The sequence below is a fragment of the Dickeya sp. ws52 genome, from assembly GCF_007210685.1.
Taxonomy (GTDB): Bacteria; Pseudomonadota; Gammaproteobacteria; order Enterobacterales; family Enterobacteriaceae; genus Dickeya; species Dickeya chrysanthemi.
This window is the reverse complement of the sequence record NZ_SZVX01000001.1, coordinates 1-115,343: the sequence shown is the minus strand read 5'-3', so window position 1 is coordinate 115,343 and position 115,343 is coordinate 1. Positions and strand designations below refer to the sequence as shown.

At 53.2% G+C, this 115,343-nt stretch carries 91 protein-coding genes, 2 pseudogenes and 1 other annotated feature; of the genes and pseudogenes, 39 read left to right on the top strand and 54 right to left on the bottom strand.

Annotated features, from left to right (window positions below; all coding sequences use genetic code 11):
* Window positions 1-470 precede the first annotated feature (470 nt).
* From trpA to FDP13_RS00450, 5 genes and pseudogenes are all read right to left on the bottom strand, one after another.
* Entirely contained in the window at window positions 471-1,280 is an 810-nt protein-coding gene (gene trpA, locus FDP13_RS00475; RefSeq protein WP_143838156.1) for a tryptophan synthase subunit alpha, read from the bottom strand.
* Window positions 1,280-2,473, bottom strand: a complete 1,194-nt coding sequence (gene trpB, locus FDP13_RS00470) for a tryptophan synthase subunit beta (protein ID WP_193745576.1) — start codon at window positions 2,471-2,473, stop codon at window positions 1,280-1,282. Before trpB ends, trpA begins: the two co-directional genes overlap by 1 nt.
* A 14-nt stretch (window positions 2,474-2,487) precedes the next feature.
* Window positions 2,488-3,873 (bottom strand): bifunctional indole-3-glycerol-phosphate synthase TrpC/phosphoribosylanthranilate isomerase TrpF, encoded by a 1,386-nt coding sequence (gene trpCF / locus FDP13_RS00465; RefSeq protein WP_143838381.1) that lies wholly within the window; start codon window positions 3,871-3,873, stop codon window positions 2,488-2,490.
* A gap of 8 nt (window positions 3,874-3,881) precedes the next feature.
* Window positions 3,882-5,477, bottom strand: a pseudogene (gene trpD / locus FDP13_RS21745) (bifunctional anthranilate synthase glutamate amidotransferase component TrpG/anthranilate phosphoribosyltransferase TrpD).
* Complete coding sequence (locus FDP13_RS00450; RefSeq protein WP_027712117.1) at window positions 5,477-7,039, bottom strand: anthranilate synthase component 1; 1,563 nt, start codon at window positions 7,037-7,039, stop codon at window positions 5,477-5,479. The pseudogene trpD and the gene FDP13_RS00450 overlap by 1 nt, the downstream one beginning before the upstream one ends.
* A 22-nt stretch (window positions 7,040-7,061) precedes the next feature.
* Window positions 7,062-7,161, bottom strand: a sequence feature (Trp leader region).
* Between the two features lie 250 nt (window positions 7,162-7,411).
* Here FDP13_RS00450 and FDP13_RS00445 point away from each other — a divergent pair.
* From FDP13_RS00445 to rluB, 3 genes are all read left to right on the top strand, one after another.
* Window positions 7,412-8,284 (top strand): PHP domain-containing protein, encoded by an 873-nt coding sequence (locus FDP13_RS00445; protein WP_012769880.1) that lies wholly within the window; start codon window positions 7,412-7,414, stop codon window positions 8,282-8,284.
* A 120-nt stretch (window positions 8,285-8,404) separates the two neighbouring features.
* On the top strand, window positions 8,405-9,025 hold the full coding sequence (locus tag FDP13_RS00440) for an L-threonylcarbamoyladenylate synthase (RefSeq protein WP_012769879.1): 621 nt from the start codon (window positions 8,405-8,407) through the stop codon (window positions 9,023-9,025).
* Between the two features lie 203 nt (window positions 9,026-9,228).
* Window positions 9,229-10,134 carry a 23S rRNA pseudouridine(2605) synthase RluB gene (rluB, locus tag FDP13_RS00435; protein ID WP_012769878.1) on the top strand — a complete coding sequence of 302 codons (906 nt, stop codon included), beginning with the start codon at window positions 9,229-9,231 and terminating at the stop codon, window positions 10,132-10,134.
* Window positions 10,135-10,190: 56 nt separating this feature from the next.
* Here rluB and cobO read toward each other — a convergent pair whose 3' ends face one another.
* The gene (gene cobO, locus FDP13_RS00430; protein WP_012769877.1) at window positions 10,191-10,781 is read right to left on the bottom strand and encodes a cob(I)yrinic acid a,c-diamide adenosyltransferase; all 591 of its coding nucleotides are present in this window, start codon (window positions 10,779-10,781) and stop codon (window positions 10,191-10,193) included.
* A 21-nt stretch (window positions 10,782-10,802) separates the two neighbouring features.
* Window positions 10,803-11,564, bottom strand: coding sequence for a YciK family oxidoreductase (locus FDP13_RS00425; RefSeq protein ID WP_012769876.1), 762 nt, complete (start codon window positions 11,562-11,564; stop codon window positions 10,803-10,805).
* Window positions 11,565-11,856: 292 nt separating this feature from the next.
* Here FDP13_RS00425 and sohB point away from each other — a divergent pair, with 292 nt between their 5' ends.
* Together sohB and FDP13_RS00415 are read left to right on the top strand one after the other, a co-directional pair.
* On the top strand, window positions 11,857-12,903 hold the full coding sequence (sohB, locus tag FDP13_RS00420) for a protease SohB (RefSeq protein ID WP_012769875.1): 1,047 nt from the start codon (window positions 11,857-11,859) through the stop codon (window positions 12,901-12,903).
* A gap of 471 nt (window positions 12,904-13,374) precedes the next feature.
* Window positions 13,375-13,863: a hypothetical protein gene (locus tag FDP13_RS00415; protein ID WP_012769874.1), complete on the top strand. Its 489-nt coding sequence runs from the start codon at window positions 13,375-13,377 to the stop codon at window positions 13,861-13,863.
* A 228-nt stretch (window positions 13,864-14,091) separates the two neighbouring features.
* On the opposite strand, the gene FDP13_RS00410 is transcribed toward FDP13_RS00415, so the two are convergent.
* Together FDP13_RS00410 and FDP13_RS00405 are read right to left on the bottom strand one after the other, a co-directional pair.
* Window positions 14,092-14,685 (bottom strand): YolA family protein, encoded by a 594-nt coding sequence (locus FDP13_RS00410; protein WP_143838154.1) that lies wholly within the window; start codon window positions 14,683-14,685, stop codon window positions 14,092-14,094.
* A 383-nt stretch (window positions 14,686-15,068) separates the two neighbouring features.
* Window positions 15,069-15,338, bottom strand: coding sequence for a YciN family protein (locus FDP13_RS00405; RefSeq protein WP_012769872.1), 270 nt, complete (start codon window positions 15,336-15,338; stop codon window positions 15,069-15,071).
* A gap of 441 nt (window positions 15,339-15,779) precedes the next feature.
* Between FDP13_RS00405 and topA the strand changes: the two genes are divergently transcribed.
* Both topA and cysB read left to right on the top strand, forming a co-directional pair.
* On the top strand, window positions 15,780-18,383 hold the full coding sequence (topA, locus tag FDP13_RS00400; protein ID WP_012769871.1) for a type I DNA topoisomerase: 2,604 nt from the start codon (window positions 15,780-15,782) through the stop codon (window positions 18,381-18,383).
* Window positions 18,384-18,717: 334 nt separating this feature from the next.
* A complete protein-coding gene (gene cysB / locus FDP13_RS00395; protein WP_027712112.1) occupies window positions 18,718-19,692 on the top strand; it encodes an HTH-type transcriptional regulator CysB in 975 nt (324 codons plus the stop codon).
* A gap of 130 nt (window positions 19,693-19,822) precedes the next feature.
* Here the strand turns inward: cysB and nth are convergent, their stop codons facing one another.
* The 8 genes from nth to ydgT all read right to left on the bottom strand — a co-directional run bounded on the left by nth (window position 19,823) and on the right by ydgT (window position 27,060).
* Window positions 19,823-20,458: an endonuclease III gene (gene nth / locus FDP13_RS00390; protein WP_033575509.1), complete on the bottom strand. Its 636-nt coding sequence runs from the start codon at window positions 20,456-20,458 to the stop codon at window positions 19,823-19,825.
* Window positions 20,459-20,469: 11 nt separating this feature from the next.
* Entirely contained in the window at window positions 20,470-21,162 is a 693-nt protein-coding gene (locus FDP13_RS00385; protein WP_033575508.1) for an electron transport complex subunit E, read from the bottom strand.
* The gene (rsxG, locus tag FDP13_RS00380; protein WP_199886286.1) at window positions 21,159-21,788 is read right to left on the bottom strand and encodes an electron transport complex subunit RsxG; all 630 of its coding nucleotides are present in this window, start codon (window positions 21,786-21,788) and stop codon (window positions 21,159-21,161) included. The genes FDP13_RS00385 and rsxG overlap by 4 nt, the downstream gene beginning before the upstream one ends.
* Window positions 21,789-21,800: 12 nt before the next feature.
* Window positions 21,801-22,853, bottom strand: a complete 1,053-nt coding sequence (gene rsxD / locus FDP13_RS00375) for an electron transport complex subunit RsxD (protein WP_143838150.1) — start codon at window positions 22,851-22,853, stop codon at window positions 21,801-21,803.
* On the bottom strand, window positions 22,854-25,049 hold the full coding sequence (gene rsxC / locus FDP13_RS00370; protein ID WP_143838148.1) for an electron transport complex subunit RsxC: 2,196 nt from the start codon (window positions 25,047-25,049) through the stop codon (window positions 22,854-22,856).
* The gene (gene rsxB, locus FDP13_RS00365; protein WP_027712106.1) at window positions 25,042-25,632 is read right to left on the bottom strand and encodes an electron transport complex subunit RsxB; all 591 of its coding nucleotides are present in this window, start codon (window positions 25,630-25,632) and stop codon (window positions 25,042-25,044) included. Before rsxB ends, rsxC begins: the two co-directional genes overlap by 8 nt.
* Window positions 25,632-26,213, bottom strand: coding sequence for an electron transport complex subunit RsxA (rsxA, locus tag FDP13_RS00360; protein WP_143838146.1), 582 nt, complete (start codon window positions 26,211-26,213; stop codon window positions 25,632-25,634). Before rsxA ends, rsxB begins: the two co-directional genes overlap by 1 nt.
* Window positions 26,214-26,844: 631 nt before the next feature.
* Window positions 26,845-27,060, bottom strand: coding sequence for a transcription modulator YdgT (ydgT, locus tag FDP13_RS00355; protein WP_027712104.1), 216 nt, complete (start codon window positions 27,058-27,060; stop codon window positions 26,845-26,847).
* Between the two features lie 653 nt (window positions 27,061-27,713).
* Between ydgT and FDP13_RS00350 the strand changes: the two genes are divergently transcribed.
* Window positions 27,714-29,426 carry a polysaccharide lyase family protein gene (locus FDP13_RS00350; protein ID WP_143838144.1) on the top strand — a complete coding sequence of 571 codons (1,713 nt, stop codon included), beginning with the start codon at window positions 27,714-27,716 and terminating at the stop codon, window positions 29,424-29,426.
* A gap of 472 nt (window positions 29,427-29,898) precedes the next feature.
* Here FDP13_RS00350 and araA read toward each other — a convergent pair whose 3' ends face one another.
* Window positions 29,899-31,410 (bottom strand): L-arabinose isomerase, encoded by a 1,512-nt coding sequence (araA, locus tag FDP13_RS00340; RefSeq protein WP_027712102.1) that lies wholly within the window; start codon window positions 31,408-31,410, stop codon window positions 29,899-29,901.
* 53 nt (window positions 31,411-31,463) lie between these two features.
* Window positions 31,464-33,149 carry a ribulokinase gene (locus FDP13_RS00335; protein WP_143838140.1) on the bottom strand — a complete coding sequence of 562 codons (1,686 nt, stop codon included), beginning with the start codon at window positions 33,147-33,149 and terminating at the stop codon, window positions 31,464-31,466.
* Window positions 33,150-33,531: 382 nt separating this feature from the next.
* Between FDP13_RS00335 and FDP13_RS00330 the strand changes: the two genes are divergently transcribed.
* From FDP13_RS00330 to FDP13_RS00300, 7 genes are all read left to right on the top strand, one after another.
* Entirely contained in the window at window positions 33,532-34,515 is a 984-nt protein-coding gene (locus tag FDP13_RS00330) for an arabinose ABC transporter substrate-binding protein (RefSeq protein ID WP_027712100.1), read from the top strand.
* 84 nt (window positions 34,516-34,599) lie between these two features.
* Window positions 34,600-36,123, top strand: a complete 1,524-nt coding sequence (araG, locus tag FDP13_RS00325) for an L-arabinose ABC transporter ATP-binding protein AraG (RefSeq protein ID WP_143838138.1) — start codon at window positions 34,600-34,602, stop codon at window positions 36,121-36,123.
* Between the two features lie 14 nt (window positions 36,124-36,137).
* Window positions 36,138-37,127: an L-arabinose ABC transporter permease AraH gene (araH, locus tag FDP13_RS00320; protein WP_370512542.1), complete on the top strand. Its 990-nt coding sequence runs from the start codon at window positions 36,138-36,140 to the stop codon at window positions 37,125-37,127.
* Between the two features lie 69 nt (window positions 37,128-37,196).
* Window positions 37,197-38,147: an arabinose operon transcriptional regulator AraC gene (gene araC / locus FDP13_RS00315; RefSeq protein WP_027712097.1), complete on the top strand. Its 951-nt coding sequence runs from the start codon at window positions 37,197-37,199 to the stop codon at window positions 38,145-38,147.
* A gap of 190 nt (window positions 38,148-38,337) precedes the next feature.
* On the top strand, window positions 38,338-39,387 hold the full coding sequence (locus FDP13_RS00310) for an oxidoreductase (RefSeq protein ID WP_033575917.1): 1,050 nt from the start codon (window positions 38,338-38,340) through the stop codon (window positions 39,385-39,387).
* Between the two features lie 155 nt (window positions 39,388-39,542).
* Window positions 39,543-40,544 carry a bile acid:sodium symporter family protein gene (locus tag FDP13_RS00305; RefSeq protein WP_012769853.1) on the top strand — a complete coding sequence of 334 codons (1,002 nt, stop codon included), beginning with the start codon at window positions 39,543-39,545 and terminating at the stop codon, window positions 40,542-40,544.
* 176 nt (window positions 40,545-40,720) lie between these two features.
* Complete coding sequence (locus FDP13_RS00300) at window positions 40,721-41,179, top strand: SgcJ/EcaC family oxidoreductase (RefSeq protein WP_027712094.1); 459 nt, start codon at window positions 40,721-40,723, stop codon at window positions 41,177-41,179.
* A gap of 107 nt (window positions 41,180-41,286) precedes the next feature.
* Here FDP13_RS00300 and add read toward each other — a convergent pair whose 3' ends face one another.
* Window positions 41,287-42,300 carry an adenosine deaminase gene (add, locus tag FDP13_RS00295; protein WP_143838136.1) on the bottom strand — a complete coding sequence of 338 codons (1,014 nt, stop codon included), beginning with the start codon at window positions 42,298-42,300 and terminating at the stop codon, window positions 41,287-41,289.
* A 250-nt stretch (window positions 42,301-42,550) separates the two neighbouring features.
* Complete coding sequence (locus FDP13_RS00290) at window positions 42,551-43,513, bottom strand: DMT family transporter (protein ID WP_143838134.1); 963 nt, start codon at window positions 43,511-43,513, stop codon at window positions 42,551-42,553.
* A gap of 112 nt (window positions 43,514-43,625) precedes the next feature.
* On the opposite strand from FDP13_RS00290, the gene FDP13_RS00285 reads away from it, so the two are divergent.
* Window positions 43,626-44,090: an Lrp/AsnC family transcriptional regulator gene (locus FDP13_RS00285; protein WP_012769849.1), complete on the top strand. Its 465-nt coding sequence runs from the start codon at window positions 43,626-43,628 to the stop codon at window positions 44,088-44,090.
* Between the two features lie 131 nt (window positions 44,091-44,221).
* On the opposite strand, the gene FDP13_RS00280 is transcribed toward FDP13_RS00285, so the two are convergent.
* Complete coding sequence (locus FDP13_RS00280; RefSeq protein ID WP_033575920.1) at window positions 44,222-45,775, bottom strand: YdgA family protein; 1,554 nt, start codon at window positions 45,773-45,775, stop codon at window positions 44,222-44,224.
* A 194-nt stretch (window positions 45,776-45,969) separates the two neighbouring features.
* The gene (gene manA / locus FDP13_RS00275) at window positions 45,970-47,154 is read right to left on the bottom strand and encodes a mannose-6-phosphate isomerase (protein ID WP_143838133.1); all 1,185 of its coding nucleotides are present in this window, start codon (window positions 47,152-47,154) and stop codon (window positions 45,970-45,972) included.
* A 177-nt stretch (window positions 47,155-47,331) separates the two neighbouring features.
* On the opposite strand from manA, the gene fumC reads away from it, so the two are divergent.
* The gene (gene fumC / locus FDP13_RS00270; RefSeq protein WP_143838131.1) at window positions 47,332-48,729 is read left to right on the top strand and encodes a class II fumarate hydratase; all 1,398 of its coding nucleotides are present in this window, start codon (window positions 47,332-47,334) and stop codon (window positions 48,727-48,729) included.
* 3 nt (window positions 48,730-48,732) lie between these two features.
* Here the strand turns inward: fumC and tus are convergent, their stop codons facing one another.
* On the bottom strand, window positions 48,733-49,659 hold the full coding sequence (gene tus, locus FDP13_RS00265) for a DNA replication terminus site-binding protein (protein ID WP_143838380.1): 927 nt from the start codon (window positions 49,657-49,659) through the stop codon (window positions 48,733-48,735).
* Between the two features lie 166 nt (window positions 49,660-49,825).
* Window positions 49,826-51,076: an MFS transporter gene (locus FDP13_RS00260; protein WP_143838378.1), complete on the bottom strand. Its 1,251-nt coding sequence runs from the start codon at window positions 51,074-51,076 to the stop codon at window positions 49,826-49,828.
* Window positions 51,077-51,214: 138 nt separating this feature from the next.
* Here FDP13_RS00260 and FDP13_RS00255 point away from each other — a divergent pair, with 138 nt between their 5' ends.
* The 3 genes from FDP13_RS00255 to bioD all read left to right on the top strand — a co-directional run bounded on the left by FDP13_RS00255 (window position 51,215) and on the right by bioD (window position 54,278).
* Complete coding sequence (locus tag FDP13_RS00255) at window positions 51,215-52,129, top strand: LysR family transcriptional regulator (protein ID WP_143838129.1); 915 nt, start codon at window positions 51,215-51,217, stop codon at window positions 52,127-52,129.
* A 115-nt stretch (window positions 52,130-52,244) separates the two neighbouring features.
* Window positions 52,245-53,462 (top strand): ROK family transcriptional regulator, encoded by a 1,218-nt coding sequence (locus tag FDP13_RS00250; RefSeq protein WP_143838127.1) that lies wholly within the window; start codon window positions 52,245-52,247, stop codon window positions 53,460-53,462.
* A gap of 144 nt (window positions 53,463-53,606) precedes the next feature.
* Window positions 53,607-54,278 (top strand): dethiobiotin synthase, encoded by a 672-nt coding sequence (gene bioD / locus FDP13_RS00245; protein ID WP_012769841.1) that lies wholly within the window; start codon window positions 53,607-53,609, stop codon window positions 54,276-54,278.
* Between the two features lie 118 nt (window positions 54,279-54,396).
* Here the strand turns inward: bioD and FDP13_RS00240 are convergent, their stop codons facing one another.
* From FDP13_RS00240 to FDP13_RS00215, 6 genes and pseudogenes are all read right to left on the bottom strand, one after another.
* Entirely contained in the window at window positions 54,397-54,753 is a 357-nt protein-coding gene (locus FDP13_RS00240) for a DUF1283 family protein (RefSeq protein ID WP_012769840.1), read from the bottom strand.
* 228 nt (window positions 54,754-54,981) lie between these two features.
* A complete protein-coding gene (ydfG, locus tag FDP13_RS00235; RefSeq protein ID WP_143838126.1) occupies window positions 54,982-55,731 on the bottom strand; it encodes a bifunctional NADP-dependent 3-hydroxy acid dehydrogenase/3-hydroxypropionate dehydrogenase YdfG in 750 nt (249 codons plus the stop codon).
* 364 nt (window positions 55,732-56,095) lie between these two features.
* The gene (locus tag FDP13_RS00230; protein ID WP_012769838.1) at window positions 56,096-57,322 is read right to left on the bottom strand and encodes a glycosyl transferase; all 1,227 of its coding nucleotides are present in this window, start codon (window positions 57,320-57,322) and stop codon (window positions 56,096-56,098) included.
* 19 nt (window positions 57,323-57,341) lie between these two features.
* Window positions 57,342-58,163, bottom strand: coding sequence for a mannosyl-3-phosphoglycerate phosphatase-related protein (locus tag FDP13_RS00225; protein WP_033575926.1), 822 nt, complete (start codon window positions 58,161-58,163; stop codon window positions 57,342-57,344).
* A 227-nt stretch (window positions 58,164-58,390) separates the two neighbouring features.
* A pseudogene (locus FDP13_RS00220) lies at window positions 58,391-58,654 on the bottom strand (LysR substrate-binding domain-containing protein); the annotation flags it as partial.
* Window positions 58,655-59,162: 508 nt separating this feature from the next.
* Window positions 59,163-59,567 (bottom strand): nuclear transport factor 2 family protein, encoded by a 405-nt coding sequence (locus FDP13_RS00215; RefSeq protein WP_033575927.1) that lies wholly within the window; start codon window positions 59,565-59,567, stop codon window positions 59,163-59,165.
* A gap of 219 nt (window positions 59,568-59,786) precedes the next feature.
* Between FDP13_RS00215 and FDP13_RS00210 the strand changes: the two genes are divergently transcribed.
* Window positions 59,787-60,680 (top strand): LysR family transcriptional regulator, encoded by an 894-nt coding sequence (locus tag FDP13_RS00210; protein WP_143838124.1) that lies wholly within the window; start codon window positions 59,787-59,789, stop codon window positions 60,678-60,680.
* Window positions 60,681-60,760: 80 nt separating this feature from the next.
* Here FDP13_RS00210 and FDP13_RS00205 read toward each other — a convergent pair whose 3' ends face one another.
* Together FDP13_RS00205 and FDP13_RS00200 are read right to left on the bottom strand one after the other, a co-directional pair.
* Window positions 60,761-61,105 carry an MmcQ/YjbR family DNA-binding protein gene (locus FDP13_RS00205; RefSeq protein ID WP_012769828.1) on the bottom strand — a complete coding sequence of 115 codons (345 nt, stop codon included), beginning with the start codon at window positions 61,103-61,105 and terminating at the stop codon, window positions 60,761-60,763.
* 109 nt (window positions 61,106-61,214) lie between these two features.
* Window positions 61,215-62,219 carry an acyltransferase gene (locus FDP13_RS00200; protein ID WP_143838122.1) on the bottom strand — a complete coding sequence of 335 codons (1,005 nt, stop codon included), beginning with the start codon at window positions 62,217-62,219 and terminating at the stop codon, window positions 61,215-61,217.
* Window positions 62,220-63,281: 1,062 nt separating this feature from the next.
* Between FDP13_RS00200 and tehA the strand changes: the two genes are divergently transcribed.
* From tehA to FDP13_RS00185, 3 genes are all read left to right on the top strand, one after another.
* Window positions 63,282-64,250 carry a dicarboxylate transporter/tellurite-resistance protein TehA gene (gene tehA, locus FDP13_RS00195; RefSeq protein ID WP_143838120.1) on the top strand — a complete coding sequence of 323 codons (969 nt, stop codon included), beginning with the start codon at window positions 63,282-63,284 and terminating at the stop codon, window positions 64,248-64,250.
* A 294-nt stretch (window positions 64,251-64,544) separates the two neighbouring features.
* Window positions 64,545-65,240: an expansin EXLX1 family cellulose-binding protein gene (locus tag FDP13_RS00190; protein WP_027712074.1), complete on the top strand. Its 696-nt coding sequence runs from the start codon at window positions 64,545-64,547 to the stop codon at window positions 65,238-65,240.
* A 270-nt stretch (window positions 65,241-65,510) separates the two neighbouring features.
* The gene (locus tag FDP13_RS00185; RefSeq protein WP_143838118.1) at window positions 65,511-66,176 is read left to right on the top strand and encodes a DUF3313 domain-containing protein; all 666 of its coding nucleotides are present in this window, start codon (window positions 65,511-65,513) and stop codon (window positions 66,174-66,176) included.
* Between the two features lie 577 nt (window positions 66,177-66,753).
* On the opposite strand, the gene FDP13_RS00180 is transcribed toward FDP13_RS00185, so the two are convergent.
* From FDP13_RS00180 to FDP13_RS00135, 10 genes are all read right to left on the bottom strand, one after another.
* Entirely contained in the window at window positions 66,754-67,377 is a 624-nt protein-coding gene (locus FDP13_RS00180) for a TetR/AcrR family transcriptional regulator (RefSeq protein ID WP_012769823.1), read from the bottom strand.
* 370 nt (window positions 67,378-67,747) lie between these two features.
* On the bottom strand, window positions 67,748-69,184 hold the full coding sequence (locus FDP13_RS00175) for a serralysin family metalloprotease (protein WP_143838116.1): 1,437 nt from the start codon (window positions 69,182-69,184) through the stop codon (window positions 67,748-67,750).
* 418 nt (window positions 69,185-69,602) lie between these two features.
* Window positions 69,603-71,048, bottom strand: coding sequence for a serralysin family metalloprotease (locus FDP13_RS00170; RefSeq protein WP_033575672.1), 1,446 nt, complete (start codon window positions 71,046-71,048; stop codon window positions 69,603-69,605).
* A 151-nt stretch (window positions 71,049-71,199) separates the two neighbouring features.
* Complete coding sequence (locus FDP13_RS00165; protein ID WP_143838114.1) at window positions 71,200-72,642, bottom strand: serralysin family metalloprotease; 1,443 nt, start codon at window positions 72,640-72,642, stop codon at window positions 71,200-71,202.
* 167 nt (window positions 72,643-72,809) lie between these two features.
* Window positions 72,810-74,210: a TolC family outer membrane protein gene (locus FDP13_RS00160; protein WP_027712070.1), complete on the bottom strand. Its 1,401-nt coding sequence runs from the start codon at window positions 74,208-74,210 to the stop codon at window positions 72,810-72,812.
* A 12-nt stretch (window positions 74,211-74,222) separates the two neighbouring features.
* Complete coding sequence (locus FDP13_RS00155) at window positions 74,223-75,569, bottom strand: HlyD family type I secretion periplasmic adaptor subunit (RefSeq protein WP_027712069.1); 1,347 nt, start codon at window positions 75,567-75,569, stop codon at window positions 74,223-74,225.
* A gap of 13 nt (window positions 75,570-75,582) precedes the next feature.
* Window positions 75,583-77,310, bottom strand: coding sequence for a type I secretion system permease/ATPase (locus tag FDP13_RS00150; protein WP_027712068.1), 1,728 nt, complete (start codon window positions 77,308-77,310; stop codon window positions 75,583-75,585).
* A gap of 16 nt (window positions 77,311-77,326) precedes the next feature.
* Window positions 77,327-77,689 carry a protease inhibitor Inh/omp19 family protein gene (locus FDP13_RS00145; RefSeq protein WP_081642155.1) on the bottom strand — a complete coding sequence of 121 codons (363 nt, stop codon included), beginning with the start codon at window positions 77,687-77,689 and terminating at the stop codon, window positions 77,327-77,329.
* Between the two features lie 205 nt (window positions 77,690-77,894).
* Window positions 77,895-78,278, bottom strand: a complete 384-nt coding sequence (locus tag FDP13_RS00140; protein ID WP_143838113.1) for a M10 family metallopeptidase C-terminal domain-containing protein — start codon at window positions 78,276-78,278, stop codon at window positions 77,895-77,897.
* 525 nt (window positions 78,279-78,803) lie between these two features.
* Entirely contained in the window at window positions 78,804-79,661 is an 858-nt protein-coding gene (locus FDP13_RS00135; RefSeq protein ID WP_143838111.1) for an SDR family oxidoreductase, read from the bottom strand.
* Window positions 79,662-80,085: 424 nt separating this feature from the next.
* Between FDP13_RS00135 and FDP13_RS00130 the strand changes: the two genes are divergently transcribed.
* The 6 genes from FDP13_RS00130 to FDP13_RS00105 all read left to right on the top strand — a co-directional run bounded on the left by FDP13_RS00130 (window position 80,086) and on the right by FDP13_RS00105 (window position 91,438).
* Complete coding sequence (locus FDP13_RS00130) at window positions 80,086-81,414, top strand: SrfA family protein (RefSeq protein ID WP_143838110.1); 1,329 nt, start codon at window positions 80,086-80,088, stop codon at window positions 81,412-81,414.
* A 2-nt stretch (window positions 81,415-81,416) separates the two neighbouring features.
* Window positions 81,417-84,407, top strand: a complete 2,991-nt coding sequence (locus tag FDP13_RS00125; RefSeq protein ID WP_033577428.1) for a virulence factor SrfB — start codon at window positions 81,417-81,419, stop codon at window positions 84,405-84,407.
* Window positions 84,404-86,923, top strand: coding sequence for a putative virulence factor (locus FDP13_RS00120; protein WP_143838108.1), 2,520 nt, complete (start codon window positions 84,404-84,406; stop codon window positions 86,921-86,923). The genes FDP13_RS00125 and FDP13_RS00120 overlap by 4 nt, the downstream gene beginning before the upstream one ends.
* Before the next feature lie 549 nt (window positions 86,924-87,472).
* Window positions 87,473-87,931 (top strand): hypothetical protein, encoded by a 459-nt coding sequence (locus tag FDP13_RS00115; RefSeq protein WP_143838107.1) that lies wholly within the window; start codon window positions 87,473-87,475, stop codon window positions 87,929-87,931.
* Entirely contained in the window at window positions 87,928-89,766 is a 1,839-nt protein-coding gene (locus tag FDP13_RS00110; RefSeq protein ID WP_143838105.1) for a GMC family oxidoreductase, read from the top strand. Before FDP13_RS00115 ends, FDP13_RS00110 begins: the two co-directional genes overlap by 4 nt.
* 115 nt (window positions 89,767-89,881) lie before the next feature.
* Window positions 89,882-91,438 carry a ferritin-like domain-containing protein gene (locus tag FDP13_RS00105; protein ID WP_143838103.1) on the top strand — a complete coding sequence of 519 codons (1,557 nt, stop codon included), beginning with the start codon at window positions 89,882-89,884 and terminating at the stop codon, window positions 91,436-91,438.
* Window positions 91,439-91,510: 72 nt separating this feature from the next.
* Here the strand turns inward: FDP13_RS00105 and FDP13_RS00100 are convergent, their stop codons facing one another.
* The 6 genes from FDP13_RS00100 to FDP13_RS00075 form a co-directional block, all read right to left on the bottom strand.
* On the bottom strand, window positions 91,511-92,275 hold the full coding sequence (locus tag FDP13_RS00100) for an inositol monophosphatase family protein (RefSeq protein WP_012769807.1): 765 nt from the start codon (window positions 92,273-92,275) through the stop codon (window positions 91,511-91,513).
* A 15-nt stretch (window positions 92,276-92,290) separates the two neighbouring features.
* A complete protein-coding gene (locus FDP13_RS00095; protein ID WP_143838101.1) occupies window positions 92,291-93,049 on the bottom strand; it encodes a glycerophosphodiester phosphodiesterase family protein in 759 nt (252 codons plus the stop codon).
* Window positions 93,050-93,176: 127 nt separating this feature from the next.
* Window positions 93,177-94,310, bottom strand: a complete 1,134-nt coding sequence (locus tag FDP13_RS00090) for an extracellular solute-binding protein (RefSeq protein ID WP_143838100.1) — start codon at window positions 94,308-94,310, stop codon at window positions 93,177-93,179.
* A gap of 38 nt (window positions 94,311-94,348) precedes the next feature.
* The gene (locus FDP13_RS00085; RefSeq protein ID WP_012769804.1) at window positions 94,349-95,182 is read right to left on the bottom strand and encodes an ABC transporter permease; all 834 of its coding nucleotides are present in this window, start codon (window positions 95,180-95,182) and stop codon (window positions 94,349-94,351) included.
* Window positions 95,183-95,185: 3 nt separating this feature from the next.
* Window positions 95,186-96,040 carry an ABC transporter permease gene (locus FDP13_RS00080; RefSeq protein WP_012769803.1) on the bottom strand — a complete coding sequence of 285 codons (855 nt, stop codon included), beginning with the start codon at window positions 96,038-96,040 and terminating at the stop codon, window positions 95,186-95,188.
* On the bottom strand, window positions 96,037-97,116 hold the full coding sequence (locus FDP13_RS00075) for an ABC transporter ATP-binding protein (RefSeq protein ID WP_012769802.1): 1,080 nt from the start codon (window positions 97,114-97,116) through the stop codon (window positions 96,037-96,039). The genes FDP13_RS00080 and FDP13_RS00075 overlap by 4 nt, the downstream gene beginning before the upstream one ends.
* Window positions 97,117-97,653: 537 nt before the next feature.
* On the opposite strand from FDP13_RS00075, the gene FDP13_RS00070 reads away from it, so the two are divergent.
* Window positions 97,654-98,778, top strand: a complete 1,125-nt coding sequence (locus FDP13_RS00070; protein ID WP_143838098.1) for an ROK family protein — start codon at window positions 97,654-97,656, stop codon at window positions 98,776-98,778.
* 67 nt (window positions 98,779-98,845) lie between these two features.
* On the opposite strand, the gene FDP13_RS00065 is transcribed toward FDP13_RS00070, so the two are convergent.
* Entirely contained in the window at window positions 98,846-99,739 is an 894-nt protein-coding gene (locus tag FDP13_RS00065) for a LysR family transcriptional regulator (RefSeq protein WP_143838376.1), read from the bottom strand.
* A 143-nt stretch (window positions 99,740-99,882) separates the two neighbouring features.
* Between FDP13_RS00065 and FDP13_RS00060 the strand changes: the two genes are divergently transcribed.
* A complete protein-coding gene (locus FDP13_RS00060) occupies window positions 99,883-100,389 on the top strand; it encodes a phenolic acid decarboxylase (protein ID WP_012769799.1) in 507 nt (168 codons plus the stop codon).
* A gap of 205 nt (window positions 100,390-100,594) precedes the next feature.
* The gene (locus FDP13_RS00055) at window positions 100,595-101,872 is read left to right on the top strand and encodes a PTS ascorbate transporter subunit IIC (RefSeq protein WP_033577421.1); all 1,278 of its coding nucleotides are present in this window, start codon (window positions 100,595-100,597) and stop codon (window positions 101,870-101,872) included.
* A 78-nt stretch (window positions 101,873-101,950) separates the two neighbouring features.
* On the opposite strand, the gene FDP13_RS00050 is transcribed toward FDP13_RS00055, so the two are convergent.
* Window positions 101,951-103,912 (bottom strand): methyl-accepting chemotaxis protein, encoded by a 1,962-nt coding sequence (locus FDP13_RS00050; RefSeq protein ID WP_033577420.1) that lies wholly within the window; start codon window positions 103,910-103,912, stop codon window positions 101,951-101,953.
* Window positions 103,913-104,115: 203 nt separating this feature from the next.
* The gene (locus tag FDP13_RS00045; RefSeq protein ID WP_033577419.1) at window positions 104,116-104,688 is read right to left on the bottom strand and encodes a hypothetical protein; all 573 of its coding nucleotides are present in this window, start codon (window positions 104,686-104,688) and stop codon (window positions 104,116-104,118) included.
* 408 nt (window positions 104,689-105,096) lie between these two features.
* Between FDP13_RS00045 and sodC the strand changes: the two genes are divergently transcribed.
* From sodC to uspE, 5 genes are all read left to right on the top strand, one after another.
* Window positions 105,097-105,621: a superoxide dismutase family protein gene (gene sodC, locus FDP13_RS00040; protein WP_143838374.1), complete on the top strand. Its 525-nt coding sequence runs from the start codon at window positions 105,097-105,099 to the stop codon at window positions 105,619-105,621.
* Between the two features lie 321 nt (window positions 105,622-105,942).
* Complete coding sequence (locus tag FDP13_RS00035; protein ID WP_143838096.1) at window positions 105,943-107,886, top strand: methyl-accepting chemotaxis protein; 1,944 nt, start codon at window positions 105,943-105,945, stop codon at window positions 107,884-107,886.
* A gap of 174 nt (window positions 107,887-108,060) precedes the next feature.
* Window positions 108,061-108,600, top strand: coding sequence for a methylated-DNA--[protein]-cysteine S-methyltransferase (gene ogt, locus FDP13_RS00030; protein WP_033577417.1), 540 nt, complete (start codon window positions 108,061-108,063; stop codon window positions 108,598-108,600).
* A gap of 288 nt (window positions 108,601-108,888) precedes the next feature.
* Complete coding sequence (gene fnr / locus FDP13_RS00025; protein ID WP_012769793.1) at window positions 108,889-109,641, top strand: fumarate/nitrate reduction transcriptional regulator Fnr; 753 nt, start codon at window positions 108,889-108,891, stop codon at window positions 109,639-109,641.
* A gap of 133 nt (window positions 109,642-109,774) precedes the next feature.
* Window positions 109,775-110,746: a universal stress protein UspE gene (gene uspE, locus FDP13_RS00020; protein WP_033577165.1), complete on the top strand. Its 972-nt coding sequence runs from the start codon at window positions 109,775-109,777 to the stop codon at window positions 110,744-110,746.
* 95 nt (window positions 110,747-110,841) lie between these two features.
* Here the strand turns inward: uspE and pntB are convergent, their stop codons facing one another.
* Window positions 110,842-112,230, bottom strand: coding sequence for a Re/Si-specific NAD(P)(+) transhydrogenase subunit beta (pntB, locus tag FDP13_RS00015; protein WP_033577164.1), 1,389 nt, complete (start codon window positions 112,228-112,230; stop codon window positions 110,842-110,844).
* 10 nt (window positions 112,231-112,240) lie between these two features.
* Window positions 112,241-113,770 (bottom strand): Re/Si-specific NAD(P)(+) transhydrogenase subunit alpha, encoded by a 1,530-nt coding sequence (gene pntA, locus FDP13_RS00010; RefSeq protein WP_143838094.1) that lies wholly within the window; start codon window positions 113,768-113,770, stop codon window positions 112,241-112,243.
* A gap of 510 nt (window positions 113,771-114,280) precedes the next feature.
* Here pntA and ydgH point away from each other — a divergent pair.
* Window positions 114,281-115,231 carry a DUF1471 family protein YdgH gene (ydgH, locus tag FDP13_RS00005; RefSeq protein ID WP_143838092.1) on the top strand — a complete coding sequence of 317 codons (951 nt, stop codon included), beginning with the start codon at window positions 114,281-114,283 and terminating at the stop codon, window positions 115,229-115,231.
* Window positions 115,232-115,343: the final 112 nt, after the last annotated feature.

Genomic DNA, 115,343 nt, shown 5'->3' with positions numbered 1-115,343 from the left:
ACCTATTTCAGAAAGAAAAGGAAATCATTGCTTTAGTTTAGAATAGAAGTATTACAAATAAAGCAAGTTAAATATCATAAAGTTGTTGACTTCATGTTTTTGAAATAAAAGATTCACATATTTTTTTCTTCTCAATAAATTCATAATTATTAGCATATTTATCATTTTGTGACGCTGCACCGGTTTGTGAGAACGGGATGAGCACGTTTGAAAGGCGTCTGGAGAATAAAAAAACCGGTGATGGATATACCCAAAATAATTCGAGTTGCAGGAAGACGGCAACTGAGTGAACCCCCAGGAGCTTACTCAAGTAAGTGACTGGGGTGAGCGAGGGCAGCCAACACACCTGCAACTTGAAGTATGACGGGTATAAAAGAGGTTTGAGATTCAGTGCGGAAGAACCGGTGATGGATAATAAAAAACGCCATAGCTGGGATAACCGACTATGGCGTACAGCGAGAACTGGGGGATCAGTGTGTGCGGGTCGCGGCTTTCATGGTACTGACAAACTCGGTCAGTTTGGCCAGCATCACCTCCGGCTGGGCATGGTGGTGCTCAATGATTTTGACAATAGCCGAACCGGAAATCGCCCCGGCGGCACCGGATTTCAACGCCTGCTGCGCCTGCGTCGGCTCGGAAATGCCGAAACCAAGCAGTGGCGGAGCCGCGTGGTATTCCTGCAGTTTTTCCAGCAGGTGATGTAACGGCAACTGGGCGCGGGTCTCCGCACCGGTCACTCCAGCCCGCGAGAGCAGGTAGGTGTAACCGCGGCCGAAAGAAGCGACTTCACGCAGCAGATCATCATCGGCATTCGGCGGGCAAATAAAGATGGGCGCAATGCCATGCTTCATTGCCGCAGTGCGAAACGGCGCGGATTCTTCCACCGGCACGTCGGCCACCAGCACCGAGTCAACACCGGTTTGCGCACAACGCTGATAAAAAGCGTCGATACCATTGCTGAACACCAGATTGGCGTACATCAGCAAGCCTATCGGCAGATCAGGGTATTTCTGGCGGATAGTCGCCAACATTTCAAAACATTGCGCCGGGGTGACGCCCGCGGCGAACGCCCGCAGCGCAGCATTTTGAATGGTTGGGCCGTCGGCCAGCGGATCGGAGAAGGGAATACCCAACTCCAGTGCGTCGGCCCCTGCAGCGACCAGTGCATCAATAATTTGCAGTGAAAGCGCAGGCGAAGGGTCACCCAGCGTGACGAACGGTACGAACGCCCCTTCCTGTTTTTCCGATAGCCGTTTAAACAAAGCGTGGTAGCGTTCCATCAGATGTCTCCCCGGGATTTCAGAATGTCGTGAACCGTAAAAATGTCTTTATCGCCGCGACCGGATAGATTAACCACCAGAATTTGCTCTTTCTCCGGTTCTGCTTTGATCATTTTCAGCGCATGAGCCAACGCGTGTGATGACTCCAGCGCCGGGATGATGCCTTCATGACGCGACAATTCCTTAAACGCATTCAGCGCTTCATCGTCGGTGATCGAGACATAATCTGCACGTCCGATGCTGCTCAGGTGCGCGTGCTGCGGCCCGACCGAGGGAAAATCCAGACCGGCTGAAATAGAGTATGACTCTTCTATCTGGCCGTCGTCGGTTTGCATCATCGGGGATTTCATACCGAAGTAGATACCGACGCGACCATGTTTCAGTGGTGCACCGTGATGCCCGGTTTCGATACCCAGACCCGCCGGCTCAACGCCAATCAACCGAACGGATGGTTCATCAATGAAGTCGGCGAACATACCGATAGCATTGGAGCCGCCGCCAACGCAGGCCAGCACGGCATCGGGTAGACGCCCTTCGTTTTCTTTCACCTGAATTTTGGTTTCTTCCCCTATCATGCGCTGAAACTCCCGCACGATGGTGGGGTAAGGGTGGGGGCCGGCGGCGGTGCCAAGCAGATAATGGGCGGTTTCATAGCTGCCCGACCAGTCGCGCAACGCTTCGTTGCAGGCGTCTTTCAGGGTGGAGGAACCACTGTGTACCGGAATGACTTCCGCTCCCATCAGCCGCATACGGAACACGTTCGGCGACTGACGCTCAACGTCCTTGGCACCCATGTAAACGCGGCACTTCAATCCTAACAGCGCACAGGCCAACGCCGTAGCGACGCCATGCTGGCCGGCGCCGGTTTCGGCGATGATTTCCGTTTTTCCCATCCGTTTTGCCAGCAAGGCTTGCCCCAACACCTGGTTAGTCTTGTGAGCGCCACCGTGCAGCAAGTCTTCGCGTTTCAGATAGAGCGTGGTTCGGGTGCCTGCCGTCAGGTTTTTACACCGTGTCAGTGCGGTTGGGCGGCCGGCATAATTTTTCAGTAAATCGCTGAATTCAGACTGAAAAGCCGGGTCGCGCTGCGCGTCGACAAATGCCTCTTCCAACTGGCGCAGTGCCGGCATCAGGATCTGTGGTACATACTGACCACCGAATTCACCAAAATAAGGGTTTAGTAACGTCATAATCAGCCTGTCTCTTGTTATTGACGAGAGGTGCGGCGCGGTTGTGCCGTACGCAGCGTCTGAAATACTGCCGCAATTTTCTGCGGATCCTTGATGCCGGGGTGTGACTCGACGCCGGAGTTGAAATCCAGCCCGGCGGCGCCGAGTTTCGCGGCCTGCGCCGCGTTATCCGGGCCGAGGCCGCCGGCCAACAGCACCTGTTGCAACGAGTGGCCCTGCAACAATGACCAGTCGAATGCCTGACCGCTGCCGCCCTGACCGTTATCAAGCAGCACCCGATCAACATGAGTGAGCGCCAGTGGAGGAAGGGTGTCGCCGACGCTTTGCGCTTTCCAGATCTGACACGCCGCCGGTAACTGCGCGCGTAACGCCGCTATGGTGGCGGCGTCTTCGTGCCCGTGTAACTGAACCGCTGCCAGTTGGAGCGACGACGCGGCTTCTGCAATCTCAGCCAGCGGCGCATCCCGGAATACACCGACATAACGCAAGGGCGCACCGGCCATGACGGCGCGAGCTTGTGACGTTGTCACGCAGCGTGGGGAACTGGCGACGAAGATCAACCCGCCGTATACGGCACCTGCCTGAAAAGCGACTGCGGCATCGCCAGGCCGGGTCAACCCGCATACTTTGTTTTCTCCGAGAATGACACGGCGCACCGCCAGCGTCAGATCCTCTTCCTCCATTAACGAACTGCCGATCAGGAAACCATTGGCATACTGGCTCAATTCCTGAATCTGGGCATGGCGACTAATACCGGACTCACTGATCACCACGACGTCGGCCGGCAGACGCGGCGCCAGCGTTCGAGTGCGATTCAGATCGATGGAGAGATCGCGCAGGTCACGGTTGTTGATGCCGACCACTCGTGCTTCCAGGGCAATTGCGCGTTCCAGTTCGGCTTCGTTGCTCACTTCCGTCAGAATGCCCATGTTCAGGCTGTGCGCCACCTGAGCCAACTGCCGGTACTGCACATCATCCAGCACCGACAGCATCAACAGGATCGCATCGGCCTGATAGTAACGGGCCAGGTAAATCTGATACGGGTCGATAATGAAATCTTTGCACAGCACCGGCTGGGTTACCGCCGCGCTCACTTGGGTCAAAAAAGCGAAGTCGCCCTGAAAATATTTTTCATCGGTGAGTACTGAAATCGCGGAGGCGTAATCCTGATAAACCTGCGCGATGGCCACCGGGTCGAAATCGGCGCGAATCAATCCCTTGGAGGGAGAGGCTTTTTTGCATTCCAGAATAAATGCCGGGTTGACCTGTTTCAGCGACTGATAAAAATGGCGCGAGCTGGGCGTTACCTGCGGCTGGAAGCCGTCGAGCGGCTGTCGTTGTTGCCGCTCTGCGATCCACTGCGCTTTGTCTCGCACGATTTTGGTTAATACGGTTTCCTGCATTTGTATCATCATCCTCTGGTTGCCAGATCCAGCACGCGCTGGTAGGCCTGGCCACTATGAATCACATCCAACGCCTGTTGGGCATTCTGCCGTAGATCTTCGTGTCCGAACAGTTTCAACAGTAACGCCACGTTGGCCGCAACGGCTGCGTCATGCGCGGGTCGGCCTTTCCCCTGCAGTAAGCGGGCCAGAATATCACGGTTTTCTTCCGGCGTGCCGCCCAGCAAGTCATCCAGCGCGAAGGAATCCAGCCCGAAATCATCGGGCGTCAATGAGTAGGTTTCCACCTTGCCGTCACGCAGCTCGGCTACCTCGGTCGGCGCATGGATCGCCACTTCGTCCATGCCGCCGCCGTGCACCACGGCGGCACGTTGATATCCCAGTACCTTCAGCGTTTCGGCAATCGGCTTTACCAATTCGGGACGGTAGACGCCGATCAACGCCAGCGGCGGACGCGCCGGGTTGATCAACGGCCCTAATACGTTGAACAGCGTCCGGGTTTTCAGTTGCTGGCGGACCGGCATCGCGTGGCGGAAACCGGTATGGTATTGCGGCGCGAACAGAAAACACACGCCCAGATCGTCCAATGCCTGACGCGATACTTCCGCCGACATATCAAGCTTAATGCCGAACGCCGCCAATAAATCCGACGATCCGGAACGGCTGGAAACGCTACGGTTGCCGTGTTTGGCGACTTTTAACCCACATGCTGCGGCGACAAAGGCACTGGCGGTGGAAATATTGATGCTGTTGGAGCCGTCTCCGCCGGTGCCGACGATATCGGCGAACAGGTAGTCAGGCCGAGGAAACGGCCTGGCATCCGCCAGCAGTGCGGTGGCGGCGCCGGCGATTTCATCCGGGTGTTCGCCCCGCACCTTCATGCTGATTAATGCCGCCGCCAGTTGCGTCGGCTCCAGTTCGCCCTGAATGATGGCGGCAAACAGTTGCTGGCTTTCTGCCTGGCTCAGGATGTCGGCGCGGTACAGTTTTTCAAGAATCGATTGCATGGTGGTGTCTCCTTCCATTTAGGCCAATGCCCAGTCCAGCGTCTGATTCAGCAGACGCGCGCCGTGAGTCGTCAGGATGGATTCCGGGTGGAACTGGAAACCGCAGACGCGATGCTCATCGTGGCGCACCGCCATCACCATGCCGTTGAAGCTGGCGTTAATCACCAGTTCGGCCGGGATGTTGCTCCCCACCAGCGAATGATAGCGCGCGACCGGCAACGGGCTGGGAAGGCCGTTGAACATCGCCTGACCGTCGTGCTCAACACTGGACGCTTTACCATGCAGAATTTCACCGGCCTGACCGACATGGCCGCCATAAGCTTCGACAATGGCCTGATGACCCAGGCAGATACCGATTATCGGTAACTGACCGCGCAAACGTTGCAATAAGGCCGGCATACACCCGGCTTCGGACGGCGTGCCGGGGCCGGGTGACAGCATCAGCACCGGCTTTTCCAGGTGTTGCAGCCGGTCGATAATGATGTCGGCCGGCAGTTGATTACGGTACACCACCACGTTGTGGCCGCTGGCGCGCAACTGGTCGACCAGGTTATAGGTAAAGGAGTCGATATTATCGAGCAACAGGATATCGGCCATCAGAACACCTCCCGGGCATGATGCGCACTGGCAATCGCGCGCAGAACCGCGCGGGCTTTGTTACGAGTCTCATCGGCTTCGGCCTGCGGGTGGGAATCCAGAACCACGCCGGCACCGGCCTGCACGGTAGCGATGCCGTCTTCGACATAAGCGGAGCGGATCACGATGCAGGTGTCGAGGTCGCCACGGGCGGTGAAGTAGCCCACGGCGCCACCGTAGCTGCCGCGGCGGGTTTTCTCACTCTCCGCGATCAACTGCATTGCGCGTACTTTGGGCGCGCCGCTCAGCGTACCCATGTTCATACAGGCGCGGTAGGCGTGCAGTACATCGAGATCTGCGCGCAGGGTGCCGACCACGCGGGACACCAGATGCATCACGAATGAATAACGGTCTACCTTGGTCAGGTCCGCCACATAGCGGCTACCGGGTTCGCAGATTCGCGCCAGATCGTTGCGGGCCAGATCCACCAGCATCAGGTGTTCGGCCAGTTCTTTATGGTCGGTACGCATTTCCAGCTCGATGCGGCTGTCCAGATCCCGGTCCAGCGAACCGTCGGCATGGCGCCCGCGAGGGCGAGTACCGGCGATAGGATAAATTTCAATTTGACGGCTGACGGCGTCGTACTTGAGCGAACTTTCCGGCGATGCGCCGAACAACGTGAAATCCTGGTCCTGCATGTAGAACATGTAAGGGCTGGGGTTATTGTCTTTCAGCGTCTGGTAGGCGGCCAGCGGCGATGGGCACGGCAATGAGAAACGACGGGACGGCACCACCTGGAAGATTTCACCGATACGGATCGCCTGTTGCATTTGGCTGACGACGGCGCCGTAGTCCTCATCGCTCTGATTGCAGGTCAGCGTCATGGTATCGACCGTCTGACAAGGTAACGCCGGAGCGGGCTGACGTAACTGGTGTTGCAACTGCTCCAAACGTTGTTGCAAACGCCGACGCTCCGTGGCGTCGGGGGTGAACAGGCTGGCTTGCAGATGGGTGGATCGTTGTTGGTGATCCACGACCAGCAGGGTTTCCGCCAGATAAAAACAGTAATCCGGGCAGCGCTGCTGTTGGCTGAGCGGCGGCAAACTTTCAAAACCAGCCACCAGGTCGTAGGCAAACAGCCCGCCGAAAAACATCGCTTCCCGTTCGTTTTCCGGGCATACCACCAACGTCAGCAACTGGCGCAGCGCGTCAAACACCGACAGGGAACGCAGGCGCGCGTCTTCATCCTGCATGATATCTATAGCCGGGAAGGTCAGCTCACGGCTGTTTGGGTGTGCATTCACGCGAACATCGGCAGGCAGTGCCTTATCCAGCAGCGGCAACAGTGCTGCGCCGTTGGCTGTCAGCGCCTGAATCGACACCTGCGTGCCGAGGGCGGTAATGCGCAAGGCGCTGTCGACTATCAGCAGGCTTTGCAGATTCTGCTTGCTGTCGATCTCCGCCGACTCCAACAGCAGCGTTGCCGGACGGGCGCCGCACAGTTGGTGAAACGTCGCGCTGGGGTCGTTGCGGTATTCGGCTCCGACGCGTAACAGCTCAAGTTCAGGTTGTGGTGTTTGCATGGTGTCTACTCGTATTTTGTCCATAAAAAAACCCGCGATCAGCGGGCTTCAGGATAGGCATGTCAGAAAATGGCGATGCATCATCACTTTACCCGCAACAGGGAGAAGCGCCACCAACCAGCATGATGTTTCAGGGTCAGGGTCGTTACCGTCATCGCCATTATCCTCGTTATCTTTCGTTTTGAACTTGCGTACTAGTAAACTGGAACGAGACGGGGAAGTCAATAACATTCCATCCGATTTTTTCGGGGAGATGTCTGACCGGCGATGGCAGGCTAGCGACTTGCCTGCGCCAACCGAACTTTTTTCCTTTTTAGCCAGGTTGATGGCATCATGCCGCCTGATATTTTCTGAAACAGAGAGACACCTGCCGTGCCAGATGAGTTGCCGGTCTTACCGGCGTTTCCCCTGTATGACCTGCATAGCCATACTACCGCGTCTGATGGCTTGCTGACGCCGACCGAACTGGTGCAGCGGGCGGTGAGTATGCGCGTCAGCGTGCTGGCGATCACCGACCACGACACCACGGCGGGGTTAGACGAAGCGCGTGCCGCTATTGTGCAGCAGGTGTTGCCGTTGCGGTTGATTTCCGGCGTCGAGATTTCCACCGTATGGGAAAATCACGAGATCCATATCGTTGGGCTGGGGATGGATTGCCACCATCCGGCGCTGACCTCGTTACTGCAACGGCAGGTGCAGTACCGCCGGCAGCGGGCCGAACAGATTGCACAGCGGCTGGAAAAAGCGTTGATCCCGGGTGCGCTGGCCGGGGCATCCCGGTTGGCGGACGGCGGAATGATTACCCGCGGGCATTTTGCACGCTATCTGGTGGAACTGGGGAAAGCCGATACCGTGGCGCAGGTATTTAAAAAATATCTGGCTAAAGGGAAAACCGGCTATGTGCCGCCACAGTGGTGTACAATACAGCAAGCAGTGGACGCTATCCGCCAGTCGGGCGGGGTTGCGGTGCTGGCTCACCCAGGGCGTTACGATCTCACCGCCAAATGGCTGAAACGGCTGATGGGGCATGTTGCCGATTGTGGTGCAGAAGCGATGGAAGTCGCCCAGTGTCAGCAGGCGCCGGACGAGCGTTCACAACTGGCGCGTTATGCGCAGGACTATCACTTGTTGGGGTCGCAAGGGTCGGATTTTCACCAGCCCTGCGCCTGGATAGAGCTGGGACGAAAATTATGGTTGCCCGCAGGCGTGGAGCCTGTCTGGCAGCATCCGGCGTTGGCCGTCTGAGTTCCCCCTATCACCACAACATTCGTACCGCTCGTTATACGTACAGTGTTTTACGGCGATGCCACACCGAGTGTGGCGGTTTGCCCAGGCTGTGCGTTTTAAGAAGGCAGAGGACGTAGCATGAGTCAGTTTTTCTATATTCATCCGCAGAATCCGCAACCGCGTCTGATTAACCAGACCGTGGAGATCTTGCGTAAAGGCGGCGTGATCGTTTATCCCACCGACTCGGGATACGCGCTTGGGTGTATGTTGGAAGATAAAGCCGCAATGGAGCGGATTTGCCGTATTCGCTCTCTGGATCAGAATCACAATTTTACCCTGATGTGTCGCGATTTGTCGGAGCTGTCGTCTTACGCGTATGTGGATAATGCGGCGTTTCGTTTGATCAAGAATAATACGCCGGGCAATTACACCTTCATTCTTAAGGCGACCAAAGAGGTGCCGCGCCGCCTGATGAATGAGAAACGCAAAACCATCGGTATGCGCGTGCCGTCTAACCCGATTGCTCTCGAGTTGCTGGCGGTACTGAATGAGCCGTTGATGTCGACCACGCTGATGTTGCCGGGCAATGATTTTGCCGAATCCGATCCGGAAGAAATTCAGGAACGGCTGGGTAAACTGGTGGATTTAGTGATTCACGGCGGTTTTCTGGGGCAACAGCCCACGACCGTTATCGACCTGACCGAATCCGTGCCGGTTGTCGCCCGTGAAGGCACCGGCGACGTGACGCCGTTTTTGTAACGCCGTTTTTGTAACACATAAGCTCTGCGGCCCGCGGTTTCCGGGCGACTCATTGCTCTAACATTTGGCATACAAATGGCTTGAATCAGGGTATAATCGTGAAATTACGCGTTAACTCTTTATTTTTTCATGAGTTAACGCGATTTCTAAGTCATCATGACATTCCCCCCGACGCCTGTGAAGGCGACATCAGAGGTTGCTCAATGAGCGAAAAGCTACAGAAAGTGCTGGCGCGTGCAGGGCACGGTTCACGCCGCGAAATTGAAAGTATGATTGAAGCCGGGCGCATTAGCGTCGACGGCAAAATTGCTACGCTGGGTGACCGTGTCGAGGTGACCCGAGCGACCAAAATTCGTATCGACGGGCATGTGGTATCGGTACGAGAAACCGAAGAGGCTGTCTGCCGCGTATTAATGTATTACAAACCGGAAGGCGAGCTTTGTACCCGCAGCGACCCGGAAGGTCGGCCAACGGTATTTGACCGTCTGCCGCGTATTCAGGGATACCGTTGGGTGGCGGTCGGTCGTCTGGATGTGAATACCTCCGGGTTATTGTTGTTCACAACGGACGGCGAACTGGCGAACCGCCTGATGCATCCCAGTCGTGAAGTGGAACGTGAGTATGCCGTACGCGTGTTCGGCGAGGTGGGCGATGACAAAATTCGTCAACTGAGCAAAGGGGTACAACTGGACGATGGCCCGGCGGCATTCCGTTCGATTCGTTATCAGGGCGGCGAAGGGTTGAATCAGTGGTACAACGTAACCCTGACTGAAGGCCGCAACCGCGAAGTGCGTCGTTTGTGGGAAGCGGTCGGTGTACAAGTGAGCCGCCTGATTCGTGTGCGTTACGGCGACATTCAGTTACCGAAGGGGCTGCCGCGCGGCGGCTGGATGGAGATGAAACTGACCGACGTTAACTATCTGCGTGAACTGGTGCAGTTGACGCCGGAAACCGTCAGTAAACTGCCGGTGGAGCGTGAGCGCCGCCGGGTGAAAGCCAACCAGATACGCCGTGCGGTGAAACGTCATGGCGGTCATGGTGGTCAGGTCGGTGGTAATAATCGCCCGGCCGGTAGCCGTCGCAATGCGCCGAAGCGCAATGGCGGCTGAGTTGCCTGGCCGACGCTGCGCCCGCGGGTACAGCGTCGGCCTTCCGTCGTTATCCCCTACCAGTCGATCCCTTGTTGGGCCTGAATGCCGGCATCAAAAGCATGTTTCACCGGCCGCATCTCCGTTACCGTATCCGCCAGTTCCAGCACATCGCGATGGCAACCCCGGCCGGTAATGATGACGCTCTGATGCGTCGGGCGCTGTCTTAGCGCGGTAATCACTTCTTCAAGCGGCAAATAGTCGTAGCTGAGCATATAGGTCAACTCGTCGAGCACCACCAGATCGAGCGAGTCATCGGCCAGCATACGTAAGCCATGCTGCCAGACACGCCTGGCTGCATCGGTATCTGTCTGGCGATTCTGGGTATCCCAGGTAAAGCCGGTCGCCATCACCTGAAATTCCACCCCATGCTGTTGCAACAGGTTTTTTTCGCCGTTCGGCCATTCGCCTTTGATGAACTGGATCACCCCCGCTTTCAGGCCATGACCGACGGCTCGGGTTACAGTGCCGAAGGCGGCGGTGGTTTTACCTTTACCATTGCCGGTAAACACCATCAGGATGCCGCGCACGTTGGTGGCGGCGGCAATACGGGCGTCTACCTTTTCTTTGAGGCGTTGCTGACGTTGCTGATGACGATCATCACTCATGAGTGGGTATCCCTCGTTCAATCATTCGGCCGGGCCGGGTTTCCGTCCTGGTTGGGCATCAAAGCTCATGCCGGTTTTGCGACGGCTGTCGTCTCCCATCAGGTACAGGTAAAGCGGCATGATATCCGCCGGGGTTTTAAGTTTATTCGGATCTTCGTCGGGGAAGGCCGCCGCACGCATTGAGGTTCGCGTTCCGCCGGGATTGATGCAGTTGACCCGCAGGTTACGGTTACGGTATTCCTCAGCCAGAACCTGCATCATACCTTCGGTGGCAAACTTGGATACGGAGTAAGCCCCCCAGTTGGCGCGCCCCTGTCGGCCAACGCTGGAACTGGTGAAAATCAGCGACGGGCTGGTCGATTTCAGCAATAACGGCAATAGCGCCTGCGTCAGCATAAAGGTGGCATTAACGTTAACCTGCATGACCTGATGCCAGGTGGTGGCAGATTGCTCCGCCATCGGTACGACGTCGCCCAGCAGTCCGGCATTGTGCAGTACGCCGTCCAGGCGAGGTAGCGCCTGGCCGATCTGGCCGGCGATCTGTATGAAGTCATGATGACTGGCGGTTAGCATGTCGCAGGGAATCAGATAACTGTGGTTACCGCATTCCTGCAGAATCTGTTGCTCCACATCCTGCAATTTACTTTCGGTACGCCCCAGCAACACCAATCGTGCGCCGTAGCGCGCGTAGGTCAGGGCGGCTTCGCGGCCAATACCGTCACCGGCGCCCGTAACCAGAATAATGCGGTGTTGTAACAGGTCTTGTTTAGGTTGGTAATGCAAAGCGGTGTCCTCTGGCTGTCATCGACCGCGAAACCCGCGAATGATGAGGTGTATCCGAAAAAGCCATAATGGGTGTGTTATGCCTGAAACAATAGGTGTTTTCAATCAGAAGGTCCGGCTTTCTCACAGGCTGTGCGGTAAAAAGCAGCGGAAAGTACAATTTATGTATGAAGATCATCGCCATCACGCCCGTCATACGTTAGGTTAGAAGCTCGGCGCACCGCGCTGTAAACCGTAATGGTTGTTGAAGAATCAACGTTATATATCACATTGGTTAATGAAGGCGGTATTTGTGGAATTACTTTCTCAGTATGGTTTATTCCTGGCAAAAGTCGTCACCCTTGTCGTCGCTATCGGCGCATTGGTGGTGCTGACAGTCGGTATGACGCAGCGTAAACGCCATCGTAAAGGCGAACTGCAGGTAATTAATCTGGGCGAACAATACCGTGAGATGCGGCAGGAGATGCGGTCTGCTGCCATGAGCGATACCGAGCGCGGCTTGCTGGAGAAAAAACAAAAGAAAGAAGATAAGGAAACCGCCAAACAAGAAAAGAAACGTGCCAAACGCGGGGAAGAAAAATCCGCCCGTCCGTGTTTGTATGTCCTCGACTTTAACGGCAGCATGGATGCCGGGGAGGTCAGTTCGCTGCGTGAAGAAGTATCCGCCGTGCTGGCGGTGGCCCGGCCGGAAGATGAAGTGTTGCTGCGGCTGGAAAGCCCCGGCGGTGTAGTTCATGGCTACGGACTGGCGGCGTCTCAGTTGCAGCGTTTTCGTCAGCGCGGCATTCGCCTGACCGTGGCAGTGGATAAAGTGGCGGCCAGCGGTGGTTATATGATGGCGTGCGTGGCGGATCGCATTGTGGCGGCACCGTTCGCTATCGTTGGCTCCATTGGCGTCGTGGCACAGATTCCCAACTTCAACCGGCTGTTGAAAAGCAAAGAAATTGATGTAGAACTGCATACCGCGGGCCAATACAAACGAACGCTGACGCTGTTTGGCGAAAATACCGAAGAAGGCCGGGAGAAATTCCGTCAGGAATTAAATGAAACGCATCTGCTGTTTAAACAGTTTGTCGGCGAGATGCGTCCCTCGCTGGATATTGAGTCGGTTGCAACCGGTGAACACTGGTTTGGTACACAAGCCAAAGAGATGGGGCTGGTGGATGCGATCGGCACCAGCGATGACCTGCTGATTGCCGAAATGGAGAAACATGAAGTGCTGGCGGTGCGCTATACCCGCCGCAAACGTCTGCTGGACCGTTTGACCGGCAGCACTGGCGATGCTCTGGAACGTCTGATGCTGCGCTGGTGGCAACGGGGTAACAATCCCCAGTTGTAAGTCATCCGCCAGTCCCCCGTATAACCTGCCTGTCCGTGCCGCTGCCTTTTGTCTCAACGATATCAACGTATGGCGGCTGACCGGATAGGCGGGGTTTAATGACAACGCTTTATCTCTCCTTAAATGCTGAACGTTATTGTTGAGCATTGCATCCCTATCCATGACTGCTATATCCTGCCAATTCATTATGATATCTAATTAAATTAACGGTTCGTTTTACACAAACAATTGAAATTTATGAGATGGATAGGGTGTGGGTGGGTTTGTTATCAGCCAAACTAGATAAAATGAGCATGATTGTTTATCATTTCTTATTAATTCTGATTTCGGTTTTCATAGATACTGCGTACTATACCCAAAATAATTCGAGTTGCAGGACAACACGCTCGCGTGTTGAACAACGCAAAGTGTTGTCAACCGGCTTGACGACCTTTGCTTCTCATGACGGACGTAAGTAAGGAAGGAGGTGTGATGAAAATTGATACTGGCGAAAACAGTCTGTTGGTCAACCAGCGCTCGCAGGTAAATAACGCTATTCACCGCAAGGAAGAAACGTCGGCATTTGCTGCCTTGCTGGCCGCGAATATTAGCGCCTTGTCCCCGACTAGCCAGTCGACCACGGCTCAGCCTGAGGCCTATGATTTTACCCGAATTACGCCAACGGCTCTGCATGAATCCGTCGGTCGTCTGATTCGCAGCGGTCAACTGGATCTTGATCAAACGACACCGTTGGTTGGCATGATGGGTTCTACTGAACTGGCTAATGCCAGCGCTGTGGGAACGTCTTCTCTGGGTTATTCAAATTCAGAACAACCGATGAATGTATTTAATAATCTGCAACAGAACATGGCCGTTGCGCTGTCGCGCAATGATCGCCAAAGTGCGGATGACCTACAGCGTACGCTTGATGCATTACGTCGCTTACAAGGGCAAAACGTGAAGTCTGATGTTCGCGCGTAAGCAGGTGAATAAGCACGCTGAGCAATTTGATTATTAGGCTGACTATTTTACCGTTTTTTTATCCATAGCTATGTATTATGTAGGCTATGGATTTTTTAATTTCTGATGTTCGAGCTAATTGCTTGTATTATAACTTTGGCTGATTGCTATTGGGATAGCCGGTATATTGGGCTAGCGAAGGGGGTTTGTATTAGAGAAAACAGCCCGGGTGGGCTGCTGGATGTTGAGTTATTTAATATATGTTTGTGTGAACAATGTATTTCTCGGTGCGTTGGTGGAGGTGTCCTGAAATTTGAATTGGCCGTTATCAGTCCCGTCCAGATTGTAATAATGTATCCAACCCACAACGGTATATCCGGCTGGGCAAGGGAAGGTGTATTGATTACCGACAATACAAATGCCGTCGGTTTGATAATTAGCTGAGCGGGGTAATATACCGGCATTCATCCAGGCAACAGGATTATTACCGTAGCCAATTTCCTGCACCGCTACTCTAAGCTGGGCGCCGCCGTGGTCACAGGTAGTCGAGGACTGGCCAATCGAAGTCATGTATTCCCAGCCGCAATTTGATGAACCCACCGCATAGACGGTGACACGAGATAACGCCGGGGCGGGAGCCCGCAAGGCTCCAGAGGTTGAGGCGCGGGATGTATCTCTGGCTACCGATAACGGGCTGTTGCTTTCCAGTGGCTCAAACGCCTTTAGACCTAATTCGACCGGCGGGCCTGCTTCATCGGTATTATTGATGGTTTGCGAATAGCCGGCATGGCTAAAAATTGCTGAGAGTGACAATAACAAAGGCAATCCAAATTGCTTTTTCATAAAGCTCTCCGTAAATGATTTTTTAATGAATGCCTTTAAGGCATCGCTGGGGAGTATAAGTAACGATCTCTGATTTGTAAATAAATTGAAATATTTGTTCTTAAATGTTTTAAATGTCGCCATGAAATTGATGTCAGATAAATGATATCTTTTAAAATTACGTTTTAAATATTTATAGTTTAATTATTTCATTGTTTTTTAATGTGGCCGGGCACGGTGTTTTCTCTATGCCGGAATAAAAATAAAGCACAATAATATTATGGGTAATGAGGTTGAAAACAAGAAAGGCTGTCACTGTGGAGATCACGCAGTAGCGGGTGATGTATGAACAGGAAAAAATGCGGTGACGAGCCGGGAGATTGCATCCCGGCGAGATGGCGGTATTAATCGACTAACTGATATTTTTCTGACAACACCAGCGCCAGGTGTTTGAACATATTGAACACCGCCGTTGTTTTCTGTGTGGGTAATCCCTCGTTGTCGAGAAAGTATTCACCGCGGAATACCAGAACGCCGTTCTTTTGTTCTACGGCATCGGCGACCATGCCATGCAGGTAGTCGTCATGATTCTGAATCAACGTGTTCGCTTCTTGCAGTAATGCTTCACGGCTGATCGGCGTTTTTTCTTCATTTATATGTGTAAAAACAGACATAGGATTCCTCTTCGGCAAATAACCCTTGCTTTGCTGTCGCTATTGTAGCGCCTGAATGGAATTTGTCGCAAACCGGCTGATTTTTAGTCGCCTTTCTGCCGATAAGTACAAGCGTCGCGATTGGCGAAAACGGGTTTTACATGCTAATTAGGTTGCGTGGTGTTATTTATCAGGTAGAGTGTGGGATTTTGCATCGTCAAGCGGAATAATTGCTGCGTACCGGGACGGAACCGGTTGCCGCTATGGGCGATAAAATGAATGAATAATCCTGAATGATCATAGGGTTGCGACGCGATGAAGGCGTGCGGCGCGCCGTCGCCGCACTGATAAAATGATTTTCCCGCAGCCGTGATGGTTCAGGCTACGCCGGCTGGAAAGCCAGAGCGAATAACTGAGAAAATTTCTTCTTTTTTCAAAGAATTCAGTAGGTAACAATATATTATGGGTAAAGCTCTCGTTATCGTCGAGTCCCCGGCAAAGGCCAAAACGATTAATAAGTACCTTGGCAATGACTACGTGGTGAAATCCAGCGTAGGGCATGTCCGCGACTTGCCGACCAGTGGTTCGGGTTCCGCGAGCAAGAAAAGCGCTGAAGCCAATGGCGAGAAAGCGAAAAAAGCGGTCAAGAAAGATGAGAGGACCGCGCTGGTTAACCGTATGGGGGTGGATCCTTACCGCGGTTGGCAAGCCCATTATGAGATCCTGCCCGGCAAGGAAAAAGTGGTTTCGGAACTGAAAATGCTGGCGCAAAACGCTGATCACGTCTATCTCGCAACCGACCTTGACCGCGAAGGGGAAGCCATTGCCTGGCACCTGCGGGAAATTATCGGTGGGGATGAAAAACGCTTCAGTCGCGTGGTGTTCAACGAAATCACCAAGAATGCGATTCGTCAGGCGTTCGAGAATCCGGGCGAGTTGAACATCAACCGTGTCAACGCTCAGCAGGCGCGCCGTTTCATGGATCGCGTGGTGGGATACATGGTATCGCCATTGCTGTGGAAAAAGATCGCCCGAGGTTTGTCTGCCGGGCGTGTTCAGTCGGTTGCGGTGCGCCTGGTGGTGGAGCGCGAGCGTGAAATCAAAGCGTTTGTGCCGGAGGAGTACTGGGAGTTACATGCCGATCTGCTGGCGAATGCAGAAACGGCGTTGCAGATGCAGGTAACGCATCATCATGGTAAACCTTTCCGGCCGGTGAATCAGGCGCAGACGCAAGCCGCGGTCAGCCTGCTGGAGAAAGCCAGCTATGTGGTGAACGAGCGGGAAGACAAGCCGACCAGCAGCAAACCGGGCGCGCCGTTTATTACGTCGACATTGCAGCAAGCCGCCAGTACGCGTCTCGGGTTTGGGGTGAAAAAAACCATGATGATGGCGCAGCGATTGTATGAAGCCGGCCACATCACCTATATGCGTACCGACTCAACTAACCTGAGTCAGGATGCGCTGTCGATGGCACGTGATTATATTCAGGGCGAGTTTGGTAAACGCTACCTGCCGGATGCGCCGAATCTCTATACCAGCAAGGAAAATTCACAGGAAGCGCACGAAGCGATCCGTCCTTCCGACGTCAGCGTACTGGCTGACCAGCTCAAAGACATGGAAGCCGATGCGCAGAAACTGTATCAACTGATCTGGCGCCAGTTCGTCGCGTGTCAGATGACGCCGGCGCAGTATGACTCCACTACGCTGGTCGTGAGTGCGGCGGATTATCAACTGCGCGCCAAAGGGCGTACCCTGCGCTTTGACGGCTGGACCAAAGTGATGCCTGCGTTGCGTAAGAGCGATGAAGATAGGACCTTGCCGGCTGTGGAGATAGGACAATCGTTATCTCTGGAAAAATTGTCGCCCAGCCAGCACTTTACCAAGCCGCCGGCCCGTTACAGCGAAGCGTCGCTGGTGAAAGAGCTGGAAAAACGCGGTATCGGCCGTCCTTCTACCTATGCCGCCATCATCTCTACGATTCAGGATCGTGGTTATGTGCGGGTGGAAAATCGTCGTTTTTATGCGGAAAAAATGGGAGAAATCGTCACGGACCGTCTGGAGGATAACTTCCGCGAGCTGATGAACTACGATTTTACCGCTCGTATGGAAAACAGCCTCGACCTGGTCGCCAACAGTCAGGCGGAATGGAAAGCCGTACTGGATGAGTTCTTCGCCGAGTTCAGCCAGCAACTGGAAACCGCCGAGCAGGAGCCGGACGAAGGCGGGATGAAGCCGAACCAGATGGTGCTGACCAGCATTGATTGTCCGACTTGTGGTCGCAAAATGGGGATTAGAACCGCCAGTACCGGTGTGTTCCTGGGGTGTTCCGGGTATGCACTGCCGCCGAAAGAGCGCTGCAAAACCACCATCAACCTGATCCCGGAAGCGGAAGTGTTGAACGTGCTGGAAGGCGATGAGGCGGAAACCAACGCATTGCGTGCTCGTCGGCGTTGTTCGAAGTGCGGTACGGCGATGGACAGCTATTTGATTGATAACCAGCGCAAGCTACATGTTTGTGGTAATAACCCATCTTGCGACGGCTACGAGATAGAACAAGGCGAATTTCGGCTTAAGGGTTATGACGGCCCGGTGGTGGAATGTGAGAAGTGCGGTTCGGAAATGCACCTGAAAATGGGGCGTTTCGGTAAATACATGGCTTGTACCAGCGACAGTTGCGGCAATACCCGCAAAATTCTGCGTAATGGTGACGTCGCGCCGCCGAAAGAAGACCCGGTGCCGCTGCCTGAATTGCCGTGTGAAAAATCCGATGCGTATTTTGTACTGCGTGACGGTGCGGCGGGGGTATTCCTGGCTGCCAACACCTTCCCGAAATCACGCGAAACCCGTGCGCCGTTGGTGGAAGAGCTGGTGCGTTTTCGTGATCGCTTGCCGGAAAAACTGCGTTATCTGGCTGATGCGCCGGTCACGGACCCGCAAGGCAATAAAACGCTGGTACGATTTAGCCGCAAAACCAAACAGCAGTACGTTTCCTCGGAAAAAGAGGGTAAAGCGACCGGATGGTCGGCGTTCTATGTTGATAATAAATGGGTAGAGACTGCCCGTTGATTACGCCGATAATTGACTAAAACCGCATTTTTTATCATGAATTGCGGTTACATTATGTAAAGCCAGCCTGCACAGGCTGGCTTTTTTTATCCATGACCTGAATATCATCCGCAGGCAGCCGATAACAAAAAAGGAAATAAAAACCCATTTTCCAGTGCCAGTACTGTCTAACAAATACAGGAAATGGTTATATAAAATATTTTTTTATGATTAAATGGCATTTAAATGGCGGAAATCTATACCGTTGTATTGAGCTGTCACCACCTTGTCAACGCAGATAACGTCAGTAACACAGATGCCGCAGCGCATGACATATTACGGAATGGGATAACTTATGAAACTGCAACAGCTTCGTTATATCGTTGAAGTTGTTAATCACAATCTGAACGTTTCTTCAACGGCCGAAGGGCTATACACCTCTCAGCCGGGGATCAGTAAACAAGTTCGGATGCTTGAAGATGAGCTGGGTATTCAGATTTTTGCACGCAGCGGAAAACATTTAACTCAGGTGACGCCCGCTGGACAGGAAATCATTCGTATTGCACGTGAAGTCTTGTCTAAGGTGGATGCTATCAAGGCCGTCGCCGGCGAGCATACTTATCCGGATAAAGGCTCGCTGTATGTTGCGACGACTCACACTCAGGCGCGTTATGCGTTGCCTGACGTCATTAAGGGGTTTATCGAGCGTTATCCGCGCGTGTCGTTGCATATGCATCAGGGGTCGCCCATGCAAATTGCCGAAGCGGTGGCTAAAGGCTCGGCGGATTTCGCGATTGCTACCGAAGCGCTGCATTTGTATGAAGATCTGATCATGTTGCCGTGTTATCACTGGAATCGAGCCATCGTTGTGAAACCCGATCACCCCTTGGCCGGTAAAACCAATATCAGCATTGAGGAACTGGCAGCTTACCCGATAGTGACTTACACCTTTGGTTTTACCGGACGTTCGGAGCTGGATACCGCGTTCAATCGCGCCGGACTGACGCCGCGCATTGTATTCACGGCAACGGATGCCGATGTGATAAAAACGTATGTCCGCCTGGGGCTGGGCGTCGGCGTTATCGCCAATATGGCAGTAACGGCAGCCAGCGATCCGGACTTGGTCGCCATCAACGCCGATAACCTGTTCAGCTATAGCACCACTAAAATCGGGTTTCGTCGTAGTACCTTCCTGCGCAGCTACATGTATGATTTTATTCATCGTTTTGCGCCGCATCTGACACGGGATGTGATCGACACGGCGATTTCGCTGCGATCGAATGAAGAAATAGAAGCGATGTTTAAAGACGTTACGCTACCGGTGAAATAAGCGGTTGATTAAAGCCGGGGGCAATGACGGCACGGCCGTATGACACTATTAACCATTAAAGGCAGGTGAGACAACAAACAAGGGCAGGTGAGAGCCTGCCCCTATTTTTTGTGTGATATCCGTGTTGGCGTCAGATATCCGTTTTTTCTTTATATTCGCACAAGTCTTCTATCAGACAGGCGCCGCAACGGGGTTTACGGGCGATGCAGGTATAACGGCCGTGAAGAATCAGCCAGTGGTGACAGTCGACTTTGAATTCCGCCGGGACATATTTCAGTAATTTCTCTTCTACCTGTTCAACGTTTTTTCCCGGCGCAAAGTGAGTACGATTGCAAACGCGAAAAATATGGGTGTCTACTGCAATGGTGGGCCAACCGAACGCCGTGTTCAGTACCACATTGGCGGTTTTCCGCCCCACGCCGGGCAAGGCTTCCAGCGCAGCGCGATCTTCGGGCACCTGTCCCTGATGTTTATCCAGCAGGATACGGCAGGTTTTGATGATGTTTTCGGCCTTGCCGTTAAAAAGCCCAATGGTTTTGATATACGATTTCACGCCATCCACGCCTAACGCCAACATCGCCTGCGGCGTATTCGCCACCGGATAAAGTTTTTCCGTGGCTTTGTTGACGCTGACGTCGGTTGCCTGCGCAGACAACAGCACCGAAATGAGCAATTCAAAAGGCGAGTTGAATTTCAGCTCGGTAGTTGGATGCGGGTTGTTGTCCCGCAAACGGCTAAGAATGGCAATCCGTTTCGCTTTGTTCATTTTATTCTGCTTTATTCCGCTAGCGTATGTGAACCCAGGGACGCCGACCGTACCGCACGGGCCTGGCGCTGTTTGCGTCGTTCATCGATAACGTATTTAACGGCCAGCATCATCCCCAAGCCGATAAACGCGCCAGGCGGCAGAATCATCAGCAGGAATGGCGAATCCATATGCACCACTTCAACCCGCAGCAACCGTGCCCAACTGCCCAGCAGCAGGTCCGCGCCGTCAAACAGGGTGCCGTTGCCGAGAATTTCCCGCATCGCGCCCAACACAAATAATGCGCTGGTGGCGCCCAGCCCCATAAACAGCCCGTCCAGCGCCGATAATACGACCGTATTTTTTGACGCGAAAGCTTCTGCGCGCCCAATCACGATACAGTTGGTGACGATCAGCGGGATAAAAATTCCCAGCGACTGATACAGCCCATAGGCATACGCATTGATCAACATTTGCACGATGGTAACCACGGAGGCAATCAGCATGACGTAAATGGGAATGCGAATTTCACCCGGCACCCAGCGGCGCAACGCGGAAACGGCAATGTTCGTGCATACCAGCACCAGTGTGGTGGCAAGCCCCAGCCCGATGGCGTTAGTGGCGGTCGACGAGACGGCCAGCAACGGGCAAAGCCCTAATAGCTGTACCAGGGCGGAGTTATTTTTCCACAACCCCTGCTGGGCCAATTCCTTCATCTGGTTCATGGTTTGTCTCCACATGGCGTCAGGCTAGGCAGGCGCGGCGGTAAGGTTTGCAAAAACAACGTGCTGCGCTTCACCGCATTCACAACGGCTCGCGGGGTGATAGTGGCGCCGGTAAATTGGTCGAATTGTCCCCCGTCTTTTTTCACTGCCCAGCGGCTATCTTGCGGTGACGTTATCGATTGTCCGGTAAAACCGGTTATCCAGTCGGAAATGCGAATATCGATCTTGTCTCCCAGCCCCGGCGTTTCATGGTGTTCAGTAACGCGGGTGCCGAGCACCGTACCATGAAAATCGGCGCCGATCAGTAGATGGATTGCGCCGGAGTAGCCGTCTGGCGCCGTGCTTTCCAGCGCGGCGGCAACGGGCGCGCCGTCGCGTCTGGCGATATAAACACGGTGCGGCGAAGTGGAACCCAATGTCGGGTCCGTGACCAGATAGCATTCGCTGAGCAAGTCATTGTTATAACGATCGGCAGGAAGGACCTGATCGAGCAGAGTGCGTTGTTGAGCAATGACCTGCTGTGAAATGGTTTTTTCGGTCAGAGAATTGACCAACGCCGTCAACCCGGTGGTGCAGGCGGCAAACAGGGCCAGCGTAGTCGCATGGCGACGCATAGTGGTCAGCAGCATAATCCGTCCTTAGCGATGGCCATAAGCGCGCGGTTTAGTGAAGTAATCAATCAACGGCACGGTAATGTTGGCCAGCAACACAGCAAAGGCGACGCCATCGGGATAACCGCCGTAGGTCCGAATCGTCCATACCAGTATGCCGATTAACGCACCGAAAATCAGTCGGCCTCTTGGGGTCGTGGAAGCCGTTACCGGGTCGGTGGCAATGAAGAACGCACCCAGCATGGTGGCGCCGGAAAACAGATGCAGCAACGGCGGGGCGCTAACGTCCGGGTGCAGATGCCAACCCGCCAGTGCGCACAAGGACAAGGTGAGCAGAAAGCTAAACGGAATCTGCCAGTGGATTATCCGCAGTAACAGCATAAACAGGCCGCCGGCCAGAAATGCCAGATTAATCCATTGCCAGCCCAGACCGCCCAATACACCACCCAATAACGGCAGATGCAGCAACGTATCGGGTTGATGGCCGCTGCGTAACCCGGTTTTGAAGGCATCCAGCGGTGTGGCCTGGCTGACGCCATCCACACCCTGAATCAGTTGCTGGATAGTCTGACCTGCCGTTCCGTGCCCGGTGAATATTGCCGCCAGCGCATCGTCGAACCCGACCGGAGCGGCCTGTAGCCCGTCCGGCGGCAACCAACTGGTCATCTGTACCGGAAAGGATATCAGCAACACGACATAGCCGATCATGGCCGGGTTGAACGGATTTTGACCCAGCCCACCATACAACTGCTTAGCGATGATAATGGCGAAGGTGGTGCCCAGTACGACCATCCACCAGGGAGTAAACGGCGGCAGGCTGACGGCCAATAGTACCGCCGTCAATAATGCGGAGCTGTCCTGTAGCGTGTCGATGACCGGGCGTTTTCGCAATAGCAATATTGCCGCTTCAGTAAAGAGCGCGGTAACGCTGGCCAGTGCCAGTTGAATCAGGTTGCCGTAACCGAAAAACCAGGCTTGCGCCGCGATACCCGGCACACAGGCGATCAAGACCCAACGCATAATCGCGCGGGTGGACTGGCGGTTATGGGTAAAGGGTGAGGGTGCGATTCTGAAAGCCATTTAATCCTCTTGCGATGCCAGCGATGCGGCGGCTTTACGTGCTTTGACCCGGGCGATAGCGGCGGCCACGGCGGCTTTGCGCGGGTCGATTTGTTCGTTCTGAAGCGCCTCGTGTGATGCGGCGGTAGGGCTGCTTTGCGGCGGCTCGGCCGCTGCCGTCGCTTTCGGTGACGCCGTCACGTTTTCATCGTCGTTATGCTGTGCTGCCTTACGTGCTTTGACCCGGGCGATAGCGGCGGCCACGGCGGCTTTGCGCGGGTCGATTTGTTCGTTCTGAAGCGCCTCGTGTGATGCGGCGGTAGGGCTACTTTGCGGTGGCTCGGCCGCTGCCGTCGCTTCCGGTGACGCCGTCACGTTTTCATCGTCGCTATGCTGTGTTGCTTTACGTGCTTTGACTCGGGCGATCGCGGCGGCAATGGCGGCTTTGCGTGGATCTGCCGCGTCGTTGGACGGTGTTTCGGCAACCGCGGACAACTGCTGAGCTTCGGCCTGTTTGGCCTGAGCGCGGGCAATTGCGGCCGCGACAGCCGCTTTCGGTCCATCATTTTCCGGTGCGTTCAGCGCTTTTTCAGCCTGACGCAAGCGGGCCTGCGCTTTGCGGGCCTCGCGGGCGGCGATTATCGCACTGTTATCCGGCTGCTGGCCGGGTTCAATACGAATATCAAGCTGAATGGCCGCGGTTTGTTTATTCCGCACCCTTTCCAGCGCCGCCATGACCGCATTTTTATCGGTGACGGCGACGCTGGCGGCAGCCTGTTTGTGACGTTGTTCTCGCGCCTGTTTTTCTTTTGCCAACCGCGCCTGGCGGGCATCGAAACGCGCCTTGGCTTCCGCCGCTTTGCGAGATTCCAGATCCAGCGTCTGGATCTCCGCTTTTTCCTGACGGTAATACTGCACCAGTGGAATATTGCTGGGGCACACGTACGCACAAGCGCCGCACTCGATGCAATCAAACAGATGATGTCGACGTGCTTTCTCGTGTTCTTGCCCCCGGCTAAACCAATAGAGTTGTTGCGGCAACAGCCCGGCCGGGCAGGCGTCGGCGCATTTACCGCAACGAATACAGCCTTGTTCTTCTCCCTGCGCCTGAATCTCATCACGCGCGGGAGCCAGAATGCAGTTACTGGTTTTAATGATGGGAACGTCCAGTGCCGGCAGGGTGAAGCCCATCAATGGCCCGCCCATGATCACCATCGGTTGTGTGGTCGTGACGTGATAACCGGCATGACGTAACAGATGACGTACCGGCGTTCCCAGCCGTGCCCAGACGTTGCCCGGCTGGCGTAACGCATCACCGGTGAGGGTGACGACGCGTTCAGTCAGTGGCTCGCCGTCAATAACGGCACGTTTGATGGCGTACGCAGTCCCGACGTTTTGCATGAGTACGCCGATAGCTGATGAATGTTTGCCGAACGGCACCTCTTTGCCGGTCAAAATACGGGTGAGCTGCTTGGCGCCGCCAGACGGATATTTGGTGGGGATGACGCGCATTTGAATGCGCGGATAATCCACCAGCGCCACACGCAGTGCGGCAATGGCTTCCGGTTTATTGTCTTCGATACCCAGCAGAATGCGTTGCGGCTGTAGCAGGTAATCAAGAATATCAATCCCTTGGGCGATTTCCTGGGCGCACTCTTGCATCAGCCTGTCGTCGGCGGTGATATAAGGTTCACACTCGGCGGCGTTGATGATCAGGGTATCGATGCCGCGTAAACCGCCCTGCAGTTTGGCGGCGGTGGGAAAACCGGCGCCGCCCAATCCGGCGATGCCGGCCTGATGCAACTTATCAACTAATTCGGCGGGCGTTGCTTGCCGGTAGTTCACAAGAGGATGGCGTTCGCACCAGCGGTCTTGCCCGTCGGGAATGATGATGACGCTAAGCTCGGTCAGTCCGGAAGGGTGGTTACTCATGTGCTGACGAATAGCCTGCACGGTGCCGGATGTCGGTGCGTGCACCGGCAACATTCTGCCGAAACCTCGCGTCAGCGGCTGCCCGCGCAACACCCGGTCGCCGACGTTGACGCACAAATCGCCTTCCGGCCCGAGGTGCTGCTTAAGCGGGATAATCAAATAGTCAGGTATAGGTGCCTGACGCAGCGGCACCTGACTGGATTGGGTTTTCATTTCCGGGGGATGAATTCCACCTGAAAAATCCCAGATTCTGTCTTTTCTGAAGGCGGCGAACAGCTTAAACATGATTTTCGATCACACGATTTTCCGCCTGGATGACGCGTACCGGAATGGCATCAAGGTTCCATTTCCAGTTGGTGGTCGTCGGGGCTAAAGGTCTTAATTCAATACAATCCGTCGGGCAGGGCGCCACGCACAGGTTGCAGCCGGTGCACAGATCGCGGATGACGGTATGAACGGCGCGGGTGGAGCCGATAATCGCGTCTACCGGGCAGGCCTGAATGCATTTGGTACAACCGATGCAGTTTTCCTCGTCAATCCAGGCGACTTGCGGCTCCGGTTTTTGCGGTGTTCCGGCGTCAAGCGGTTGCGGTTCGATATTCAGGCGTTCCGCCAGCTTGATCATCAGCGGTTCGCCGCCCGGTACGCATTTATTGATTTGCTCGCCATTGAGCGCAATCGCTTCGGCATAAGGCCGGCAGCCGGGGTAGCCGCACTGACCGCATTGGCTCTGCGGCAGCATGGCTTCCAATTGTTCCACGACGGGGTCAGCCTCTACCCTGAAGCGCCGGGAGGCAAACCCCAACACCAGGCCGGAGACTAAGGCCAGAGCGCTGAGCGCTGCAATGGCTATCCAGATGGTGGTCATCACAGTTTCACCAAACCGGTAAAGCCCATAAAGGCCAGCGACATCAGCCCGGCCGTCACCAGTGCGATAGACGACCCCCGGAATGGTGCCGGTACATCAGCCACCGCAAGACGCTCACGCAATGCGGCAAACAACACCAGCACCAGCGAAAAACCGACGGCGGCGCTGAAACCATACAGGGTCGATTGCAGAAAATCGTGCGATTGATTCACGCTCAGCAAGGCTACGCCAAGCACGGCACAGTTGGTGGTGATTAACGGCAGGAAGATACCCAATAAGCGGTAGAGCGCCGGGCTGGTTTTGCGCACCGCCAGTTCAGTGAACTGTACCACGACGGCAAAAACCAGAATGAAGGCCAGCGTACGCAGGTAGAGCAGGTTTAGCGGCAACAGCACATAGGTGTTGACCAGCCAGGAGAATACCGACCCCAGCGTCATCACAAATGTGGTGGCAAACCCCATGCCGATGGCGGCCTCCAGCTTTTTGGACACGCCCATAAACGGGCACAGCCCCAGGAATTTTACCAGTACAAAGTTGTTGACCAGAATCGTGCCAACAAACAGTAAGACATATTCGCTCATTACAGTGCCTACATAATAAAACCGGCGTATTATCGGGCATTGTCCGGCATTCGGCAACTTACCCTCTGTGGGGTTATTAGGCGATTGCGCGCAGAGCGGGTGATATACCCGCCATACTGTACGTTGCCGGTGCGTTGTTTTTTTCCCGGCTCATATGGGCGCCGTCTCTTCAGTGCCGCAGCTAGCGGCGTTCACCACGGCTCCCGGCTGAGTCTGGCCAACGCGTGGCGTTGTTCAACACGCAAGCGTGTTGTCCTGCAACTCGAATTGTTTTGGGTATATTCGGGGTATAGAGCGGTAATCTGAGACGAGCGATAATTTGAGGCGATAAAAGGTAAGCAAATATGAACACGGACATGGCGTAAATCAGTGTGAAACAGAGATGACGGCTGCATGGGCATCTATACTATACCGACATCTATGCTATACCGTCATACTTCACGTCACCGGTGTATTGGGCCCATGTCTTACTTGGCCCATAGATAATTGCGCCTTGCCCTCAAGGGCTGATGCGTTACGTAGTTCAATACACCCGCGTATTGGCCGGATGCTCAAATTAGTGAGGGGAAATATATTGTCAGACCACACTATCATCAGAAAACAAAATGAGCATCAGAAAACAAAGTGAGCATCAGACAACAAAATGCCAGACTGATTTCGGGACTTGCCCAATATCGAACAATTTTCCACCGGCCGCTAATTCAGCGCGACGATGATCGGCTGCACGATACATATTGATAATATCGTGATCGTCAGTCAGAGAATAATTAAGGTGATCAAATAATTTCTCAAGACTTTCTAGTGAATTAACTTTTCTGAATTTTAACAAATACTCGTAAACGCTCATTTGCGCAAATTTATCAATGATGTGATTTTAGAAGATTTAGTATATTCCCCGTGATGATTCTGTCCAGTATTGTATTCAAAAATATATCCGTCGTACGTCAAGTTGTCGGGGTGTCGGCTTTCCCCACTGGTCCTGACTCTTACCAGAGTCAGTAACTGAGAATTCGCGATGTCGATGCCTTCCTGCAACTTGAAGTATGACGGGTATATGACGGGTATATGACGGGTATACCCTGATTACCCGCTAAGTTGGCTGTATTGTGAACAGGTTGGATAATAAAAAGTACATTATATTGAAGGTCGACATATTGAAGGACGACGCGGTATCGATATCGGGTTGATGGTTTAATTGGTGAGGTATTTCACAAACTGTGAGTAAAACGCTGCACGTCTCGCATGGCGGCAGAAAATGGTATGACTGGAAAATGAGAAAGCCGACAGGTGTTTCTTTGTTTTTCTGCCACAATCCTGGCTGGCTGGGCAATGGTAAAAAGGTGTGGATAGCGTCGGTTGCACAGAATGGAATTCCGCTCAGGCGGCGGAAGGGCAAGTGTTTTCGCCCTTTAACGAAGGAAAGGCCGGTAATGACATCCAACCGGTTTTTTCCGTTGGGTTCGGGTCGTGTCGATGACGTGGATAAAAGGGAAAACGTATATGCAAGGTAGAACATATCTTATTGCAGTCAGCATACTCTGTTCTTCGCTGGCGCAGGCGGCATCATCGTCTGACGTCAGTATGGCGCTCTCAGGCATGAAAGCGCAAATTGATAATGGGCTGGTTTCTGTTGCTATCGGCAGTGATGGCAGCATTGGTACGCTGTCAAACGGTAGCCAGAATCTGATCGATAAAGCCAATAGTCAGGTTAATGCGCTCGGCAAAAGCAGTACCGGCTATCTGGATTATTATTCAGGCTCATTTTTGAAGTTTAAACCACAACAGATTTCTGTTATCGAGAACAGTAAAGATATTGTACATGTCGCTTATATCGATAATGAAACCAGCACGCTGAGCCTGGAATATCATTTCATTGTGCGGCGTGGCGTGAGTGGGATTTACAGCTACGCGGTAGCGCGTAATGATACCTCATCTAATCTCACGGTCAGTGAATTACGTGGCGTATACCGGTTTAACCCCTTCCTGCTCGATCATATCTCCAACGGTATTCGCACCACGAAGCCCTATCTTTATTCCCAGCTCAATAACTTTGAAAAAATCCAGGATGAGACCTGGAAATTGCCGGACGGCAGCTATTACTCCAAATACGATTTCGCCGGTTATATGCGTAAAACACCGGTGTGGGGCGTATACGGCAATAATATCGGCGCGTGGATTATTCCAGGCAGTACCGAGTATATGTCCGGTGATGACACCAAACAGGATTTGATGGTGCATCAGGATGGCCTGGCGATCATGTATATGACCGGTTCGCATTTCGGTACACCGGATCTGATAGCGCCTCCGGGCTGGCAGAAACTGTATGGCCCTTGGTTGTTGTATGTGAATGCGGGCTCGGATGACCAGATGTATCGCGATGCGCTGACGCGTAGCCAGCAGGAAATCGCCGACTGGCCTTATAAGTGGGTCAATGACAGCCGCTTCCCGCTGGATCGCGCCAGTGTTTCCGGCAGTATCAATACGACGCAACCACTAAACGTGACGCTATCGTCCTCGTTGAATGAAGCGTCGGATGTACAGACGTTGGGTTATGCCTTTACCACCAATACCGATAATCAGGGTAATTTCCGCTTTGATAAAGTGCGCAAAGGCAAATATACCCTGACGGTTTACGCCAACGGCGGTAACCGACCGGGTGTGCTCTACAGCGACGTAGTGAATATAACCGGCGCCACGCAGATACCGACGATTCAACTGTCTGAGGCCGCTCCGGTGGTCTGGTCTATCGGTAAGAGCGACCGGTTGGCGTCTGAATTCCGTTTTGGCGATCAGTTGCGTAATTATCACTGGCAGAATGATGTACCGGCTAATCTGACGTACACCGTTGGTCAGTCGAGCGCGGCGCAGGACTGGTATTACGCCCAGACCAACCCCGGCAGTTGGAATGTGAACTATGTCGACCGTGCCGACGGCAGCGGCAGGGTGCTGAATGTGGCGTTCGCTGCGGCTAGCAACCGCGGGATGACCAACCCGACGACGCCTTCGTTGTCGGTGTTGGTAAACGGCACCAAAGTAAAAGACATTCAGTATGACAATGACAAGGCGTTATACCGTGGGGCAATGAACAGTGGTAAATATCACTACGAACGAATTTCTATCGATAGTGGTTTGCTGCGCGATGGCAATAACACCATTACCTTCACGCTCAATGGCGGCACTTTCATGTACGATGCCGTGACATTAACGAAATAACGATGTGAACGGCCATGTTTGGGATGCTGAACATGGCCGACAAGATAACAAAGCCGACACGTTGTGTCGGCTTCAGACCGCTGACAAACGCATTAAGTACAGGATGAAGCATCTTTCCGGCGTCAAAAACTGCGCTGAGGTGGGCGACTTCGCCGGGTGAGCGACAGGACGTCGCGAAAGCCCGTGCCGTGTTGGGAACACGTCACGGGCGGCCCGAACCGCGAAGTCGAACGCCGAAGGTAGCGCGTAGCGCCGCAGTTTAGCCACCAGCCAGAGGTCAAGGAGAGGTGGCGCTTGCACCTCTCCTTGTCGTGCGTGCGATGAAATAGCAGAGGAACCACATCGTTTATCCCGCACGAAACTATTCACTGAATAGGCAGACTTCACCATTCACAAGACAACCCGGCTGTTTGTCAACAGCCTCAGCCGACACGTTGTGTCGGCTTTGTCCTTTACCTGCGGGGCGTCGGCGTTATGCCCGGTGTCCGCACAGCTTGTAATACAGATCGTTCCAGCGCAGCCCGTCTTTGAAGGCCGGCAGGGTGGTGTGCTGATCAATGACCGTCAACTCGATGTTGTGCAAGTCGGCGTACAACCGCAGGTAATCGAGATCCAGCGACTGCGTAAACACGGTATGGTGAGCGCCGCCGGCCAGAATCCAGGCTTCGGCGGCGGTTTCCAGCGACGGCTGTGCTTGCCAGAGCGCGCGGGCGACCGGCAGCTTCGGCAACGGATGCGGCTGAGCGACGGCATCGACCTGGTTGACCAGCAAACGGAAACGATCGCCCAGATCGATCATACTGACGTTCAGCGCCGATCCGGCCGGGGCGGAGAAGATCAACCGTACCGGATCCGCTTTGCCGCCGATCCCAAGGTATTGCGCATCCAGCAGCGGTTTGGCCTCGCTGGCGATACTCGGGCACACTTCCAGCATGTGCGCGCCCAATACCAGATTGTTGCCGGGTGCAAAATGATAGGTGTAATCCTCCATAAAGGAGGTGCCGCCGGGCAATCCCTGCGCCATGACTTTCATCACGCGTAACAGCGCGGCGGTTTTCCAGTCGCCTTCGGCGCCAAAGCCGTACCCTTGTTGCATCAGTCGTTGTACCGCGACGCCGGGCAGTTGCTTGAGGCCGTAGAGGTTTTCAAAATTGGTGGTGAAGGCTCTAAAACCGCCCTGATCGAGAAAGCGTTTCAGGCCGATTTCGATGCGCGCCGCATCCAGCAGATTCTGCCGTTTAGGGCCGTGCAGTTTGACCGCATCGCTTAAGGTGTAGGTCGCCTCATATTCTTCAATCAGCGCGTCAATGTCGCCCTGACCGACATCATCCACCACACCGACCAGATCGCCCAGCCCCCAGGCGCTGACGGCGTAACCAAACTGGATTTGCGCACCGACTTTATCGCCTTCAGTGACCGCTACTTCCCGCATATTATCGCCAAAACGCGCCACTTTAAGCTGGCGGCTTTCCTGCAATGCCGCGGCGACCCGCATCCATTTGGCGATGCGTTCATGGGCATTGCGATCCTGCCAGTGACCGACCACCACCTGGTGCGCCTGACGCATACGCGCGCCGATAAAACCGAATTCGCGCCCGCCGTGGGCGGTTTGGTTCAGGTTCATAAAGTCCATATCCATGCTGTCCCACGGGATATCGGCATTGAACTGGGTATGGAACTGCAACAGCGGTTTATTCAGGATGCTCAGGCCGCCAATCCACATTTTGGCCGGTGAGAAGGTATGCAGCCAGGCCAGCAGCCCGATGCAGTTATCCTGATAGTTGGCGTCGCGGCACAACGCGGTAATTTCATCCGGCGTTTTGACCAGCGGTTTGAGTACCAGCCGCACTGGCAGGTTGGCGTCGCGGTTCAGGCCATTCACGACTTTTTCGGCGTTCTCTTTTACCTGACGCAGCGCTTCCGGGCCATACAGATGCTGACTGCCAATCACAAACCAGACTTCGAGCGGCTTAAATTGTTCCATGATGACTCCTGTTTAGGTTCCCAGCGGGATATAAAATGATGTTCGGCAAATACTTAATCGTTTGCCCCAGCGTGAGGGGCGTAAGCAGGTTCCGCCAGCCGACACCATTGCTGATAACGTTCGTAAAGCTGTTGATAACGGGCGACCCGTTGTGGGTCCGGCATCAGGGTGCGTTCGATACCGCAGGCCATATGCCGTTGTGCAGAGGGAATATCCGGATGTGCTCCGGCCGCGACGGCGGCGAAGATGGCCGCACCCAGCGCGCAGCATTGATCCGAGGCGACGATCTGCATCGGGCGATTCATCACGTCGGTGCAGACTTGCATAATGGTGGCGGATTTGCGGGCAATTCCTCCCAGCGCCAGCACGTTTTCCACCGGAATGTGCTGAGATTCAAAGCAAGCCATGATGGCGCGCGCGCCAAACGCGGTGGCGGCGATCAACCCGCCGAACAGCGCCGGGGCATCGGTGCCGAGGTTAAGATCGGTGATCACGCCTTTGAGGCGCTGATTGGCGAACGGCGTACGGCGGCCATTAAACCAGTCGAGCACCACCGGCAGGTGGTCGAGCGACGGGGAAGCGGCCCAGGCTTGCGTCAACTGGGCCAGCAGGCTGGATTGCAGTTGATCGAGTTGCGGCTGCCATTCCGGGTGTTCACTGGCGGCCAGTTGCAGTGGCCAGCCCAGCACACGGCCAAACCAGGCATACATATCGCCGAAGGCGGATTGTCCGGCTTCCAGACCGATGTAACCGGGCACCACGCTGCCATCGACCTGACCACAGATCCCGGCGATCGTCTTGTCGCCGACACGATCCGCGTCGGCTATCAGAATGTCGCAGGTCGAAGTACCGATAACTTTGACCAGCGTATAAGGTTGCGCCCCGGCACCGACCGCGCCCATGTGACAATCAAAGGCGCCGCCGGCGATAACGACATGTTCAGGTAATCCTAAGCGCTGCGCCCATTGCGGCGTCAGCGTGCCGACCGGATGATCGGCGGTCCAGGTTTCGGTAAACAGCGGGTAGTGCAGTTTTTCCGTCAGGCAAGGGTCCAACGCCTGTAAAAAATCTTTTGGCGGCAATCCACCCCAGTCGGGGTGCCACAAGGATTTGTGTCCGGCGCTGCAACGACCACGACGAATGGCATCCGGCGCCGTAGTGCCGGAGAGCAAGGCCGGTACCCAATCGCACAGTTCTATCCAGGAGACCGCCGCCTGACGCACCGCCGGGTCCTGCCGGGTGATATGGAGAATTTTGGCCCAGAACCATTCCGATGAATACACCCCGCCGATGTAACGGGTGTAATCCGGAAACTGGCCGCTGCGGCATAGCTGGTTGATGGCTTCGGCTTCATCAATGGCGGTGTGATCTTTCCATAGCACGAACATGGCGTTGGGGTTATCCGCAAACTCCGGATGTAGCGCCAGCACGTTACCTTGTTCATCTATCGGCGCCGGCGTTGAACCGGTGGAGTCGACGCCAATACCGGTTATCTGCTGGCGTTGTTCGGGAGTCAATCGTGCGACCACGGTACGAATCGCCAGTTCCAGTGATTCGATGTAATCCAACGGATGGTGGCGAAACTGGTTGCTGGCGGGGTGACAATATTGTCCCTGACGCCAGCGCGGATAATAGACCACTTCTGTTTCCAATTCCTGCCCGCTGCGGCAATCCACCGCCAGCGCACGGACAGAATCGCTGCCAAAATCAAGACCGAGAGTAATGGCGCCCGCACTCATCGTTGCTGCTCCTGTTAATCGTAGGGATCACGCTGTTTACGATAGACAGGCCGTACCGGCGCCGTGAGGAGCGGTTAGCTGGAAGTATGTATTTTTCTGTCGCGCGCAGGGGTTTTGTGATGGCGGTCATAAGTTAATGGCAGGTTAAATTTGCTGAATCTATGTACAAACCAGCTGTAGTTTCTGAATGTGATTGTGCTCTCTCTTCGTGGTGGAAATACCCGCTACAAATTACGCGTCTAAAGGAAAACGGAGGATAGAATCAGAATAACCCTTTGTTTTTTCATTGTTCCAGAAAACAACATCTTACTGAGAGCGTTTACACGCGTGATGGCACCTCCGGTTGCCATCGTGTTAAAGATAACAATGAGCGGAGAAGACCATGCATAAATTCACTAAGGTTTTGGCGGCGATTGGGCTGGCTGCGGTTATGTCACAATCGGCTATCGCGGAAAATATGAAGCTGGGCTTTCTGGTCAAACAGCCGGAGGAGCCCTGGTTCCAGACCGAATGGCGGTTTGCCGACAAAGCCGGTAAAGACTTGGGATTTGACGTTATCAAGATAGCCGTACCCGACGGCGAGAAGACCCTCAATGCTATCGACAGCCTGGCGGCCAGCGGCGCCAAAGGATTTGTCATCTGTACCCCCGACCCGAAGCTGGGGTCGGCCATCGTCGCCAAGGCGCGCAGTTATAACCTGAAAGTCATCGCGGTAGACGACCAGTTTGTGAATGCCAAAGGGCAACCGATGGACACCGTCCCGCTGGTGATGATGGCCGCCACCAAGATTGGCGAACGTCAGGGCCAGGAATTATGGAAAGAAATGCAAAAGCGCGGCTGGAAACTTCAGGAAACGGCGGTCATGGCGATCACCGCCAATGAGCTGGACACCGCTCGCCGTCGTACCTCCGGATCGATGGAGGCGCTGAAAGCCGCCGGATTCCCGGAAAAACAGATTTATCAGGTGCCGACCAAATCCAACGATATCCCCGGCGCATTTGATGCCGGCAACTCGCTGCTGGTGCAGCACCCCAACGTGAAAAACTGGCTGGTTGTCGGCATGAACGACAATACCGTGCTGGGCGGCGTGCGGGCGACGGAAGGGCAAGGATTCAAAGCAGCCAACGTGATCGGCATTGGCATCAACGGGGTGGATGCGGTCAGCGAATTGTCTAAAGCGCAGCCAACCGGCTTCTACGGTTCATTGCTGCCGAGCCCCGACGTACACGGCTACAAGAGCATCCAGATGTTGCATGAATGGGTAACCAAAGGGGTAGAACCGCAGAAATTCACTGAAGTGACCGATGTGGTGCTGATTACCCGCGATAACTTTAAAACCGAACTGCAGAAGAAAGGCCTGATGTAATGACCCTGGTCCGCCCGAGAGTGTCGGGCGGGCGGGATACTGGCGCGCCGTCACGCCGACGGCGCGCCCATTGAGGATGCTGAAATGACCGTACAGTCACCTTATTTATCTTTCCGGGGGATCGGCAAGGTTTTTCCCGGCGTCAAAGCCCTGGACGACATCAGTTTTGACTGCCATGCCGGACAAATCCATGCATTGATGGGGGAAAACGGCGCGGGCAAATCCACCTTGCTGAAAATTTTGAGCGGCAATTACACGCCGTCGCAGGGAGACATTCAGATCAAAGGCCAGCCGGTGCGCTTTACCAATACGATGGACGCGCTGAATGCCGGTGTGGCGATCATCTATCAGGAATTGCATCTGGTGCCGGAAATGACGGTAGCGGAAAACATCTATCTGGGACAACTGCCGCACAAGGGCGGGCTGGTAAACCGGTCGCTGCTGCGTTACGAAGCCGGTTTGCAATTACAGCATCTCGGGCTGGATATCGACCCGGACACCCCGCTGAAATATCTGTCTATTGGGCAGTGGCAAATGGTGGAAATCGCCAAGGCGTTGGCGCGTAACGCCAAGATCATCGCCTTTGACGAGCCGACCAGCTCGCTGTCGGCGCGGGAAATCGAACAGCTGTTTCGGGTGATTCGCGAGTTGCGCAGCGAAGGGCGGGTGATTTTGTATGTGTCGCACCGTATGGAGGAAATCTTTGCGCTGAGCGATGCCATCACCGTGTTCAAAGACGGACGCTACGTGAAAACCTTTAGCGACATGCAGCAGGTTGACCACGCTCAGTTGGTTCAGGCGATGGTAGGGCGCAATCTGGGCGATATTTACGGCTATCAGCCACGTCCTCACGGCGAGCCGCGGCTGGAACTGCATGAGGTGAAAGCGGTGGGCGTGAAGTCGCCGATTTCATTATCCGTACGCAGCGGTGAAATCGTCGGCCTGTTTGGGCTGGTGGGCGCCGGACGCAGTGAGCTGATGAAAGCGCTGTTCGGCGCTACAGGGATTACCGGCGGCGAGGTGCGGCTGGACGGTCAGCCATTACATGCCAGAACGCCTGGCGATGCTATCCGCCGCGGCTTGATGCTGTGCCCGGAAGATCGCAAAGCCGACGGCATCATTCCGGTGCATTCGGTGCGGGACAACATCAATATCAGCGCCCGTCGCAAGCATATTAAAAACGGTTTCATCATCAATGACGCCTGGGAAGAGGAAAATGCCGATCATCACATTCAGGCGCTGAATATCAAAACGCCGTCGCCGATGCAGCTGATCATGAACTTGTCCGGCGGTAATCAGCAGAAGGCGATCCTTGGCCGTTGGCTGTCGGAGGACATGAAAGTGATCATGCTGGATGAACCGACCCGCGGCATTGACGTCGGCGCCAAGCATGAAATCTATCACGTGATCTACGAACTGGCCCGTCAGGGCATTGCCGTGCTCTTTGCCTCCAGCGATTTGCCTGAAGTGCTGGGACTGGCGGATCGCATCGTGGTGATGCGCGAAGGTGCCATTTCCGGCGAACTGCTGCACGATGAAGCCAGTGAACAGCATGTCCTGAGTCTGGCGATGTTGAAAACGACTGCTACTGAACCCGCGGTTGCCTGACCGCCAAGGAGTTGATGATGTCTACGGTTAGTTCCCCTTCCCACGCCGGCAAATCTCATGGCTTCAGCCTGTCTCGCATTTGGGATAATTACGGCATGTTGGTGGTGTTTGCCGCCCTGTTTTTGGCTTGTGCGTTGTTCGTGCCGAATTTCGCTACCTTCGTCAACATGAAAGGGCTGGGTCTGGCAATCTCCATGTCGGGCATGGTGGCGTGCGGTATGCTGTTTTGCCTTGCTTCCGGCGATTTTGACCTGTCGGTCGCGTCGGTGATTGCCTGCGCCGGCGTCACCACCGCGGTAGTGATCAACCTCAGTGAAAGTTTGTGGCTGGGCGTCGGCGCCGGGCTGTTGCTGGGGGTGGCGTTCGGTTTGATCAACGGGTTTGTCATCGCGCAACTGAAAATCAACGCGCTGATCACCACACTGGCGACCATGCAGATCGTGCGTGGGCTGGCGTACATCATCTCCGACGGCAAGGCGGTGGGTATCGAAGATGAGCGCTTCTTCACGTTGGGGTACGCCAACTGGCTGGGGTTGCCGGCGCCGATCTGGTTGACCGTCATTTGCATGGTGCTGTTCGGTTTACTGCTCAATAAAACCACCTTTGGGCGCAATACGCTGGCGATTGGCGGCAATGAAGAAGCGGCCCGGCTGGCCGGGGTGCCGGTGGTTCGCACCAAAATCATTATTTTCGGCCTGTCCGGGCTGGTTTCCGCCGCAGCCGGCATCATTCTGGCGTCGCGTATGACCAGTGGCCAGCCGATGACGTCGATCGGCTATGAATTGATTGTGATTTCGGCGTGTGTACTGGGCGGTGTGTCACTGAAAGGCGGTATCGGCAAGATATCCTATGTGGTGGCTGGGGTGTTGATTCTGGGGACGGTGGAAAACGCCATGAATTTGCTGAATATCTCGCCCTTTGCTCAATATGTGGTGCGTGGTTTGATTCTGCTGGCGGCAGTGATTTTTGACCGCTACAAGCAATTGTCGAAGAAAACGGTGTGATAACCGATGAGCGCCGGCCCTGAGCCGGCGCTACCCATAACAGACGAGAATCTCTTTTCAGGAGGCCGCATGTATCACCGTATGGCGCATGAGTCACAGCCCAACCCGTTGCTGCCCGGTTATGCGTTTAACGCCTATCTGGTGGCCGGGCTGACGCCGATTCTGGCAGGTGGGCCGCTGGATTTCTTTATCGACCGTCCGGACGGCATGAAGGGGTACATCATCAACCTGACCATCAAAGGTCAGGGCAAAGTGCTGGATGGCGACGATACGTTTTTCTGCAATCCCGGCGACCTGCTGCTGTTTCCCCCCCGTTCGCGGCACTACTATGGACGCGCTCCCAGCAGCGACTGCTGGTATCACCGCTGGGTCTATTTCCGGCCGCGGGCGTACTGGGCCGACTGGCTGGAATGGCACAGCAAAGGGTGCGACGTCGGGCGGCTGACGCTGTCCAGCACCGGGTTGTTGCAGGAGTTCGATAAACTGTTCGCCAATATTGAACAGACCCATCGTTCCGGCCGGCGTTTTGCCGAAGAGCTGGCGATGAACCTGCTGGAGCGCCTGCTGTTGCGCGCAATGGAGGAAGACCCGCAGAGCCCGCAGCGGATTATGGACCCGCGGGTGATCGAAGCTTGTCAGTTTATTACCGGCAATCTGGCCGGTGAGCTGCGAATTGATGAGGTGGCGCGCCATGTGTGTTTGTCGCCGTCGCGGCTGGCGCATTTGTTTCGCGAGCAGGTAGGGGTGAATATCCTGCGCTGGCGCGAAGATCAACGGGTGATTCGCGCCAAATTGTTGTTGCAGACGACTCAGGAGTCGATCGCCGCCGTCGGGCGGGTGGTGGGCTATGACGATCAACTCTATTTTTCCCGCGTGTTCCGTAAACGGGTCGGCGTGAGCCCCAGCGATTTCCGCCGCCGCAACAGCGAAATCCATCATCCGGCGTTGGATAGATCACTGGATGCCTCTGCCTGGCGGGGAGAGTTGCTTGCATCACATCCGTGGGTGGCGACGTCGTAACGTGTCGGAACCGGCCGTGAGCGCCGAGGGCGTTCACGGCTGCCAGTGAACACGGAACCGTCCGATAATTATCATTTTCCCCAGTGCTATACTAGGCTGTGTTCCGCCGGCGGTATGCCGGTACGGGATGCGGCCTAATTGCAACAGGACTACGGGTCTGATCTTCAGGTCCGCCAATGAGGGGAAATATATGACGGATACCATCCGTGTTGGTCTATTGGGTTATGGCTATGCCAGTAAGACGTTTCATGCGCCGTTAATTGCCGCCACGTCAGGCATGAAGCTGGCGGCCGTGTCCAGCAGTGATGCCGGAAAGGTTCAGGCGGACTGGCCCTCGATGCGGGTCGAGCAGGAGCCGCAGGCATTATTCAATGATCCCGATATTGATTTGATTGTTATTCCCACGCCCAATGACACCCATTTCCCGCTGGCCCGCCAGGCGTTGATGGCGGGTAAGCATGTGGTGGTGGATAAACCGTTCACCGTGACACTGTCACAGGCGCGTGAGTTGCGTCAACAAGCGGAGCACGCGGGTAAGCTGCTTTCCGTATTTCACAATCGGCGCTGGGACAGCGATTTTCTGACGCTGAAACATTTGCTGAAAACCGGGGCGCTGGGCGATGTGGTGTACATGGAGTCGCATTTTGATCGCTATCGGCCGGCAATCCGCCAGCGCTGGCGCGAAGATGGCGGCGAAGGGAGCGGTATTTGGTACGATCTGGCGCCGCATTTGATTGATCAGGTGCTGCAACTGTTTGGTTTGCCGGTAGCGATTCAGGCCGACCTGGCGCAATTGCGCCCCGGAAGTAAAGCCACGGATTATTTCCATGCCACCTTGATTTATCCCCAACGGCGTGTGGTGGTGCATGGCACCATGTTGGCGGCGGCGGAAAGCGCTCGTTATATCATTCATGGTACTCAAGGCAGCTATGTGAAATTCGGCCTCGACCCGCAGGAAGATCAGTTAAAAGCCGGTGAAAAACCCGAAGATCACGACAACTGGGGGCAGGATAACCGCGACGGCGTGCTGACATTGCATCACGATGGCGTACTGGCGGCGCAAACGGTGCCGACGATCCCCGGCCATTATCCCGCTTACTATGCCGGTATTCGGGATGCGTTATTGGGACAAGGCGATAACCCGGTTCCCGTTGAGCAGGCCATCAACGTCATGGAACTGGTTGAACTGGGGCTGACCTCGCATGAACAGAAAAAAGCGATGACGTTGAGAAACAGTTAGCCCGCCAGGTATTCATGATTTGTGACGGAAAACCCATAATGCGAGACAGGTTTCAGCCTTGCATTATGGGTGTTTATTGCTGATAGTGGGGCATTGTTTAAGCAGGCGATCTTAGGATCGCCTGTATTTTTTATGTCTAAGGATGCAAACACGCTATGGCATGGTTACAACGCTTGAAAATTGACAAATTTTTGCTGGTTTTGATTGCGGTCGTTATCACCGCGTCTATTTTCCCGTGTGAGGGCGCAACCAAGGTTTTCTTCGAAAACCTGACCAATGCGGCTATCGCACTGCTGTTTTTCATGCATGGCGCCAAATTATCCCGTGAAGCCATTACCGCCGGGATGGGCCACTGGCGGCTGCATCTGGTGGTGTTTGCCAGTACCTTTATTCTGTTCCCGTTGCTGGGGATCGGCATGGCGTTCCTCTCTCCGCAGATATTAACACCGGGGTTGTACCTCGGTTTCCTGTATTTGTGCGCGCTGCCGGCCACCGTGCAGTCGGCGATTGCGTTTACGTCGATGGCGCGCGGCAACGTCGCGGCGGCTATCTGTAGCGCATCGGCCTCCAGCATTTTGGGGGTATTCCTGTCGCCGGTACTGGTCGGATTGCTAATGCATACCCAGGGAGGGCAAACTGATACGCTACATGCAATCGGTTCGATTATCATGCAGTTGATGGTGCCGTTTGTTATCGGTCATCTGTCTCGTCCGCTGATTGGTGGTTGGGTTGATCGCCATCGTAAACTGATCAATATCACTGACCGGTCATCGATTCTTTTAGTGGTGTATGTGGCGTTTAGTGAGGCGGTGGTACAGGGCATCTGGCACCAGATTAATGGCTGGTCGCTGTTGGCGGTGGTGGTGTGTTCGTTGGTGCTGCTGGGAATTGTGCTGGTTTGCACTACGCTGGCGGCGCGTAAACTGGGATTCAGTACCCCGGATGAAATCACTATCGTGTTCTGTGGATCGAAAAAGAGTCTGGCGAACGGTATACCAATGGCTAATGTGCTGTTTCCTGCGGCGGCCGTCGGTGCAATGGTGTTACCGCTGATGATTTTCCACCAGATTCAGTTGATGGTGTGCGCGACGCTGGCACAGCGGTATGCGAAGCGCACCGCACCGTCGGGCGATTCAGCAGCGGCGACCGAAAAGTAATTGATAAGTCACGTAATTAAGTGGTCATTCCATTGAAAGTAACTATTGAATAGATAGTTACTTTATGGGATAGTCAACAAAGTAAACCTTTATTATAGTGGACGAATGTGAGACGGGGTTGTGCGACTCACAGATACAAGGATATTTCAATTAATCGTTATTTATGAGGGACATACATGTATAAAAAAGTTTTGCTTTCACTGAGTTTGCTCAGTGCTGTCGCGACTTCACAGGCTTATGCCGCCAACACCGAAACCTGTGTCAAGACTGACGAGAAAGCTATCGCCAGTTTGTTTGATCGCTGGAATGCATCGCTGCAGACCGGTGATGCCAAGAAAGTTAACGCCAATTATGCCGCCGATGCAGTATTACTGCCGACGTTGTCTGGAAAAATTCGAACAACAGATGCTGAGCGTATTGATTACTTTGAGCATTTCTTACCGAAAAAACCTGTTGGTAAAATTGATAACCGCGTTATCAAAATCGGTTGTAACGAAGCTTTGGATATCGGTAACTACACCTTTACCTTCGGCGATAAGTCACAGGCTAAAGCGCGTTACACCTATACCTATGGCTACAAAGATGGCAAATGGTTGATTACCAGCCATCACTCGTCTGTACAGCCGCAGGACTGATTATACCGGGATAGCGTACGATAACGCTGTCTGTGTGAAAAAAAGCGGATACCTTAAGGTATCCGCTTTTTTTATCGGCAAACCGTGAACCGATTCGCCGGCCTGAATCAGGCTTGCCGTTGCAGGGTACGCTGACGCAATCGCTGTTTTTCCTGCTCGGAGATAAATGCAATACGCAGCCCGTTCTCCTGTGCCTGGCGGATATCCTCCGGCGACAAGCCGGCTTCTGGTGCGGCGATTTCATATTCATGACGGATGTCGATGCCCTGAACCGCCGGATCATCGGTATTGATCGTGGCCGGAATGCCGTGGTGCAGAAAATGTACCAGCGGGTGCTCGTTCATCGCTTTGACCGTGCTGGTTTGCAGGTTAGACGTCAGGCAGGATTCAATACCAATCTGGTGCTCGGCCATATATTCCATCAGCGCGTTGTCGATGATGGCGGCGACGCCATGACCGATACGCTCGGCTCCCAGTTGTTGTATTGCCTGCCAGATGCTTTCCGGCCCGGCGGCTTCGCCGGCATGGACGGTGATACGCCAACCGGCATCGCGAGCGCGGGTAAAATGGGGCGAGAATAATTCACCGGGAAACCCGAGTTCATCACCGGCCAGATCGATGGCGACAATACCGTCTTTGTGCGACAGCAGCGCTTCCAGCTCTTGCTCGCAGGCATGGCTGCCGAAGGTGCGGCTCATGATGCCAATCAGGCGCACCATGACGCGGTGGTCATAATCACGGCAAGCCGTAGTGATACCGTCGATCACCGCTTCTACTACACCTTCCAGCGGCAATTGATGGCAACGGGCCATGTAGTAGGGAGAAAAGCGCAGTTCGGTATAATCAAGACCGGCGCGGATAGCATCCTCCACATTTTCGTAAGCGACCCGACGGCAGGCGTCCAGCGATCCTAATACAGCGACACCCCAGTCCAGTTTTTGCAGGAAGCTGATCAAATCGGGTTCGCTATCGACTATCTGAACGTGAGGAAGCAGGGAGGCCAGGTCATGGCCGGGCAACTCGATATTAAACTGACGGCCCAAATCAAGGATGGTCTGGGGGCGGATATTACCATCAAGATGGCGATGGATATCCGTCAATGGAATGTACGGATCAATCATGTTTTAGCTGTACTCGTTTTTTATAAAAAAAATCCATCAGCAGGCGATATTCCTCATGATACTGGCGTTAGCGCTCCGCACCATGAGGGACAGGGTCTGATAATTCGGTATGCAGTATAAGAATAAAGGTACGTATATTTCTATTGATAAAAAAGAAATTTTCGCATCAAAGCCAAGATGACACCGCGCCTGCCCAGGCGGGAAAATACCGGCTACCTGGTTATTTGCATCTATCGACGAGGCGCTGGCGTCAGCCTATTTTGGGGGGGCAGCCTTTGGCATAAGCGGTAAATGGCGCATTGGAAAGAATCACACCCAACGTAATGACGACGACGCCAATGACATTAGGCAAAGAAAAATGCTCGCCCAGTAACGGGACGGCGAGCAAATAAGCCAACGCCGGACATAATGACCCTATCAGCGCACTGCGGCTTGGCCCGAGTTTCTGTACGGCAACCGTATAACTCAAGCTGGAAATAATTCCCGTACCCAATCCTTGTATCAGCAGGAACGGCAGCATCTCGTGCAGCGTGACGCTACGGAGATGTGATTCGACAACGCCTGTCGTCATTAAACCAAGCAACAGTAAGGCGGATGGAAGACTGAGCAATAAGACGCACCCGATCGTATCAAGTCCACTGCGGCGGATTGCCAGCGTATAGCCACCCCACAAAAGGCTGGCCAGCAGCAGCATGGCACTACCGTTCATCATGGTTGTACTGAATCCCGGTAACACCATGGCGACGACTCCCACCAAAATAAGCAGAATGGCGCGCAATTGTGTCGTGCCGACGCGATGTCGAAACAGGACGAAAGCTAACAAGGCGACAGAGAGGGGGGACGTGCCGGCGATCAAGGCGGCGACATGCGCGGCCGTTGTTAAGTGGCCGCCTAGCGACGCGATGAAGAAATAGGGGACGCCGCCGCCAACAAGTATGGCGATGATTTCACGCAGGCGGAGGTTTGATAGTTGATGCAGGCGTGCGGGGAGCCAGGGCAACAACAGCAAGGCAGGGATACCGAATCTGAACAACGCAACGTCGGCAATCGACAGTGGCGAAGCGCTAATGGCTCTGATGGAAACGGCAAACAGTGACCACGCTATCACGGCAATGGCCATCGCCACATAGCCCAGCAACAGGCCGGCAGGCTGCGGTTGTACCGGCTGATACGACTGCGCCGTCCGTGGGTTTTTTACGTTTTCAGCTTGCATGTCACATCCTTACGGGAATAGTCTTTATTTTGACCATAATACGTAGTTACCCGTGGTGACTTACTGCTATATCTTCTATTTATTCATCCCATATTGGTGGATTCATCTAATTATGAGCAAACTCGATGCAACGGATCGACAAATCATCACGCTCTTGCAACAAGACGGACGGCTGACGATCCAGGACTTGTCGGAGAAAATTAATCTCTCGCCAACGCCATGCCTGCGGCGGGTGCGGCAGTTGGAGAAAGCCGGCATTCTGACCGGCTACACCGCTATCGTAAATGAAGAGGCCTACGGCTTGCCGATTACCGCCTTGGTGCGTATTCGTCTGGAGCATCATTCTGAAGCATCGGTCCGGACATTTGAGCAATCGGTAGGCAATATTGACGACATTATGGACTGCTATGTCATGGCGGGTGATGCAGACTATTTATTACGTGTATTGGTGAGTAGCTTTCGTGATTATGAACGCTTCGTGCGGGATAAATTACAGAAAATTGGCGGTATTGCTTCAATCGAAACAAGTTTTGCGTATGGGATGGTTAAACGGTCGAAGGTTTTTCCTCGTCTCTGATCGTGGCGTTGCTACCAGGAGTGCCGGGGGGAGCGCACGAATCGGAAAAGAGAGCCGATGTTGAGCCTGATGGTCGGCCCGGATGAAACCGGCACCGTGTCGGTGTCGGTTTCTATGACAGTCTGAGGAAATTACGGACTGACGGAGGCGTCCGGTTGCGGCGCTTCCGGGGCGTCATCGCCTTGTTCAGGCACGTTTTCCGCCGGTTGAGTAATAAACGGAGCGATAAACTCCGCCAACGGCGTCTTGCGTCCGTTAAAGGTTACCGACCCGTCGGTGTATTGCAGTGAGCTGGTGATCGTGTTGTCTTTGGTGACGGTTAGCTGGCTCATCTGACCGATATTCGCCATCAATTGCGCCTGCTGGCGCGCCATCTGCTCGAGTTGTTTTTTCTCTGCATCGGAACCGGGTTTGGCGGCAGTCTGCACCATCAGCTCGGTCACCATGTCCAGCGGCACATTGAGCCGGGCTTCGAGGTTTTTGACCGACTGGCGAATAATGGCTTCTTCGTCGGAAAGTTGTCCGGTCGGTGCGGCGCTCTTCTGCAGCGGATCGGTTAAATCCAGCGCCAGCGTGAAGGTACTTTCACCTTTAGCGTTTTTCCAACTGAATGGCGCGATCTTGATGCTAGGATTACCTTTCAGCAACTGCGGCAGATTATGCAGCACTAAGGCCGCCAGTTGCTGGTTGTAGACCTCCGGGGGAACATGATCGATGTTTTGCAGCATCGATTGCAGGTTTTTCTGGTATTCGGTCATAAACTGGCGAGTGCCTTTGCCGTCCAACCCAGAGAAGTTGAAATTCAGGTTCCACGAGCCCAGATTTTGGTCGCGGAATAATGCCGACCCCAGTGACAGCGCCAGCTGTCCGGCCAGATTTGCGTCATCTTCCGTGGTGTGATTGGTCAACGAAAAGTCATTTAATACCAGGCTATCGCCGCTTTGCACATTCAACGCCAGTTTTTTCAGCGTCAGCTTGGCGTCGCCGACTTCGAGATCGAATTTGCCTTTACGGGTATCGCTGTTAAGCGCCAGATCTTGCAACGTCAGTTTTTCGTTCTGCCCTTGCAGATTCGTTTTCTCCATCGTCAGACTGGCGACATTGCCGGCGATTTTACCGGCGCGTAGATCGCCTGCCAGATCGACCAACAGAGTTGTACCGCTGAAATTGACTTTCATGCCCTGGTCCGTCACGTCCAGGGCTTCCAGCGTCACGGCGGAGTGGGTATCGCCGTTATAATCGATACGGCTATTCGCCGTGATAAACGGCTTGTTTTTGGTGAGTTCAAACAGCGCTTTTACGGATTCCGTGTTGGCTAACTCACCGTGTACGGCGGCCATGGCCGGTTTCAGGCTGAACTGATTACCGGTGAGCGGGAAAGGGCCGTGGAATACGGTTGTGTTGAATACCACTTCCTCATTGGCACCCAACAGATGTTCATTGGCATTGCTGCCGTCTGACTGTAAAACCAGTGCGACCTGGCTTTTGAACAGGCCACGCTGATAATCGCGGAATGCCACCTTGACGCCAGCCTGAGGGTAGGCATTTTTCAATTCGCCATTCAGATTATTGGTGACTTCGCCCATATGCTGTTCAATTTGCTTACCGGTAAACCAGGAGGCTCCCCCCCAGGCTGCGGCGAGCGCAATAACGACGCCGGCGGCTACAACTGTTTTTTTTGCCACGTTATATTTCCTTGTTAATTCACAGTGTTATATCCCTGGTACCCGTCATTCTTCACGCTGCCGGTTCTTCACGCTGCCGATGTAGTAGCGTTCGCAGCCCGGCCCCACCGAACCGGTGCGTTGCGCTGTTCTAAACGCAACGCATGTCGTCCTGCCACTCGAATGTTTTGGGTATCGCAGGGAAATAGATGGCGTTAGGCCATTAAAGGCTGGTTATAGACGCGGGCTATCTGGCCTTGTCCCAGAACCTGTACCGGTGATTCGTTAGCAGGGATAAAGCACGATTCGCCAGGTTGCAACGTCACCTGCTGCGATCCGCGTTCCAGCACTGCCTGACCTTCGACGCAAAAGATAATGGCTGCGCTTTGTTGGTTTAGCTTCTGCGGTACATCAGTAAGATAGTGCAGAGAAAAGGCAAAGTCATCGACCGGGATAGGGAAACTCAGTTCGTTGGCTGCTTTTATCGGCGATGTCAGTAATGAGTCGGCCGATATGGATTCAAAACGGACGTTGGCGAGCAATTCCGGAATATCGATGTACTTTGGCGTCAGACCGGCGCGCAAAACGTTATCCGAATTGGCCATCACTTCCAGCGCCACGCCATGAAGATAGGCATGTGGGGTTTGCGCATACAAAAACATCGCTTCGCCTGGTTGCAGTGTGACGACATTGAGCAGTAGCGGAGAGAACAAACCGCCATCATCAGGATAAAACTGCGCAATAAAGCGAATGGTGTCCCACGGTTCGCCTTGCCGGCCGTCCAGTACGCGTTTCAGATCGGCAATGGCGGCGGCTTTCTGCTCGCCGTTCATGCTGAGCAAGCTGGAAAACAGGGCGCTCAGCGTCTGGCTGTCCGGGTGTGATAAATAGGCGGCAATCGCCGGGTGGGCACCGGCCAGCGGCTGAAGTAATTCAGCTATCTCCGCCAGCGCGCGAAAGCCATTCATCGCCAGATAAGGAGTGAGGGCAAAGACCAGCTCCGGTTTATGGTTCGCATCTTTGTAGTTGCGTTGGGGCGAATCAAGCGCAATGCCGGCTGCATTTTCCCGGGCGAACCCTTTCTCGGCGGCGGGTTTGCTGGGGTGAACCTGAATCGACAACGGTTGTTCGGCGCATAATACCTTGAACAGGAACGGCAACTCGCCAAAGCGCTTCGACACCGCTTCACCCAATATGCCCGCTTGGTCATTATCAATTATTTGCCGCAGATTATGCGTTTGCCCTTGCTCGTCAATCAGCAGTGAGCTGCTTTTCGGGTGAGCGCCCATCCACAATTCCGCCATTGGCTGGTTGCCTGGATTCTCAATTCCATACAGTTCTGTTAACGCATGTTTACTGCCCCAGGCATAATTCTGCACACTGTTGCGCATTTTTTGCATAATATTTTCCTGCCATTAAACAGATTGTTAATTTATATGGTGATAACGGCGGATAGTCAGACCAGAAAGGTTGCTCCGTCTTTGTGCCCGCTATGCTAATGCTTTATATGCCATGATTCCAGAAGGGTAAAAATTCGCACTCCTCTGAAAGTGACTTGTTTCGTAAAGGAGAAAACCATGTCAGACACTCGCATTGAGAAAGATTCGATGGGGCCGATTGCCGTACCGGCGGCGCATCTGTGGGGAGCGCAAACCCAGCGTTCACTGGAACATTTTCGTATTTCGGAAGAGAAAATGCCCCGTGCGTTGATTATGGCGCTGGCTCAGACTAAACGTGCGGCGGCGCGCGTTAATATGGATCTGGGGTTATTAGCTGCCGCGACAGGCGATGCCATCATTCAGGCGGCGGATGAAGTGCTTGCCGGTCAGCATGTCGGTGAATTCCCGTTGGCTATCTGGCAGACGGGGTCGGGTACGCAAACCAATATGAATATGAATGAGGTGCTGGCGAATCGGGCGAGTGAAGTGTTGGGGGGCGTGCGGGGTAATGAACGAATAGTGCACCCGAATGACGATGTCAACAAAAGCCAGAGCTCTAACGATGTTTTCCCCACGGCGATGCATGTGGCGGCGGTGACCGTGGTGCGGGAGCAACTGATTCCGGAACTGAACACATTGCAGCACACACTGGCGGATAAGGCGGTGCAATTTGCCGATATCGTCAAGATTGGGCGAACCCATTTGCAGGATGCGACGCCGTTGACCCTGGGGCAGGAGATTTCTGGTTGGGCGGCGATGTTGTCGCATAATCTGCGTCATCTTGAAACCAGTATGCCACACCTGTGTGAACTGGCATTAGGCGGTACTGCGGTCGGAACCGGCTTGAACACCCACCCTGAATATGCCGTGCGGGTGGCGGCGGAATTGGCAACCTTAACGGGGCACCCGTTCGTCACTGCGCCGAATAAATTTGAAGCATTGGCTACCTGTGATGCACTGGTTCACGCTCATGGCGCGTTAAAAGGGCTGGCGGCGTCATTGATGAAGATTGCCAACGATGTTCGCTGGCTGGCTTCCGGGCCGCGTTGCGGGATTGGTGAAATCGCCATTCCTGAAAATGAGCCGGGCAGTTCAATTATGCCGGGTAAGGTGAATCCCACACAGTGCGAAGCGATGACCATGCTGTGTTGTCAGGTGATGGGTAACGATGTGGCAGTCAACATGGGCGGCGCCGCCGGTAATTTTGAGCTGAATGTGTTTCGGCCGATGGTGATCCACAATTTCCTGCAATCCGTGAGGCTACTGGCTGATGGCATGAGGAGTTTTAATGAACATTGCGCCATAGGTATCGAGCCTAATCGCGAACGGATCAACCAGTTGTTGAATGAGTCCTTGATGCTGGTGACGGCGCTGAATCCACATATTGGCTATGACAAAGCGGCGGAAATCGCCAAAAAAGCGCATAAAGAAGGGCTGACGTTGAAAGCGGCGGCGGTGACATTGGGTTATCTCACCGACGCGCAATTTAGCCAGTGGGTTCGCCCGGAGGATATGGTCGGCAGCATGAAATCATGACGCTCAGGCACCGTCATCGGTATACAGATGCAGCCGGGGGATCAACAATCTTAACGGCTTGGCTTTAGGGCGATGGCGGTGCTGAATGTTGTCGGCATCATAGTCGTTCAGTGCACCCATAATGGGGATGGCATCTTGCTGGCACAACACTAACAGCGGCGAGGGGCAGGGGTACTGTATTTGCTTCTGCTCCTCCTGATACCAGACTCTGGCGATCGGTTGTACTTTCACCGGTCGCTTTATTTTCAGCGATGCTTGTTCCGGCAAGCGTTTCACATCGCTGATTTCCTGCTCCAGCAACGACGCCCACTGTTCCTTACTGTATGGTGCCTGACTGCGTCCTGCTCGCAGGCTTTTCTCCAGCTTTTCCAGCAGGGCATCACGGGTAATGTTGTTGATAATATTCTTGTTCGCCCAGCCAAATCGTACCGAAGTCGGATCAACCAGCAGCGTAATCGCACGATAAGCACTCAGCGTAATTAATCCTTTGAGGTGTGAATGCACAAAATCGAAGCGCTGCTCCGGCTCCAGTCCGGATTCGACGGTGACTATCTGTTCCAGCTCTTTTTTCCTGGCGTTTATTTCAGTAACGAGTTGGCGTGCCAGCAGCGATTCTTGTTGGTCAACCTGAAAACATAATACGCCCGGCAGGCGGATAGCCGCTTTACTGCTGACGGTTTCTGAGTGGTGATGAATAAACAAATGGCGAAAATGTTGTAAACCGAGTTCACAGGCCGCCTCGCCGGAAACAGGGGTGACGTGAATACGCGTTATCGGGTCATGCTCGCTGCCTTTTTCTACCGGCGGCAACCTGAATATGTGCCCGCCGGCGAAGCGGAAATCGCGAAAAAGCTGATGCATTTCAGCCAAATGCGCCTCAAGCGTGGTGAAGCAATGGTTCATGCGTTCAATTAAATCGTAGGCGGGCATCATTAACCTGACTTTAGTTACAACATACTTTCATTCTATCGCAAACGCTCAGATTAACAACCTCTATTTACTCTGGCTTAACAGTGGGAACGCGGCAGTAAAAGCAGAAAGTTTACCGGCCTGACTATTCAGGCCGGTGGGGGAAAGGGCCGAAGGCAAATAAAATTTAGTGCCTATCTTTCAGTGACTTCAGTTTACACCCAATCAACAATGCCAACATCAGCAGGCATGAAAGAAACAACACCAGACCGCTCCAGCCATAGTGATACCAGAAGAATCCCCCCGAGGTGCCGGCCAGGCTAGAACCCAGATAATAACAGAACAAATACTGTGACGAGGCCTGTCCTCTGGCGCGCAGCGCCCGCACGCCAATCCAACTGCTGGCCACCGAATGGGCGGCAAAGAACCCGGCAGCAAACAGCATCATCCCGGCAAACATCACCAGTAATGCACTGAACAGGGTTAGCCACAGGCCGGACAGCATCAGGAGAATACTACCGACCAGCACCGGCCCTCGGCCAAACCGGGTAATCATTGCCCCGGCACGTGGTGACGCGTAACTGCCGGTCAGATAGACCACCGACAATAACCCCACGATCGTCTGACTCAGGTTATAAGGCGAGGCCAACAACCGATAGCCAATATAGTTAAATAGCGTGACAAAGCTTCCCATCAATAGGAAACCTTCGGCGAATAAGAGGGGTAAGCCGGCGTCGCGCCATTGCAAACGGGTGTTGATCCACAGGGTTTTCGGGCGCAGCGAACCTGCGCGAAAGTGGCGAGAATCCGGCAGGATCCGCCAGAACGTCAACGACGCCAGTAGCGCGACAATGCCAATCGCAGCAATAGAGACGCGCCAGTTGAAGAAATCGGTAATTACCCCGGTTAATAAACGTCCACTCATGCCGCCAATGGAATTGCCGCTGATATACAGCCCCATAGAGAAAGCGGCCACGCTGGGATGAATTTCTTCGCTCAGATAAGTCATCGCTACGGCTGCCACACCGCTAAGCGATAAGCCCACCAGCGCCCGCATTGCCAGCAGCCCGGCCCATTGCGTCATGGTGCAACCAATCAAAGTACAGACCGACGCCAACAATAACGACACTACCATGACGTTTTTGCGGCCAACCGTATCGGACAACGGGCCGGTAAACAACAGCCCAACCGCCATGGTGATGGTCGAGACGGAAAGCGACAAGCTGCTGGCCGCCGGCGATACGCCGAATGCTTGCGACAACACCGGCAATATCGGTTGTACGCAGTACAACAGGGCAAAAGTCGCCAGACCGGCGGAAAACAGCGCCAGCGTGACGCGAATGAATGTCGGCGTCCCTCGGGTGATAAACGGGTTTTTGTAACCAGGAGAGTGGGTGTTGCGTTGAGGTTGGATGTCGTCAGTGACGGAAACAGGTATTCCCTGTGCAGACAGCGGGGTACTCAAAATCAATCCTTATCCGGAGAAAATACGGCAAAAACATCAGTGAGCAAATCATAGGATTAGCCTGATTGTTTTGTATAATATATTAATTATTAATAATGATACTTTATAAATATGAATATCGAGCTCAGGCATCTTCGTTACTTCATTGCCGTTGCGGAGGAGTTGCATTTCGGGCGTGCCGCCGAAAAGTTGCATATCTCTCAGCCACCGCTCAGCCAGCAGATACAGGCGTTGGAGGAACGGGTTGGCGCTCAGTTATTGGATCGCAACAATCGGAATGTGCGCCTGACGCAGGCGGGGGAACTGTTTCTCAAAGAAGCCTGGTCGATCATTAATCAGGTCAATCAGGCGGCGGAACGTGCTGCCCGTGTCCAGCGCGGAGAAATAGGGGAGCTGAATATCGGTTTCACCTCATCGGCACCGTTTGTCAAACAGGTTTCACGCAGCTTACTGCAATTTCGCCAACGTTACCCCGATGTACATATCCAGATGTTGGAGATCAACACCAAGCAACAGATCGCGCCGTTGCTCGACGGCAAGCTGGATTTGGGCGTGATGCGCAACAATCCGCTGCCGGAAACGCTGCGCCACCAGTTGTTGCTGCATGAGCCTATGGTCGCGGTGGTACATGAAGAGCACCCGTTGGCCGCCTCGCCGGGTGGTCGCATCAGTATCCAGCAATTGGCCAGTGAACCCTTCGTATTTTTCGCGCGTGAAGTGGGCACCGCGTTATACGACGAAGTGCTGACGTTGCTAAAAAAATACGGCATGACGCCTTACATCACCCAGGAAGTGGGGGAGGCGATGACGATTATCGGCCTGGTGTCGTCGGGTCTGGGGGTCTCTCTGTTGCCCGCATCGTTCCGTCGGATCCGGGTGGATGGCGTCAAGTACTTGTGGTTGCAGGAAAAAGATGCCATCAGCGAAATGTGGTTGGTCACCCATCAACATCGGCCGCTTAACACTGCCGCACAAACGTTAATCTCGTTGATGCTGGGGAGTACCATCAAAAATATGTGCGATTAATCACATATCGAATCAAATATTTGACGACTATTTACAAAAGCCCCACCATAGCCGCAGTTTTTTATTTTACAGCGTAAAAAATACCGTTACGCCTAATCGCAGGAGCCGTTTCACCGTGATTGTCAGTGGTCAGCCGGGACACATCGATCAGATTAAGCAGATGAATGCAGGTGGCGTTTATCGACTGATCGACGAACATGGCCCCATTTCCCGTATTGAGTTGTCAAAACAGGCTCAACTTGCTCCTGCCAGCATTACCAAAATTGTGCGTGAACTGATGGAAGCGCATCTGGTTCGGGAAACCGAATATCAGGAAATGGGTAGCCGAGGCCGGCCAGCGATTGGGCTGGTGTTGGATACAGAAGCCTGGCATTACCTGTCGGTGCGAATCAGTAACCAGGTCATGACGCTCGCGCTGCGTGACCTGAGTGGTCATTTGGTAGTGGAAGAGCAGGTCGATTTACCCAGCGAGCATCATCAGCCGTTGTTGGAGCGGATTCTGACTGAAATCGATCAGTTTTTTATCCGTCACCAGCGAAAACTGGAACGATTGACCGCCATCGCTATTACGTCGCCTGGGATGGTGGATTCATCCACCGGCATTATCCATCGTATGCCTTTTTACCATGTGGAAGAAATGGCGATTGGCCCGGCGCTGGAAAAGCGCACGGGCTTGCCCGTCTATCTGCAACATGATATTTGTGCCTGGACTATGGCGGAAGCGCTGTTTGGCGGATCACGCGGCTGCCAAAACGTCATTCAGATTGTTATTGATCACAATGTCGGCGCCGGCGTGATTACCGGCGGCCGCATTCTACATGCCGGCAGCCGGACGCTGGTGGAAATAGGTCATACCCAGGTTGATCCTTATGGCAAACGCTGTTATTGCGGCAACCACGGCTGCCTGGAAACCGTCGCCAGTATTGAAAGTATGCTGGAACTGGCGCAACAGCGCCTGAAAGGTTCGATGAGTTCACTGTTGCACGGCTCGCCGCTGACGGTCGAATCTCTGTGCGACGCGGCGTTAAAAGGCGATCAACTGGCAAAGGATATTATTGTTGATGTGGGGAATAACGTGGGCCGGATTGCCGCCATCATGGTTAACCTGTTTAATCCGGAAAAAATTCTGATTGGCTCGCCGCTGAATCAGGCGGCCGACATTTTGTATCCCGCTATCCTTGACTGCATTCGCCGTCAGGCATTACCGGCTTATAGCCATCACCTGCAAGTCACATCGACCCATTTCTATAATCAGGGTACGGTTCCCGGCGCGGCGCTCATCAAAGATGCGCTCTATAACGGCTCATTGCTGATTAAGCTGCTGCAGGGCTAACACACCGCACAGTCGCGCGTGCTGACCGACAAAACATTGCGCTAACGCAAGCCGTATCGGCGGCCCATCCCCTAGACTTTAAGCCTCATCAGTAAGTTGTTTGAGGTTTATTTTTTCAGGTGGGCCTGCCGGAGTGATGTTTTCATGTTAAAGCGTATGTTTGTTACAGGAACGGATACTGCCGTTGGTAAGACAGTGGTATCGAAGGCGTTATTACAAGCGCTGACGAAAACGGGCAAAACTGTGGTGGGGTATAAACCAGTCGCCAAAAGCTGTAAAGAAACGGAAGAGGGGCTACGTAACAAAGATGCGCTGGTGTTACAAGAAGCCTCGTCAATCTCCTTGTCTTATCAGCAGGTCAACCCGGTGTCGCTTGTGGAAGACGAAATCAGCGCAAGCGAGCAACCGATTAACTACTGCGCCATGACGGAAGGATTACACCACCTTGGCGGGTTATCGGACATGGTGATTGTCGAAGGCAGCGGCGGCTGGCGTACGTTAATGAATGATATGCGAACCTATTCGGAATGGGTCGTTCAGGAACAATTGCCGGTGGTACTGGTCGTTGGAATCAAGCTGGGCTGCATCAATCATGCGTTGCTGACGGCACAGGCTGTTATTAACGATGGATTGCCGTTGGTTGGTTGGGTGGCGAACCGTATCAATCCCGGCCTGGCCAATTATGCCGAAATCATTCATGCCTTGCGTGAAAAAATCCCCGCGCCTCAATTGGGCGAACTGCCGTATCTCCCGCGTGCCGAACAACGAGATTTATCTGCTTACATCGATCTTTCCGCGATTAACCCGTCGATTTAGCCTGAAAGCTCAGGCACCATTCATCTCAATCATACGTGTTTGTTTATCCGTTCTCCGGTGACAAAAAACAAAGGGGGATAATTCCCCCTTATGTGATATCGCGGTTTTAGTGCTGAAATTATGGTGTTACAGGGCGGCCGGAGCGACGATCGAGACAACGAGATGAATTGGGTTCCCAGTAGGCGTTGAAGTTAGCGCTGGCTTTGCATTTCTCTGCAAGCGCTTCCGCCATATCCGCTTTGTCAAAATCCCGGTCTGCCTTGTCGACACGTTTTTCGAGATGTTTATTCACTTTATTACGTAATGTGCGGGTTTCATTCCAGTCTTCGCTACTCTGGCGCGCTGCTTCTTTGGATAAAGCGCTATTGCCATTATCAATCACGATGTGCTGCGCGGCCTGCACGGATGAAAAAAGCCCCAGGCTAAGTAGAGAAGATGTGATGAGAAGGCGTAAACGACGTGTTTTTTTCTGCATGTTTCACCCAGACAGGATTTTCTGTAAATACGATGACGGCGTTGTCATACCAAAAGATATCTTAACGGTGACTATAGCATTCGCCGCCATCAACAAACTATAACTGACACAACATATTCAGGGAAAGCCGCCTATCACCATGAAATATCTGCATCACCATGATGTCCCTTGAATACGAACGTTACATTAATGACGCGCTGCGTCGAAAAGCAGCGCGATGTGAAGGAGTTACTCGTCACGGTTGACTTTCAGGCCGCCATAGGTCTGGCTGACCGGCATCATTTCCAGCGTGTTGATATTGATATGAGCCGGTAATGTCGCCACCCAGAACACGGCTTCTGTGACATCTTCCGGCGTCAGCGGGTTCGATTTGTCATAGATCTGGCTCACCTTGGCTTCATCCCCCTTAAAACGCACGGCGGAGAACTCGGTGCCGCCGACTAGACCGGGTTCAATATTGGTAACGCGTACCCGAGTCCCGGACAGGTCTGCACGCAGCCCCAGGCTGAACTGACGTACAAATGCCTTGCTGGCACCGTAGACATTCCCGCCCAGATAAGGCCAGTTGCCGGCAGTGGAACCGATATTAATAATATGGCCGACATTGCGCTTCACCATTTCCGGCAATAGCGCATGGGTCATGAACACCAGACCTTTGTTGTTGGTGTCGATCATGGTTTCCCAGTCATCGACATTCGCTTTGTGGGCCGGTTCCAAACCCAGTGCCAGCCCGGCATTGTTGACCAGTACATCAATGGTACGCCATTCGGCAGGCAGCTCGGCAATAGCGTGCTCGATAGCTTGTCGATCGCGAACATCGAGACGAAGCGTGAAAAGCGCATCGCCAAATTCAGCCTTCAACGCATCAAGACGTTCCTGACGACGCCCTGTAGCGATAATCTGATGACCTTCTTTGATAAACCGCCGGGTAATCGCCTCACCAAAGCCCGCCGTCGCACCGGTAACCAAAATAATCATGCGTTTTTCCTCTTGTTATTTCTGACTGCACTATCCTGAATTAACTCAATAACCTGCGCTATTTAGTCCGTACTGCTTAGTCTGAACTGCTGTATCGCAAAGAGACAGCCTCATCGTTTGCAGCAACATCATATAGCCACGAGCATACCTTAACCCTGTCGCTATCTCTATGTCAGTATTGATCTTTTCAGGAAGCCTCGCAGACGGGATGGAGACTTGCAGTATTTTGCAGACAGAGCCTCGAGGAGGCTCGCAGCCCGACAAAACAGGGTCGTCGTAGGCCGCTTTCCGGCACGGTGCAACCGAATGGCCGAACCGCCTTACCAGGGTTAGAGGGACCCCCCCGGTGAGGCGGTACGACGGGTCATGCGTCGTTCATTTCCTGATTATCTGCTTCTACGGCGTCGTACAGCCGTTCCAGAATATCCGGAAATGCCGACTGAACCCGGTTCCAACTGGGAACAAACGGTTTATCCCCCGGACTGTCGCTGTATACCTGTCCGGATTGGGTAATGACATCGGCGAACAGCTCTACCGCCGACTCCTCGGTATGTCGGTCAAAATGCAGGCCGTTCATGCGGGCATCGTGTTCAAATGAGTCGATCATATCCAGCGCGGTCCGATAATACGTAGCCCGCAGCACCCGGAATGAATCAGTCGTGATATTGACGCCCTGGATCGCCAGTTTGCGGTATAGCGCTTTGGTGATATCCATTGCCATGCGTTGCAATCCGGAACTCGGGTCGTTTTCTGACATCGGTTGATGTTTATGATCGTAATTATCGGCGATATCCACCTGGCAGATACGGCTGGTTGCCGTTCCGCGGTGAATTTCCGACAACATGCCGATTTCCAGCCCCCAGTCGCTTGGAATGCGCAAGTTCCGTAACACATGGCTACGCATCGCGAATTCGCCGGATAATGGATAGCGGAAACTGCGCATATACTCGAGATAGTCTGAATTACCGTAAACGCTTTGCAACGATTTCAGCAGTGGAAACACCAGCAAACGCCCGACGCGCCCGTTGAGTTTTCCTTCGGCTACCCGCGCATAATAGCCTTTGCAGAAATCGTAGTGAAAATAAGGGTTGGCAATGGGGTAGAGCAAGCGAGCCAGCATGGCGCGATCATAAGTGACAATGTCACAATCATGCAGAGCGATGCAGGCAGTACGGCGCGACGCTAAGGTATAGCCGACGCAAAACCAAACATTACGGCCTTTCCCTTGCTCCATTGGCGCCAATTCTTTGTCGGTCAACTCCTGACTGAGCCGGGTCAGGCGAGGGCCATCGTTCCACAGAATGCGGTGCCGCTGTGGAAGACGAGAGAAAAATTGCCGGGCAAACAGAAACTGTTCGCGGTCAGCCCGATCAAGCCCGATGACGATTTCAGACAGATAGGGGACTTGCGCCAGCATATCGACAATCTTATCCAGCGCCGGGCCTTCCAGTTCTGAGAACAGGGAAGGGAGGATCAGCCCCATACTGCTCTGGCCGGAAAATACCTGTAACTCGTATTCCAACTCTTCGACGCTGCGCCGGGTAAGATTATGAAAATTGGTAATAATGCCATCCTGATAAAACTCGCTCATGGGTATTATTCCTCCTTTATCAATCAAGCAATTCCGCTTCATAACGACCGAGAAAATAGGTGAGTCCTTCGCTCCAGCCGGCCGGTCCGGCGGCCTGGGTACGGTAAATCTCTTTACAAGAATTAGGTGACAACGTCACATGGTGGTTGTGTTTTCCTTTAATGATCACGGCGTAGTCAGTCGCTTCCAGCAATGACGCATCGTTTGGTCCATCACCGAGCCCGATAGTAGCCAACGCTTGTCTGGTTACTGCTTGCAGCTGTTTTATCAATTGATGCACTGCAATACCTTTGCTGATGCCGTTATGCATCACGTGAAGAAAACGGCCGCCCTGCGTTAAAGAGAGCTTTTTTTGGGCCAGACAAGCCCTGAATGTTTCCAGCGATGCCGTATCACCTTGCCACAGTAGCGGTTCGGAAGCATGGCGTTGGCGGGCCAGCGCTGCTTGCGGCAACGTCAGCCCTGTAACCGCCGCTACTGCCGCAGCATCCATGTCGGCAAAGCCACGGAATAAAAAACCGTAGCGCTCACGCAACTGCTGTAACTGCCGGCAGATATCAGAGTAGGTAAGAGAGGAGGTTGAAGGCGAAGAACGCCGGGATGACGGCAACAGAATATGAGCGCCGTTTTCTGCTATGGCCGGCATATCACTCAATCCCAATGCCTGCTGTAGCGGCATAATTTCTGCCGCCGTTTTGCTGGTTGTGATGATGATCGGCACTTGCCGACGTTGCAGCCGGTTCAGCCATGGTCCGGCGTCATCCCAGCGGTAAGTATCGTGATCCAGCAGTGAACCGTCCAGATCGGTAAAAATAACCCAATTCGTAGTCAATTCAGGCACTTTTGTCTCCTGTATAGGTACTACAGATTTGCTTAGGGTGCGGTACAAGACAACTGACATGCGGATTGACGATAAAACGCTATTCGCCAGATTATTGTGATGGAAATGATTTGGGTGCTTTTTAAGCCTAGGCAGAGATCACTGTTTTCGCAAACTGTGGGTAAGACACTGACCGCGACGACTGGCCAGCCGAGTGTCAGAACCGGCCTGATTTTGGTACTAGCGGGTTATTGCAATTGGGATGGCCGATGGCGAGCGCTTACGTTGAGTGCAGGAATTTTTGCAAATACTTCGGCGATAAAATCCATGAATACGATGGCCCGCTTAGGAAGAAGTCGGGCCGCAACGTAAAGGGCTTGAACGGGCACCGGCGGAGCCGTGTAGTCCTTTAGTAACAGTTGCAAATTGCCATTTTTCAGCCCTTCTTCGTATAGCCATTCAGGCCCTTGAGCGATCCCTAATCCGGCATTGACGCTTTCTCGTATGGCCTCGGCGCACTCCTAGCTACTACAGTGTGATCGCTGTGGCCAGCAGGCTGTTGAGTCAGACTCGGAGTTTCATACATTTCTGCACCTGGATTGCGTTGCCGGTTTTTGCCGGCACTGAGTTCAGGTGCGACTGGGTGACTGGTTACGGGTCGGTACTGACCACGATGATTGACAAGCCCGAATGCCAGAACTCTCCTGACCTTACACTGGTTCGCATAATGTATATTATGTTAAATTAAATCGAGAGGGCCTTTAGCTTATCTTCCCACCGCAGACTACTCTTCACGGCTGAAATGATAATGGCTTTTTTTCCAACCATTAAGTCTGGTTCTGCACTCTTAATCCCTTCCCCGCTGATGAGTTCCACAACGCTATCGAAAGGCATTAGCGGCAGGATCAAAAATTTCAGTACCAGAAAGACCTGGAGTGTTGCCGTGCCCGCAGAAACAGAAGACCGACAACAACCCCAGTGACGATAAAGCCGTGTTCTCGCCAGTATGCTAATCAGGCTCTATGGACTGATCTTGGACGTGCAATATCGCGCCGTCTGCCATGATCCGGTAGCCGATTTCCGTAGCAGAAACAGTTCCTGATAAGCCGCCGGAGTCGCGACGCCGGTTGCTTTATCGGTTTCGATTCCCTCGGTGGCACTCCGAACAAAGGCCCAGTCGGCGCTGATTTGCTCAACCTCTTTTATTTCGTAGGCCATGTCGAAACCCGCCGTTTCAAATACGTTGTGATAGACCGCAGCAAGCACCTCCTTGCCCACTGCTGCTGGTCTGCCTGGCCCCATCAGTACGCCGTCATCAGTGTATGTTGCTATTACAGCAGCGATGTCGGCGCGATTGAAGGCCGTCAAGTAAGCGACCGCCGCCGCTTCAATAGCGGCCAGTTCTTCATTAGATGTCTTATTCATTATCATTCCTCACCAGCATTACCCGGAATGCCAGGCAAATTATTTCAACCCGAGCGGATTTCGTGTGCGATATGTGGCGGTAGCCCGGTATTAATTTTGATCCAAGAGGAGCAAGCCTCGGTGTCGCTGGCTAAGATAGGGGTTATCGATTAAGTGGACTAGATGTATAAAAACACTTAGCCTTATCATTTAAGTGATTAATAGTGAGGAGAGAAAACCTTGCGTCGCGACGAGATTGCCGATCTGACCGCTTTCGTGGTGGTTGCCGAAGAACGCAGTTTCACGAAGGCGGCTCTCCGTCTGGGAATGGCGCAGTCAGCCCTTAGCCAGATAGTCCGCCGTGTCGAGGCACGTTTGGGGCTTCGCCTGCTCTCGCGCACGACACGCAGTGTCGCGCCCACCGAAGCTGGAGAGCGTCTGCTTGCGAAACTTGGACCGATGCTGCATGACCTTGACACAGTAATTGGCTCCCTTGGTGAACTGCGCGACCGCCCTTCCGGAACGCTACGGATCACGACGGTAGAACATGCGGCCAAAACCATACTCATGCCGGCCATGAAGCGGTTGCTGGCAGACAATCCCGACATTCATATTGAAGTCAACGTTGATCACGCACTGGTGGACGTCGTAGCCAATCAATTTGATGCGGGCATCCGCTTGGGGGGCGACATCGACAAGGACATGATTGCGGTGCGGATTGGTCCCGACATCCCAATGGCTATCGTTGCCAGCCCGGCTTATCTGGCAAGACGTCCCGCACCGACGACACCCGCCGAACTGTTCGACCATAGCTTCATCAACTTCCGCCTGCCGACATCCGGCACGTTAATTGGATGGCCTCTAATGAGTGACGGACGAGAAATAAGAGTTCGGGGCCAAGGGCAACTGGTCGTAAATACGATTGATCTTTTGGTCGATGCGGTACTGGATGGGCATGGTTTGGCGTGTATCCATCTTGATCAGGTGCAGAGATTTATTGACAACGGCAGTCTTATTCAGGTTCTTAGCGGGTTGACTCGTGACATTCCTGGCTATCATCTCTACTACCCTAACCGCCGGCACCACTCTTCCGCGTTCTCTTTATTCGTTGAAACCCTTCGGTATCGTTCGTAGGCGGGTTGAGAAACGCGTAACGGATGTAACGCCTTCAGATAATTATCTTCCAGCGTTTGTCGGTTTGCCGTATAACGACATTATGCCGTTAGCAGATGACTATCAGACACCAGTTGCCACAGTGTTTCGGTATCAATTTCTTGCAGTACGATACTGAGCCAATGCTCTTTATTCATATGATAAGCCGGCAAAACGCCTTTAATTGAACGCAGCGAGCCGATCATTTCTGGCCTGGCTTTCACATTGATGATCTCCACGTCGTCATTACCCTCTCGCCCCAACTGATGGTTCTTCACTGTCATATGCAGACAAAACCACTTGCGGTTGGGGTGGCGAAATACACAAGCACTGGAATTTTTCCATGGATAATCCGGTAATACCCCATATTGCCGTGCAATACCGTCGAAAAATTGCTCTGCGTTCATACCGTACGATTCTCTGTTGATGCCGTTTTTGTCCAATACCCTGTACTCTGGCGATTGTCGGTGACCTTACCGAGTACGCTTGGGATCATAGCGCCAAAGATGTTGAAAATCACACGACTCTTCTTAAGTAAGGCACTTTCTTTATCAGAAAGACCGAAATAATGCAGCATGAAAAAACGATTGCTGAAATTAACGGTATCGCGAAGATGGATTGTTCTATCCATTTTTTAGACGCCAGGTAATAGAGTAATTCGACAAAAACAGGATGGATCAAATACGTACCGAGACTGAAATCAGCTAAAGACTTTAGTTTTTCAATATAAACATGATTGATGTGGCAGTTTTTAAGTATCAACATGAAAGAAATAGACATTACAATAATGTTGATGCTGAGGTAATTATAAAAATAGAGCCCATTCTCTTTTCCCAATGCAACAGACAACAGATAAAAAGAAATGCAAGTGAAAGCAAATGAAATCAAGAACAGAAAAAGAAAATGTGAGGATGGTCTGGTCGATCTTTTTCTGGCTATTAGGTAACCAGAAATATAATAAGGAAGGTAATAAATGAACTCGCTAATGAATAAAAAGTCATTACTCCTGATAAAAAAATTGTACGCATCGCTTAATGAGCAAAAAGCAAACATCAAAAAGATAAAAAACAGTAGATTTTCTTCGCTGGCGTTTTTCACCAAGATCCTAATGAATGGGGTGAAAATATATAACCCAATGATCATATATAAAAACCACATGTGATAATAGGGTCTTCCATTTATGAAGTTTTTTAATATATCGATCTCCCCTCCTCCGCTAAATTTTGCTTTCCCCACCCCCCATAAAATAAAAAAAACAGACCAGAAAACCAACGGGAAAAGTATCTTGCTCATCCTTTTCTTGTAAAAAAAAGAAAGACTTTCATTTTTTTCAGGTGCGAGTAATAGCGCTCCGCTAATCATGACGAAAACGGGAACACACCAACGGACCAATGAATCATATACGTTTCCTGCCCACCAGGAAAAACTGCCAAGCTCGGCCAGGCTTACCGTATAGGCAGAAATATGCAAAACAATAACAGCAAAAGTCGAAACAATTCTAGCTATATAGAGCCATTCCATTCTATTACGTTCTCTTTGTTATTTATTCCATGAAAATGTTCAGCAGCATATTATTTTTATACACCTTTCATACTTCACGTTGCAGGTGCGTTGGCTGTGTGACTCGGCCCATAAATGGGCCTCGCCCTTCGGGCCGCGGCAAGCCGCGTTCAAATCGGCGTATGCTGATTTGTCGTTCACCCGAATCACTTACCTGAGAAGGGCCAACGCGTTGCGTTGTTCAAAACGCAGCGTGTTTTATCCTGCAACTCGAATTATTTTGGGTATAGATAATAATTTAAATCTATCTCAATTTTTGGCCAGCCTTATATCCAATGGATGTGACGAGCTGACAGGTAGAAGGTCTTGCTCAATAATTCAGCGTATCGATTCACCCAGAGTATGCGAAGATATCGAGGACAACCAAAATTAAAAAATGGCAAGTGAAATGGCCCTAATGAGAAGGTGGAGTAATCATATCACAGTAAAAATAGCATTCCACGTATAAAACGCGACATCAGAAAGAATCGTGAGCGTGGTATCACCGTGTCTCCCGGCTTTCAGGCTGTTCACTGATTGCGTTACGCCACAGACCTGCTGTAGGCCGACTAACGCGCTTCTCCTTATAACAACTGGGTGTATTGTTACTTACCAGTAAGATTTTCTTATATAAGAAAGAATCTTCTAACGTTAACCGCCGTTTAGTTTATTAGCAGTATTTTCCGTAAATGCATCAGTTTTGTTATTCACACGTTATATACCCAAAATAATTCGCGTTGGCCTTTCATATTGAGACTGATAATGAGTCTTGTCACGCAGCAACGCAGCGGCTCCCCGCAACTAAGTGACTGGGGTGAGAGGAAAGCCAATACATCGGCAACCTGAAGTATGACGTGAATAACAAAAGGTTAGAGACAGTATTCCCTATATGAGGGATAGACTTTCTTTGCTAACTATATAAGTATACCGGCCGGTAACGGGATGGCTTTTTGAACACCAGTAAGAAAGAGGGACAATAACGCCCCTTCCTGGCCTCATGAACGCTGCATCGAATAATAATTTGAAATTTTCAGGAGAACGGTGATGAAAAATTCACACCTTAACCTTCCCGCAGGTTACTTTGGCATCGTTCTGGGGATCATTGGGCTGGGCTTTTCCTGGCGATTTGCCGCGACTATATGGCCGGTGACGACCATACCGGCTAATGCCCTGATTGGTCTGGCCATCATCATATGGGCGATACTCATGATTGCCTTGATGGTAAGAATGGTCAGACATGCCGATACGCTTTTGCAGGAAATCAGACATCCGCTTAAAAGCAGTTTTGTGAGCCTGGCACCGGCTACATCCATGTTGGTAGCAATAGGCCTTGTACCGTGGAGTCGCTCGATAGCGCTTGGGCTTTTTCTCATCGCGGTCACTATCCAGCTTACTTATGCAGCCTGGCAAACAGCTGGATTATGGCGTGGAAAGCACCCACGTGAAGCCACTACTCCCGGGCTGTATCTTCCTACTGTGGCGAATAATTTCATCAGCGCTATGGCTTGCGGAGCGCTTGGATTCCAGGATGTTGGCATTCTTTTTCTTGGGGCGGGTATTTTTTCATGGCTTAGCCTTGAGCCGGCGATACTGAGCCGATTACGGAATGTTGATGAAATGTCTCCGGCGGTGCGTTCTTCGCTCGGTATCCAGATGGCGCCTGCGTTTGTCGCCTGCAGTGCCTGGTTAAGTGTGAATGGCGGGCAAGTGGATGTCTTTGCGAAATTACTATTCGGTTATGGCTTATTGCAGGTGTTGTTCATGATCAGGTTGATTCCCTGGTACTGCTCCCAATCGTTTACCCCCGCATTCTGGAGTTTTTCATTCGGTGTGGCATCGCTGGCGACGACATCCATCCGGCTGGGGTATGCGACGCCGGGGGGAGCATTATACTGGATGGCCTTCCCACTATTCATTGCATCTAATTTTATTATCGCTCTACTTATCGTGAAAACATGTGTGCTTTTATTCAAAGGGAAGCTCATCATTTGGGAAGAAACTGTTAAAGAATGATGAAAGCAATAAAAAACACCGGCTGCGGCCGGTGTTGGAATGTGTTTGTCGTTACCATAAAAATTCCATTTTACACCGTTACTTGTACGGTAAATATCATTGCATTGCACGAGTCAGTTTCTTTATTTCACCATCCTGATGATTAAATTTTACCGCAATAATGACTAGTTTATTTTATTAAGTTTCTTTCATTTGGGATTTATCCTATTCTTTAAAAAATAAATGTCTAACACTGTTAAGCATGAAGCAGGACATGCTTCTTATTCTTACATCAAATACTATATGGAAGTGAAAATGATGAAGCTCAAAAGTGTTTTATTAGCATCCTCAGTGTTATTCCTCCCTCTGACCCAACAAGCCCAGGCCGCCTGGGAACTCGGTGATATTTGTTATGGATATGCGACAGCTACCGGATCAGGCTATTCCGGCGGTGCTTTATTATTAGATCCGATTCCTTCCAATATGGAGATTACCGCATTAAACAGGGCGCAGCTGGATTATAAAGGCGTTAAGGCGGCACTCGCCGGTGCTTATCTAAAAGTTACCGGCCCTAAGGGAAGCACTATCGTGTATGTTACGGATTTGTACCCTGAAGGCGGTGATTGTGCACTGGATTTATCATTCAATGCTTTCGAAAAAATTGGTAACCTGCAGGATGGGAAAATCAATATCCAATGGGAATTAGTTAAAGCACCGGTGAGTGGTAATGTTGTATACCGGGTTAAAGAAGGCTCCAATCCTTATTGGGCGGCGGTACAATTCCGTAATGTTAAATACCCGGTTATTGAAATGAAGTATTTAAGAGGTACGCAATGGGTTAGCGCACCGAAAACGGATTACAATCATTTCATTCTGGAGTTTGTGGGTAAAAATGATATTCCAATCGAATTCACCGATATTAAAGGCAATATATTAAGCGATACGTTACCGCCGATGTCGGACAGTACGTCGTCAGCCTATCTGATCACCGGTAAAGTCCAACTGCCCTAACCTGTAAACGTCTCCAACGCTGAAGGGTTACCTCAACTAATCGGTAACCCTTTTCCTCACTGTTCTACTCTACCCCGCGTGATGTCGCATGTTGCAACATTCTCTTGACATCCTGAAGATGCCAATGCAAAACTATACCGTACGGTTCAGTTAAGTAAACCGATATTTATCCCGACGAAACCGCTGCGAGCAAACAGGTGTGCGTTTCATCGCGATAACTTTTGCCTTCACCAGGGAATGTGTTACACCACTCAATCATAGGATACATCAATGAAATCAATCGCATGGGTAGCCAAGCCAACCATTGTGGCCATTGCCGTCTTTTTAGCTGGTTGTTCTGGTAACCAGCAACCTTTACGCTATACCGGCATTGGATCGTCTGCCCAAATGACGCCCAACAATGATGCGTCATCCGACAGAATCCCCTTCAAATATGCCGCTCCGGTCGACTGGAAAAAGTACACCAGCATGATTATCGAGCCGGTTGCTCTTTACTCAGGCAGCGATAATCAGTTTGGTGATCTCTCCACCTCAGACCGGCAGCAACTGGCCGCTTATATGCAAACAAAGTTCGAAGAGGCGCTGCGACCGCGTTTCAAAGCAGCGACGGCCTCTGCTCCAGAGACTTTGCGTCTGAAATTGACGCTGACCGGAGCAGAAACCACGACACAAGTGGTTGGAACGTTCACCAAGTTCGACCTTGCGGGAGGGCCTTACAACATTGTGCAGTCTATTCGAGGTCAAAAAGGCATGTTCAGCGGCTCAGTGAGTTATGCCGTCGAGATTTACGACTCTACTTCCAATCGCTTGCTCCATGCTTATGTCGCCAAACAGTACCCAAATGCCATGAACGTCTCGGCCAGCATTGGTGCATTGAGTGCAGCAGAAGTCGGCATCGATAAGGGGGCGGAAGAATTGGCTAACAGCCTGAAATAAAAATTTGTCACCAGCTAGCCATAAGGCGGTTAGCTGGTTCTTACTTTTTCTTGTTAATGATACGCAGTAGACTTTCTGGTTGAGTGATGGTGGTTAGGCGTAGGGAATTAGATCGTAACTTTTTGATATAACCAATAATAATGTTATTAGGATGAAAAAAGCCAGACGGGTAACCGCCTGGCTTTTTCTTACTGTACTACAGTATTAAATGTGGCTGCCGATAGACAAACAACCACTCAGAATCATGGTTATCATGATAATGCAGGCGAATCCCATTATTTTCATCGTCTTTCCTCATCCCCTTAATATCAACATTTTCCCTTTAAAGCAGAGACACACAACCTGTCAACGTACAGACTGCCGCAAGGTATCCAACCCACACTATAAGTTTCATGCTCGCCTCCAATATATAAACTGTACGGTTTAGTTTATATAAAAGATAAACGCTGTCAAGTCGCCCATTATTAGAAACGATGTATCGAATTAACGTTGAGTTATACCTGAATGGCCCTGCTGATAAACCTAACCATGCCAAGGGCCTGACTGCGGGTAACGTATCCCCACCGGCCGCTGAGGGCTAGGATGATCGCGGTGACGCACCATACAGAAAAAGCTGAACGCCGTTTCTTACCATTTCGTTGATTCTGTCTGTCGAACAATCAGGCAATTCACGTTGTAACAGCATCGCATCCGCCTCTGCTTTAACCAACGACGTAAACTGCATGGCTCTCAGTACAGGGTCAGCCTGCGTTAATTCGCCTTTTTGCATCGCTTCCGCCATGAAAGATGCGAGTCGAGCCATACTTTCTTTTGGTCCGGAGCCTTGAAACAAGTTACCGATATCAGAATGGCCGGCCTCCCCGACTACGATACGATAAATTTGTAATGCCGAATTCCCACCCGCCAATACATGCATCATCTTTTCACCGAAACGCGTCAGTTTACTCTCCAGTGAGCATGATTCATTTTCTGGTGAATCAAGTTCTGCCGCCGCATCTGTCAGGAATCGGGTGCTGTAGGTGCGAACTACCGTTTCGAATAATTCTTCTTTTGAGGCAAAGTAGTTGTAAAGTGTTGCTTTAGACCCACCGGCGCGTTTGGCGACTTCACTCATCGACGCGCGTTCGTACCCTGCTTCCTGAAAAAGTTGGGCTGCGGCATCAATGATGGCCTGTCGTTTCTCCTCAGTCAGTGTTCGCATTGTTCCTCCTCGGGTCGCGATCCGGATTGGGCAGGTAACCGGACAGTGCAGTTTAATTATTGTGTAGTATGCCACACCTAACCCTTGGGAACTGCTCCGTATCGGCTGTTTTTCTCGTTTCTGGCCGGTACAATTCCGGCTTTCTTCGCTTTTCCGTTATGACAACGGGAAAGCTTGCACCAGGGCGTGTCCCCTTCGACCTGTTTAAACGTTGTTTTCTCGATATTGCAATGAAAACGCAGTTGTTTCAGACGGGTAGTGTTTATAGTACACATGTATGTTGTAACTAAATGGTTTTAGAAAACCAGCGTAACATGGTTAACCTAAAAGGGAAAATAAGGGCGGAGACCCGCCCTTCAAACGATGAAATTTAAACAACAAAATCAGCTGTCTGAGATACCTGGCCGACAATCTTCACCAAAAACTCAGGAGAAGTATTGTTATCCAGATTCAGATAAAGATTGCTGGTGTTGGCAGAAGCATCCCAGTTGAGCATGATCTCACCGCCACTACCGCTGAATTGGTTAACAAAATGCAGATTATTGCCGGTATTCAGTGCAGAGAGATCGATTTTATCGGTCCCAGTCTGAAAATCGAGAATCCAATCGGGTGCTGCAACCTTGGAGTCGGACGCCGCCGTGTACACAAAGGTATCTCGGCCACTGCCGCCGTACAGTCGATCAGCTCCGCTTCCACCGAACAGGACGTCATCTCCTGCCCCGCCACGCAGGGTATTGTCGGCATTATTACCAATCAGCAAATCATTACCGGAGCCGCCAATCGCATTTTCAATCGTCACGCCCTCGGCAATCGATACATTCCCTTTCAGGCCGCCGACATCCGAGAGAGAGCCTTCGTTAAGGTTGATGCGCTGGTTATTGCTGTAACCCGAGAAATCAAAGGTATCGTTGCCACCCGCATCCCACGCCGAGAAAATCAGCGCTTTGCTACTGCTGGTCGCGGTGTAGAAATCACGATCGGTATTGGAGTTGAAACCATAAACCGTATCACCAGTACGGGTCGTCATATTGGCGCCATACAGGCGCTGGATAGCGGCGATATCATCCAGCATCGGGCCGGCGGCGTAATGACCTTTGAAATCCCCGCCGGTATTTTTTTCGCTCCAGTAGCTCATGATACTAAACTGGCGGGTGTCTTCGGCGTAGGTCACATCACTGTAACTGGGGTTACCCTCGCCGGCGTTATAGTCTCCCGGATGGTTCAAGCCCAACGCGTGGCCAATTTCATGAGTCAACGTCTGACGGCCGTATTCCATGGTATCCGGGCTACGAATGTTATCCACATTGTAGTTGTACCAGGTCGTTCCCGACGCGCTACCACTCCCCGGCAGATAAGCATACGCTTGCGAGCCATAATCCAGGCGGCCGCTGGAATCACGGGTATAGTTACCGAAGGTGACATTGGCCGACTGATTACCGGTGACTTCCGTAAAGGTGACGTTTGCGACATCCGCCCAGGATTGTAATGCCAGTTTAGCCTGAGAAATTTGCGCCGCATTAAACTTGACGAAGCCGGTATCGCCGTCCGGAGTGGAACGTGCAGACTGAAGGAATTTGAAAGTCAGATTAGCTGACTTGCCAAATACATTGGCTCCATTCCAGCTGACGTTATCACGGGTAATTTGATCTCCCGCCTCCTCAATTGAATAGGATGGTTTACCGTTAATCGTCGATCCATTACCACGCTCATGATAATGCAACAGGTCATAAATCGAGTTATAACTGCTGCTGGGCGCAGATAATGAATGTAAGGCGTCATCATCACGTGAAGACAGATTTTTTTCCATAAAACCCTCATTGACGTTAATAACCAGAGAACCCCATCACCATTAAATCGACAGGTAAATGATGCCCTGCCAACTTAATGACATATTTCCTGTAGAAATCCAGTGATATTGGGTGAATACAATCAGCGCCATTAATAGCGCTGACTATTTATATAAGTCACTGTAATGTTTTTGTAAAGAAAAGTGCGTTATTTTTTTCATTTTATTCAATAAATGATTTTTTGTTTTTAGTATGTTGCTAATTGATGAAAGTGAAATAAGTTATTCGAATGGAGCAAAAAAAAGGAAAACGATTGCGCAGAAAAAAGATAATTAGACTTACTCGGGATTTATTCAAAAAAAATAATGATATTTACGAATAATATTATTCGTAAATCAGGGCAGATTGCCTGCCCTGTGAAATAGGGTCAAAATACCATTACACGATAATATCGGACTGTGTTGCCTGGCCGACAACACGCACCAGGAAATCTACCGAGCTGTGGCCTGCTTCATGGAGCCACAAATTAGTGACGCTGTTCGCCGCATCCCATTGCAGCATCACTTCCTGCCCTTTACCGGTAAACTGATCTTGTACAAAGCTCAACTGGCCTCCATTACGGAACGCCGACAAGTCGATTTTATCCGCACCGCTCTGGAAATCATTAATCCAGTCGTATGCCGATACAGTGGAATCCTGACCGCTACCGTAAACGAACGTATCGCGGCCCGCACCACCGCTCAGCGTATCCGCGCCTGCAGCGCCGTAAAGAATATCGTTGCCCGCGCCGCCCTGCAGTACGTTGTCGGCAGCGTTACCCACCAGAAGGTCATTGCCGGAACCGCCGATCGCATTCTCGATGGTCACACCGTGTGCGATGGAAACATTGCCTTTCAGGCCGCCGACATCCGAGAACGAACCTTCGTTCAGGTTGATGCGCTGATTATTGCTGTAACCTGAGAAATCAAAGGTGTCGTTACCGCCCGCATCCCATACCGAGAAAATCAGCGCTTTGCTACTGTCGTTCGCGGTGTAGAAATCACGGTCGGTATTGGAATGGAAACCGTAGACTGAATCGCCGGTACGGGTCGTCATATTGGCGCCGTACAACCGCTGGATAGCGGCGATATCATCAATCATCGGTGCGCCGCCATAGTGGCCTTTGTAGTCTGCACCGGTTTCATTCTCACCCCAGTAACTCATGATACTGAACTGATAGCTATCTTCCGCATACACGGCATCATTATAGCTTGGGTCACCTTCACCCGCGTTGTATTCACCTGGATGCGCCAGCCCCAATGCATGGCCAATTTCATGGGTTAAAGTCTGGCGACCGTACTCTTCGGTCCCGGGGCTACGGATGTTGGACTGATTATAGTTATACCAGGAACTCCCCGCGCCCTGATAATTCCCCGGATAATAAGCATAGGCCTGTGTACCATAATCCAGGTTACCGCTCGCATCACGGGTATAGTTACCAAAGGTAAGGTTGGCTGACTTATTACCCGTGACTTCGGTAAACGTCAGGTTTGCCACATCAGCCCAGGATTGCAGCGCCAATTTCGTCTGTGCTATCTGTTCTGCATTAAATTTTACGAAGCCTTTATCGCCAGCTGGTGTTGACGTCGCTGACTGCAAAAACTTAAATGTCAGATTGGCTGATTTGCCAAATACATTGGTTCCGTTCCAACTGACATTTTCGCGGGTAATTTGCGCGGCCGCCTGATCGGCAGAATAGGATGTTTTGCCATTAACCGTCAGGCCATTACCACGGTCATGATAATGCAGAAAATCATAAACGGAATTATACGCGCTGGCCGTATTGGCGGATGCGGATAATGCTTGTTGTGCGTCATCTTGACGTAAAGACAGATTTTTTCCCATAAAATCCTCTTGAAACAGTATAAAAAATAGTCGTCATTGGTTATTCAGGGCGAGCGGCACCCTGCCGGAATGACATATAAAATAAGATTTCCTTTGAAATCTTATTAAACAGAGTGGCCAGGCCACCCTGTTTAATATTTTCAGCGATTAACTATGCAATAATATCGGACTGTGTTGCCTGGCCGACAATACGCACCAGGAAATCCACCGAGCTGTGGCCCGCTTCATGGAGCCACAGGTTGGTGACACTGCTCGCCGCATCCCACTGCAACATCACTTCCTGCCCTTTGCCGGTAAATTGATCCTGTACAAAGCTCAACTGGCCTCCATTACGGAACGCCGACAGGTCGATTTTATCCACGCCGCTCTGGAAATCATTAATCCAGTCGTACGCCGATGTGGTGGAATCCTGACCGCTGCCATACACAAAAATGTCGCGTCCGGCTCCGCCGACCAACGTATCAGCACCGGTGCTGCCGTATAACACATCATCGCCCGCGCCGCCCTGCAGCACGTTGTTAGCACCGTTCCCTACCAGAAGGTCGTTGCCGGAACCGCCGATCGCATTCTCGATGGTCACGCCGTGTGCGATGGAAACGTTACCTTTCAGGCCGCCGACATCCGAGAGAGAGCCTTCGTTCAGGTTGATGCGCTGGTTATTGCTGTAACCCGAGAAGTCAAAGGTATCGTTACCGCCCGCATCCCATACCGAGAAAATCAGCGCTTTGCTGCTGTTATTCGCGGTGTAGAAATCACGGTCGGTATTGGAGTGGAAACCGTAGACTGAATCACCGGTACGGGTCGTCATATTGGCGCCGTACAACTTCTGGATAGCCGCGATGTCGTCCATTAACGGACCAGCCGAGTAATGGCCTTTGAAGTCGCCGCCGGTGTTTTCGACATCCCAATAACTCATGATGCTAAACTGACGGGAATCTTCTGCATAAACGGCGCTGTTTTTGTAGCTGATATCGCCTTCGCCGGCATTGTACTCAGCCGGATGACTCAGCCCCAGCGCATGGCCGATTTCATGGGTAAAGGTCTGGCGACCATATTCTTCGGTATCCGGGTTGCGGATATTCGATTGGTTGTAGTTGAACCAGGCACTACCAGACAACGGATGTTGCCCCGGGTAAGCGGCATAAGCCTGAGTCGTGTTTTCAATGCTGCCATCCGCGTTGCGGGTGTAGTTAGCGAAGGTCAGATTGGCTTTTTGGTTAGGGCTGACTTCAGTAAACGTCAGGTTCGCCACATCAGACCAAGACTGCAAAGACAGTTTTACCTGTTGCATCTGGACCGGAGTAAACTTGACCGGTCCGGTATGGCCATTAGGCGTTGAACTAAAGGTATTTAGAAACGAATAGGTCAAATTCGCCGCTTTGCCGTATACATTGTCGCCATTCCAGGTGGTATGCGGCCGGGTTAACCCTTCTTCCACCGCTTTGTCGGTAGAATAAGACGGCTTACCATTAACCGTGACACCGTCACCGCGCTGATGGTAATACCAAAAGTCATACACATCTGCATAGCCGGTATAACTACCGGCCTTGGCGGCAGCAGAGGTATTTAACGATACATTCTCGTTTTGTTGCATATTACTTCTTCCATAAAGTCTGACTTATTATCGTCAGAATGCCTTAATTCGCCATTAAATCTTCGTCAATTAACAGCTAACGAGATTTAATGACACACCAATCTTTCACAGCGTGCCGTGAAAGAAATATCGTGGAAACTGCATGAGTTAATGCAAAAAATTTATTATCAATTCACTTTATTGCCGGATGCCGTTTTAGCCCTGTTTTTATTAGCGGCCTCGGCAGGTTGAAACCAGGCGGCCAATTGCATCATATCCTGATCACTCAACGTGCCGGCGGTATAACGTAGATTTAACCACGCCTGAAGCCAGCGATATTTCACTTCGGTCAGTTCGCGTCGGGCGTTGTACCACTCCTGCTCCGCCATCAACACATCCAGATTGATACGCTCACCACCGGCAACGCTCTGCCGGGTAGCGCGAATGGCTTCCGCAGCCGCGGTAACGCTCATCTGCCAGGCGCGGATCTTGGCTGCGCCGTTGATACACAGGTTGAACTGACGGCGAAGTTCCGCAAAGGTTTGCCGGGTTTGATTATCCAGCTCCGCCTGATTTTGGGCATACTCTGCCGTCGCCTGACGCATCGATGCGGAAACCGCACCGCCGGAATACAACGGCACGCGAACCTGCACCCCGACCGTCTGGGTGTCGTATTTCTGGTTATAGTTGTACTCGGACTCCGACAAACTACTACGGGTAGACGCCACCAGATCCATAGAGGGCAGATGACCGGCTCGATTACGCTCAATTTCATAGCGGCTGTAATCAACATTCTCTCGTTGCACGGCCAGCTTAGCGTTATGCCGCACCGCCAGTTCGCGCCACTGCGTTAAAGGGCGGTTCTCCGTCACATTATCCGGCAACTCCTCCAACACCAGCGGGGACAGATCCTGAATCTGTAGCGGCGAGCCGATCATATTTTCCAGCGCGGTCATCGCAGCATCTAACGTGTCTTCCTGCTCGATACGTTGCGCTTCGATCACGGTATAGCGGGCTTCCGTTTCACGCAGGTCGGTCTGTGTTCCTTCACCCGCCGCCAGCAGGCGACGATTCAACGCCAGCTGTTCCTGATAGGCGCGTCGCTGCGCATCCAGCAGCATCAGTTTCTCCTGCGCCAACAGCGCATCACTCCAGGCCTGATACAATCGGACCATCAAATCCTGGCTGCGCTCGCGAAACCGCTGATCGGCCATCAATTTCCGGGTAACGCCCTGCTGGTAACGCGCCCAGGCGGCATAATCCAGTAGCGGCTGACGCAGCGTAAGGGTCGAGACATAGTTGTTGTAATCACGCTGGGTGGTGTTATCCGTCGTCCGGTCGCGCTGCGTCACCTTAGAGTGGCTGTAATTGGCGCCATAGCTATATTGCAACGATGGCAACAACCCGGCTCGACCGATCGCCACTTCTTCCTGCCCGGCATCGCGCTCAAAGCCCGCCGCACGGAGTTGCGCATCATTACGCAGCGCCAGCTCCCATGCATCCAGTAGCCCCATCGCCTGAGCGCCGACGCCCGGCAGGGATAACGCCACCGCTAATAATCTCGCCAGTAATACCGCTTTCCTTCGCATTGATTTTTTCCGCTACTCTTCCGTCAACGCCAGATGCATACGATCCATCAACGGCTTAAACAGATAATTGATAAACGAACGTTCTCCGGTGCGCACAAACCCCTGCACCGGCATACCGGGTTTTATTTCTAAGCCATGCAACGAACGTTTGCCTTCTTCACTCACCTGAATACGCAGGCTGTAATATGGCGAGCCGTCTTTTTCATCCACCAACCGATCGGCCGAGAGCAAAGTCACCGTGCCGGGTACTCGCGGCGTAGTGCTCTGGCTGAATGCCGTGAACTGCAATTCAACCGGCAGGCCGGATCTGACTTTATCGACCATTTCAACCGGGATACGGCCATCCACCAGCAAAGGTTGATCTTCTGGCACGATCTCCATCATCACCTGCCCGGCGCCGATCACACCGCCTTCCGTGAACACTTTCAGATCAACCACGGTGCCGGCGACCGGCGCACGCACCTGCACATTGGCCAGATTAAAATCCGCCTTTTCGCGCTGGCTGATCACTTCATTCAATTTGGCCTGCACGTCAGACAATTCGCTGCCGACTTCTTTGTCATACTCCTGCTGGCGCTGGGCAATACGCAGCTTCTGTTGCTGAATATCTCGCCGGGTTCGCCCGACTTCACCGCTGGTCTGCGCCAGTTCGCCGCTAACCTGTGCGAACAGCCGTTCCGTCTCCAGCATTTTGTTACGCGGCACATAATTATCCGCCGCCAACGGGCGCAACCCCTGTAACTGCTGGCTTAACACCGCCTGCTCCGATTGTTTGCTGGTCATTACTTTCTGTAAGGCAACCAGCGACATTTCCAAACCTTCGATACTGGCGCGCACACCGTCCGTCTCCAGCTTCAGCGCCTGCTGACGACTGCGCAACAGATCCTCCTGCAACGCGACGATGGCGGCCACTTCCGGCCGCTGCCGTGCTTCTACCAGCCGCGGCGTCGCCACCAGCGACGTTTGATTGCGCTGTTCCGCCAGCAAACGGGCTTCGCGAGCAATCAGTTGATCATATTGGGAACCCAGACCTTCGCTGGTAGTGCGGGCGTCGACGGCATTCAGCGTCAACAGCACCTGACCTGCGCTAACGCGATCCCCCTCTTTCACCTGGATTCGCTCGACAATACCGCCCTGCATATGTTGGATGACTTTACGGTTGCCGGAGACCACGACGTTACCTTGTACCGCCACCCCTTTATCCAGCGGCGCCAGCAGCGCCCACAGCAGGAAGCCGCCAAAACCGGCAAACACCAGCCACCAGCCGAGCCGCAACGCCCGTTCTTCATCGCGGCTGGCGCGGTCGCGCATTGCCGCTTCATTCAATTCGTCCTGTGTCGTTACATCGATACCTGTCATCGGTTAATCCCTGTCATTGCGGCATCGCAGCCGGAGTAGTCATCCGGGCCTGATTCGCGGCGCTACGCTGTTGCAATTCCGTCAGCACATCTCGCGCCAGCCCCATACGCTGCTGCTGGCCCTCGTGGAGGATCAAAATCTTTTGCGCCAGCGTGGTCAGCGCCGGACGATGGGTGATCAACACCACCGTGGCACCGCGTTTCTGCAATGCAACAATCGCCTGCATCAGAGCCTGATCGCCTTCGCTATCCAGGCTGGAATTGGGTTCATCGAGAACCAACAGGCAAGGATCGTCGTACATAGCGCGCGCCAAACCGATACGCTGTCGCTGGCCACCGGACAGACCGCTCCCCCCATCGCCCAACTCCGTGTCATAGCCATTCGGTAAAGAGAGGATCAGCTCGTGTACGCCGGCCAGTTTTGCCGCCGCCACTACTTTTTGCGGGTCAGCCTCGCCAAAACGGGCAATGTTTTCCGCCAGCGTGCCTTTAAACAACTGCACATCCTGCGGCAAATACCCTATGGACGGGCCAAAAGCACTTTTATCCAGCTGATTCAGGTCGGCGCCGTCCAGACGCACCTTGCCTTGCGTCGGCGCCTGTGCGCCAACCAATAACCGTGCCAGAGTAGATTTACCCGAGCCGGACGACCCAAGAATCACCAGCGTTTCGCCGGCCTGCAGTGAGAAATGGATATTCTGCAACCGGGCATGGCCTTGCGCCGAACGCAGCGACACCTGCTCGACGCCAAGATGTCCTTCCGGCGCGGGCAGCGCCATGGTCGTCGGTCGTGGCGGATAGGCGGCGATCAGTTTGGTCAGCCGCTGCCAGGCGATGCGTGCACTGCTCCACTGTTTCCAGACTGCAATCAATTGATCAATAGGGCTCAGCACCCGGCCAACCAAAATGGACCCGGCGATCATCATCCCCGGCGTAATTTTGCCGTCGATAGCCAGCAACGCCCCTAACCCCAGCATCAATGATTGCAATGCGATACGGCTGTATTTGGAGGCGCCGCCTACCGCTGCAGCACGTTCGCTGGCGAGGTTCTGTAGGGAAATAAAGCGATAATGACGCGTCAGCCAGCGCCGACGCAGGTTGCCGAGCATCCCCATGGCTTCAATCACATCGGCATTGCGCAGTTGCGCATCGGCCAGATGGGTTGCCTGCTGCGAATGCTGATTCGCCTCCGCCAACGGCTGATTGGTCAAACGCTGGTTCAGCCAGGTCAGCGCAACCAACACGACGGTTCCCCCCAACGCCAGCAATCCCAGCCAAGGGTGGAGTAAAAACAGTACCAGCAGAAATAATGGAAACCACGGCACATCAAAGAAGGCAAACAATGCGTTGCCGGTAATAAACTGACGCAGCAGGGTAAGATCGGTCAACGCCAAACCGGCGCGGCCGTCGCCGGCTTCCAGATTGCGGGCAAACGCCGCATTGAAAACATCCTGATTGAGCGCCAGATCGATACGCGTGCCTAACCGTACCACCAGCAGGCTACGAACCCACTCCAGCGCACCCATAAAGGCACATAGCCCTACCATCAGCAGCGTCAGCATCAGCAGGGTAATGCCGTTGCCGGAAGCCAGTACCCGGTCATACACCTGTAGCATATAAACCGAAGGCGCCAACATCAGCAGGTTAATCACGGCGCTGAATATTCCGACGCTCCAGAAGCTACGACGGAATCGGCGCAACACGCCGAACAACGAACGATCTTGCTCAAAGGAAGCATTCACGGCAGAGCTCTCTCCCTCAGGCTTTCTTTTTCAGAATGCGAACACTGCCGTTAGCCAGCTTGTGTTCGTAGTGATCGCGATTACGGCTGAAAAACGCCACTGCCGAGCCATCCGCCTGCGTTAGCGTCAGCCCATCAGGCGTAGGCCGCCAGCCGGCCGGCACCTCAGGAAGCAATGTATTCAGGCACGCACTGTCGCCGCTCAGCGTCCAGGTGGTACTATCCAGTACATCCGTCTTCAGGCGGATATCGCAGCGTTGTTCCGCACCGCTCAATACCCACTCACCGCTCAGTTCCGCTGCGGACGGTAATCTCAGACTGCTCGCCATACATCCTCCACTCAGTACACCCAGTAATGTCGCAATAATAAGCTGTTTCATGATATTCCCATCATTTGGCCATCAGCGAACGCGTTTAATAATTGAAAGCATGTTGTTGAATACGCCACCATACCTGCCATGCTTAAATTCCCTTTAAATAGCGAGGGTATAGCCGTCACACGTCATTGGGCATATTGGACTTATTGTCAAACAACGAAATCAGACGGCTGAATATTTACCGAAAAACCAGCCGTGTTATGTCCGCTTAAATACAACCACATATTGAATCGTTTTTCCCGGCGGAAACAAAAATATCGTTGCCTGCGCCGCCGGTTAAAATATCAGCGTCGCCATCACTATAAAGCACATCATTATCGACGCCGCCGTCGATACGATTATCAGACGGCTTGACTACAATCACATCGTTGCCTGAATCGCCGATGGTATTTTCAATCACTGAACTTGCTGCAATAGAAATATTGCCGTGGATTATTTGAACGCGGGCCTGCGCCAACGCATCGGACGGCTTATCGCCGATAACGCCATTCCCTCGCGTATGGGGATTCCATAATTCATAAACATCCGCCACGCCGGTATAACCACCGGATGATGACGAAGAAAGATCAATTTTCTTACCGAATAAAGCCATAATGTTTCCTCCATGAAATCATTTTGTATCTGATGATGTTATCCCTTATGAGATAGCATCTGTTTATACCCGTCATACTTCAAGTTGCAGGTGCGTTGGCTGCGTTCGTTCACCCGAGTCACTTACCTGAGTAAGCTCATCGGGATTCTCTCTCTTGCCGCCTTCCTGCAACTCGAATTATTTTGGGTATATAACAGTACTGTTTATAAAATCGTGTTTTTATAAAATTACTGCTAAACACTAACCATTCGCTTTCCTCTATTGAAAGTGAATGTTCCTTGTTATGCGTTGTTATGCGTTAAATCAGATAACCCGGTAGCGATGGTGCAAACCGGGCAACACAGACAGGTTAGTAAAACAGAAATAAAATGACAAGATTCCGTCAAGAAAATCGATGTTTAGTGACATACAGTTCAGACTGCAGAAAAAAAACCAGACAGAACACCGTAGAAGTAAAAATTAACGGAATAAAAAACGGCGCATCTGTAACCAGACGCGCCGCCATGCTCATGACATGAAAACAAATTACAGCGACGCCAGCGCAGCGCGAATGACGTCGGCATACGGCGTAGTCGGGCGACCCAGCAATGCCGACAACGCATTCTTGTCATCAAACAACCCGCCTTTTTCCGCACCGGCGTCGGAATCCGCCAGCATATCGGCCAGGCCGCCCGGCAGACCGGCGCCTTTCAGCGCGTTGGCGAAATCGGCTTCCGACAGGTTGACATACTGCACCGGCTTGCCGCTTTGCTGCGCAACTTCGGCGGTGAATTCCGCCAGCGTATAGCTATGATCACCGGCCAATTCATACACCTTTCCTGCCTGACCATGCAGTTGCAGCACGATGGCCGCCGCTTGTGCATAGTCGCTACGCGCCGCCGAAGCAATACGCCCCTCGCCGGCGGCACCGATGAACGCGCCGTGCGCCAAAGCCGGCGCAATACTGGCGGCATAGTTTTCGGTATACCAGCCGTTACGCAAAATGACGTGAGGGATGCCGGAAGCCGCCAACGCCGCTTCCGTCGCCAGATGTTCGGCCGCCAGCCCCAGCGGCGACGTATCCACATGCAGCAGGCTGGTGTAGGCAATGAGGCCGACTCCCGCCTTTTTGGCCGCGTCGATCACCGCCCGGTGCTGAGCTTCACGTTTGCCGACTTCACTTGATGAAATCAGCAACAGTTTTTCTATCCCTTTCAGCGCATTAACCAGTGTTTCGGTTCTGTTGTAATCGCCATAGCGAACATGAACCCCTTGCATCGCCAGCGTACTGGCTTTAGCCGGATCACGAACCACTGCAACGATCTGCTCTGTCGGTATTGACTTTGTCAGTGCATCAATGACTAAACGGCCCAGTTGGCCCGTTGCTCCTGTAATCGCAAACATCGTGTACTCCTATAATCAACACATTCCACGTCAATCAACACATTCCACGCCGCTCCGCCCCGAATATTCCAATGTCGATATCGGGTTGAGGCACACATCCGCAGCATAGAGCCCAAGCTCACTTTTAGTAAGTACTAACAAAAATGTTAGTGTGAAATAAAATGCAGGAATCATCACAGAATACATGCCGCCGGCTTCCCGCCGGCGTGTTGCCGGGTAACCTGTGAGACACGTACTCTGTCGGTTTTTTAGTTTCAGTCACATCGCACTTATGCGATATTGCTTTTTCAGCGGACTGATGACGCAAATATTTGTCATATTTGTCACTTCTTTACGTATTTGATTCGTGACCATCAGAATTATAATCGCAGATAGTGAACACGATTTTCTGCCTTGACGGTTTATCACAAAGGGTCTCTTTGGCGTGGCAAAATTATTTTTACGCAGTGGAAATTTAGACGATTTTCTTGCGTTGGGAGAAAACGGTCAGCCCGTTTATACCTCGGCGCTACAATTACGGGAAACACTGCGTCTTCGCAAACAACAGCCTATTGCTGACTGTCTGGCCATTCCCCAACCTAACGAGGATGGCGATCACATCGACTGGTATTCCCCTTTTTCCGGTAAAATCACCTCCTGGATGGCAGCCAGCGACGAGCAACGCGAGCAGGCGTTGACGATACTGGAGCAGTATCTCAACACCGTCGACGCTATCAGCGAACGGGCGCGGCAATCCGACAAACCGGCGCAAAAACTCTTCGGGGTATTGTTATCGAAAGCCTTTCAGTTTCCGGGTTCCAACCACGTTTACCTGGTGGACGATAAACCGGTTATCACCTTCTGGGGGTTCGTCAGCCTGGGGAAAAAATCCCGCACTGACGTGCTGGAATGCCTGCGCCCGGTTGAACCGGTCGAGATTCCAGAACCCGTACCGGAACCGCTGCCGGAAGTGACCGCGCAGGTTACCGATCCAGAACCGGAACAACCGCTGCTGCCGGCTGAGCCGGAACCCGTTGTGGTTGAGGTTGCCGAACCGGTTTCTCCGCCGCAAGCCGCGCCATCGCCACGCCGGGTTTGGACCAGCGTTTGGCTGTGGGCACCGGGCGCGGCGCTGCTGGCGACGTTGGCATTCCAGATCCGCGGTTGCGTTTCTCACCCTGACAATAGCGCGCCGGCGGCGGTAACCGCCATGAAGCCGGAAAAACGCGTGCTGAGCGCCACGCCGCCGACGGACCCCGTCCCTCAGCCGAACCTGCCGTTAAACGTCGCGACGCTGTTACCGCAGCCGGTCAACGCCGAATCGCAGAAAAAAGCCGAAGAAAAAGCGCCGGAAGCCCCTGCTGCCGTCGAGATAGCCGCCGCACCGAAGGGCGCGCTGGTGATGCCTGCCGACGCGGTGAAAATCGGCTCCATCCGTTTCCTCGACGGCAACTGGCAAGCGACTGTCTCGGTGAAAAATCCCCTGACCGGCAAGCCGCCGGTTCTCCGTTACCAGATCAAAGACGGCAAAGGCCGGGTGCATTTTACCTATGGCGAAAAAGTCACCTGCCAGGCTGAGGTAGAGGCCGGGCTGCATCAGTCCGGTAATCTGGTGATCAACAGCCGCTATCGTGCGCGCTGCAGCGATGGTTCCCGCTATCCGATGCCGGAAATCGTCTGTACCCGACAGGAAGCAAGCGAAGCCGCTGAATGTAAAGGCCGCTATGATGCCGATACTTTGCTACCGGTGACGATTAAGCGTGAGAGCAAATAACCATGCTGGCAACCCTGACTGACTATAAACAACACATTACGCTAATTCAGAATAGCGGCATTCAGTTTCTTGATTTTGCACTGAAGCTCACGCCGGCGCGCTCAGGCTTCGCCAATCGTTTCGTGCGCAAAAGCGCCAACGGGCCGCTACTGCGACTGACGTATAACGACCACAGCGGAAAATACACATTGCCGAGTGCGGTGCAGGTGCTGCCGGAAGCGGTTAACCCGGAGTCCAGCTACACGCTGGAGCAGTCGCTACGCCTGCTCAGCAACGTGTGGCTACCGCTACCGTTCTTCCGCTTTAACCCACCGCGCACCTTCATGGGCGGCCCGAACAACTGGGCGCGGGTACAGGTGCTGGAACTAGGCGAGCCCGACGATGACGGCAACACCCACCGCCTTTGTCTGGCGTTCGATACCCGCGTGTATCCGGAAAGTCATGATCTGGAAGCGCTGGCCCCCAGCGAAAACGACATCAACGCCGGGCGGCTGTTCACGCTGGCCTACCACAGCGAAGAACTGGACGATTTTCTCGACCAGACCTGGGTGGACGGCTGGCTGCGCGAAGCCTTTTCTCAGCAAGCGCTTGCGGTAGAAAACCGCAAACCTCGCGACATCCGCCAGAATCTGCGTGAGTTCGAATATCAGGCGCATTATCTGAATCTGCTGGATATTATGGCGACGCTGCTGAATGTGCCGGAAATCCGTATCACCAGCAGTACCTTGAAAGAACCCGCCATTAATGTCGATCTGATTCTTGATGTCGGTAACTCCCATACCGCCGGAATTCTGGTAGAGGATCACGCCGACGAAAGCAATGGCCTGCGGCAAACCTACGAGTTGCAGATCCGCGATTTAAGTCAGCCTCATTATTTGTACAACGAGCTGTTCGACAGCCGGGTGGAATTCGCGCAGGCGCGTTTTGGCAAGCAGAATTTCTCCTTTGAAAGCGGGCGTGACGATGCCTTTATCTGGCCGTCGATGACCCGTGTCGGACGCGAGGCCAGCCGTCTGGCGTTGCAGCGTCAGGGAACGGAGGGCTCCAGCGGTATTTCCAGCCCGCGTCGTTATTTGTGGGACGAAGAACCCTATGTGCCGGGTTGGCGTTTCAGCCAAACCACCAGCCCGCGGCAACAGGAGCCACTGGCAAGCGCCTTGCCGTTGACCATGCTGGTGAATGATGAAGGACAACCGCTGTTCAGCCTGCCGCTGGACGAGCGTCTGCCGGTATTTGACCCGCACTACAGCCGTAGTTCCGTGATGACGTTCATGCTCTCCGAGCTGCTGGCGCAGGCGCTGATGCAGATGAACAGCGCCGCCCAGCGTCTGAAAATGATCCATGCCAACGCGCCGCGTCAATTGCGTAATATCATTCTGACCCTGCCGTCGGCCATGCCCAAACCGGAACGCGAGATTTTCCGGCGCCGGATGATCGAAGCGATCGGCCTGGTATGGAAAGCGATGGGCTGGCACCCGGCCGATGAGGACTTCCTGACGGAAGAAGGCCAGCGCAACAGCAGCGTGCCGGTGCCGGACGTTCAGATGGAGTGGGATGAAGCCACTTGCGGGCAAATGGTGTACCTCTACAACGAAGCGCAGGTGAATTTCGGCGGCAGAGCGGAGGCGTTCTTCGCCAGCATGGCTCGCCCGGATAAGGAACTGGCGGATGACGAACAGCCAGGAAAAACCTTGCGTATCGCCTCGATTGATATCGGCGGCGGCACCACCGATCTGGCGATTACCCAATACTGGCTGGATGACGGCGTCGGCAGCAACGTCAAAATCATCCCCCGGCTGCTGTTTCGTGAAGGGTTTAAAGTCGCTGGCGACGACATTTTACTGGATGTGATCCAGTTGTATGTGCTGCCGGCCTTACAGGCTGCGCTGAAAAAAGCCGGCGTTGTCAGCCCGGATGGCCTGATGACCCGGTTGTTCGGCAGTGAAGGCCGAATGGACGGTCAACTGACATTGCGCCAGCAGGTTACGCTGCAGATGTTCATTCCTATCGGTCAGGCGATTCTGGAAGCCTATGAACGGTTCGATCCGCTCGATCTGAATGCGGAAATCGACACCACGTTCGGTGAAATGCTGCCGCAAACGCCGACGCGCAAGGTACTGGAGTACATCAATAACGAGATCCAGCGGGAACTGCCGGATGAAGAAACGCCGTTCGACATCCTGCACGTGCCGTTGATCCTGCGTCTTGGCAAACTACACGGTGAATTTCTGGCGAATCGCATGAGTATTACCCAACATCTGCGATTGATGTCGGAAGTCGTTTCGTTGTATGCCTGCGACGTGTTGTTGCTCACCGGTCGGCCGTCTCGCTTCCCCGGCATTCAGGCGTTGTTCCGCCATCTGCAACCCTTGCCGATCAACCGCATGATGTCGCTGGATGGGTATCACACCAGCGACTGGTATCCGTTCAACAAACGCGGCCGGATTGAAAACCCGAAATCCACGGCCGCGGTGGGGGCGATGCTGTGCCTGTTGGCGCTGGATCTACGCCTGCCGGGTTTCTACTTCAAAGCCGGAGATTTCGAACCCTACTCCACCGTGCGTTATCTTGGCATGTTGGACAGTACCCACACGCTCACCACCGATAATGTCTACTATAACGACATCGATCTGGATGATGCCGATTTCTCGCTGGACGAACAGGCGGGTTTTGAAGTGCGTGGTTCGCTGTGCCTCGGTTTCCGCCAGTTAGACAACGAACGCTGGCCCGCCTCGCCGCTCTACTCGTTATCGATAGTCGACCCGGAACTGGCCCGCAAAGTGGCCGGCGACAGCGTACTGCATGTGCGCCTGAAAGTGGTGCCGGGCGACGACAATCTCACGCCGGAGCGTTTTGAAATAGCTCACGCGGTGTTGGGATCAGGGCACACTATTTCACCGCATCAATTGAGGTTAAAACTGAATACCTTGTCCAGCACGGTTTCCGGCATGGCACATTACTGGATCGATAGCGGGAGCGTCTTCAAGAAATGAAAGCATTAACGCCCAAACAGTTGTCGAGCCGTCTCAGCCGTCAGTTGCAATCTGTTTCACAAGGTGTGGATCAGGCGATCGCCTGGGTAGAAGAAACCCGGCGTAACGTTCCCCGTTTAGACATGGAAGCCGACAGGCTGATCATTAAGTTACGGCGTTGCCGCAATAAAGCGCGCGGGTTGTCTGAATCATCGCTCAAAGAGATTGCCATGGGCATGTTCGGACTGGCTCAGGGAGGAAAAACCTATTTGCTGACCTCGTTGGCCGGGGGAGAAAACGGGCGAATCGAAACCTCCATCGGCGGCGTAACGCTGGATTACCAGAAAAACATCAATCCGGATAACCAGCAACCGGCCTTCGTCACTCGCTTTACCCGGCAAGTCGAAGGCAAAAGCACCCCGAATCCGGTACAGCTCCAGTTGCTGAACGAGGCCGATATCGCCCGCATTATCGCTTACGCCGTGATTCTTGATACGGATCAGGGTAACGCGCCGGAACTCGATGAGCAGCATATTGCCGACCACCTGAAAACCCTGTCGCTACACCGCCAGCAAGAACCCGTCGCCGGGCTGACCAGCGATGATGTGGTGGCGCTGTGGGATTATTTGATGCGCCATGATGCGCGGCGGCAAAAACCGCTGGAGCGCAAGTTTTGGCCGTTGGCGGTCGAGCTGGCGCCCTACCTCGGCATCGACGATCGCGCCGCCCTGTTCTCGGTGTTATGGGGTGAGCAGGCGGAATATACATCGCTCTACCGCCACTTTTCCCACACACTGGAGCAATTGTCCGGTGCCCGCAAGGTGCTGGCGCCGATCAGCCTGCTGGTGGATGAATCGCTGCAACCCGACAGCGGTATTTTCAATGCCGGACAATTCGACAGGCTCAATAGCCCTTCCGATCTCAGCGTGCAAGTACGCCCTATCGTCAACGGCCGGGCCGCCAGAGGCGTGGAGCTGTCGCTGGCCGAGCTGATTATGCTGGCAGCGGAAGTGCAAATTCCGCTGTTATCTCCGCCGAAGGAAACACTCTTCGGGCAGGTCGATCTGCTTGATTTTCCGGGGTTCAGTCTACAAGACGACGCCGAACCCGAGCCGGATGACGATAACCCGGACCGGTTGTTGCGGCACAAACCTCACCCGTTATCCCGCGCATTACTGCGCGCCAAACGCGCCTATCTGCTGGAGCGTTATAACGACGATCAGGAAATGAATCTGCTGATGGTCTGTACCGCCGCAGCCTGCAAAGCCGACGTGCGCCATGTCGGCCGGGCATTGGATTTCTGGGTGCGGCACACCCAGGGTGAAAACCCGCAGATCCGCAGTCGCCGCAAACCCGGCCTGATCTGGGCGGTCACGCGCCATGACCGCCGTTTTACCCACGGTCATAACAACGACGAAGCCGTGCAGCGTTATGTCGGCAATCCCGGCGACGCCTGGGGCACCATGCTGGCGATGGACAAGCGCGGTATCAACCGGATGGCCGCCTGGCTGGATGCTGAAGTGCGCCGCGAAGTGAAACTGGGCCGTATCAACGAGCAGTTAAGCGAATTACAGCGCGAACTGTCCGATAATTTGCTCGGCAGTTGGTATCAACCTGCCGGTGCCGACGACCCGGCGCGCAAGCAACATATTGCCGAATCGATGCTGAAAGCACTGCAAACCCGTACCGGGGTGCATGGCGAACTGCTGGAGCGGTTGTTGCCTTCTCGCGAGGAGTTGCGCCGCCTGTATTTGCAGCAACAGGAGCAGCAACCGCCGCGCAACTTTGCGTCCTATCAGGAAACTCTGGATACGGCGGTGCCGCTGGTCAGTTACGAGCCGTTCGGCGTAGGCCTAGATATCGATCTGTTCAGCGATGAGGAGCCGGTAGAGAGTGAAGATAAAGAAGCAAAAAAAACACCGGTCATTCCCGCGCACGCCGACGAAGAAACAGCAGACAGCCACAGCTATGAGGCGGAGTTCGCCCGTAATTTGTACCGTTATTGGGTAAACCACCTGCGCAATCTGCCGGAAAACATCGCCATCATCGAACTGTTGGGCATCAACCGCCCCACCATCGAAATGTTGGTGGAGGAACTGATCACCGCCAGCGTTCGCTTGAAGATAGACGATGAACTGCAAACCATGCTGGTGGATTCCGGGCAGCTAGGGATCAACCGGGAGAGCAAAGCGGACAGGCAGGTATCGCGCGCGCTTAATGTCCTCGGCGATTTCGTCGCCTGGCTGGGGTTCCAGCAGGTGCCGGAAGCACAACGCCCGGACAGCCGCGTGAACAAAGGCAACAAGATCTTTGCCAAACCGGAAAAGCAGGTGGCCAACTTTGGTTCGTCCCGTCGCTTGACCAAGCTCTCGGCAACGCCGGTCAATAATACGGCGTATTATATCTATGACTGGCTAATCGGCCTTAATGAGATGATTATCCAGAACGCCGGTTACGCCGCCGGTCGTGATATCAAACCTAAACAACGTGAACGTCTGGGAACCATCCTTAACGTGATCAAACCGGCCGAAGGTTAACGATACAGGCGGGGCGTAACGCTCCGCCTTCCGCGTTTTTCGGTATAAAAGTTTACACAATCAAATGATTATGTTGACTTCTTTGTTATTCCCTTCATCAAAATCATGTTAGAAATCAGGCTGGTCTTGCAAAAATGCAGCGCTCACGTCATAGTTTTAGACGGGGTGTGTACTGTTGTACCCGTTATTATTCTTTTCATGTTTTTTCATTAATTCAATTCGCCCGGTTTAAAGCAACGTTTGGTAGTTAAAAAAGGAACACAGGCCACCCCGGTCTTTTTCCACCACCTTGATGCCGCTTTGTTTTTCCGTCAAAGAAAACAGGCAGGCACCTCTTCCAGGGATATCAGCAGCCGTTGTATCGATGGGTATGTTTCGAACGCACCGACTATTCGCATTCGAACACCAACTGCTGATGATATCGCTTTACCGGCCAGCACCGCCGTAAAACGATGAATAGCGACCCTAACCCGCTCCACGACGCCTGATACCCGGATCAGACGCGCGGTTTTCTCTTGGCGGTTCACGACATGGCACAGGTAACGCATCATGAGTAACAGTAGTGAATCCGATGGCGCATTCGACGACTTTCTGACGCTTTCCGCCCTGCTCACCGGTTTCAGTCGATTTGAATTGACCGGAACCGGGCTGGCCCATGAATACTTCGCCTGGCTGCAACACGCCGCAGCCATACCGTTTAAACAGTTGCGGCATGATTTTTTAGCCCAACCGAATGATGAAACCGTACGGCTCGACTGGTTACAAACCACAGTGCTGACATCGCCGTCGCTTGGCCCGGTCGCCCGTAACCTGATGCGTTTGTGGTACACCGGGCAGTGGTTTCCCATCAGCCAGACCCCCGACGACAACGCCGACTTTCTCAGTCATGCCGCCTGGCGCGAAGCCTTGATTTGGCAGGCAATCCACGCGCATCCTCAGGCGATTCGTCAGCAGGAATTCGGTGCCTGGTCAGAGCCGCCGATGGCCGAATGGGGAACGCGCGGATGAATTTCGTCACCCCTCATCAGGCAGAGCAAACCGATTACGATGTGGTGATTGTCGGCGGCGGTATCGCCGGTTCATTGATGGCCAAAACACTGAGCCGCGGCGGAAAACGTTGTCTGATACTGGAGGCCGGCGACGGCGACAATCTGCACTACGCCGGCTACCGGCATACGCTACAGCATTATCTCCAGCGACCGGATAAACGCCATCAGGTGTCCGGGCCGCATAACGTCAACGCACCGACGCCTCATGATACGGCATGGCATTCGCTACAGTCTGACGGCTATGACGACGGCGGTTATCTGGTTCAACGCGGCCCGTTACCATTCAGCTCTACGTATTGCCGACAACTTGGCGGCACATCGCTGCATTGGCTCGGCAGCGCCATGCGTATGCTGCCGGAAGATTTTGAATTGCAAAGCCGCTATGGCATCGGCCTGGACTGGCCGTTGCGCTATGCGGATCTCGAACCCTGGTATCGGGCAGCCGAGTATGAGCTGGGCGTATCCGCCAACGTAGAAGAACAGGCCTATCTGGGCATTCGTTTTCCGCCGGGTTACGTCTATCCCATGCAAGGGCTGCCGCCCGCCTGGGGCGCTCGCCAGTTGGCCCGTCGCCTCAGCGGGGCATGTCTGGTTGAAGATGGCGAGTCTATTGCGCTGTCCCTGCACGGTACGCCGTCCGCCCGTAACGGCGTACCGCATCCCGATTATGACCATGGCCGTGGTTATCATCCTCATGGCGCGGCTGGCGGTTCGCCGCTTGGGCGGCAATGTACCGGCAACAGCCATTGCACGCCGTTCTGCCCGACGCAAGCCCGTTACCATGCGCTGAAAACGCTGGAAGACGCCGCGCCTGAACGGCTGGATGTCCTCACCTGCAGCGTGGCGCATAAACTGCTGATCGACCCTGCGACAGACGCCATCACCGGTATTCAGTTTCGTCATTATGTTCATCAGGAGACAGCGTTACATCGCCTGCATACCGTTAGCGCCCGGCGCTATGTTCTGGCCGGCAATGCGATCGCGAATGCGGTTCTGCTGCTGGCGTCCGACGCCTGCAAAGGCAATGACCTGGTAGGCCGCCATCTGATGGATCATCCGGTCTTGCCGGTGTGGGGGCGAACCGATACGCCATGGTGGCCGATGCGCGGCCCGCTCACGACATCGGGCATTGAAGTCATGCGGGGCGGCCCGGCCCGTGCGCAACGGGCGGCCTATCGCATCGAGCTGAGTAACGATGGCTGGCGGTGGCCGGTCAACCGGCTTTATCAGGATGTCGAACAGTTACTGGCGGAGCCGCTGTGCGGTCCTCACCTGCGTAGACAGATGCGCGAGCGGCTATCGCGGCAATGTAGCGCGCGCTGTATGGTAGAACAGTTACCGGAATACAATAATCGGGTGACGATTCATCCGGATTACCGGGATGCGCTGGGTAATTACCGCCCGGTGATTCACTACGATTTGTCGTTATATACCCGTGCTGGCGTCGCCCGCGCCGGCGCCGCCATGCGACACATTTTCCGGCACGCCGGTATTCGTGATCACAGCCACTACTCACGAGATGACCCCGGCTATTTTACCTATCAGGGGCAACCACTGGCGTTTACCGGAGCCGGGCACATCGCCGGCACCCATTGCATGGGGAATTCCCCCCATCATTCGGTCGTTGATCGCCAGCAACGTAGCTGGATTCATAAGAATCTCTATTTAGTCGGCGCCGGAAATATGGTGAGCATGGGCACAGCGCCGCCCACGCTGACGCTGGCGGCGTTGACGTTATGGGCAGCGCACACAATTCTTTCCGAACTGGACAGAATGTGTGCCAGTACACGTTAAATGAGAAAAAAGCGCTACAAAAGATGATGATATTCAGGTTTCATGCTAGGAATAAATAGATAAGACTAACTACACACTTCGTCACTGCCGCAACTGACTAAGACGGAATAACACCATGAACTTAAACGAACAAAGCCAACAGCACGATTTGGAAACCACATTCAGGGAGCAGGGCTACGTCAAACTGACCAGTCACAAAGATTTGGCCCATGAACTGGATGACATACGGGATCTCTTACAAAAAGCGATGGTTCTGGAGCACGCGGTCATTCCCCCTTATTTGACCATGCTTTATACGGTGGATGACGATATCGATCAGCGTGTTCCGGACGTGATCCACTCGGTCGTGATTGAAGAAATGCTGCACTTCGTCATGGTCGGCAACTTGCTTAATGCGGTAGGCGGCACGCCGGATATCAACAGCCCCAGCTTCATGCCTGATTATCCGGCGACGCTGCCGTTCGGTATTGAAGATCTGGAAATTCAGCTGCACCCATTCTCCCAGCACGCCATACATCAGGCGATGCAAATCGAACATCCCAAGTATGTACGTCCTGAAGTCGTAGCCAGTCACGTTTGCAGCGACATGTCTATCGGCGAGTATTACGTCTATATCGAATCGCGCTTGCGCGCCGCCGTAGAGTCGTTTGGCGAAAAAGCGGTGTTCTGCGGCGACCCGACGCGTCAGATTGAACCGGATCAGTTCTGCCACGGCTCATACGGCAACATCATTCCGGTGGTCGATCTGGAAAGCGCGGTCAACACCCTGCGTCAGATTTGCGATCAGGGTGAAGGTTCACCGCACAATATTTGGCAGGGCGACGAAAACAACGTGCCGCATTACTACCGGTTCAACGAAATTTACTGCGAACGTATGTATGCGCATGGCGACACCATCGCCAGCGGCCCTACCGGCGACCCTCTGAACATCGAGTGGGATAAAGCCGTAAGAACCCACAGTGCAGCCAAGATAAGCGACTATCCGGAAAGCGAGCTGAGCAAAGCGATTGTGCGCTTCAATCGCCGTTACACCGAAATTTTGGAAAACCTGCAACTGGCGTTGTCCGGCCGGCCGCTCAAGCTGACCCCTGCCGTGATGGCGATGGGTTCGCTGCGTGAAGATTTCCGGGCGATTGTCGCTCACCCATTCCCCGGCGATAGCGCTTACCACGCCGCCCCGACATTCGAATATACGCCGCCGCCGCCACCGCGTTTTCAGGCCAAGAGCCAGGCGGTAACCTTCGCCAATAATCAGACTACGCTGGAAAAACTGGCACAGGCGTATGAGGCCGGCGACTTGCAAATGGCGCTGGCATGTCTGAGCGATCAACTGGTGTGGGATATGACAGGCCCGGTAGACGTGCCGTATACCGGCGTGTTCTATGGTCACGAAGGCTTCTCACGCTTCTGGTCGTTGATGAGTCAGACGGTGGAATTCAGCAGTGAAGTGGTGGAAAAAGTCTTCTTTAGCGACAATCAGGCGATGGCTTACGGCAGCCAGCAAGGTATCACCAAATCCACCCGCGTACCTTACAGCTACGACTGGGCGATACGCTATGAATTCACCCATGATCATCGCATCCGGCTCATGCGTAATTATTTCAACCCGATGAAGATTCAGGCTGCGTTAGCCGCCACGCCACCGAAACCACGGTCATTCATCAACAAGTAATACCGTTTTCCTGACAAACGACATACCGGCACCGCCTCGTTGGCGGTGCTTTTTTTGGATGGGATAACGCCGTCAGATACTGAAAAACGGTTCGACAATGTGTTGTACGTCAGGGATGGCTGTCGCTACATGCATTCCCCCCACCTCGTAATGACCGCGATATTTCACCACCAATCCAGCTTCCGAGCCGATCACGACCCCGGCGGCGATATCCCAAATGCTGGTGTTTTTCTCCACATAACCGTCGGTAAACCCCAGCGCGGCAAAACTCAGCCCGACCGTCGCGCAACGATAGCGCGCCACGGCCCACCCTTCGTCACGCAGATAACTATCGATCACCGCCACTTCCGCCGCCGCCCATTGATTGCTTTCCCCCAGCGCCACCAACCGGATTTCGCTGAACGGCACCTGACGGCGATAAGGCATACCGTTGCGCCACACGCCGCACCCAATCGCCGCCGACAGCGTCAGACCGAGCATCGGCAAGGCAATCGTACCGACGACCGCCAGCCCGTTTTCAACATACCCGATGGAAATCCCCCATAACGGCAAACCACGCAGAAAGTTGGTCGTGCCGTCGATCGGGTCGATGGCCCAAAAACTGTCGCCGACCTCTCCGCCCATTTCCTCGCCGAGGATGGCGTCCTGCGGAAAAGCCTCGCTCAAACGATCGCGGATCAACTGTTCGACCTGGCGATCCGCCTCCGACACAAAATCATTGGCGGATTTCTGTTCCACGACCACACTGTCGCGCCGGGCAAAGAGTTGTTTTGCCAGCAACGCGGCTTCCTCCATGACGGCGTTGGCGGTTTCAAAGCGCAATTGCAAATCAGACATCACACCCTCCGGTTATTAACCCAGCAAATCAGGAATATCAGACAGCACCGTCTGGGCGCCATTGTCCAGAAAGCGCCGGGCCTGCGCTGCGTCATTGACAACCGCCACCGCGTATTCGATACCGCTATCCGTCAGAATGCGTTGTGCGTCCTCATCCAGCAATTCAGACAGGCAGTGTAAAATCTGGCAGTGTGTTTCCTGCAACAATGCCAACGGTTTCTTCGGCGGCACCACCACCGCAAACGCCCGCGGGACATCCGGCATCAGCCTCGCGGCGGCCTGAATCGAACGCACGGAAAAGCTCGACAAAAACAGGCGCTCGCGGTTGGCGGGCCACATCGATTTCAGGACGGCCAGCGCCACCTCGGCGGTTTCAACGTCATCTCCCGCGGTGGGTTTCAGCTCGAGCTGTAGCCCCATGTCCAGCTCCAGTACGCAGGTGATCAACTCCTGCAGCGTCGGGATGGTCACCCCGGCGAACGCTTCGCCGTATTGGGCGCGCGCCTCCAGCCGACGAATTTCCGCCAGCGTCAACCCCGCCACCAGCCCGCGCCCGTTGGTGGTGCGATCCACCCGATCATCATGGATGATGACCGGCTGACAATCACGGGTGAGTTTGACATCCACCTCCAGCCACGTCGCCCCGCGTTGCGCCGCCTTGTGCATCGCAATCAACGTATTTTCCGGCGCCAGTGAGGGTGCCCCCCGATGGGCAATCAGCGCCTCCTTTACCACACGCCGCTGGCGCAGATTCTCAGTTGCAACATCAAACATAATGGTTTCCCTGGTGTTTCAGTGCATCGGTGTTAAGTAAAAAAATATGTTGGAGCCAAGTACGTGCCGCCTTGCCCGCGTCGGATACAAACCGGTTGTTCAAACGTCATCACAAGGCTTCGCGATGTCATTTCAGCATCACGTTTTGAATAAATTGTTTTTTGATTTCATCGCCCAGGGGTTTGGCCGCCCAGGCAAAGCTATGCGATCTGTCCAGTACGCCTTCCGTTGCGTCGTCAGTGCCGGAGGGCAGCAACGGCGCTGTGCCGAACTGCGCGTGGAAACGTCGTTGCGTATCCGGCAATGTCAGCCAGTGAATAAACAACAAGGCCGCCGCTTTATGTCTGGCATTCGCCGGGATGCCGACCACATTCCCACCGCCCGGCATACCGAATTCAGGCAGGTAGAATTTGATATCCTGCGACAGGTCCCCGTTATGCTGTTGCGAGAGCACCAAATCTTCCCAGGATGCGGCAAGTTTAAATTCGCCGGCATTCAGCCGGGTGAGGCTATCGGCATTGGAGGCGCTGATCACCAGGCTACTTTTATAACGGTTGAACCAACGCCAGGACGGCGCCAGCCGCTGCACTGTCTCCGGCGAGACGTGACCGTCCCGGTAGTTCACATCGGTAACCAGCGTCCGTGTGATGGATTCGATGAATGCCGGGCCGGAACCGCCGTTTTCCACGTTAAAGGTGAATTCGCCGGGGTTTTTCTGCAGAAACTGTTCAAACTGGGGTAACGTCCGCGGGAGATCGCGCTCGTTGATGCGGGCCGAATGGTAAGCGATGACCGTTTGGTTACCCCAAAATGCTACCGCATACCCCTGGGTATCAACGCCTTCGATTTGGTAAGTCAGTTTATCGCCATCAGGTAAACGAGATCTGAGCGGCCCCCAAAACAATTTGGGACCGTTCAGTAACCCAAATTGGCTACCGCCCACCGAAATCACGTCGATATCCCCCCGCTCGCGGTACTGCTCCGCCAGCAACTTGTTAATACTGGCTGCCGCCTCGCCATCCGGAATGGTGACCCGAATACCATACTGCCGCTCAAATGCCTTCACTTCGTCGCGCAGCCGATCCTGGTAATACCAGTTAAACCAGGTCAGTTGCCCTTCCTGACGCGCCTGCGCTTCCACATCCGTCCACGACAGGGTTTTTAGATCAACGGGTGCAGCCTGAGCCTGATACAACGGCAGCAACAAAACCGGCAACGCAACCAGCCTGCGCAGCCTCGACAGCGTAAATCGAGTAAACATGCGATATTCCCTCCCCTGAAGATTAAGCCGCATCATCGCTATCCCTTATTAACGAATGCGGATGTCGGCACATGCTTGAGACAGCGCTCCATCAGTAACATCAACACCACGTTGGGGAGCACCAGGATCAGTGACACTACGGCGGCATTAGGCCGGATGAAGTTATAGCCAAGATAGGAATACAAGATGGTAGGAACGGTGATGAAATCAGGCGCCCCCACGATGTAAGAAACGGAAAATTCTTCAATCGACAGAATGAACACCATAATCATCGATGCCATTGCACCAGACTGAAGCGACGGCCAATAAGCTACCCGGAAGACGCGCCAGCGCGACGCCCTCATATTACGCGCCGCATCAATCAAATCCTGCCGTACCTGGCTGAAGGAGACGCTCATGATTCGAATGGCATACGGCAGGAACAGCACCGTGTGACCGAGAAAAATCCCCAGAAATCGTGAATAGATGCCCAGTTGCATGAGCAATGAAGAGAAGAAGACCGCCACCACGAATCCCGGCAATACGATCGGCAACAGCGTCAATACCTGAGCGACGCCTTTACCGGGAAACGACAACCGGCCTAAGGCATACGCGGTCGGCATCGCCAACAACAGGCAAGTCAGCGTAACTAAGGGCGCCAGCAGGTAGCTGTGCAACAGCGCATCAGGCAATGAGGTGTTATTCCAGAGATCGCGCCAGCGCAGCAGTGACAACACCGGCGGAAACACATCCGGGTAAGCCCAGGGATGCGCAGGGTCCACCAGCGACCACAACACCGCCATGGCAAACGGCAGAATAAACCACACACACCCCAGCAACAGAAACAACGCCACCAGCAGACGATTGAGTCGGTTAACGGCCGTTTGCTGCATCGCTTATCCCCTTATGCCACGTACGGCCGCACCCGTAGCGAGGGCCAATAACCCGGCTCCCGCCAGCGACAACAGCATCAGCATTACCGCCACCACCGCCGCCTGATTCCAGCCTTCCGTTCCCGCCTGCTGTACGCGCAGCATCAGTTGCGACATCGAATTTAGGTTGACCGGGCCGGCTACCGACTGAAAGGAAAAATCACCCGCCGCACCAATGAAAATAAGCATCATGGCGGTCTGCAACGCCCGCAACGTCAGCGGCAACACAATACGGCGGAAACGAACCCACATGCCGGCCCCCAGATTGCGGGCGGCATCCAGCAGGGTATCGCCGATAGCCTGCACCGAGCCGCTCAGCAGCAACAACGCAAACGGCATCTGTTTCCACACCTGAAGCACAATCACGCCAATGCCGTTGGCATCGTTTTGCAGGCGAATCGGCCGTTCCGTTAGCCCCAGCCGTAGCATCGCCAGGTTGAGAAACCCTTGATAAGAGATGAAATTGACGAACAGAAATGCCGCCGTCAGCCCCGGCACCAGCAACGGCGCTTTCAACACGGCACGCAGGGTCACCGCACCAGGAAAGGGGTTGCGTAGCCAGATGGCCAGAGGATAAGCCAATACGACCGACAGCACCGCACTGAGCAGCGCAATACGCGCCGAATAGAAAAAAGAGCGCCAGAGCTGCTCGTCAGCCAGCATGGTTTGCCAAAAACGCAGCGAGAATTCACTGTCTCCGGCAAAATTGAAAAAACCCAGCGACTGAGAGAACGCCATCCCTACGACGGCCCCCATCGCCAGCACGATCACGCCCACCCCCGGCAACAGCAACAGATACGCCATCAATGACGCCCTCATGTCACCACCTCCTGCAAAAAACGCAACGCGCCGGGAGGCACTGAAAAACAGTGAATATCGCCTTCCAGCAACGGCTGGGAGCCTAACAATTGAATACGGTAGCTCTGGGTATCGGAATCCGGCGAACACCCTTCAATGTCAGTCAGGTTGCCAAGAAAAGTATGGCGTTTGATGCGCAGCGAAAAGATATTTTGCCCCTGCGAAGGCATCGGCAGCAGACGGGCGTTTTCCGGTCGCCAGCACAAATAAACGCGATCATGACGCGGTGCTTCATCCGACGCCACAATCAGCTCGCCGAGTGCGGTGGCGACCCGATAATGCCCGCTATATTCATCGCGTGATATAACAGAGCCCGTCATGATATTGGCCGTGCCAATAAAATCGGCGACAAATCGGTTGACTGGCCGGTGATAAATGTCCTGCGGAGTACCGGCCTGAATAATGCGGCCGCCGTGCATCACAATCACCTTGTCGGACATTGCCAGCGCTTCCGCCTGATCATGTGTAACGTACACGGCGGTAAAACCCTGCTTGCGTTGCAACATGCGGATCTGTAAACGCAGTTGCTCGCGTAACCTGGCATCCAGATTGGATAATGGCTCATCAAAGAGCATCACATCCGGTCGTACCGCCATCGATCGCGCCAGCGCCACCCGCTGTTGTTGTCCACCGGAGAGCTGGCCGGGCAATTTGTCGAGATGCCCGGCCATCGCCACCATCAGCGCCGTTTCCACCACCCGGTGGCTGAGCGTCTCCCGCTCTACAGGCCGTTGTTGTAGCCCGAAGGCGATATTTTCCGATACCGTCAGATGGGGAAATAATGCATAGGACTGGAAGCACATCGCCGTATTGCGTTTTTCCGGCGCCAGGCCATTCATCTCCCGGCCACCAATACGGATACGCCCGTCGTCCAGCGGTACAAAACCGGCTATCGCGCGCAATAGCGTGGTTTTACCGCATCCTGACGGGCCAAGCAGGGTAACGAATTCACCTTCGCCGACATCGAACGATACGCCCTTAAGAACGGGAATATCACCGTAAGCCACGCTGGCGCATTCTACTTCCAGTCGACTCATTACGCATGTTCTCCCGTAGCCCGCAATACACCTGTTTTATACCCTTCATACTTCACGTTGCAGGTGCGTTGGCTGGTCAAATTCGTTCCCGACGAATTTGTCTCTCTCTTGCCGCGTTACAAGACTCATAATGAGTCTTGCCCTGAAGGGCCAACGCTTTGCGTTGTTCAACACGCGAGCGTGTTGTCCTGCAACTCGAATTATTTGGGGTATACAAGGTGAAAACGTCGCCAATTCAATTTATAATGCATTATGCATAATAATAATGACAGATATGTTACAAATATGTCATCAAAAACAGATTCATCAATAGACTGATATGTAAGTAAATATATAAAACAACCCCATTACCTTAGTAAGAATGGCGCTATTTTATTGATACCCCCTCATACATAATGACATTATCATTCAATACGTTTAATAATTGGCATCGAATGCATTCCTGGCAGGTCATTCTTAGCAAACGGCTAACTGTACGGTTTATCACTATAAAAAGGATCTACACAGCATGACTACACTCGCGGGAGGTTGCGCCTGATGCGGCCAATACTTCACGACAACGAAAGCATCACGGTGAACGAACGTCTGGTTCTGGATATTGTTCGCCGCCATCGCTGCATCATGCGCTCCGCCGTTTCGCCGCAAACCAATCTCACCCAGCCATCGGTACACCGCATTATTGATAACCTGCTGGATCGCGGATTGCTGCGGTTGGGCGAAAGTATCGTGCACGGGCGCGGCAAACCCAGCCCGGCGTTGGAGCTGGCGCCGTCCGCGCGTTACAGCATCGGCATTTCGGTGAATACCGATACGCTGGCATTTTGCCTGTGCGATTTCAGTTGTCAGGTACTGCATGAAGAAACACTGGATCTCCCGCCGGATGACCGCACTCGGGCCATGTTTACCTTGAAAACACGGATACGTAAGGCACTGCAACAGTACGCCATACCCGCGCAGGCGGTAGTTGGCGTCGGGTTCGCCATCGCCGGTTATCTGATGGAAGAAAAGCGGTTGTTCAATGCACCGGAGCCGCTGCACGACTGGTCGCTGGTCGATCTCAAAAGTGAGCTGGAAACCCTGTTTGACCTGGAAGTCTGGACAGAAAACAACGCCACCACCGGTGCGATTGGCGAATCCGTGCTGGGCGCAGGACTGCACTATCCCACCTTCGGCTACCTGTCATTCAATTACGGTTTTGGCGCCGGCCTTATTCTCAACGGCCAGCCGTTTTGCGGTTCTTTCGGTAATGCGGGGGAAATCAGCCGTATTTATACCGAGCAGGAATTCCCTTCGCGGCCGGCACTGGGAGAGTTACTCAAACGGCTTAATGCCCGCGGTATCAACATCCGCCAGGTCAGCGCGCTGCGCCAACAGTTTGACCCGCAATGGCCTGGCGTGCACGAGTGGGTTGATGAGGTCAAGCCGTATCTGAATCGGGCCATTGATGCGCTGCGAGCGGTGGTAGACCCGGCCGCCATCGTATTTGGCGGCGAATTACCGGTAGCCTTGGGAGAAATGTTGCTCAGTGTTCCCCCCACCCAGCAACCGCCACGTTATGGACAGGCCGCCCGCTATCCGCGACTCTTGCTGAGCAAGATACAACATGACCCTGCGGTCATTGGCGCGGCGTTAATGCCTTTCAAAGCCCGCTATTTCACCTGATGCCGGCGTACCGCCCGATGTTGTTGCCGGTAAAGATGTTGTTGCCGGAAAAGGTGACAACGTCATGCTAATCATATGTCGCCGTCGCTTCCGTCAACAACGCCACCAGCGTGGCGACTTCCGTGTCATAAGGCTGTTTCTCTTCTTCCACCACCAGATAGAGCGGCGTAAAACGCCGCCCTCCCTGTGGTAACGGCAACAGCTTTAATTCACCGGAGGCCAGCCAGGATGCGACACGTGCTTCCGGCATCCAGCCATAGCCGACGCCGTGCGTCACCGCTTCTATCGCCGCCTCGACGGTAGTAAACGTCCAGTTCTCGGTACTGGCCGGCTTATACAGGCTGTCTTTTTGCTGTTGCCGGTCAATGATTTCGATCAGCGGATAAGCGGCAAGATCGGCAAATGACAAGGGCGTTGTCAGTTGATGCAACGGATGGTCAGCCCGCGCGACGGCGACAAACGCCATTTCCATCAACAACCGCCCCCGATTAACCCCTTCCCACGGCTGAGAAATTAACCAGATATCGGCCTGATACCCGGCAAGTTGCGCCCGGCTTTCACTGCGCAGCACCTCCATCAAATGCACCTGGGTATGTGGATGACGCAATTGAAAGGTGCGTAATGCGCCAAACAAGATTGGTTTAGGGAAGATACTGTCCACCACCAGATCAAGCCTGGCTCGGCCGCCGCGTCGCAGCATATCTGCCCGCAACTCCAGTGCCCTGAAGGCATTGAGCAACGGGATTGCTTGCGTCAGCAATTGCTGCCCTTGGGCAGTCAGCACCGTTCGGCGTCCGGAAGGCTCCAGCAACGACACACCGAGCCGCTCCTGCATCAGCGACAGCTGATAACTGACCGAAGACTGGCTACGATTAAACGCTTGCGCCGCCGGAGCAAACCCGCCCAACTCGACGACCGCCTGCAGCAACGCCCATTGTTCCAGTGTCGTTTTCGTCAACATCATGCTTCAGCCCGCCTTTTGATATCGCCAGATTCATCACTTCAATTCATCCAATTATTGAATTAATTAACACTAAAAACAGCGTTATTCATCAAATTAACTCGCCTTTATACTCACCTACAGCCAACAAAAAGGAAAAGAGTATGAGCAATTTCGACAAGCAGGATCTGAGCGGTTTTGTGGGAAAACACCTGGTCTATACCTACGATAACGGCTGGAATTACGAGATATACGTGAAAAATGACCACACGCTGGATTACCGCATCCATAGTGGTATCGTGGCCAATCGCTGGGTGAAGGACCAGCAGGTGTTTATCGCCCGCGTCGCGCGCGACGTCTATAAAATCTCCTGGACGGAACCCACCGGTACTGATGTGAGCCTGATCATTAATCTGGCTGATCGGATTTTCCACGGCACCATTTTCTTCCCGCGCTGGGTCATCAACAATCCGGAAAAAACCGTCTGTTTCCAGAACGATTACATTCCGTTGATGGAGTCTTACCGTGCGGCAGGCCCCGCCTACCCGACTGAAGTGATTGACGAATTTGCCACTATTACCTTTGTGCGTGATTGCGGCGAAAACGACGACAACGTGATCAATTGCCCGGCCAGCGATCTGCCGGACAATTTCCCGCAGAACCTGCGCTAAACATCGCCTGGCGGACTATTCGGTCCGCCGCTTTTCGGCTCCTTTTTATCTACCTTCCCTCGTTTTTCCCGGCATTATCAGGCGTCATGTCATCACCAGATTAAAGTGGAACGCCATTTTAAAAAATGCAAAAATCCGCCATCCAGCGTGAATACGGTCTATTTTCGGTTTACTGGATAACCGCTAACTTTATGGATGATGAAACATGGATATTTTGCTTAGTTTGGTTAAAACCCCCTCGGTCATTATTGCCATCGTGGCATTTCTCGGTTTGTTGTTTCAGCGCGCGTCGCTTTCCCGCCTGATCACCGGCACTTTTTTATCGTTTATCGGTTTTACCATGATAAAAATCGGTGGCGGTATTCTGATGAAAGTGCTGACGGCTTTCAGTTCATTGTTTTCTCATGCTTTCGATATCGCCGGCGTGGTGCCCAGTAATGAAGCCATTATGGCGGCAACCATCGACAAGATCGGTGCTACCGCCGCACTGATTCTGCTGTTCGCAATGTTGCTGAATATTCTGCTGGCCCGCTTTACCCGCTTAAAATATATCTACCTGTCGCTGCATTTGGTGTTGTTCATGGCGTTTGCGTTTACCGCGGTGCTAATTCAACTCAATTACAGCAACACCACGATTATTATCGTTTCATCACTGCTGATCGGCATTTATATGGCTGCCTCGCCCTATATTCTCAGCCGGTTCAGTCGCGCGATTATCGGTTCTAACGAATACGCCATTTCACACGCCGCTATTACCTCCTACGTGATCGGTTCTTATCTGGGAAAATGGTTTGGCAACAAAAACAGCGATACGGAGCACATGACGCTCAGCCAGCGTTTTGATTTCTTGCGGGAACCGAATGTCGCCACCTTGCTGACCATGCTGGTGCTGTTGCTGCTTTCCTGCCTGTTTGCCACCCAGCCGCAAATTAAAGACGCCATGGTGATGGTATACGGCACCGGTGCTGCGGATAAAAACGTAGTGATCTTTATTCTGGAGCAATCCGCTACGTTTGCCTGCGGACTGTATCTGGCGAAAGCGGGCGTCAACCTGTTTACGGCCGAAATCGTGCCGGCATTTAAAGGATTCGCCAACGTGTTCGCCCCTGGCGCCATTCCTGCCGTCGACGTGATGGTGCTCTTTACCAAAGCCCCCAACGCTACATTGATCGGTTTTCTGGTCAGCTTCTCGGTAGAGCTGGTCTGCATTCTGCTGTTCCCGCTGATCGGGCTGCCGATTATCGTGCCGGGTATCATGGCCAGTTTCATCACCGGCGGCGCCGCCGCTATTTTCGGAAACGCGACCGGCGGTGTACGCGGTGCGGTGCTGGCCAGCAGCCTGAACGGCCTGTTGCTCTGTGTGTTGCCGGCGTTGACGCTGCCACTGTTTTCGCATCTCGGCGCACAAGGCGTCACGTTCGCCGATCCGGATTTCACTCTGCCGTCACTGATTTTGGATCGCCTGCTGCGCTGGTTTAACTGACCGCGCGTTGAGGTCTATCAAACACAACGGCAGGCCATCTGGGCCTGCCGTTGTTATCCGTCATGCCAATGCGCCGACTCAGAACGTCGTCCAGTTATCCGCTGACGAACGGGTTGAGCGGCTGGCAGGCAGCGCCGCCGGCCGATTGGCGGGTTCGGCCTGGCGTGACCGGTGGTTGCTTAGCGACGGGGGATAGCCCGATGCCTGTGATTCATCCTGTGTCGACAGACGGAATACCGACACCAGTTGCGACAGCTTCGCCGCTTCATCTTCCAGTGAATTCGACGCCGCCGATGATTCGTGCACCATCGAAGCGTTCTGCTGGATAGTGGTATCCATTTCCGATACCGCCGCGCCTATTTGTGCGATGCCGCGGCTCTGCTCATCCGACGCCGAGGCGATTTCCCCCATGATGTCGTGCACCCGCTTGACGGATGCCATAATGTCATCCATGGCGCTCCCCGCATCCGACACCAGCACCGTGCCGGTATTGACGCGGGTCACCGATTCTGAAATCAACCCCTCTATCTCTTTGGCCGCCTGCGAACTGCGTTGCGCCAGATTGCGGACCTCACCGGCGACGACCGCGAAGCCGCGCCCTTGCTCCCCTGCGCGCGCCGCTTCCACCGCCGCGTTCAGCGCCAGAATATTAGTCTGGAATGCAATACTGTTAATGACGCTGGTAATGTCGGAAATCTTCTTCGAACTACCGGAAATCTCATCCATCGTCTGGACAACTTTGTGAATGATCTCGCCGCCCCGGTTAGCGTTATCAGACGCCTGTTCAGAAATCTGGCTGGCATGGCGAGCATTGTCGGCATTGTTTTTCACGGTAGCGGTCAGTTGTTCCATACTGGCGGCAGTCTCGACAATCGCCGACGACTGCTGTTCGGTACGTGACGAGAGGTCATTATTGCCGGCCGCAATATCGGACGAGGCTTTTGCCACGCTATAAACGCTATGCCGAATGTCGGCGATCAACTGGCGCAGCTTTTCCGTCATCGACATCATGGCCAGCGTCAACTGCCCCAGCTCATCGTGGCGCTCCACCGTCACGCTGGCCGACAAATCGCCGCTGGCGATCTTCTCCGCCAGTTTCAGGTTGGCAATCACCGGTCGGGTAATCTGGCGCGTGACCGACCAGGCAATAAATAATCCCAGCATCGCGGCGATGATGCCGGAAATGACCGTCTGGAACACTGAATTATTGATGATATCTTCGTTACGAGTACCGATCTTTTTGAGAATGCCATCAATGTCATTAATCAGTTTATCCCCTGTCGCTCTGAGCGCGGCATCAGACGCTTTCAACTGATTAACCTTCTCGTTATATTTCACCCCGCTCTGATTGTAACGCTCAATTCGGTTACCCAGCTCGCTGATACTATTTTTTGCTTCCGCGGAGAGTGCGCCATTCAAACTATCGAAAGATTTCTTCGCCTGAGAGTAAACGCCCTGCATTGCTTTAAACGCCGCATCGCTGCCTTCTTTTTGCAACAAATGCACGTTATCCACCAGTTGCGCATAGAGCACGGTAGTCTGATGATACTGACGTAACAGATTGATATCATTTGCAGTAGTGTAAAGCACATCACTCAGGGTTTCTTTCTGGTCAAGCGCCGCGATATCTTTCGTGACCTCATTCATACCGTCAACGCTACTTTTGACGCGATCGATATTTTTGGCGTAATCCGTAAAATCCTGCGCCACATTTTTAAAATCCGCCTGATAAGCCTCATCCCAGCTCAATGCATTGGCTTTTTCATTTAACTGACGGGCCTGATCCAGATACTTATTCAGGTTGTTGAGATTGTCATTATTGAGGGTATAGGTGAACTTAATACGGGCAATTCGGGTAAGATCAATAAAATTTCCCATTTCATTCATAATCGAACTTTTAATATACAAGTCCCGAATCATGAAAAAACGCACCGAGCTAAAAGCGGATGCCAGAATAACCAGCAGCAATACAATACCAAACCCGCCATACAGCTTATGAGAGATCTTTAAATTTCTCACTGCATTCCCAAATACACTCATCCTTGCTTCTCCGACCAAGTGGATACGCCATGATAAAGGCGTACAGATATTTTACTTATCGGAAAATATTGGTTTTATTTTAGCAACTTGATGTGACTTGCATCACACTTTAACCCATAATTTGCTTTTAATTGATCATCACTGATTTTTTTTCATCAAAACACAAAAGCCCTGCCGTCGGCAGGGCTGAATACTGGCGATCATCATTTTGCGGGGGCTAATAGACTCTTACCGATTGCCAACACCACGCCGACCTGACGCTGCTGTGCCGGTTCAAACATTTTATTATCGACCAGTGTAACCGGCTGGATTTCCACCACCCGACCTTTCACCACGGCAGAACATAACGAATGCACGACATGATCATTCAGGATGGTCAACAGACAACGGAACCTTGGCGCGCCATCGGCAACCAGCTCCTTTTTTTCCGGCCGAATACGCTGGCGCAGCATTTCTTTCTCAGAACTGGCGACCACCGCATCCAGTTCATTATCACCGACAGTCGCCTGCCCACTCGCCGTCGGCGGCATATAAATAGTCACCAATGTCTTACGTTTCGTGTCCGTATCGACATATTCCGCCTGCACCGAATGCTCTTTCGCATCCACTTGCACGCCCCGACGTTTCAGGCCGTCAATCACTGTCGGTAAAGCATCAGCCAATTGTTGTGAGGTATAACCGGCAATCAGATCCGGATTATTGTTGTCGGCAAAACCAGAGAGCGGCATCGCCAGCAATAGACCACACAGCCCTTTCGTTATCACGCCCTTACTCATTTTCTTGTCTCCTTCATGCCTCATTTTTTAATCATCATTCCATCCCCTGATTACACTATATATCGCATTGCTGATTTATCAGTGTGATAGCGCCAACTTTTAGCGCGATTGCGTTATTCCATTTCCCAATCCTGGGTGATAAACCGTGGTAATCCAAATTTCGCCACCGGATTTACGCCAATCAAACGTGACAACGTCACAAAAAAGATTGGCGTGCCGTATCATGGCAACTATAGTTTTAGTGTACGAAAGTTTTAATGCACGAAAGTTTTAATGCGCGAACCAGTTTTGATGGGTAAATCAGTTTTGATGAGCGAATCGACACCTTATGTCTTCGGCATGACCGCGGTTTTGCCGCGCAATACTCACCGCGCAGCAAACCAGCGCAGCGGAAAAGAAGGGAACACCATGAAACTAAAAGTATTAATTCTGTCCGGCCTGTTGGTCAGCGCGGTAGCCCACGCGGCCAACACCACGGTAACGTTAAAAGAGGCACTACCGACAGGAGACGGCAATACCCTTGGCGATATCACGATTACCGAAACGGAATACGGACTGCTGTTCAGTCCCAACCTGAAAGGGTTGCCTGCGGGTATCCACGGTTTTCATATCCATGCCAACGGCAGTTGCGCGCCGGGTGAACAAAATGGCAACAAAGTACCGGCTCTGGCCGCGGGCGGACATCTGGACCCGTTGAAAACCGGCAAACATCTCGGCCCTTATAACGACAAAGGCCATCTTGGCGACCTGCCAGGGCTGGTGGTTAATGGCGATGGCTCCGCCAATTACGAAGTGCTGGCCCCACGGTTGAAATCGCTCGCGGAAGTAAAAAACCACGCGCTGATGATTCATACCGGCGGCGATAACTACGCGGATACGCCGAAAGAACTCGGCGGCGGTGGCATACGTATCGCCTGCGGCGTCATTCAATGACACAAGGTTGGCCGACGTAGCCTAATCGGCCACCTTTCCAGACCGTCTCCAGCCCCCGACTCGCTACGGCATAGAAGTAAGGCAACCTTAAGAATACATTAATTAACCTAAATATTTATCAAATGTTACAAAATGCCGCGATTGCCGTGCAAGCGCGACAGTAACGAGGGGCACTATCGGTGTGATCCTGTACACGGAAATGAATTTCTTACTTATTCCAGTGACATCAGGTGATCAGGATCACCCTACGCACTAACTGCATCTCGTAGGATTAACTGGGCTTCCCATTAAATTAATTTAAATATAGGGAGTGGGAATATTATGTCATCTTTCCTGAGCCATATCACAATCCCGGGTTTAAAAAGGAACCGCCCTGCTCGTGGGGCCTATCGCTGTGATGCATTACCCTCCTCGCTGTCGGCACTCGGTTTACCATCAAAACCGGGCTTGCTGTTGGCATTTGTGCCGCCCGAAGCCAACTTTTCGGAGGTCAACCGCGCCTGGCAACGTTTCTCAGCGCCTAATCGAACCGTTATTACCCTGTCGTCCACAGGGGCATTGTGCAGTCAACGTAATCACTCCACGTACTGCGACATGAACAGCCCGTATGGCAGTTGGCTATGGATGCCGCAGTCGCTGATCGCCAAACATGAAGTGCACATGGTAGACCTGCACGTGCATGACAAACACAGCGCCCGTGCCAGAATCGAGGGGATCAAGCGGGAACTGGAGCGTCTGAATGTCAGTATGCCGCTCTCTTCGGATAACACCTTTGCGCTGATTTATTGTGACGGGCTGGCAGCGTCGGAAGGGTTCCTGATGCAAGCCTGGTATGCCTGTCGCCGTTTCCCTTGTCTGACTATCGGCGGCGCAGCAGGCGGACGGCTCGACTTTAGCGGAACGTACATTGGTGCCGACAATGCGGTACTGCAAGGAAAAGCGGTGATCGTGTTCTGCCAGATGGCGCCCGGCAAGTCCTTCGCGCCATTCAAGAGCCAGAACTTTGAACCGACAAAACAAAGCTGGCTGGTCGCAGAGGCGGACCCGGTCGACCGCACGGTGAAATCCGTTTTCGACGCCAGTGGCCATGAACAACCTATTATTGAGGCGATCGCCTCATGCCTGCGTTGCCATCCGCATCAAATCGGTGAACATCTGGCGGGAAAAACCTTTGCAGTTAAGGTCAATGACGAGTACTTCGTTCGCTCGGTGGCTTCAATCAAAGAAGACCACATTTCTTTTTTCTGCGATCTGGAATTCGGCGACCGTCTGTACCTTATGCAATCAACAGATTTTATCTCCACCACCGAGCGAGACTGGCAACAGTTCGTTTCGCAATACGGTAAACCGGATCTGGTTCTGCTTAACGACTGCGTACTCCGCCGGGCAGGCAACACCGAACTGGAACAGGCCCAATTCTTCGATCAGGTGCCTGCCGCAGGGTTTTCCAGTTTTGGTGAAATTCTGGGAGTCCCTATCAACCAGACGCTGTCGGCGTTGGCCTTTTTCGACCGCGATGTGAAAGCCATGACGCACTTTCCGGTCGAATACGCGGCCTATGCCGGCCACTATGCCCAGCGTGCCTTACGGCGTTGGGAAGCGCTGCATGATATCCAGTCCACCGTGGTCAAACAGGTGGTTGATTATGAACAGGCGCTGGCGCCCTTGCTGACGGCCATGCCCCAACTGGAACAGGCGACGCTACGGCAAAGCGATACGCTTGATATCGCCCAAACGAGTATCCGCGCGATCAGTGAATCCGCTTCAAAAACCCAGGAAGCGCAACTCCGCCTTGAAACCGGCCTCAACGATCTGGAACGCATTTCAAAAGGCATCAGCCAGATTACCAGCGGCATCAACGCCATTGCCGATAAAACCAATCTGTTGGCATTGAACGCGGCGGTGGAAGCGGCACGGGCGGGAGAAGCCGGACGGGGATTCGCCGTGGTCGCCGAAGAGGTGCGCAAACTGGCCAGTTCATCCAAAGAACAGGTGGATGCCACCACTCACAGCATCAACGAAGCGGTGCAAACCATCGCGCATATTCGCTCCATTGCTCAGCAAACGGTCACAACAACGGCGCAAATGGCGGATAAAAGTATCTCGGCGGCAAATCAAATCGCCGACATGAGTGCGGAAACAGATAAAGACCGGAGCAATATGACCTCTAATCTGGGTAACCTTAAAAACCTGGCCAAAGGCATGGATGCGATGCAGGATGCGGTTAACCAGTTGACTACACTTCAAAAACTGGCGTCATCCTAAACCCCGCCTCAATCAGCGGCGATGTCGGGTTGCCCGATTATCGCCGCCGTCCCTTTCTGAAAAAATCCTGCAGTTTTTATGTGACAGACGACGCTATTAAAGCGACAATGCCGCCACGATCAAATCAGGTTAGCGCGTCATTAGCATTGACCGGCGTTTTATAACACGATATCCATGCAGACATTTTTATTTGATTCGCTTTCCACGCCCATCGGGGAATTATTATTGATAACCGATGAAAATTATCATCTTAGGGCGGTGGAATGGCGTGAATATGAAGAAAAGCTCTATCAATCTCTGAATAAGCGTTATCGTCACGATCCGTTTGTGTTAAAGGCCTGTAATAACCCCGGTGAATTAACCGATATCCTGCGCGCTTATTTCGCCGGCGACCTCACTATTATTGACGCCTTGCCGGTAGCCGCTGCGGGTACTGACTTTCAGCAGCGGGTATGGCAGGCGCTTCGCACAATCCCCTGCGGCAGTACCACGACCTACGGCGAGCTGGCCGCCAGACTCGGACAACCCGGCGCCGCACGCGCTGTTGGCCTGGCGAACGGCTCCAATCCCGTCAGTATTGTGGTCCCCTGTCATCGCGTCATCGGCTCACAGGGCACACTGACCGGTTATGCCGGCGGTATTCATCGTAAACACTGGCTATTAACCCATGAAGGGTATTTGCCGCAGCAAGATTTATTCAATCCCCGTCGATAAGTTAGCGAGCGTCGCGAGTTAACGGGTTAAAAACGCCCAATATACCCAAAGTAATTCGAGTTGCAGGAAGGCGGCAAGAGAGAGAATCCCGATGAGCTTACTCAGGTAAGTGATTCGGGTGAACGAACGCAGCCAACGCACCTGCAACTTGAAGTATGACGGGTATATCATGGTAAAAATATTAATAAGCTCACTATTTACTGACCAGTTCCACAGATAGTGGCTCTTATCAGACCCAATAAAAGCTGTTAAAATTGACCAATATCAATTATCGCCTGAGTAAAGTCTATGATTCCTGAAAAGCGAATAATCCGACGCATTCAGTCTGGCGGTTGCGCAATCCACTGTCAGGATTGCAGTATCAGCCAGCTCTGTATTCCTTTCACATTGAACGAGCACGAACTCGATCAACTCGACAACATTATCGAAAGGAAAAAACCCATCCAGAAAGGGCAAGCGTTGTTCAAGGCTGGTGACGAACTAAAATCACTGTATGCCATCCGCTCAGGCACCATTAAAAGTTACACGATTACCGAGCAAGGGGATGAACAAATCACCGGTTTCCATCTGGCCGGCGATCTGGTGGGTTTTGACGCTATCGGCAACGCCCAGCATCCCAGCTTCGCTCAGGCACTGGAAACGTCCATGGTGTGTGAAATCCCGTTTGAAACGCTGGATGACCTGTCCGGTAAAATGCCCAATTTGCGCCAGCAAATGATGCGGCTGATGAGCGGCGAGATCCGTGGCGATCAGGACATGATCCTGCTGTTGTCGAAGAAAAATGCCGAAGAGCGTCTGGCTGCTTTCATTTACAATTTGTCCCGCCGTTTCGCCCAGCGCGGCTTCTCGCCTCGGGAATTCCGTCTAACCATGACCCGCGGCGACATCGGCAACTATCTCGGTTTAACGGTGGAAACCATTAGTCGCCTGCTTGGCCGTTTCCAGAAAACCGGCATGTTGGCGGTGAAAGGCAAATACATCACTATCGAAAATACGGAGTTGCTGGCTGAACTGGCGGGTTCATCACGCAGTAAAGCTTAATACTACCAGCCCTGTGCCGGATCAATGATTGCTCTGAATTGTTGATCCGGCTTCTATCACCCGTTGTTCAAAGCGATTTCCTTGCGTTACTCTTAACGGGCAGGCTGCAGAGTGACAGCCAACAGGAGGAGCTATGGCGAAGTATCAGAATTTACTGGTAGCTATTGACCCCAATCAGGATGACCAACCCGCACTGCGGCGTGCCGTTTATCTGGTCCAGCGACTGGGGGGTCGTATCAAGGCGTTTTTGCCCATTTACGACTTTTCCTACGAAATGACCACTCTGCTCTCTCCGGATGAAAGAACCGAGATGAGACAAGGGGTTATCGCCCAACGAACCGAATGGATTGCGGAACAGTGTAAATACTATCTTGATGCGGGAATTTCCATTGATATCAAGGTAGTCTGGCATAACAAACCTTATGAAGCCATTATTCAGGAGGTTATTGCCGGTCATCACGATTTATTGCTCAAAATGGCTCACCAACACGACAGGCTGGAAGCGGTGATTTTCACCCCTACCGACTGGCAGTTATTGCGCAAATGCCCTTGCCCAGTCTGGATGGTGAAAGATCAGCCATGGCCGGAAGGCGGTCGTGCGCTGGTGGCGGTCAATCTGGCCAGCGAAGACCCGTATCACGACCCGCTCAATATCAAACTGGTATCGGAAGCGCTGGATCTGGCGCGTCAGGTGAATCAAACCGAGGTGCACCTGGTTGGCGCATATCCGGTTACCCCCATCAATATCGCGATTGAACTGCCGGATTTCGACCCCGGCGTCTATAACGGCGCAATTCGTGGTCAACACCTGTTGGCCATGAAGTCGCTTCGTCAGAAATTCAATCTGGATGAACGTGTGACGCATGTAGAGAAAGGGCTGCCCGAAGAGGTGATTCCCGACCTGGCTGAGCATCTGCAGGCGGGAGTGGTTGTGCTGGGCTCGCTGGGGCGTACCGGCCTATCGGCGGCGTTCATCGGCAATACGGTAGAACATGTGATCGATCACCTTAAATGTGATCTGCTGGCGATTAAACCGGATGACTTTGTTTCTCCGGTCACATTGCAGGGAGAAAACGAGGCGAACAATCAAGACAAAACGGCCTAAGGGCCGAAAGGTCGCACGACATAAACACGCTACAAGATAACAGGGGCCATCGGCCCCTGTTTTATCAGATGTCTTCACTTTCCGAGAAACCTGACTTACAAGGCTTTCAGAATTGCTTCGACGCTCTCTTTCGCATCGCCAAACAACATCTGTGTATTTTCTTTGAAGAACAGCGGATTCTGCACGCCGGCATAGCCGGTATTCATCGAACGTTTGAACACAATAACGTTCTGCGCTTTCCAGACTTCCAGCACCGGCATACCGGCAATCGGGCTATGCGGATCTTCCTGCGCCGCCGGGTTAACCGTATCATTAGCGCCAATGACCAGTACGGTATCGGTATCGGTGAAATCATCATTGATTTCATCCATTTCCAGCACGATATCATAAGGTACTTTCGCTTCCGCCAGCAGGACGTTCATATGACCCGGCAAGCGCCCGGCTACCGGGTGAATACCGAAACGGACGTTGATGCCGCGAGCGCGTAATTTAGCGGTAATGTCATGCACGGGGTATTGCGCCTGCGCCACCGCCATGCCATAGCCCGGCGTAATGATCACCGAGGTGGAATTTTTCAGTAATTCCGCCACCTCTTCCGCCGTGGTTTCACGATGTTCACCGACCGCGTCCTCACTACCGGTAGACGAGCCATCCGTGCCGAAACCACCGGCAATCACGCTAATAAACGAACGGTTCATCGCCTTGCACATGATGTAAGACAGAATCGCCCCTGAAGACCCCACCAGCGCACCGGTGACGATCAACAGATCGTTGCTCAGCATAAACCCTGCCGCTGCCGCCGCCCAACCGGAATAGGAGTTCAGCATGGAAACCACCACCGGCATATCCGCACCGCCGATAGACGCCACCAGATGCCAGCCAAACGCCAGTGCAATCAGCGTCATCAACAACAGCGCAAACACCTGCATACCGGTACTCGCGGTTTTGACAAACACCAGCAGCAACAGGAATGACAGTACCAGCGCCAGCAGATTCAGTTTATGGCGATTCGGCAGCATCAGCGGCTTGGATGAAAACAGACCACGCAGTTTGCCAAACGCGACGATCGAACCGGTAAAGGTCACCGCACCGATGAAAATGCCCAGAAACACTTCGGTCAGATGGATATTTTCCATGATCGGGTCAGCAATGTCGCTTTCGCCGATAAAGCTGTTGAAACCGACCAATACCGCCGCCAGACCGACAAAACTGTGCAGAATCGCCACCAGTTCCGGCATTTCGGTCATTTCTACCTTGCGTGCCAGATGCACGCCGATAGCGCCGCCGATCACCATCGCCGCGATAATCCACCCGACGTTGCCGGCGTTCGGCCCCAGAATGGTCGCCAACAGCGCAATGGTCATCCCGCTAATGCCGAAAATGTTCCCCTGACGGGACGTCTCGTGTTTGGATAAACCCGCCAGGCTGAAAATAAACAAAATTGCAGCAACGATATACGCTGCCGTCACTAATCCTCCAGACATCCGTTACCCCTTAATTCTTGCGGAACATTTTCAGCATACGCTGAGTGACGGTAAACCCGCCGAAAATATTGATGCTGGCGATCAGCACGGCGATGAAGGAGAGGAAGGACACCCATCCGCCATGCCCAATCTGCAACAACGCCCCCACCACAATGATGCCGGAAATGGCATTGGTGACCGACATCAACGGCGTATGCAGCGCGTGGCTGACGTTCCAGACCACGTAGTATCCCACCACGCAGGACAGCGCAAATACCGTAAAGTGAGACAGAAACTCTTTCGGCGCCACATTCGCCAGCCAGCCGAACAGCACGATGGCGATGGCAATAAAAATAAATTTATTCCAGGGTGAGGCGGGTTTGGCATCCGGCTTAGCGGCGGCGGCGGCCGGTTTAGCCTGCTGCGGTTGTGCAGAAACCTGAATCGGCGGTGCCGGCCAGGTGAGCTCGCCGGACTTAATGACCGTCACGCCGCGAATCACGTTATCTTCGAAATCGATATCGATCTCGCCGTTTTTCTCTTTACACAACAACTTCAACAGGTTCACCAGATTGGTGCCGTACAACTGTGACGACTGCGTCGGCAAGCGGCTTGGCAGATCCGTATAACCGATGATTTTGACACCGTTTTCCGTCACCGTGACTTGATCAGCGATGGTCAATTCGCAGTTACCGCCGGTCTGTGCCGCCAGATCAACAATCACGCTGCCGGGTTTCATGCTCTGTACCATCTCGCGGGTAATCAGACGCGGAGCCGGTTTACCGGGGATCAACGCAGTGGTGACAATAATATCCACGTCCTGCGCTTGCGCGGCGAACAACGCCATCTCTGCTTTGATAAAAGCCTCGGACATCACCTTGGCATAGCCATCGCCACTGCCGGCTTCTTCTTCGAACTCCAGTTCCAGGAATTCGGCGCCCATGCTTTTAACCTGCTCTTTTACTTCCGGGCGAGTATCAAACGCACGCACGATGGCGCCCAGGCTCCCCGCCGCCCCGATCGCCGCCAGGCCAGCGACGCCGGCGCCGATAATCAACACCTTGGCCGGCGGCACTTTACCTGCCGCCGTGATCTGGCCGGTAAAGAAGCGCCCGAACTCATGCGCCGCCTCAACAATGGCGCGATAACCGGCGATGTTCGCCATCGAACTCAGCGCATCCATCGATTGGGCACGAGAAATACGCGGCACGGCATCCATCGCCAAAACAGTCACCTGACGCGCCGCCAGCGTTTCAAGCAACGCCGGGTTCTGCGCCGGCCAGATGAAGCTAATAATCGTGCTGCCGGCGCGGATTAATTCGATTTCCTCATCCAGCGGCGCATTCACCTTAAGCACGATATCGCTCTGCCAGACCGCCGAGGTATCCAGAATCGTCGCGCCCGCTTGTTCGTAAGCACTGTCGTCGAAACTGGCGAGCTTGCCTGCCCCACTCTCAATAGCGACCTCAAAGCCCAGTTTCAGCAGTTGTTCCACCGTTTTCGGCGTGGCTGCGACACGGGCTTCATTGGCCAACCTCTCTTTTGGTACACCAATACGCATTGTGAATCCCTTTTCGTTGTCACGAAGGTTTTATATAGGCTGTGTCAATCACTTGAAAAATAACTTGTCGCTGTTGCCAGCACCCTTGGCGGCAGCGATAAGTCCCTTTATAACCTACTTAAAATGGAATTAATGATCCACTGCTAAAACCATTACGTTCTAAAAGCAGAGTTATGGTAGGCGGCAGCGTCTGTTTACGGTCAAAAATCACAGCTAAAACAAGTTTTTCTAGCATTATTGCTATCACAATATTCAACGCTATCTCACAAAAAGGCACTGTTAATGCTTTGTTAACCACATTAATTGCGATAAATATGGTTTATAAAATGAATTCGATTATTAATCGTGATTATTTCCATTTTTCTTTTTCTCGGCCATCCGCCGGCCGAATTTGCGGAATTTGGCTTAAAATGCAGAGGCATAACAGGGTGTTCCATGCCATAATCAGCGGCTACCACAGAACACGGCTTGGTACGTATTCACCGTATGCGTCAGGCGAAAGGATTGTTTATGAAGCTGAAAACTTGCGTTGTTGCATCCACTTTCTTATCAATAGTAGCGTTTTCGGCGCAGGCTGCGCAGGAACTTACGCCAGAGAAAGCAGAATCACTCAAACCCTTTGAACGTATTAACTTTTTTGGTCGTTACGATGCCATTTACGAAGCCGCTGCCGATGCGTCCAAAAAGGCAGATGAGCGTGGCGCCGCCGCTTTTTACATTCAGAGCACATCTGAAGTCAATGGCGGCCGTTGGCAGGTCACCGTTGATTTGTATAAGAAAGACGCGCCTGCCGCCGTCAAGGATGCTTCTCACCGTGAATTCAGCGGCGTCAAAGAATTACCGAAGGATGAAGCCGTTCGTCTGGAACCTTATGACACCGTGACCATTACCGGTTTCTTTGCCAACCAACCGGAAGTCAACGAAGCGATCGGCAAAGCCGCCAAACAGAAAAATGCCTATTCCTTCTACATTGTCCGCCAGGTTGACATCAATTCCAGCGGTGCAACCCAGTCAATTACCGCCTTTGTTTATAAGAAAGATGCACCGAAGCGTCAGGTACAAAGCCCTGATGCCATTCCTGCCGACTCCGAAGCCGGTAAAGCCGCTATTGCCGCGGGTGGCGCAGCCGCTTCAAAAGTGGAAATCCCCGGCGTGGCGACCTCTTCCAGCCTGAGCGACAAAGTCGGTAACTTCTTCCAGACTCAATCGTCATCCGTTGGTTCACGTTACAGTGTCACCATGCCTGACGGTACAAAAATTCAGGAACTGAACAACGCCACGGCCGCACAGATGGCGCCGTTTGATTCCATTACCTTCCGCGGCAGCTTCAGCAGCCCGACGGACATTTCTGAAGCCGTTGCCAAACAGGCTGCGAAAAAAGGCGCTAAGTTCTACCACATCACCAAAGAGTGGCAGGAAAAAGGCGACCACTACACCATCAGCGCCGATCTGTACAAATAATCGTAACCTGATGCATAAAAAAACCGCCGACCGGCTAACACCGATCGGTTAAGCAAATGATCGGTTGAACGATCCAGTGGGTAGACGACAATAGCCTCATCATTTTTTGATG

What these genes read in the sequence shown, in the direction of transcription:
- trpA (WP_143838156.1), bottom strand. Translation starts at nt 1,280, where the DNA reads ATGGAACGCTACCACGCTTTGTTTAAACGGCTATCGGAAAAACAGGAA.
- trpCF (WP_143838381.1), bottom strand. Translation starts at nt 3,873, where the DNA reads ATGCAGGAAACCGTATTAACCAAAATCGTGCGAGACAAAGCGCAGTGG.
- FDP13_RS00450 (WP_027712117.1), bottom strand. Translation starts at nt 7,039, where the DNA reads ATGCAAACACCACAACCTGAACTTGAGCTGTTACGCGTCGGAGCCGAA.
- FDP13_RS00440 (WP_012769879.1), top strand. Translation starts at nt 8,405, where the DNA reads ATGAGTCAGTTTTTCTATATTCATCCGCAGAATCCGCAACCGCGTCTG.
- rluB (WP_012769878.1), top strand. Translation starts at nt 9,229, where the DNA reads ATGAGCGAAAAGCTACAGAAAGTGCTGGCGCGTGCAGGGCACGGTTCA.
- cobO (WP_012769877.1), bottom strand. Translation starts at nt 10,781, where the DNA reads ATGAGTGATGATCGTCATCAGCAACGTCAGCAACGCCTCAAAGAAAAG.
- FDP13_RS00415 (WP_012769874.1), top strand. Translation starts at nt 13,375, where the DNA reads ATGAAAATTGATACTGGCGAAAACAGTCTGTTGGTCAACCAGCGCTCG.
- FDP13_RS00410 (WP_143838154.1), bottom strand. Translation starts at nt 14,685, where the DNA reads ATGAAAAAGCAATTTGGATTGCCTTTGTTATTGTCACTCTCAGCAATT.
- FDP13_RS00405 (WP_012769872.1), bottom strand. Translation starts at nt 15,338, where the DNA reads ATGTCTGTTTTTACACATATAAATGAAGAAAAAACGCCGATCAGCCGT.
- topA (WP_012769871.1), top strand. Translation starts at nt 15,780, where the DNA reads ATGGGTAAAGCTCTCGTTATCGTCGAGTCCCCGGCAAAGGCCAAAACG.
- cysB (WP_027712112.1), top strand. Translation starts at nt 18,718, where the DNA reads ATGAAACTGCAACAGCTTCGTTATATCGTTGAAGTTGTTAATCACAAT.
- nth (WP_033575509.1), bottom strand. Translation starts at nt 20,458, where the DNA reads ATGAACAAAGCGAAACGGATTGCCATTCTTAGCCGTTTGCGGGACAAC.
- FDP13_RS00385 (WP_033575508.1), bottom strand. Translation starts at nt 21,162, where the DNA reads ATGAACCAGATGAAGGAATTGGCCCAGCAGGGGTTGTGGAAAAATAAC.
- rsxD (WP_143838150.1), bottom strand. Translation starts at nt 22,853, where the DNA reads ATGGCTTTCAGAATCGCACCCTCACCCTTTACCCATAACCGCCAGTCC.
- rsxC (WP_143838148.1), bottom strand. Translation starts at nt 25,049, where the DNA reads ATGTTTAAGCTGTTCGCCGCCTTCAGAAAAGACAGAATCTGGGATTTT.
- rsxB (WP_027712106.1), bottom strand. Translation starts at nt 25,632, where the DNA reads ATGACCACCATCTGGATAGCCATTGCAGCGCTCAGCGCTCTGGCCTTA.
- rsxA (WP_143838146.1), bottom strand. Translation starts at nt 26,213, where the DNA reads ATGAGCGAATATGTCTTACTGTTTGTTGGCACGATTCTGGTCAACAAC.
- ydgT (WP_027712104.1), bottom strand. Translation starts at nt 27,060, where the DNA reads ATGAGCGTTTACGAGTATTTGTTAAAATTCAGAAAAGTTAATTCACTA.
- FDP13_RS00350 (WP_143838144.1), top strand. Translation starts at nt 27,714, where the DNA reads ATGCAAGGTAGAACATATCTTATTGCAGTCAGCATACTCTGTTCTTCG.
- araA (WP_027712102.1), bottom strand. Translation starts at nt 31,410, where the DNA reads ATGGAACAATTTAAGCCGCTCGAAGTCTGGTTTGTGATTGGCAGTCAG.
- FDP13_RS00335 (WP_143838140.1), bottom strand. Translation starts at nt 33,149, where the DNA reads ATGAGTGCGGGCGCCATTACTCTCGGTCTTGATTTTGGCAGCGATTCT.
- FDP13_RS00330 (WP_027712100.1), top strand. Translation starts at nt 33,532, where the DNA reads ATGCATAAATTCACTAAGGTTTTGGCGGCGATTGGGCTGGCTGCGGTT.
- araG (WP_143838138.1), top strand. Translation starts at nt 34,600, where the DNA reads ATGACCGTACAGTCACCTTATTTATCTTTCCGGGGGATCGGCAAGGTT.
- araH (WP_370512542.1), top strand. Translation starts at nt 36,138, where the DNA reads ATGATGTCTACGGTTAGTTCCCCTTCCCACGCCGGCAAATCTCATGGC.
- araC (WP_027712097.1), top strand. Translation starts at nt 37,197, where the DNA reads ATGTATCACCGTATGGCGCATGAGTCACAGCCCAACCCGTTGCTGCCC.
- FDP13_RS00310 (WP_033575917.1), top strand. Translation starts at nt 38,338, where the DNA reads ATGACGGATACCATCCGTGTTGGTCTATTGGGTTATGGCTATGCCAGT.
- FDP13_RS00305 (WP_012769853.1), top strand. Translation starts at nt 39,543, where the DNA reads ATGGCATGGTTACAACGCTTGAAAATTGACAAATTTTTGCTGGTTTTG.
- FDP13_RS00300 (WP_027712094.1), top strand. Translation starts at nt 40,721, where the DNA reads ATGTATAAAAAAGTTTTGCTTTCACTGAGTTTGCTCAGTGCTGTCGCG.
- add (WP_143838136.1), bottom strand. Translation starts at nt 42,300, where the DNA reads ATGATTGATCCGTACATTCCATTGACGGATATCCATCGCCATCTTGAT.
- FDP13_RS00290 (WP_143838134.1), bottom strand. Translation starts at nt 43,513, where the DNA reads ATGCAAGCTGAAAACGTAAAAAACCCACGGACGGCGCAGTCGTATCAG.
- FDP13_RS00285 (WP_012769849.1), top strand. Translation starts at nt 43,626, where the DNA reads ATGAGCAAACTCGATGCAACGGATCGACAAATCATCACGCTCTTGCAA.
- manA (WP_143838133.1), bottom strand. Translation starts at nt 47,154, where the DNA reads ATGCAAAAAATGCGCAACAGTGTGCAGAATTATGCCTGGGGCAGTAAA.
- fumC (WP_143838131.1), top strand. Translation starts at nt 47,332, where the DNA reads ATGTCAGACACTCGCATTGAGAAAGATTCGATGGGGCCGATTGCCGTA.
- tus (WP_143838380.1), bottom strand. Translation starts at nt 49,659, where the DNA reads ATGCCCGCCTACGATTTAATTGAACGCATGAACCATTGCTTCACCACG.
- FDP13_RS00255 (WP_143838129.1), top strand. Translation starts at nt 51,215, where the DNA reads ATGAATATCGAGCTCAGGCATCTTCGTTACTTCATTGCCGTTGCGGAG.
- bioD (WP_012769841.1), top strand. Translation starts at nt 53,607, where the DNA reads ATGTTAAAGCGTATGTTTGTTACAGGAACGGATACTGCCGTTGGTAAG.
- FDP13_RS00240 (WP_012769840.1), bottom strand. Translation starts at nt 54,753, where the DNA reads ATGCAGAAAAAAACACGTCGTTTACGCCTTCTCATCACATCTTCTCTA.
- ydfG (WP_143838126.1), bottom strand. Translation starts at nt 55,731, where the DNA reads ATGATTATTTTGGTTACCGGTGCGACGGCGGGCTTTGGTGAGGCGATT.
- FDP13_RS00230 (WP_012769838.1), bottom strand. Translation starts at nt 57,322, where the DNA reads ATGAGCGAGTTTTATCAGGATGGCATTATTACCAATTTTCATAATCTT.
- FDP13_RS00215 (WP_033575927.1), bottom strand. Translation starts at nt 59,567, where the DNA reads ATGAATAAGACATCTAATGAAGAACTGGCCGCTATTGAAGCGGCGGCG.
- FDP13_RS00205 (WP_012769828.1), bottom strand. Translation starts at nt 61,105, where the DNA reads ATGAACGCAGAGCAATTTTTCGACGGTATTGCACGGCAATATGGGGTA.
- FDP13_RS00200 (WP_143838122.1), bottom strand. Translation starts at nt 62,219, where the DNA reads ATGGAATGGCTCTATATAGCTAGAATTGTTTCGACTTTTGCTGTTATT.
- tehA (WP_143838120.1), top strand. Translation starts at nt 63,282, where the DNA reads ATGAAAAATTCACACCTTAACCTTCCCGCAGGTTACTTTGGCATCGTT.
- FDP13_RS00190 (WP_027712074.1), top strand. Translation starts at nt 64,545, where the DNA reads ATGATGAAGCTCAAAAGTGTTTTATTAGCATCCTCAGTGTTATTCCTC.
- FDP13_RS00185 (WP_143838118.1), top strand. Translation starts at nt 65,511, where the DNA reads ATGAAATCAATCGCATGGGTAGCCAAGCCAACCATTGTGGCCATTGCC.
- FDP13_RS00180 (WP_012769823.1), bottom strand. Translation starts at nt 67,377, where the DNA reads ATGCGAACACTGACTGAGGAGAAACGACAGGCCATCATTGATGCCGCA.
- FDP13_RS00175 (WP_143838116.1), bottom strand. Translation starts at nt 69,184, where the DNA reads ATGGAAAAAAATCTGTCTTCACGTGATGATGACGCCTTACATTCATTA.
- FDP13_RS00170 (WP_033575672.1), bottom strand. Translation starts at nt 71,048, where the DNA reads ATGGGAAAAAATCTGTCTTTACGTCAAGATGACGCACAACAAGCATTA.
- FDP13_RS00165 (WP_143838114.1), bottom strand. Translation starts at nt 72,642, where the DNA reads ATGCAACAAAACGAGAATGTATCGTTAAATACCTCTGCTGCCGCCAAG.
- FDP13_RS00160 (WP_027712070.1), bottom strand. Translation starts at nt 74,210, where the DNA reads ATGCGAAGGAAAGCGGTATTACTGGCGAGATTATTAGCGGTGGCGTTA.
- FDP13_RS00155 (WP_027712069.1), bottom strand. Translation starts at nt 75,569, where the DNA reads ATGACAGGTATCGATGTAACGACACAGGACGAATTGAATGAAGCGGCA.
- FDP13_RS00145 (WP_081642155.1), bottom strand. Translation starts at nt 77,689, where the DNA reads ATGAAACAGCTTATTATTGCGACATTACTGGGTGTACTGAGTGGAGGA.
- FDP13_RS00140 (WP_143838113.1), bottom strand. Translation starts at nt 78,278, where the DNA reads ATGGCTTTATTCGGTAAGAAAATTGATCTTTCTTCGTCATCATCCGGT.
- FDP13_RS00135 (WP_143838111.1), bottom strand. Translation starts at nt 79,661, where the DNA reads ATGTTTGCGATTACAGGAGCAACGGGCCAACTGGGCCGTTTAGTCATT.
- FDP13_RS00125 (WP_033577428.1), top strand. Translation starts at nt 81,417, where the DNA reads ATGCTGGCAACCCTGACTGACTATAAACAACACATTACGCTAATTCAG.
- FDP13_RS00120 (WP_143838108.1), top strand. Translation starts at nt 84,404, where the DNA reads ATGAAAGCATTAACGCCCAAACAGTTGTCGAGCCGTCTCAGCCGTCAG.
- FDP13_RS00115 (WP_143838107.1), top strand. Translation starts at nt 87,473, where the DNA reads ATGAGTAACAGTAGTGAATCCGATGGCGCATTCGACGACTTTCTGACG.
- FDP13_RS00110 (WP_143838105.1), top strand. Translation starts at nt 87,928, where the DNA reads ATGAATTTCGTCACCCCTCATCAGGCAGAGCAAACCGATTACGATGTG.
- FDP13_RS00105 (WP_143838103.1), top strand. Translation starts at nt 89,882, where the DNA reads ATGAACTTAAACGAACAAAGCCAACAGCACGATTTGGAAACCACATTC.
- FDP13_RS00100 (WP_012769807.1), bottom strand. Translation starts at nt 92,275, where the DNA reads ATGTCTGATTTGCAATTGCGCTTTGAAACCGCCAACGCCGTCATGGAG.
- FDP13_RS00095 (WP_143838101.1), bottom strand. Translation starts at nt 93,049, where the DNA reads ATGTTTGATGTTGCAACTGAGAATCTGCGCCAGCGGCGTGTGGTAAAG.
- FDP13_RS00090 (WP_143838100.1), bottom strand. Translation starts at nt 94,310, where the DNA reads ATGTTTACTCGATTTACGCTGTCGAGGCTGCGCAGGCTGGTTGCGTTG.
- FDP13_RS00085 (WP_012769804.1), bottom strand. Translation starts at nt 95,182, where the DNA reads ATGCAGCAAACGGCCGTTAACCGACTCAATCGTCTGCTGGTGGCGTTG.
- FDP13_RS00080 (WP_012769803.1), bottom strand. Translation starts at nt 96,040, where the DNA reads ATGAGGGCGTCATTGATGGCGTATCTGTTGCTGTTGCCGGGGGTGGGC.
- FDP13_RS00075 (WP_012769802.1), bottom strand. Translation starts at nt 97,116, where the DNA reads ATGAGTCGACTGGAAGTAGAATGCGCCAGCGTGGCTTACGGTGATATT.
- FDP13_RS00070 (WP_143838098.1), top strand. Translation starts at nt 97,654, where the DNA reads ATGCGGCCAATACTTCACGACAACGAAAGCATCACGGTGAACGAACGT.
- FDP13_RS00065 (WP_143838376.1), bottom strand. Translation starts at nt 99,739, where the DNA reads ATGTTGACGAAAACGACACTGGAACAATGGGCGTTGCTGCAGGCGGTC.
- FDP13_RS00060 (WP_012769799.1), top strand. Translation starts at nt 99,883, where the DNA reads ATGAGCAATTTCGACAAGCAGGATCTGAGCGGTTTTGTGGGAAAACAC.
- FDP13_RS00055 (WP_033577421.1), top strand. Translation starts at nt 100,595, where the DNA reads ATGGATATTTTGCTTAGTTTGGTTAAAACCCCCTCGGTCATTATTGCC.
- FDP13_RS00050 (WP_033577420.1), bottom strand. Translation starts at nt 103,912, where the DNA reads ATGAGTGTATTTGGGAATGCAGTGAGAAATTTAAAGATCTCTCATAAG.
- FDP13_RS00045 (WP_033577419.1), bottom strand. Translation starts at nt 104,688, where the DNA reads ATGAGTAAGGGCGTGATAACGAAAGGGCTGTGTGGTCTATTGCTGGCG.
- sodC (WP_143838374.1), top strand. Translation starts at nt 105,097, where the DNA reads ATGAAACTAAAAGTATTAATTCTGTCCGGCCTGTTGGTCAGCGCGGTA.
- FDP13_RS00035 (WP_143838096.1), top strand. Translation starts at nt 105,943, where the DNA reads ATGTCATCTTTCCTGAGCCATATCACAATCCCGGGTTTAAAAAGGAAC.
- ogt (WP_033577417.1), top strand. Translation starts at nt 108,061, where the DNA reads ATGCAGACATTTTTATTTGATTCGCTTTCCACGCCCATCGGGGAATTA.
- fnr (WP_012769793.1), top strand. Translation starts at nt 108,889, where the DNA reads ATGATTCCTGAAAAGCGAATAATCCGACGCATTCAGTCTGGCGGTTGC.
- uspE (WP_033577165.1), top strand. Translation starts at nt 109,775, where the DNA reads ATGGCGAAGTATCAGAATTTACTGGTAGCTATTGACCCCAATCAGGAT.
- pntB (WP_033577164.1), bottom strand. Translation starts at nt 112,230, where the DNA reads ATGTCTGGAGGATTAGTGACGGCAGCGTATATCGTTGCTGCAATTTTG.
- pntA (WP_143838094.1), bottom strand. Translation starts at nt 113,770, where the DNA reads ATGCGTATTGGTGTACCAAAAGAGAGGTTGGCCAATGAAGCCCGTGTC.
- ydgH (WP_143838092.1), top strand. Translation starts at nt 114,281, where the DNA reads ATGAAGCTGAAAACTTGCGTTGTTGCATCCACTTTCTTATCAATAGTA.